This is a genomic window from Micromonospora sp. NPDC049891 (genome assembly GCF_040660295.1).
GTDB lineage: Bacteria > Actinomycetota > Actinomycetes > Mycobacteriales > Micromonosporaceae > Micromonospora.
Window position 1 is genome coordinate 54,740 of sequence record NZ_JBFAML010000011.1, and the last position, 112,740, is coordinate 167,479.

Genomic DNA, 112,740 nt, shown 5'->3' on the forward strand with positions numbered 1-112,740 from the left:
CTGGTGGTACTGCGAGCAGAGCTACGCGCCGGTCAGCACTCAGTGGTTCCTCTGGACGTTCGACTACTGACGGGGTACGTCGATCGCGCCGGGCCGGGGTGTCCCGGCCCGGCGCGTCCGTCATCAGCCCAGCTCGACGTCCGGGTAGAGCGGGAAACCGCCGAGCAGCTCGCTGGCCTGGCGGCTGACCTTGTCCGCGAGGGCCGGGTCGAGCACGTACTTCGCCTTGGAGGCGGTACCGTCCGGGTTCGCCCCGGCACTGGTCTGGCTGAGCACGGTGTGGATCAGCTCGGCGGTGGTGTCCATCTCCGCCGTGCCGAGCCCACGGGTGGTCAGCGCGGGGGTGCCGATCCGGATGCCGGAGGTGTACCAGGCGCCGTTCGGGTCCTGCGGCACCGCGTTGCGGTTGGTGACGATGCCCGAGTCCAGCAACGCCTGCTCGGCCTGCCGGCCGGTCAGCCCGTAGCCGGTCACGTCGATCAGCACCAGGTGGTTGTCGGTACCGCCGGTGACCAGCCTGGCCCCCCGGCGCAGCAGGCCCTCGGCCAGCGCCTGCGCGTTGTCGACGATCCGCCGGGCGTAGTCGGCGAAGTCGGGTCGGCGGGCCTCGGCGAGGGCCACGGCCTTGGCGGCCATCACGTGCGGCAGCGGGCCGCCGAGCACCATCGGGCAGCCCCGGTCGACCTGGTCGGCCAGCTCCGGCCCGCACAGCACCATGCCGCCGCGCGGGCCACGCAGCGACTTGTGGGTGGTGGTCGTGACGATGTGCGCGTGCGGCACCGGGTCGAAGTCGCCGGTGAAGACCTTGCCGGCCACCAGACCCGCGAAGTGCGCCATGTCCACCATGAAGGTGGCACCGACCGAGTCGGCGATCTCCCGCATGATCCGGAAGTTGACCTTGCGGGGATACGCCGAGTAGCCGGCGACCAGCACCAGCGGGCGGAACTCGCGAGCCGCCTCGGCGACCCTGTCGTAGTCGACCAGGCCGGTGGCCGGGTCGGTGCCGTAGCTGCGCTGGTCGAACATCTTGCCGGAGATGTTCGGCCGGAAACCGTGGGTGAGGTGCCCGCCGGCGTCCAGCGACATGCCGAGCATCCGCTGGTCGCCCAGCTCGCGCCGGAGTGCGAACCAGTCCGCCTCGGTCAGGTCGTTGACGTGACGCGCCTGCGCCCGCTGCAACGCGGGTGCCTCGACGCGGTCGGCCAGGATCGCCCAGAACGCCACCAGGTTGGCGTCGATGCCCGAGTGCGGCTGTACGTACGCGTGCGTCGCGCCGAACAGCTCCCGGGCGTGCTCGGCGGCGAGCGCCTCGACGGTGTCCACGTTCTGGCAGCCGGCGTAGAACCGGCGCCCGATGGTGCCCTCGGCGTACTTGTCGCTGAACCAGTTGCCCATGGCCAGCAACGTCGCCGGGGAGGCGTAGTTCTCGCTGGCGATGAGCTTGAGCGACTCACGCTGGTCGGCCAGCTCCGCCCCGATCGCGTCGGCGACCCGTGGCTCGACACCACGGATCACCTCAAGAGCGCTGCGGAAGGCGGTGGATTCGGCGTTGCGCGGCATGCGACCTCCAGGTGACGTGCGGAAGGCCCAGGCGCTCGGCATGCGTCCTCGTGACGGGGCCGCTCCCCGATGGTTCTCCATCTCCAATGCGCCAGTCACGGCCCGAGGGGATCCTACCGGGTACGCCGTCACGGCGGGCCGCAGCGCCGACCGTGCGGCACGTGGTGGACCCGCAGCCGGCTAGCGGGACCGCCGCCTGCGGTCGGGCCGGAGGCCCGGCGGGCAACTAGGATCGCCGCATGGCGGGGACGGACGGTGCTGGCAGTCTCCTGGCCATCAGCGACCTGCACGTGCGGCATCCGGAGAACCGGGCGATCGTCGAGGGGCTGCGGCCGCGGACCCCGCAGGACTGGCTGCTCGTCGCCGGTGACGTGGGCGACACCGTCGCCGACGTGGAGTGGGCGCTGCGGCTGCTGGCCGGCCGGTTCGCCCGGGTCGTCTGGTCGCCGGGCAACCACGAACTGTGGACGCCCCCGGGGGATCCGGTGACGTTGCGTGGCGTGCCGCGCTACGCGCACCTGGTCGAACTGTGCCGTGAACTCGGCGTGGTCACCCCCGAGGACCCGTACCCGGTGTGGGCGGGGCCGGGTGGCCCGGTGACCGTGGCGCCGCTGCTGCTGCTCTACGACCACAGCTGGCGGCCCGACGGCTTCGACACGCCCGAGGCGGCGCTGGCCGAGGCGTACCGGACCGGAATCGTCTGCACCGACGAGTTCCTGCTGCACCCCGACCCGTACGAGAGCCGGTCGGCATGGTGTGCGGCCCGGGTGGCCGAGACCGCCCGCCGGCTCACCGAGCGCGACCCGGCGCTGCCGACCGTGTTGATGAACCACTGGCCGCTGGTCCGGGACGTGACGCGCGTCCTGCGGTACCCGATCTTCGCCCAGTGGTGCGGTACCGACGCCACCGCCGACTGGCACGTACGCTTCGACGCCGCCGCGGTGGTCTACGGCCATCTGCACATTCCCCGCACCACCTGGCACGACGGGGTGCGGTTCGAGGAGGTGTCGGTGGGCTACCCACGGGAGTGGCGGCCTCGTGGCGTACCCCCGGGCCGGTTGCGGCAGATCCTGCCGGCGCCGGAGGGGGTGCCATCGACGGCCTGGTGACGGCCACGCCACCACTCCCGCGACGAGGCGTCAGGCGCCCATCGCCTCCAGTGACTTCTTGAGCGCCTTGGGCGCGGTCGGGGTCCGGGGTGCCTGGGGGCGCGTGTCGATCATCCGCTGGCCCATCTCCTGCAACTCCTTACGCCCCATCGACTCGCGCACCTTCGGGAACCACTCCTGCTCCTCCTCCTCGACGTGGTGCAGGACGTTCTCGATCAGCACCGTCGTCTTGGCGTTGAAGTGCTCGTCGTCGGGCTTCATCGAGGCCAGCTCGAAGCAGAGCACGTCGGCGACGTGGTGCTCCTCGTACGACTCCAGGATGTGGTCCTCCAGCTCCGGCAGGCGCTTGCGGACCTCCGGGTACATGATCTCGTTCTCCAGGTACGTGTGCACGGTGAGCGCCTCGAGGATCTCCTTCACCAGCTTCCCGCGCTTGCTGGCCGGTGCGTCCTCGCTGGCCTGGAACTCCTTGAACAGGCGGCGCATCTCCTTGTGGTCCTCTTTCAGCAGGACGATGGCATCGGTGGACACCTGGCTGACCTCCTCGGTTCGCTTCGAGGCCTGCTCTCCTACCCTGGCGCGAACCCCGGAAACGGCACCTCGGGCGGATGCGTGTGCCGCCGCCGACCGGGGGTATGCGGCCGGGACCTGACGAGTGGGAGGTGAGTCGTGGCCACGATGGTGCAGCGGCCGGCCAGTCCGGTGAAGGACAAGAACTACGACCTGATCCACGCGTTGCAGATGTCGCTGGAGAACATCTGGCACCTGGAGACCTACATCGCCGACGCGGAGGCTCGCGGTGACGAGGAACTCGCCACCTGGTTCCGCAAGATCCAGGAGAACAACCGCAAGGCGGGTGAGCAGGGCAAGCAGATGCTTGCCGCCCGTCTGCAACGCGAGAACGGCTGATCCGGCGACGGTGGCGGGGCACGCTCCGCCCCGTCCACCGATCCGGCCGGACCCGGGCGCGGATTGAGCGCGCCGGCCGGAGTTCGGCGCGACGCAGCTCCCGGCGGTGGCCCGCCGTGCCCGGTGCCGCGTCGTACCCTCTCAGATGTGGCGACGGCGGCGGAGGAGATCCAGGTGGGGCGGCGGACGGTCCGCGTCACCAGCCCGGACAAGCCGTACTTCCCGGAGCGAGGGCTGACCAAGCTGGACGTGGTGCGCTACTTCCTCGCCGTCGGCGACGGCATCCTGCGCGCGTTGCGGGACCGGCCGACCATGCTGGAACGGTGGCCCCGCGGCGTCTTCGAGGGCGCGACCATCGCCACCCGACAGGACAACCGGGGTGACGCGTTCTACCAGAAGAGGGTGCCGGCCGGTGCGCCCGACTGGGTGGGCACCGCCCACATCACCTTTCCCAGCGGACGCACCGCCGACGAGGTCGCCCCGGGGGAGCTGGCCGTGGTGATCTGGGCGGTCAACCTGGGCACGCTGCGTTTCCATCCGTGGCCGGTGACCAGGGCGGACGTGGAGCGGCCGGATCAGCTGCGGATCGACCTGGACCCACTGCCCGGGGTCGGGTTCGACAAGGTCGTGCCGGTGGCCCACGAGGTGCGTGCCTTCCTCGACGAGCTGGGCCTGGCCGGCCATCCCAAGACCACCGGTGGGCGCGGTCTGCACGTCTACGTCTCCATCGAGCCTCGGTGGAGCTTCGGCGACTGCCGGCGCGCGGTGCTGGCCCTCGGGCGGGAGATGCAGCGGCGTCGGCCGGACCTGGTCACCACCACCTGGTGGCGGGAGCAGCGGGATCGGCCGGTCTTCGTCGACTACAACCAGATGGCCCGGGACCACACCATGACCTCGGCGTACTCGATCCGGCCGACGCCGGCCGCGCTGGTCTCCGCGCCGCTGGACTGGGCGGAGCTGGACGACGCCCGGCCGGAGGACTTCGACGTGACCACCATGCCGGGTCGGTTCGCCGAGCTGGGCGACCCGCACGCGGGCCTGGACGAGCGGCGTTTCTCCCTGACCCCCCTGTTGGAACTGGCCGACCGGGAGGGCCTGGACCCGCCACCCGAGCGTTGAGCTGTCACGCCCACGGGCTGCGCACCCCGTCGTACTCCTCGAAGACCAGCCAGCTGCGGGTGGCGAGCACCCCGGCGATGCGCTGCACCCGGTCCAGCACCACGTCCCGCAGGGTGGCGTTGTCCGGTGCCCGGACCAGCGCGAGCACGTCGTGTTCGCCGCTGAGCAGCGCCACGTGCTCGACGTAGCGCACCCGGGCCAGCTCCGCCGACACCTCGCGCCAGGTGTTCTGCCTGATCGTCAGGGCGATGTACGCCGAGGTGCCCAGGCCGGCCGGCTCCGGGGCGACCCGCGCGGCGAACCCGGTGATCACCCCGTCGCGCAGCAGTCGCTCCACCCGGGCGTACGCGTTGGTGCGTGAGACGTGCACCCGTTCGGCGAGGGTCCGGATGGAGAGCCGGCCGTCCCGGGTCAGCTCGTCGAGGATGCGCCGGTCCACCTCGTCGAGGGCGACGGCCGAACGTCCCGTTCCGCCCCGCCGGTCCGCCTCGTCGGCGGCCTCCTGGCTCATCGCGACCTCCTCCGGGTGCCATTCATCCCGCGTTCACCGGGCATCTTGAGTCAATCATCCAACAGCAGGAGCATAGGGCCACCACACGTCCAGGAGGTTCCGCCGTGACCACCACCCCCCAGGCGGCCCGCAGGGCATCCCCGCGCACGCGCCGACCGGCCACCCCGACCGCGCCCGATCCCGCCGCCGGCCTGCTGCCCCGGACCGAGCCGGTCCGGCTGCTCAACCCGGACGGCACCCTGCTGCCGGCCCGCGCGGACTATCCCGAACCGCCGGTCGAGGCGCTGCGCGAGATGTACCGGCGGATGGTCGTCGGCCGGCGCTTCGACGCGCAGGCCACCGCGCTGACCAAGCAGGGCCGACTGGCCGTCTACCCGTCCTCCCGGGGTCAGGAGGCCTGCCAGGTCGGCGGCGTCCTGGCGCTGCGCGACGACGACTGGGTCTTCCCGACCTACCGGGAGTCGATGGCGCTCACCGCCCGCGGCATCGACCCGGTCGAGGTGCTGACGCTGCTGCGCGGCGACTGGCACTGCGGGTACGACCCGGCGCAGCGGCGCACCGCGCCCCAGTGCACCCCGCTCGCGACCCAGTGCGTGCACGCCGCGGGTCTGGCCTACGGGGAGTCGTACCAGGGACGCGACACCGTGGCGCTTGTCTACATCGGCGACGGCGCCACGAGCGAGGGCGACTTCCACGAGGGGGTCAACTTCGCCGCCGTGTTCAAGGCACCCGTCGTGTACTTCGTGCAGAACAACAGGTACGCCATCAGCGTCCCGCTGTCCCGGCAGACCGCCGCCCCGTCGCTCGCCTACAAGGGCGTCGGCTACGGCGTGCCCAGCGAGCAGGTCGACGGTAACGACCCGATGGCCGTCCTCGCCGTGCTCACCCGTGCGGTGGAGCACGCCCGCGCCGGCAAGGGACCGTTCCTGGTCGAGGCGCACACCTACCGGATGGAGCCGCACACGAACGCCGACGACGCCTCGCGCTACCGCGACGCCGACGAGGTCGAGGCGTGGCGCGACCGGGACCCGCTCACCCGGCTGGAGACCTACCTGCGCGGCCGGGACGTGCTCGACGACGCGGCCGTCGCCGAGATCACCGAGCAGGCCGAGACGTACGCGGCGCAGCTGCGGGAGCGGATGAACACCCAGCCCACCGTCGACCCGCTCAGCCTCTTCGACCATGTCTACGCCGAACCCACGGCGCAGTTGGTGGAGCAGCGGGAGCAGGTGCGCGCGGAACTGGCCGCGGCAGCGGAGGAGGACGCCTGATGGCCACCATGACCATGGCGAAGGCGCTCAACGCCGCGCTCGCCGACGCGATGCTCGACGACGAGCGGGTGCTCGTCTTCGGTGAGGACGTCGGACAGCTCGGCGGGGTCTTCCGGATCACCGACGGTCTGCAGGCCCGCTTCGGCGACAAGCGCTGCTTCGACACCCCCCTCGCCGAGGCCGGCATCGTCGGGTTCGCCGTCGGGCTGGCCATGTCCGGGCTGCGTCCGGTGGTCGAGATGCAGTTCGACGCGTTCGCGTACCCGGCGTTCGAACAGATCGCCTCCCACGTGGCGAAGCTGCGCAACCGCACCCGGGGCGCGCTGAGCGTGCCGATGGTGATCCGGGTGCCCTACGCCGGAGGCATCGGCGGCGTGGAACACCACTGCGACTCCTCGGAGGCGTACTACGCACACACCCCGGGCCTGAAGGTGGTCACCCCGGCGACCGTCGACGACGCGTACTCGCTGCTGCGGGAGGCGATCGACGACCCCGACCCGGTGGTGTTCATGGAGCCGAAGAAGCTCTACTTCGCCGGCGCCGAGACCGCGCTGCCGACCCGTACCGAGCCGTTCGGCCGGGCGGTCGTGCGCCGGGCCGGACGCGACGCCACCCTCGTCGCGTACGGGCCGGCGGTCCCGGTCGCGCTGGAGGCCGCCGAGGCCGCCCGCGAGGAGGGGTGGGACCTGGAGGTGGTCGACGTACGCACCATCGTGCCGTTCGACGACGCCACCATCGCCGCCTCGGTTCGGCGTACCGGGCGGTGCGTGGTGGTGCAGGAGGCGCAGGGCTTCGCCGGGGTCGGCGCGGAGATCGCCGCCCGGGTGCAGGAGCGGTGCTTCCACGCGCTGCACGCCCCGGTGCTGCGGGTCTCCGGGCTGGACATCCCGTACCCGGCACCGATGCTGGAGCACACCCACCTGCCGTCGGTCGACCGGGTACTCGACGCGGTGGCCCGGTTGCAGTGGGACGACCAGCCCGACCGGCGCTGGCTGACCGAGAGCAGTGCGGCATGACCGAGAAGGTTTTCCTCCTGCCCGACCTCGGTGAAGGTCTCGCCGAGGCGGAGATCGTGCAGTGGCGGGTCGCGGTCGGCGACACGGTCACCGTGGACCAGACCGTGGTCGAGGTGGAAACCGCCAAGGCGGTCGTCGACGTGCCCTGCCCGTACGCCGGCCGGGTCGTCGCCCTGCACGGTGCCGAGGGCGAGGTGCGCCCGGTGGGCCAGCCCTTGATCACCGTCGCCGAGTCGGTGACCGGTCGTGCCGGCGGCGGTGAGCCGCCCGGGCACGCGGTCTACCGCGAGGAGGAGCGGGCCGGCTCCGGCAACGTCCTGATCGGGTACGGCACCGGACACGGCGGCACCCGACGGCGACGTCGGCCCCGGCTGGCGGTCGTCGACCCGACGACCGCCCCGGCGGCGACCGAACCGCTACCGGCGCTGGTCATCTCGCCGATCGTGCGGCGGCTGGCCCGCGACCACGGGGTGGACCTGCGCACGCTGCGCGGCACCGGCCCCGGCGGGGTGATCAGGAGGGCCGACGTGCAGGCGGCGGCCGACACCGCCGCCGAGCCCGGCCGCACCACTGCGGCGCAGCGGCCCACGACCGACGCGCTCGCGGGCGGGCCGGCCCCGGCCGGCGCGCAGGACGTCGTCATCCCGTTGACAGGAATCCGCCGCACCATCGCGGACAAACTCTCCCGGAGCCGCCGGGAGATCCCCGAGGTGACGATCTGGGTCGACGCCGACGCCACCGCCCTGCTACAGACCCGGGCCGCGATCAACGCCGCCCGCCCGGACGGCCCGGTGAGCATCCTGGCCCTGCTCGCGCGGATCTGTCTGTCCGGGCTGCGCCGGTACCCGCAGCTCAACGCGCGGGTCGACACCGAGGGGCAGCGGATCATCCAGTCCGCCGGGGTGCACCTGGGTATCGCCGCCCAGACCGACCGGGGCCTGGTGGTGCCGGTGCTGCGGGACGCCGAGCGGCTGACCACCACCGAACTCGCGGCCGAACTCGCCGCCACCACCGCCGCGGCCCGGGCCGGCGAACTGCCGCCGTCCCGGCTCACCGGCGGAACCTTCACGCTCAACAACTACGGGGTGTTCGGCGTCGACGGCTCGACCCCGATCATCAATCATCCGGAGGCGGCGCTGCTCGGTATCGGCCGCATCGTGGACAAGCCGTGGGTCGTCGACGGTCAGCTCGCGGTCCGGAAGGTGACGCAGCTGAGCCTCACCTTCGACCACCGGGTCTGCGACGGCGGCGTGGCCGGCGGATTCCTGCGGCACGTGGCCGACTGCGTCGAGCAGCCGGCGCTGCTGATCGCCACCGTCTGACGCCCCCGTCGATCGAGGGGTCCGGCGGCCCGGTCCACGGCCGGGACGCTGAACCCCTCGATCGACGTCGCGCGCCCCGACCTGCCGCCGGATGCGGACGCGCGGGGCCGGATTCACAGGTACGGCGCCGGACATAGCGTCACAGTCGGCCGAGTACCGCCCGTTGCGTCGTCGCTGGCATTTTCCGTTCGCCCTGGTGCGATTACGGAAAGGGTTCTCCATGCAATGTCCCAGCTCTTGGTCGAAACCGCGAAAACGTCGGCGTCGAGCTAGGGAGAATGTGGCGGAGGAAGCGGCGATAAACGGGGGGACGCATCATGATGTTGAGGCGGCGACTGACGCTGTTGGCGGTGAGCGTCGCAGCGGCACCGCTGGCGCTGGGCGCGTGCACCAGCGACCGCAGGCCCGGGCAGCCCGCCGAGGCGCGAGCCAACCCGGAACTGGCGGTGACGCCGGCCGAGGGCACCCGCGACGTGCCGGTCACCGGGGAGATCGGCACCGTCGTCAAGCACGGGCGGGTCACCGCCGTGCGAATCACCGACGACAAGGGCGCGACGGTCGCGGCGGAGCCGCGTGAGGACGGCACCGGCTGGGTGCCGAGCCGGACACTGGAGTCGAAGCGGACGTACACCGCGGAGGTCACCGCGACCGGCGACTCCGGGAAGACGGTCACCCGTAGGACGACGTTCACGACGCAGCCCAAATCTTCCAAACCGGCGATCGTCAGCACTTTGTATTTCGCCGGTGATCGGACGTACGGCACGGCGATGCCGGTAACCGTCGCCTTCGACCCGCCAATTCCCAAAGAGGCGCGGGCGGATGTGCAGCGCCGTTTGTTCGTGAAAACGGATCCGCCGCAGCCGGGAACCTGGTCCTGGGTGTCCGACGGCAGCCAGGTCTATTACCGAGCGCCCGATTTCTGGCGGCCAGGTACGACGATCAAGGTCCGCTCAGCGCTGGAGGGTCTGCCGATCGGCAAGGAGAGCGTCGGTGACGCCGACCGCCGGGCCACCTCGAAGATCGGTCGGCAGGTCGAGTTGGAGATCGACAACGCGAGCAAGCAGATGTCGGTGATCCGGGACGGCAAGCTGCTGCGCAAGCTGCCGGTCAGCCTGGGCAAGCCGAGCACACCGACGTCCAGCGGCAAGATGGTGATCATGGAGAAGCACGACTTCACCACCTTCGACACGCGGGGCTCGGCCGATCCGTACGTGGTCGACGTCGAGGACGCGCAGCGGCTCACCTGGGGTGGTGAGTTCATCCACGGCGCACCCTGGTCCGAGGGGGATCAGGGATACACGAACGTGTCGCACGGCTGCACCAACCTGTCGGCGGCCAACGCGGACTGGCTGATGGGCATCACCCAGGTCGGCGACCTGGTGACCGTCAAGGGCACCGAGGTCGAGCTCAACGAGGGCAACGGCTGGACGGCGTGGAACGTCAGCTGGGAGCAGTTCGCCAAGGGCAGCGCGTTGCCGGTGCCCGCCGGCCTGCGGCCCACGCCGACCCAGGCGCCGGACCCGGGGGCGGTGGCCGGGGGCTCGCCCGACCCGCAGCCGTCGGCGAGCGGCGGCTGACCACGCGCACGCGCCGGGCCACCCGCCGCGGGTCGGCCCGGCGCCTCGTCGCGGGCTGAGGAATGTGGTCACCCGGGGGCGGGGGATCGTCCCTAGGGTGGACCCGGCCGGCCTGCGGGTCATGCCCTGGGCTTACCCGGAACCGCCTTCCAGCAGGGTGGAAGTGTCGGTGGCGGGGGATAGGTTCGTCGTATGCGAGAGCGCGAGGAACGGTTCCACGTCGAGACCAGCGTGTCGGACGACGCGGTGTGCGTTCGCGTGGTCGGTGTGATCGACATCGCCACGGTCGCGGCGTTCCGCGCCGCGCTCTGGGCGGCCCCCACCCGCACCGAGCTGCGGGTGGATCTCTCCGAGGTCCGGTTGCTCACCGCGGCCGGGGTGCGCACGCTCGTCGCGGCCCGGCTCTGGGTGCGCTCGCAGGGCGGCCACCTGGTGCTCGTCGACCCGCCGCCGGTGGTGGAGCGGGTGCTACGGGCCACCGGCCTGCGGCGGGTCATCCCGGTCGTCGGTGCCTGCCCGGAGCGGGTGCTCGCCGCGGTGTGACCGGTCGGCTCCGCACGGCCGCCGGTGGGCGGCGTAACTCGTGCGGGGCGGCGGTGACGCGTCCGGCGCCGGGCACGGGGCCGGCGCCGGACGCGCGATGTCAGCGGACGCCGAGCAGGTCGACCACGAAGACCAGGGTCTCGTTGGGCTTGATGACCCCACCGGCGCCCCGGCTGCCGTAGCCGAGGTGCGGCGGGATGGTCAGTCGGCGCCGGCCGCCGACCCGCATCCCCACCACACCCTGGTCCCAGCCGGCGATGACCCGGCCGCCGCCGAGCGGGAAGTCGAACGGCTCGCCCCGGTTCCAGGAGGCGTCGAACTCGGCGCCGGTGGAGTGGGACACCCCGACGTAGTGCACGCGGGCCAACTGTCCGGGCTGGGCCTCCGGGCCGTCGCCCACGGTGATGTCCTCGATCACGAGGTCGGCCGGCGGGGTGCCCTCGATCGGACCGATCTCGGGCTTGCTCGCTGCCTGGTTCATGCGGATTCTCCTGGTGCGTCGGTTCCGGTCAGCACAATCCTGCCGGATGCTACGCGGTGCGGCGGGCGCCACCGGTAGGTGACGCCCGCCGCGGGGGAGGTGATCAGAGTCAGCGGAGCCAGCCGAACCGCTTGACGATCGGCAGCCGCGCCCAGATGCGGCCCAGGCCCCAGGTGTCGCCGGCGTTGGTCACCGCGAGCAGCGCCAGCACCCCGGCGTAGACGAGGTGGTCGTCCATGAAGGGGTTGTTCTCCGGAGGCAGGACGGCCGTCCACATCAGCACCAGCAGCAGACCGCCGGCCGCGGCGGCGACGCGAACCCCGATGCCGAGCAGCAGCGCGGTACCGATGGCGGCCAGGCCGATCATGAAGAGCCAGTCGGCCCAGGCGGCCCCGGCGATGCCGTTGTAGAAGCCCTGGAAGGGACCGGCGGCACCGAAGCTGAGGAAGCCCTTGGTCGGGCTGCCCCCGTTGATCCAGGCGTTCTTCGCCTCGGTGGCGAAGCCCAGCCCGAACACCTTGTCCAGGAAGGCCCAGAGGAAGACCCAACCGAGGGCCAGGCGGAGCCCGGCGAGCAGGTAGCGGGTGGCCCGCGTCCGGAGGTTCTGCTCCTGGTTGGTCTCGGCCACCGGGGTCTTGGCGGCGGTGTTCCGCTCGATCATCGCGGTCATCATGTCCACGTCCCTTCTCTGCTTCGCACCGCGTGTCCCGGTGGCACTTCTATTGGACGCTCGCGGACCATGCCGCGGTCAGGGCCGGCAGGCCGTTGCCTGCCGGGACCTTCGACCCCTGTTGACCGGGACCCGCGACCGGTGCCGGGCCTCGCCAGCCGGCCCGCAGGCAGCGGTCAGTGGGCGACGTACAGGTCCGCGAGCTGGCCGGCCAGCAGCGCGGGAGCCTCGGCCAACGATGGGCCGTACCAGGTCAGATGCCGACCCGACACCAGGGCGCAGGGGACGCCGGGGAACGCCTCGGGACCGTCGTCGCGGGTGAAGCGGTACGGCTCGTCCGGCAGCACGACAAGCTCCGGCGCCTGGTCCCGCAGCTGTCGCAGGCTCGGTCGCGGATACCGCTCCGGCTGTTCGGCGTAGAGGTTGGCGACGCCGAGCCGCAGCAGCAGATCCCCGGCGAAGGTGTCGGCGCCGAGCACCACCCAGGGGCGCCGCCAGACCGGCACCACCGCGCGTCGGAGGACCGGCGTGTCCGGTAGCGCGGCCCAGGCGCGACGGGCCTCCGTGAGCCACTGCGGCTCCGCTGCTGATCCCAGGTCGCGAAGCAGGTCGGCCAGCTCGGTCAGCGCACCGTCCACGGTGCGCGGATAGGTCACCCGGATCGGTACACCCGCCGCGGCCAGGGCCGTGGCGTCCGCAAGCCGGTTCTCCTCGACGTTGAGCAGGACCAGGTCGGGCCGGAGCGCGCGGATCCGGTCCAGGTCCGGGTACTTGGTGCCGCCGACGCGCGGCACGTCCAGGTCGGCCGGGTGGGTGCACCAGTCGGTGGCACCGACCAGCAGCCCGGGCAGGGTCGTCGCCACCGCCTCGGTCAGCGACGGCACCAGGGAGACCACCCGCACCCGTCCACCTCCTCGGCCCGGCGCGGTGGGTGGCCCGCCGTCGACCACCGTCCGGTCACCGACAGCCCGCTGGGGGAGCCGCCGGCATGATCGTCATCCTAGACTCGGTCGGCCGGCGCGAGGAAACCCTTGTCGACCTGCTCGCGCACCGTTGTCCGGCCCGGGCGTCGTCGGTCGGCAGGGAGAGGTTGAAGAGGATTCATGGGTGCCACGATGACCGGTGACCACGACCGCGGGCTGGCGCCGGTGCCGGAGGGTGCCGGGCGCGGCCCCGTCCTGGTCCGGGCGGAGCAGCGGGTGCACGTCGGGCTTCGCCTGGGCGAGATCGTCAGGCGTCGTCCACCAGGTCTCACGGCGAGCCAGTGGAACACTGCCAGCCGGACCCTGCTCGACCATGTGGTCTGCGCGGCGAGAACCGGACGGCCCGAGTTCGCAGTCGAGTTCCGGTCACCGTCGACCGACGCCACCACCAGGCGGGCCGAGCGGACCACGGAGGCCGTCGCCGCGGCGATCGGCCTGCCGCTGCTGCGGGTCGTCTCCGCCACCCTGCGCACCGTCGGACTCGGGCCACGGATCGTCACGTACGTCGTCGACGCCCGCCGGTACGCCGCCGGTGCCGCCGGTTCGGACGTGGCGGCCGTCGGGTTCCGGGACATCGTCGGCCGGCTGCCCGACGGGCGTGAGGGTGCCGTCAACGACCTCGGCGCGCTCGCCCGGGCCGAGGCGGTGGAGGCCTACGTGGCGCGGCGGTTGACCGACCCCATCCTGCGCGGACTGCACGTGCGCTGGACGCGCGGGCCGGCCGAGGGTTGGAGCTGGGCCGAGGTCCGTCCCGGTGAGGTGCTGGTGGAGCGGGTGAGCGTGCACGCGTACGGACTGTCCTGCGGCGTCGAACCCGCCCGGTTCGCCGAGGACCTGGCCGTCCTCGCGATCGGCGAGCGACTGCGCACGATCGAGTCCGACGTGCCGGCACTGCTGCCACGTGGGAATCTGCTCGCCGATATCCGGCGGCTACGGGATCGGCGCGACGAACTCATCGGCGACTTCGCCTACGACCATCTCTGCCAGGAGTGACCGCCTCCTGAGCGCCAGCCGGTCGAGGGCGGACGGTGACCGGCCGGGCGCAGAAAGAAACATCGAAAAAAAGTTGGCGGCCTTTGAACCGCCGTCGGAGCGGGCCCGTACCTCACCGGGAATGGACAGGATCTCCCCAACCCGCACCGGCAGGCGCGGGAGACGGTGCGGAAAGGGCATCGTCGTTCGTCGACGTGCCACCGGCGCGTTCAGGCGGTCCCCGTCGAGCGTGCCACCAAGATTCCGTTCGGTCCGTCGAGTCACGAATCAGGAACCGGATCGAGAAGGAGAGCAATTCGATGCGCAGGTCAACCCGGTCGCGCAGACCATCCGGTAACGCGCGGACCAAGCGACTTCTGGCCGTTGGCGCCACGCTCGCTGTCTTCGGCGGCGTCGTCGCCGTGACCCAGATCTCGTCGGCCGGTGACCGACGGTCAAACCAGCAGCAGCGACCGGTGGCGGCCGAGTGTGTCGCACCGAGCCCCGGCGCCACCGCGCCGACCGCTCGCGGCGCCACCACGACCCGCACCTGGCAGAACGGACGCTGGGTGGTCAACCACTGGGGCGACGGGCAGCAGACCGTCGAGGAGTGCCAGGAGACGCGCAACGGCACTGACGGCGCGACCGCCGGAGCCTTCGCAGTGGCCTGTCCGGACGTGGTCAGTCGGCTCCCGCAGGTGCCCGACCGGGCCCGCGCCGAGGTGGACCGTAACCTGAACGCGCTGCAGACCCAGATCACCGAGGCGGACACGCGGCTCGCCGCAGAGGGCAACCGCGGTCAGGCGTTCATCCGTAACGCCATCCTCAACCCGCTGGCCAGCAAGCGTCGGGCCACCCTCGACCGGATCACGATCGCCATCGACCGGTTCGGCCCCCGGCCGCGCGGTCTCGCCAACCTCGCCACCTGCCAGGTGCAGCCGGTCGACAACAACAACGGCGGCAACGACGGCGGCAGCGACAACGGTGGCAACGACAACGGCGGTGACAACGGCGGCAACGACGGCGGTAACAACAACGGCGGTAACAACGGCGGTAACAACAACAACGGCCTCGACGTGCTGGCGAACAACTGCGACAACAGCCAGTTGCAGCGGCACGACGGTTTCCAGAACGGCAACCGCTGCATCACCACCGCCTTCGGTGAGGTCGGTGCCGCCGCCAACAACCCGTCGCTGCTGATCACCGACTTCCCGCAGCAGATCAACCGCAACGAGGGCTTCTCGATCCGGGTCAGCACCCGCAACCTCGTCCGGGACCGGTTCCTGCCGGCCGGTCAGGGCGGCTACTACCTGGAAAGCTCGCTGCTCAACGGGCAGGGCCTGACCCGTGGACACTTCCACACCGCCTGCCGGATGCTGAACAACACGAACGAGGCCCCCGCGCCGGAGCCGGTGCCGGCCTTCTTCGTGGCCACCGAGGACGGTGGCGGCGGTTCCCAGCCGGACGAGGTGACCATCCAGATTCCGGGCCTGCCGGACTCCGGAACCGCACAGTGCGCGGTCTGGGCCGGCGACGGTTCGCACCGTATCCCGATGTCGGAGCGGGCCAACCAGACCCCCGCCTTCGACGCGGTGCGTATCGAGGTCAACTGACGCCAGCGGCCGAGGCCGTGGGCTGACGCCAAACAGCGGGGCCGTCCGGAATTCTCCGGGCGGCCCCGCTGCATGTCGGAAAGTCGGTGTAACCCTGCCGTGACCCAGGCCCTAACCGTGCCAGAGCGACATTCCCGCTGCTCAGCGGTTCTTGTACGCCTCGACCACCTCGACCGGGATCCGGCCCCGCTCGGAAATCTTGTAGCCGTTCCGGACGGCCCATTCGCGGACGGCGCGGTTCTGCTCACGGTTCATTCCCGGAGTGCCCGAACCGGTGCCGCGACGTGGGTTACGGCCAGTGTCGGCGGCACCACGCCCGAGGCGGCGGCCAGCATTGATAAACGGATCCAACGCCTTGCGCAGGACACCCGCGTTCTCGTCGGAAACGTCGATGGTGTACGCCACGCCATCCAGGCTGAACTCGACCGTACGGTCGGCCTTTCCGCCGTCGAGGTCGTCAGTCAGCACCGTGATTACTTGTTTGGCCATCGTCGATTACTCCCTGTGTCTGACGGGGTGTGCTCAAAGTTTGACTGATCGTCCGGCAATTGCGCAACAAAAGCGCGCCCTGCGGCGGTTCGCGTTTTGCGTGGCATCGAAATCCCGATTCTGGATCTGCCCGGCGTGGGCGTGGTCGACCCGGTGGACGGTGAAAACGTCCCCATGTGTCGGACGTCGTGTGCTGGGTCACACCGAGGAACAACCGGGGGGTCGCCGCGACTTGAGCCAGACACGCTCAACTCAATGCGATAGCAGGTGTTCGATGGCAACTCTTCCGGTACTTCCACTGACCGACGCCGTACTGCTGCCCGGCATGGTCATCCCGGTGACCCTCGACCCGACCACCCAGGCCGCGGTCGACGCGGCCCGTGCCACCGGCGACCGCACGCTGCTCGCCGTGCCGCGCCTGGACGGCGAATACGGCTCCGTCGGCGCGATCGCCACGATCGAGAAGGTGGGTCGGCTGCCCAGCGGGGAGCCCGCCGCAGTCATCCGCGGTCTCGCCCGCGCCCGCATCGGTTCCGGTGTGCCCGGCCCCGGTGCCGCGCTCTGGGTCGAGGCGACCGAGATCGACGAACCCGCCCCGGCCGGCAGGGCCCGGGAACTCGCCCGCGAGTACCGCGCGCTGGTGACCTCGGTGCTCCAGCAGCGGGGCGCCTGGCAGGTCATCGACGCGGTGGAGCGGATGACCGACCTCTCCGAGCTGGCCGACTCGGCCGGCTACGCGCCCTGGCTCAGCCTGGCGCAGAAGACCGAACTGCTGGCCGCGCCGGACGTCACGGCCCGGCTGGAACTGCTCGTCGGCTGGGTCAAGGACCACCTGGCCGAGCAGGAGGTCACCGAGCAGATCAACTCCGACGTTCGCGAAGGGCTGGAGAAGTCGCAGCGGGAGTTCCTGCTGCGTCAGCAGCTCGCCGCGATCCGCAAGGAACTCGGCGAGGACGCCCCGGACGGCTCGGCCGACTACCGGGCCCGCGTCGAGGCCGCCGACCTGCCCGAGAAGGTACGCGAGGCGGCGCTGCGCGAGGTCGGCAAACTGGAGCGGGCCAGCGACGCCTCGCCGGAGGCGGGTTGGATCCGTACCTGGCTCGACACGGTGCTGGAGATGCCGTGGAGCACGCGTACCGAGGACAACACCGACCTGGCGGCGGCGCGGGCCGTGCTCGACGCCGACCACGCCGGGCTGGCCGACGTCAAGGACCGCATCCTGGAGTACCTGGCGGTGCGCAACCGGCGCGCCGAACGTGACCTCGGTGTGGTCGGCGGTCGCGGCTCCGGTGCCGTACTGGCCCTCGCCGGCCCGCCCGGCGTCGGCAAGACCAGCCTCGGTGAGTCGGTCGCCCGGGCACTCGGCCGGACGTTCGTCCGGGTCTCCCTCGGCGGCATCCGCGACGAGGCCGAGATCCGGGGACACCGCCGCACCTATGTGGGCGCGCTGCCCGGCCGTATCGTCCGGGCGCTGCGCGAGGCGGGTTCGATGAACCCCGTGGTGCTGCTCGACGAGGTGGACAAGGTCTCCGTGGGGTACGCCGGCGACCCGGCCGCAGCCCTGCTGGAGGTGCTCGACCCGGCCCAGAACCACACCTTCCGGGACCACTACCTGGAGGTCGACCTGGACCTGTCCGATGTGCTGTTCCTGGCCACCGCAAACGTGGTGGAAGCCATCCCCGGCCCGCTGCTGGACCGGATGGAACTTGTCACTCTGGACGGGTACACCGAGGACGAGAAGGTGGCCATCGCCCGCGACCACCTGCTGCCGCGCCAGCGGGAGCGCGCCGGGCTGACCGTCGACGAGGTCGACGTGGACGCCGAGGCGCTGGCCCGCGTCGCCGGTGAGTACACCAGGGAAGCCGGCGTACGGCAGCTGGAGCGTGCTCTCGCCAAGATCATGCGGAAGGTGGCCGTGGCGCTGGCCGACGATCCGACGCCGGCCCGCGTCGGCGCCGACGACCTGGTCCGCTACCTCGGCCGGCCGAAGCACACGCCGGAGTCGGCGGAACGCACCGTGACACCGGGCGTGGCCACCGGTCTGGCGGTCACCGGCGCCGGGGGAGACGTGTTGTTCATCGAGGCGACAAGCATGGAGGGTGAACCGGGGCTGACCCTCACCGGCCAGCTCGGCGACGTGATGAAGGAGTCGGCGCACATCGCGCTCTCCTACCTGCGCGCCAACGGCCGCCGTCTCGGCCTGGACCCGAACGCCCTCGCCGGGCGGCGGATCCACCTGCACGTCCCGGCGGGCGCGGTGCCCAAGGACGGCCCCAGCGCCGGCATCACGATGGTGACCGCCCTGGCGTCGCTGGCCAGCGGTCGGCCGGTCCGTCCCGAGTTCGGGATGACCGGCGAGGTGACCCTCTCCGGGCGGGTGCTGCCCATCGGTGGCGTGAAGCAGAAGCTCCTCGCCGCCCACCGGGCCGGCCTGACCGAGGTGATCATCCCGGCTCGCAACGAACCGGACCTGGATGACCTGCCGACCGAGGTCCGCGAGCAACTGACAGTGCACACCCTGGCCGACGTCGCCGACGTGCTCGCCCTGGCGCTGCGCCCGGCCGAGATCGACCCGGCAGCGCTCGGCGGGCAGCGCATCACCGCCGCCTGAGCGGGGTCTGCGCAGGCTGCCCGGGCGAGTCGACACCTCCGGGGCCGGCGCGGTGGGGCAGCGCCTGCCCGGACCGGAGTCCACCCGTGCCCCCGACCATCAGGTCGGGGGCACGGGTCACGGCATACGGCGGGTGGTCGCTCCGCCCTCAGCGTCGGTCGCGACGCTCACGTCGGTCGCCGCCGTCGAAGCGGCCCTCTCCGGGACGCTCCTCACGATCACGACGGACAGTGGCCTTGCGGCCCTTGATGGTGCTGCCGCGCAGCCCGGCGATGACCTCGTCGGCAACGGCGACGGGCACCTCGACCAGGGAGAAACGATCGGCGATCTCGATCGAGCCGATGTCCCGGCCCCGGATTCCGGTCTCCCCGGTGATCGCACCCACCAGGTCCTGCGGACGCACCCCGGCCCGCCGGCCGACGCCGATGAACACCTGGGTGGTGCCGACGGTGCGGGGACGCGACGGCCGGCGATCACCTCGGCTCTCGTACCCGGCCGGCCGACCTTCCCGGGGCGAGCGGACCGCGACCTGCGGGATCTCCTCCTCGGCCTCGTCGGAACCGGGCAGGGTCGCCTCGTGAGCCAGCTTCACCGCGGCGAGCGCCACCTCCATCAGGTCGAACTCGTCGCTGAGCGTCTCGACGATCACCCGGAACGGGTCAAGGTCGTCCTCCAGCAGGCTCTCCCGCAGCGCGGCCTGGGTCAGCTCCAGCCGACGGGTCCGTAGGTCGGCGACCGTGGGAATCTTGTCGATCGTGATCCGCTGCCCGGTGACCCGCTCGATGGTCTTGAGCATCCGGTGCTCCCGGGGCTCGGCCAGGGTGATCGCCACCCCTTCCCGGCCGGCCCGGCCCACCCGACCGATGCGGTGCACGTACGACTCCGGTGCCGACGGCACGTCGAAGTTGACCACGTGGCTGAGCTGCTCGACATCCAGTCCACGGGCCGCCACGTCGGTGGCGACGAGCAGGTCCGCGGTGCCGGCACGCAGCCGCCCCATCACCCGGTCCCGCTGTTCCTGGCTCATCCCGCCGTGCAGCGCCTCGGCCCGGTAGCCGCGACCGTTCATCGTCTCGGTGAGCCGGTCGACCTCCTCCCGACTGCGGCAGAACACGATCGCCGCCGTGGGCGACTCGACGTCCAGCACCCGCCCCAGCGCCGCCGGCTTGTGCGCCCGCGCCACCAGGTACGCGCTCTGCCGGACCCGGGGTGCCTCGCCGGCCACCGGCTGCTCGCGGGCGATCAGGATGCGCACCGGGTCGGTCAGGTGCGCTCGGGCCATCCCGTCGATACGCGCCGGCATGGTGGCGGAGAAGAGCAGCGTCTGTCGCTGCTCGGGGGTGTGCTCCAGGATCGCCTCGATGTCCTCGGCGAAGCCCATGTCGAGCATCTCGTCGGCCTCGTCCAGCACCACGCTGGCGAGGTTGCCCAGCCGCAGCGTGCCCCGGGCGATGTGGTCCAGGGCGCGGCCGGGGGTGGCCACCACGACGTCGACCCCGGCGTCCAGTGCCCGCAACTGCCGACCGATCGGCTGCCCTCCGTAGATCGGCAGCACCCGCGCACCGAGGTCCTTGCCGTAGCGGTGGAACGCCTCGGAGACCTGCACCGCGAGTTCCCGGGTCGGCACCAGCACCAGGGCGAGCGGGTCGTCACCCGCCCGGTCGTCCGGCATCCGCTGCAGCAGCGGTAGGGCGAACGCCGCCGTCTTTCCCGTGCCCGTCGCCGCCTGCCCGAGCAGGTCCCGGCCGGCCAACAGGGGCGGAATCGCCTCCCGCTGGATCGGCGTGGGCTCCTCGTACCCGAGCGCGGCGAGCGCGGCGAGCAGTTCGGGCCGTAGGCCGAGATCCGTGAAGGCGGGCGGCTCGGTGGACGGGTCGGGCGATACGGGCGTGGAACTCATGGGTCAAGCCTTTCATCACGGCCACCCGTCCGCTGCGGCGACCACCCGAACATGCGCGCGGGGCCGCCGACGGCAGCCCCCCGCACACCCGCCCGGTCCGGTCACCCGGTGAGCAGCGCCAGCATGATGGTGATGCCCAGCACGGCGTCGATGACGGCGCAGCACTCGGCGTAGGCTCGCGGCACCACCTGCCGGCTGCGGTGATGGAGCAGGTCCCATCCGGCGTGGGCCAGCCAGCCGAGCGCCACGAGCCAGTATCCCGTGGTGCCGCCCGCCAGCGCCGCGACCAGGGCCAGAGCCGACCAGCCCGCCAGACCGGCGAGCTGGCGCCGAAGGTTGCCGGGTACGCCCCACTGCCGGCGCACCGTCCCGATCACCAGGTAGCCCACCGGCAGCACCAGCAGCGTGTACGCGCCCAGCAGGGTTGGCGAGGTCCAGTTGTCGGCGGTCACCAGCAACGCCAGCCCCGCCGGCCAGCGGTGCGCCAGCGCCCGCGCCAGCGGGTGCCGAAGGGCGGGCCGGGCGCCTCGGTGCCGGAGGTACTCGGTGGGTCGTCGTAGCATCGCCGCCACCATCGCCGGCACCATCAACAGATGGGCGCCGACCAGCAGGAGGTCCGCGTCGAGCAGTCCGGCCCGGTAACCGACAAGCAGGAGCAGGACCGGCGCGTACATGGCCAGCACCATCTCGCCGATCGCGGCGCGGGAGTGCCCTCGGTACCCCATCCAGGCGGCCATGCCGATGCTCATGTCGGTGGCCATGAGCAGCGCACCGACACCAGGCGACGCCGGGGCCATCCCGAGCGCCGTACCGACGGCGGCGCGCGCCGGACCGAGCACCAGCATGCCGGCCACCATGGCCAGCACCATCTCCAGCAGGTGCCGGGCCAGCGGCCGGAACCGCGCGGCACGACCCGGCCCGGTCGGTCGCCCGGACGTCGTGGTCTCGAAGGATCTGGATTCAGGGACGGTAGATGTCGCTGCGGTTCTGAGCTCTGCCATGTCGTCGAGCCTGGTGGCGGCGGTGCGGGGGAGACCATCCCTGCGCTGTCACCTGTCGGCCGGGCGGAACGCCCGGCCGGACCGGGCAGACCGGCGGGTCCGTCGCTGTGGCGGCGCGCTCTACCCTGGCGACCGTGGTGACCGAGGTGTTGGTGGCGGGCAGCGGGCGGACGCTGTCCCGCGCCCGGATCGCGACCCTGGTGTCGCTCACCTCGGGCATGGCCGCCACGCTGCTCCTACCGGCGGTCGGGTTGACCCGGGAATCGGACGCCTGGCGGGTGGCGGCGGGCACGGCCGGGCTGTCCGCGTTCGCGCTGGTGCTGGCGGTGGCGCTGTACGCGGCGGTCACCCCGGCACCGCCGGCCAGGCTGCGTCGGTGGTTGCTGGCCGGGTACGCCGCGGTGGCGGTGCTCAGCGTGCCGCTCGTCGCACCGGTCGCCGGTGGCGCATGGCCCACCTGGGCGTGGCTCGGCGCGGCGGTCGTCGGCGGGCTCGCGTTGCTCGCACCGTTACGGCTGGTGCTGCCGGCGGCGCTGGCCACCGTGGCGATGTCCGGGGCGGTGGCCGTGTTCACCGGCACGTCCGTCGGCCGCTCGGTGCTGCTCACCGGCTCCGTCGGCGTCGGCATCGCGCTGGTGAACGGCTTCCAGGTGTGGTTCTGGCGGCTGCTGGTGCAGGCCGAACAGGGACGGGCGGCGCAGGCCCGGCTGGTCGCCGCGCAGGAGCGGTTGCGCTTCGCCGCCGACGTGCACGACCTGCTCGGACATCACCTGACCGTGATCGCCCTCAAGTCCGAGCTGGCCGCCCGGCTCGCGTCGGACGACCCGGTGCGCGCGGGCCGGGCGGCGGGCGAAGCGCAGCGGCTGGCCGCCACCGCCCTCACCGAGCTGCGTCGTACGGTGCACGGTTACCGTCGGATCGACCTGACCGAGCAGCTCACCGCCGTGGGGGAGGTGCTGCGCTCGTCCGGGTTGCGGTGCACCGTCGTACCGCCCGCCGGTGAGCTGCCGGCGGAGGTCGCGACCCAGCTCGCGGCGGTGCTTCGGGAGGCCGGCACCAATGTGCTCAGACACAGCCGGGCAACCTGGTGCCGGATCGAGTTCATTCAGGAGGACCAGGTGACGCGGATGATCGTGACAAACGACGGTGCGCCCGACACGGCGGAGACCGACCCGCACAGCCACGGACTACGCGGTCTGGCCGAGCGCCTGGCCGGGGCCGGTGGTCAGCTGAGAACCCGCAGCGCGGACGGCGTGTTCACCATCGAGGCGACGGTACCGGCCGCCGTATGATCCGCGTCCTGCTGGCCGACGACGAGGAGCTGATCCGTACCGCTCTCGCCGCGCTGCTCGATCTCGAGGAGGATCTGTCGGTCGTCGCCCAGGCGGCCGACGGAGAGGCGGCGGTCACCGCCGCGCTCGCCCATCGACCCGACGTGGCGGTGATCGACCTGACCATGCCCCGGCGGGACGGGTTCCAGGTCGCCACGGAGCTGGCCCGGGTGCTACCTGCGTGTGCGGTGGTGATCCTCACCGGCCAGGGCCGGCCGGCGCACCTGACCCGCGCGCTCGGCGCTGGCGCCCGCGGCTACCTACCCAAGGGCGCACCGGGCGGCGCGCTCGCCGACGTGATCCGCCGGGTGCACGCCGGTGGCCGGTACGTGGACCCGGCCCTGGCGGCGGACGCGCTCACCATTCCGCCCTGCCCGCTGACCCCGCGTGAACTGGAGACGCTACGGCTCTCCGGTGACGACGCCCCGGTCGCCGCGATCGCTCGCCGGGCACACCTGTCGCCGGGGACGGTGCGTAACTACCTGGCTCTGGCGGTGCAGAAGCTCGACGCGGGAAGCCGGGCGGAGGCGCTGCGGATCGCGCGGGACAACGGCTGGTTGTGATCCGCCCGTCGGCGCTGGTCCTCAGAAGGCGGGTCGGCCCTGACCTAGCATCGGGTCGTGACAGTCACCGTGCCGGCCGGCGGTCCGCAGGAGGCGCTCCTGCGGCGGGTGATCGCGTACTTCGCCGCGAACGGCGTCGGCGACACCAGCCTGCGTACGCTCGCTGCGGAGATCGGCACCAGCCACCGGATGCTGATCTACCATTTCGGCTCCCGCGAGGGGTTGCTCACCGCGATGGTCGAGGCCGTCTGGCGGGCCCAGCAGGAGTTGCTCGAATCGCTGCTGCGGGAGGCGATGGAGGACCCGTACCAGGGCGCCTGGCGCTTCTGGGCCCGGCTCGCCGACGACCGGGCGTTCGCGCCGTTGTTCTTCGAGATGTCGGCGGCGGCGATGCAGGGGCACGGGTGGGCGAGCGCGCTGCGCACCTGGATCACCGTCTGGACCGACCGGCTCGGTCGGTTCTTCGAGGAGGTGGGCCACCCGCCCGGCCAGGCGCGGACGCAGGCGCGGATGGCGATGGCGATGACCCGGGGGGTCCTGTTCGAGCTGGCGTTGACCGGTGACCGGGCGACCGCCGACGCCACCATGGCGGCCTTCCTGGACTCCACCCGGCCGACGAGCCGGGCCGGCTGACGCCCCTCAGCGGCGGGTGACGTGTCTGTCGTCGGGCGACGCCCGGCGGGTGCGGTGCTCGGCGCGGACCGCCGGTCAGGGCCGCCGGTCGCGGACCTCGGTCGTGACGAAACGGGCGAGTTCCGCCGCGAGCCGGTGGGGTTGGTCCTCGGGCACCAGGGTGTAGCTGTCGTCGATCTCGACCAGCCGGCCCCTGGGAAACAGCGCCGCCAGCCGGGGCCCGTGCGACCGGGGCATGAGCTTGTCCTCGCGGGCCCAGACCACCAGCACCGGACGGTCGAAGGAGGACAGCCGGTTGGTCAGGGCCCGCAGTTCTCCCTTCGACGGGGTGGACAGCGCGAAGGTGCGCAGATCCCGCCGGATCGCCCGGTTCTGCTGGGCCGGTCGGAACCAGGCGTCCATCACCTCGGTGGGGATCGGGTGCTTGCTCATCCATCCCCAGGCGCCGGGCGCGCGCCGGAACCAGCCGAACCGCTGAAGCTGCATCGACAGCCACAGCATCCCGGGCAGTCGCGCGCTCATCGCCACCGCCTTGCCCGGCTTGCCGGGTGGGAAGTTGTCGAACGCCTCGCAGGCGACCAGGCCCAGACCGGCGATCCGTTCGGTCGGACCGTCGGCCGCGAGGAACTGGATGCCTCCCCAGTCGTTGGCGACAACTGTCACCTCGCGCAGGTCCAGCGCGTCGAGCAGTTCCCCCACGAGCGCGGCGACGCCCCGGTGGGTGACCAGCTCCGGCCGGTCCATCGGCCGCCGGTGACTGCCGAGCGGCAGGGTGGGGCAGACGCAGCGCACGGTCGGACCGAGTTCGGCGACCACTCGACGCCACAGGCTCGCGTCCATGTTCACCCCGTGCAGCAGCACCAGGACCGGTCCGTCACCGCCGGTGTCGGTGTAGTCGATCGTCCCGGCGGTCAGGGTGATGGTCGGCATCGGCCGTCCCTCCTGTCGATCGGCCGTACCTCCGCAGCACGGGTCGGTGTACCGAATGGTACAACACCTGGGTGGTGAGTGGTCTGGTCTGTCCGCCGCTGGGGCGGCGCATGCCTGCCCGCATGGTCTGCCACGCCTTAGGGGGATACGGGAGTATTGCTCGCACTAATCCGGATCGGGGCCATTACGTTCTGTCACAGGCGATCATCGCGGCGGCAGAGAGGACCGATCATGCGAGTGCCCAGCCGAAGTCCGGGACACCGGCCCGGTCCTCCCGTCACTCCGGCCCGCCGTCGTCCACGGGGGACCGCGCGCCCGCTCGCCGCCGCCCCGCCCGACCTGGCGGCCTACCGCGACGCCGTGGCCGAGCTGCTGGTCGAGGTGAGCGCGCTCGCCGGGACGGGCAGCACGAAGGCCCGGCAGGTGCTGATCGACCAGCGGCTGCGGGAACCGGCCATCATGCAGGTGCTCGACGCCACCTCCCAGGGGCTGATCGGTGCCCGCGAGACCCTGTTGCTGGAGATGGCCCGGTACCAGCCGAACGAACGCAGCTCCGCCGGTGACCTCGCCGCGCTGGTGCGCATCTACCTGCTGTCGCGCATCGACGTGATGTGGTGGCGCGACGCTGCCACGTTCCTCACCGACACCGAGGTCAACCACAGCGTCGAACTTGTCGACCTGGAATGGCTGCGGCGGCGGGGCCTGCTGCGGTTCCAGTACACCGAGCAGCCGCGCACGCTCGTCGGCCGGGGCGTACGGGCGTTGCGCCGCCGGATGCTGCCCGACGCCACCCCGCGTACCGCCGGGTTGCTGTTCCGCCGGGCCCGCCGCGAGGTGGTCGCCCTGCTCAACGACATCGGTCGCGAGTTCGCCGCCGCCACCCCGGCGGGCACCCCACCACTGTGGGTGACCAGCCTGGTCCGCAGCGCCGAACACCAGTACCGGCTGCGGCGCCTCGGCTACGCCGCGATGGTGCCCAGCGGCCACTGCCTGGGCTGGGCGGTGGACGTGGAGATGGCCTGGTTCGACCGCTTCGGGGTACGGGACACCCTGGCCGGGTTGTTGCTGAACCGGCAGCGGGCCGGCGAGATCAACGTGGTCGACGAGGGGCAGGCGTGGCACATCTGCCTCGCGCCGTCCGCGACCCTGCGGCTGCGCCGGGCGTACGAAGCAGAGATGGGGATCTGACCGATGTGCGGGATCATGCTCAGCATCGGCCCGGAGGCGGATCCGGCCATCTTCCGGCGGATGCTCGGCACCCTCGCGCCCCGTGGCGAGGTGACCGAGACCCGGCACGAGAGCGGTCTGCTCGCCGGGACCCGGCGGCTGCGGGTGGTGGACCGCGAGCGCGCGGTGCAGCCCTGGGTCTCCGCCGACGAGCGCTGGCTGCTCTGCTACAACGGCGAGGTCTTCAACCACCACGAGTTGCGGGCCGAGTTGACCGCCCTCGGCCACCGGTTCCGCAGCGCCAGCGACACCGAGGTGGTGCTCGCCGCGTTCGAGCGCTGGGGCGAGCAGGTGGTCACCCGGTTGCGTGGCGAGTACGCCTTCGCCGTGGTGGAACGGGCCACCGGGCGCGTGTACCTGGTCCGGGATCCACTCGGGGTGAAACCGCTGTACTGGGCGCGGACGCCGGGCTGCCTGCACCTCGCCAGCGAGGTCAAGGCGCTGGTCCGACTGGGGGCACCGGTGGCCGAGGTGCCACCGGGACACCACGGCTGGGCCGACGCCGACGGTCACCCCCAGCTGCGCCCGTACGTGGACCTGCTCGCCCTCGGCGCGGGCCGGCCGGTGGTGGCGGACCCGGACGAGGCCGCCCTGCTCGTCCGTGCCGCCCTCACCGACAGCCTGCGGGTGCGGCTGGACACCGACCTCACGGTGGGCGTGGTGCTCTCCGGCGGACTGGACAGCTCGCTGGCGCTGCTGCACGCGGCGCAGTTGCACCCGGACTGCGTCGCGATCACCGTCGGCGTGCCGGAGAGTCCGGACCTGGCGTACGCCCGGCGGCTGGCGAAGGACCTCGGCGTGGCACACGAGGTGGTGGAACTGCGCCCACGCGACATCCGGCTCGCCGACGTGCGGGAGGCGATCCGGATCTCCGAGCTGACCGAGTACGGGGACATCATCAACGCGATCGTCTCGGTGCCGATCTTCCGACGGCTGCGGGAACTTGGCGTCAAGGTGGTGCTCACCGGCGACGGCTCGGACGAGCTGTTCGGCGGCTACCCCATGTACCACGAGGTCGGTCCGGAGGCGTCCCGGCGACTCTTCCTGCACAAGATCCGCAACCTGTGCCGGACCGAGTTGCAGCGGGTCGACCGGACCAGCATGGCCTTCGGCGTCGAGGCCCGGGTCCCCTTCCTCGACCTCGCGCTCGTCGAGTTGGCGATGCGCTTGCCGATCGAGTTGAAGCTACGGGACGGCCAGGAGAAGTGGATCGTCAGGCGTGCCTTCGCCGACATGCTGCCCGACTACATCCGGCGCCGGCCGAAGAACCCCATGTCGTACTCCTCCGGGCTGCACGAGCGTGCCCGGCTGTACAAGCCGCTCTTCGCCCGGGTGCACCGCTCGTTCGGCTACCACCTGTTGGAGCCGGTCCGCCGCGACTTCGACAGCGTGCTGACGCGCTGTGGCAACGATCTGGACGCCGCGCTCGCCGCCGGCCGGGCGAGGCCCGACTACACCGTGCTCGAACACGCCCTCGACCTGGTCGGTGCGGCGAAGTGGAACGCCACCCCGATCGTGCGGCGGCTGGTCTCCCCACGCCGTAACCGTGGCGACGAGGCCCCGCTGCCCAACTGAGCCCTCGCGGTGTTGACTCTGACACGGTGTCAGCGTCGACCGTGGAGGAACCATGTTAACCATCGGAGACTTCGCCAGCCTGGGCCGGGTGTCGGTACGGATGCTGCGGCACTACGACAGCATCGGGCTGCTGCCGCCGGCCGCCGTCGACCCGCACAGCGGCTACCGCTACTACACCGCCGCCCAGTTGGGTCGGCTCAACCGGGTGATCGCTCTGAAGGACCTGGGCCTGACCCTGGTCCAGGTGCGGGCGATCCTCGACGACGCTGTCGACCTGGTCGAGCTGCGGGGCATGCTGCGGCTGCGCCGGGCCCAGTTGGCGACGCAGTTGGCGGCGGACACCGCCCGACTGTCAAGCGTCGAGGCGAGGCTCCGCATGATCGAAACGGAGGGTCGGATGACCAGCCAGGATGTCGTGCTCAAGCAGGTTCCGTCGATCCGGGTCGCGGAGCTCAGCGCCGTTGCCCGAAGCTACGACGCCGCGGACATCGGTCCGGTACTGACGCCGCTCTACCCGGAGCTGTTCCGCCGGCTGGAGGCCGCCGGGATCACCCCGGGCGGGCCGGCGCTGGCCTGGTACGACCAGGCCGCCGACGGCGAAGGTGTCGTCGTGCACGCCGGGGTGGGGATCGAGGGCGACCCGGAGACGGTCCGCGACATCGCCATGGTGGAGCTGCCGGCGATCACGGCGGCGACGACGATCCACCACGGCCCGATGGACACGGCCGACCGCAGCCTGCAGGTGCTGGCCCGCTGGATCGAGGAGCACGACTGGCGGACCGACGGCTACGCCCGCGAGCTGTACGTGGAGTACTGGCCCGAGGAGGCCGACAAGGGGGTCACCGAGTTGCAACTGCCGGTGCGTCGGGCCTGAGGGTCGTCCGGTCGCCCGCCGACCGGCGTGGATCGGATGATTCTGCGTCCCGGCCAGGGTCAGCCGGTGAGCAGCAGGGCACCGACCGCGGCGAGGGTGCCGAGCACCGCCAGCGCGGCGCTCGTCACCAGGAACCGGGCGACCGGCACCCGCACCCGGGCGGCCCGGCAGCGCTCCAGCCACAGCAGCGTCGCCAGGGAGGCCCACGGCAGCGCCAGCGGCCCCACGTTGGTGCCAATCAGCAGCGCCAGCAACCGCTGCCGTTCCCCGGCGGCCAGCACCGCCTCACCGGCCAGATAGGCGGGCAGGTTGTTGACCAGATTGGCCAGCAGCGCTCCGGTACCGCCCGCGCGCAGCGCGCCCAGCACCCCACCGTCCTGCCCGACCAATCCAGCCACCAGGTCGTTCAGCCCGTGCCGACCGATGGTCTGTACCACAAGGAACAGCCCGGTGACGAAGAGCAGCAACCGCCAGGGGACCAGCGCGGGGCGCAGCGTGGCGGGCGAGCGGAACGCGAAGCCGAGCACCAGCAGACCGGCGGCGACCGCCGAGCCGAGGCCGACAGGTGCGCCGGCCAGGATCGCGCCGACGAACAGCAGGCAGCCGGCGAGCGCGGTGCGGTACAGCACCGGGTCGGCGGGGCGGTGCGGCGCCGGCGCCGGGAACCGGTTGCCCGGCGGTTGATCCGGACGCCACCAGCAGCACCAGAGCAGCATCGTGGTGACCGCCAGCACGGCCAGTTGCGGCAGCCACATCAGGCTGGCGTACCCGAGCGGATCGAGCCCGATCCGGTCCGCGGCGAGCAGGTTTGTCAGGTTGGACACCGGCAGCAGCAGGCTGGCCGTGTTCGCCAGCCAGACGGTGGTGACCGCCAGCGGTGCCACCGCGATGCGCAGGGTGACCGCCAGGGTGAGCATCACCGGGGTCAGCAGCACGGCTGTGGTGTCCAGGTTGAGCACGATCGTGGTCACCGCGGCGAAGCCGACGCTGAGGGCGAACAGCGCAGGCCAGCTTCCTCCGGCGGCGACGGCCAGCCGGGTGGCGAGCACGTCGAAGACGCCGGCCGCCGCGGTCAGTTCGGCGAGGATCACCACGGTGCCGAGGAAGAGCAGCAGCGGCAGGATCCGGCCGAGGGTGCTGGCGGCGTCGGGGCCGGGCAGCAGCCCGCTCGCGACGCAGCCGGCCCCGATGACGGCGAGCGCCACGGCGATCGCGTCGAGCGGGTGGGGTCCGCGTCGGGCGGACGGGATCGGGGCGGGCGGGGCAGCCCCGGCAGAGGTCACGGTCGGCCATCCTGGCACGGCCGGCGTACGCCGTCGGTTTCGGTGTCGTTGCAGGTGACGGCGGGCACGGCCGGCGGCGGCAGCGGACCCGCGACGGCGGCCTGCCGACAGCACCCGGGGTGGATGGTGTCGGCAGGCCGCCGCTGGTGTGCCCCGCTCAGCCGGCGGGCGGGTACGGGTCGCCCTGGTAGGTGTACTCGGTCTCGATCTTCCCGTCGGACGTGTGCACCACGAGTTGGCTGGGCTCGTTGCCGTGTGCCGCCTCTCGTCCGGCCTCGACCGCCCGCTGCTTCGTGTCGTACGTGCCGACGACGTTGCTGCCCTGCTCGACCTTCCAGCCGCCGCCGTCGGGTACCACGTGGTACTCGTTGCGCGTCATCTCGCACCCCTTTCCTGCGTGACGGACGAGGTACCCGGGACAGGCGGGGAGAAACGTGGCCACTGCTGCGGCTGTGAGACCGGGCCCGGCCGCCCCCCGTACGGGAGCGACCGGGCCCGGTCGATGCGTGCTGGTTCTACCAGCTCAGGTAGCTGGGCTGGGTCTGGACGTTCAACTCGCGGAAGTGGGCCAGCTTGGCCGTCCACGTCCGCCAGTCGTTGAGCTCGAGCACGTCGAGCCCCTTCTGGATGTCGGAGGAGTAGATGTGCCCGTTGTAGTAGTAGGCCGACCAGGAGCCGCCCACGATCAGTTGGCTGTCCGACAGCGGGCCCCGCTCCCAGAAACCGATCTCCTTCGGCTTGCGGGAATCGGTGAAGTCCCACACCGAGATGCCGCCCTGATACCACGCCTGGACCATGATGTCCTTGCCGAGGACCGGAATGAGCGAGCCGTTGTGCGCCACGCAGTTCTCGGTGTCGCCGTTGGTCCGGGGGATCTTGTAGTAGCTGCGGAACTCCAGCTTGCGCTTGTCCCCACGACCGGTGATGTCGTAGATGGCGTTGGCACCGCGCTCCGGGCCCACGGTCTCGTTGCAGGTGGCGCCGCCGCCACCGCCCAGTTCGTCGGTGAAGACGACCTTGGTGCCACGGTTGTTGAAGGTGGCCGAGTGCCAGAACGCGAAGTTGGTCGTGTCCCGCACCGTGTGCAGCACCCGCGGCGCCTCCCGCTTGCTGATGTCCAGCAGCACCCCGTCACCCATGCAGGCGCCGGCGGCCAGGTCCTTCGTCGGGTAGGCGGTGATGTCGTGGCAACCCGAGGTCGCCGAGCCGCCCGTACGACCCTCGTAGCCACCGTCGGGGAAGAGGTTCGGCGTGGCGACGACCGCCGCGTCGGTCGGCTTCTTCAGCGGCACCTTGACGATGCTTATCGAGTCGTGCGGCGGCTGGCAGTCCGGGAAGGTGGCGTTCGGGCTGTACGAGGAGACGTACAGGTAGACCGACTTCTTGTCCTTAGCCGGAACCAGCGTGTGGGTGTGTGAGCCGCAGGCCGTCTCGACCGCCTTGACGTACCTGGGGCTGGTCTTGTTCTTGATGTCGAAGACCTTGATGCCCTCCCACGATTCCTTGATCGTGGCGGACTGGGAGGTGCTGCTGCACGAGTCGTCGCTGCGCGACGCGTCCGTCGACAGGAAGAGCAGGTCACCGTAGACGGAGATGTCGTTCTGCGCGCCCGGGCAGAGCACCTGAGAGACGATCTTCGGCTTGCTCGGCTTGGAGACGTCGTAGATCACGAAGCCGTCGTAGTTGCCGACGAAGGCGTACTTGCCCTGGAAGGCGATGTCGGTGCCGAGCGCCGCGGTGGTGTTGAACGGCGCCTGCTTCGGCAGGTTGGCGATCAGCTTGAGGTTGGGGCTGCTGGCGATCTCGTCGACACCCAGCGGTGCCTCGACGGCCGCGGCGGGCTCGACGGCCGCTTGCGAGACCGTCTGCGCGTTGCCGGGTGGGGCAACGGCGATGCTGGCGAGGAGGAGCCCGGTGGCGGCCACACTGACGATGCGCAGTTGCCGCCCCCGTGGCAGGGTCAATTTGACCATCGGCGACGCCCTTCGTAAGGGGGAGTGACGTTGGCCGTACCCTACTCGCAGATGAGAATCGTCGATGTGACCTGGGTCACATCTTGCGTCCAATGTGAATGGATACGATCGCAGCGACCTCGACCCGGAGGGGGTGTCGCATGACCGCTCGACGCGGACGACTACTCGCCGCCGTCACAACGGTCGCCGTGGCGCTGGCCCTCGGCGGCTTCGCCTTGCGGGGTGGCGCCTCCACGCCGGACGATCCGGCCCCGGCCGCCGCCACCGTGCCGTCCACCGCCAGCCCCGCACCGGCCGCTGTGGACGCCTCCGCGCCGCCGGTAATCGTGCCCGGTCGCCCCGGGGAGGAAGCCGTCGAGCGCCCCGCCGACGAGGTCCGGAATGATTCGCCGCCGCGCTACAACAACCTGGACACCTGGTTCGTCCGGATGATGATCCCGCACCACGAGCAGGCGCTGGAGATGGCCGGGCTGGCCGCCGACCGGGCCGCCGAGCCGCGGGTGCGTGCCCTCGCCGACCGGATCCGGGCCAGCCAGGGGCCCGAGATCGGGGTGCTGCGGGCCTGGCTGACCGCGCGGGGCCTCGCCGCCGCTGTCGACGGGCACGACCACGCCACGATGCGTGGCATGCAGTCGGCGGAGGCGATGCGCCGGCTCGCCGCGGCCCGGGGTGCCGAGTTCGACAGCCTCTTCCTGCGGATGATGACCGAGCACCACGAGGGTGCCGTGGTGATGGCGACAGACGTGCTCAAGGTGGGGCTCGACCTGACCGTGGAGCAGTTCGCCACCTCCGTCGCCAGCGAACAGTCCGTCGAGATCGCCCGGATGCGCGACATCCTGCCGTCCTGACCGGTTCCGTCCCGGCGGCGGTAGCACTCACCCGTCCGTCGCCGGAGTGCCTCGTACGCTGGGTGCACGATGAGTGCGATGATCTTCGGCCGACGGCTGCCCGCGGTCGCCTTCGACGTGGCCCTCGCCGGCCTGGTGGCCCTGGCCAGCGTGGCCGGCGGACCCGTGCAGCCCGGCGGGTGGTGGTCCACCGCGATCGGGATCGGGATGGCGCTGGCCCTGCTGTTCCGCCGGGTCCGACCGGTGGCGGTCACCGTCGTGGTGGCGGTGCTGGCCTTCACCCAGGTCGCCCTCGGCTGGGCGCCGATGCTCTACGACGTGGCGGTCCTGATCGCGCTCTACGGCGTGGTCAAGTACGCCGAGCGGCTGCGCGACGGCGCCATCGCCGGTGCGGTGGCCGTGCTCGGCGCGGTCTTCGCCGCCGTGCGCGATCCGCTGCCGGCGGCCTGGTACTACGCCGCCATCTACTACACCCTGCTCACCGGCGCGGTCTGGCTGGTGGCGCTGAACGTACGCACCCGCCGGCAGTACGTGCTCAGCCTGGAGGAGCGGGCGGCGACCCTCGAACGGGAGCGGGAGGCGGAGGCGCGGGCGGCGGTGGCTGAGGAACGCACCCGGATCGCCCGGGAACTGCACGACGTCGTGGCGCACAGCATGGCCGTCATGATCCTCCAGGCGGACGGGGCCCGTTACATGATCGACCAGAATCCCGAGACCTCCCGGGACGCGCTCAAGATCGTGGCGGACACCGGTCGGCAGGCGCTTGAGGACATGCGCCGGCTGGTGGGTGTGCTACGAGAGCCCGACGTGGCGGAACCGGAACCGGCGCCACCTGTACGACCCGTGCCCGAGCTGGCCGAACCCGCCCACCGCCGACCCTCGGTGGCCGAGCTGCCCGCGCTGCTGGACCGGTTCCGCGAGGCCGGGCTGCGGGTGCGCTACACGGTCACCGGCGGGCCCGTGACGCTGCCGCCGGCGCTGGAGCTGACCGTGCACCGGCTGGCGCAGGAGGCGTTGACGAACGTGCTCAAGCACGCCGGGGTGGGCGCGAGCGTGGAGATCACGCTGGACCATGCCGCCGACGGCGTCGCGCTGGTGGTGGTCGACGACGGTCGCGGCCACGGACCGCTCACCCCGACGCCGCCGGGCGGTCACGGACTGGTCGGCATGCGCGAGCGGGTCTCGGTGTACGACGGCAGCCTCACCGCAGGTGCCCGGCTGGCCGGTGGTTGGCAGGTGCGGGCCTGGCTGCCGGTGCCGTCCGCGCCCGGAGCGGAGGTGATCGCGGCATGACGATCCGGGTGGTGATCGTGGACGACCAGGCGCTCGTCCGCGCCGGGTTCCGGATGGTGCTGGACTCCCAGCCCGATCTCGAGGTGGTGGGCGAGGCGATCGACGGCGCGGACGCACTGCGGGTGCTCGACCGCGTCGCGGCGGACGTGGTGGTGATGGACATCCGGATGCCGACCATGGACGGCGTGGAGGCCACCCGTCGGCTCTGCGCCGACCGGCCGGCCGGAGGACCGAGGGTGCTGATGCTGACCACCTTCGACACCGAGGCGGACGCGTTCGCCGCGCTGCGCGCGGGAGCCAGCGGCTTCCTGCTCAAGAACGTCCCGCCGGAGGACCTGCTGGCCGCGATCCGGGTCGTGGCGGGCGGCGAATCGGTGGTCGCCCCGTCGATCACCCGGCGGCTGCTCGACCGGTTCGCCGGTCAGCTCGGCACCGGGCCAACCGAGAATCCCCGGCTGGCCCAGCTCACCGACCGGGAACGGGAGATCCTGCTGCTGGTCGCGCAGGGACTGGCAAACGCGGAGATCGCCGCCCGGCTCCATGTCGCCGAGGCGACGGTGAAGACCCACGTGGGCCGGATCCTGGCCAAGCTCCAGCTCCGCGACCGGGTGCAGGCGGTGGTGCTGGCGTACGAGAGCGGCCTGGTCACCCCAGGCGCGGAGGGCTCGCGTACGACCTGAGGCGTACGGGTGTGCCCGGTGCGGGACGACCTGAGGCGTACCGAGGTCGAGCGTCCGGGTTGATCTCGACTGGCCGGTGCTCTCCATAGCGTCAGGGACGTCCGAGACCCACCGTCCCACGGAGCAGCACGTGTCGATCGCACCACCCGTCCACGTCACCGCAGGTGTCGCCGTCACCGCCCGGGGCCTGCGCAAGCAGTACGGCACCGGCCAGGCCGGCGTCGTCGCCCTCGACGACCTCGACGTCGACTTCGCCGCCGGCCGGTTCACCGCCATCATGGGCCCCTCCGGCTCCGGCAAGTCGACACTCATGCACTGCCTGGCCGGCCTGGACCGGCCCACCGCCGGGACGGTTCGGGTCGGCGACACCGAGCTGGGCCGCCTCGACGATCGCCGGCTCACCCTGCTGCGTCGTGACCGGATCGGTTTCGTGTTCCAGAAGTTCAACCTGCTGCCGGCGCTGCGCGCGGAGGAGAACATCACCCTGCCGCTGGACATCGCCGGACGGCGACCCGATCCGGCCTGGCTGCGGCAGGTGGTCGCGGCGGTCGGACTGACCGACCGGCTGCGACACCGTCCAGCCGAACTCTCCGGTGGCGAGCAGCAGCGGGTCGCGGTGGCCCGGGCGCTGATCACCAAACCGTGGGTGATCTTCGCCGACGAGCCGACCGGCAACCTGGACTCCCGCGCCGGGGCGGAGGTACTGCGGCTGTTGCGCGAGGCGGTCGACACCCTCGGGCAGACGGTGGTGATGGTGACCCACGACCCGGTCGCCGCCGCCCACGCCGACCGGGTGGTCTTCCTCGCCGACGGTCGACTCGTCCGGGCACTGGCCGAGCCGACCGCCGAGCGAATCCTCGACGTGCTCGCCCACCTGGACACCGACGGCGCGGCCCCGGCGGGAGGGCGCTGACATGATCCGGCTGACCCTGCGCTCGCTGCGTGCCGAGGCGGCGCGCATGCTGATGTCCACCCTCGCCGTCGTCCTGGGCGTGGCGTTCATCGCCGGCACGTTGATCTTCGTGGACGGGATGCGGTCCGGCGCCTACGACCGGGCGGGCACCTTCGACCGGCACACCGACGTCGGCGTCTACCGGGACGAGGCGATCGACGCGTCCCTGGTCGAGCAGGTGCGCGCCGTCGACGGGGTACGCGCCGCCGAGGGCGAGCTGACCGGCACCGCCGGGGTGGTCGGCTCCGACGGCCGTCCGGTGCTCGGCTACGGGGTCCTCGCCGCGATCCCCATCGACCCCGCCCTCCAGTCGTACGACGTGACGGCCGGCCGACTGCCCGCCCGCGCCGGCGAACTGGTGCTCGACCAGCGGACCGTCGCGGAGCAGGGCTTCGACCTGGGCGCACCGGTGCGGGTCGGCGGCACCAGCGGTGCGGCCCGCCCGTACACCCTGGTGGGCACGGTCGACGTGGCCGGCACCCCGCGCGACATCGGTGGTCCGTTCATCGGCCTGGTGGGCGCCGACGCCCTCGCTGTCACCGGACGCCGCGGCTACGACCGGATCATGGTGGCGGCCGAGGCGGAGACCGCCGACCATGTCCTCGTCGAGCGGATCGCCGAGGCGGCCGGCGCGGACACGACCGTACGCACCCGGCAGGAGGTCCTCGACGCCGCCGTGGCCGAGGAGGTCCGCGACCTGAGCCAGTTCAATCTGGTGCTGCTCACGTTCGCCGGGGTGGCCGTGGTGGTGGCCGCCTTCGTCATCGCCAACACGTTCACGATCGTGCTCGCCCAGCGCACCCGACGGACCGCGCTGCTGCGCCTGGTCGGTGCCACCCGGGGCCAGGTGTTCCGGGCCACGCTGCTGGAGTCGGTAGCGGTCGGGATCGCCGCCTCGGCCATCGGTGTGGCACTCGGTACCGGACTGGCGGCCGGCCTCAACCTCCTGATGGCACGGCTGGGCACCCCGTTGCACGGCGAACTCACCCTCACCGTCGGCACCGTGCTGGGCTGCCTCGCCGCCGGCACGGCCCTCACCGTCGGCGCGGCCCTCGTACCGGCCTGGCAGGGCACCCGGGTCGCCCCGGTGGCCGCGTTGACCGACGCCGCCGTCCAGGTCGCCCGCCCCGCCGGCCGGGTACGCCTGGCGCTCGGCGCGATCGTGCTCGCCACCGGGGTGGCGGCCCTGATCGGCGCCGCCTCGGCGGGGCAGGTCGTGCTCGTCGCCCTGGGTGGGGTGCTCAGTTTCCTCGGTCTGGTCCTGTTCGGTCCGGTGCTGGTGCCGGCGCTGGTTCGGGTGTTCGGCGTACCGGCCCGCCTGATCTTCGGGATGACCTGCGCCCTCGCCGTGGCCAACGCGGTCCGCAATCCTCGGCGGGTCGCCGCGACCGCCACCGCGCTGGTGATCGGGATCGGTCTGGTCTCCTCCTTCGTGGTGGGTGCGCAGAGCACCAAGGCGGCCATCGAGCGCAGCGTCGACGCCCAGGTGGGGGTGGACTTCCTGGTGACCGGGATCGGCGTGGACCTGCCCGCAGGAGTGGTCGAGGCGCTGGCCACCCGCCCCGAGTTGGCGACGGTGCACGAGCCGCGTACGCACCTGGTCGAGGACATCGAGCTCCGCGCCGCCCACCCGGCGCTTGTCGGTCACCGGATCCAACGGGTACTGACCGGGCAGCTCGACCGGTTCGGGCCGGGACGGGTGCTGGTGCACCGGGAACTCGCCGACCGGCACGGTTGGTCGGCGGGGGAGACGGTGACCCTGGACGGACTGTCGTTCGAGGTGGCGGCGGTGGTGGTCGGCACCGGATCGGAGGGCGTCGGCGGCTCGGTACCGGCGGGTCACGTCGTCGAACTGGACGACGCCGACTTCACCCGGCTCTTCCCGGGCGAGCGAGGCTACCTAGCGGAGATCGATCCGGTGGTCGGGGTGTCGACCGCTTCGGCCCGGGCCGCGATCGAGGCGGTCCTGGTCGACTACCCGACGGTCAACCTGATGGACCAGGCGGCGTACAAGCGGATGCTCACCGGCACCGTGGACATGCTGCTGGCGTTCGTGGTGGCGTTGCTCGGCCTGGCGGTGGTGATCGCGCTGGTGGGGGTGGCGAACACGCTGAGCCTGTCGGTGGTGGAACGGACCCGGGAGAACGCGGTGCTGCGGGCGGTCGGTCTGACCCGTGCGCGGATGCGGGGGATGCTGGCCGTCGAGGCGGTGCTCACCGCGCTTGTCGGCACGCTGCTCGGTGTCACCCTCGGCACCGGGGTCGCCGCCGCCGGGATGGCCGTGCTGTCCCGGCTCGCCGGCGAGTTCACCCTCGTCGTGCCGTGGGGGCGACTCGGCGGCATCCTCGGGATCGCGGTACTGGCGGCGCTCGTCGCGTCGGTGCTGCCGGCCCGCCGGGCCCTGGCACTGCCCGTCGTCGAGGCGCTCGCGGACCGCTGATCAGAGGCGTTCGACGGTGGCACCGGTGCAGCGGTTGCGGGTGTCGAAGACGTACCGGGCGTGCCGGACCACGAGGTCGTAGTCGAACACGTCGTGGTCGGTGACCACCACGACACCGTCGGCTTCGCGCAGCTCGCGCTCGGTCAGGTCCACCGTCAGCACCCCGTCGGGCAGATGGTGCGCCTCGGCGTACGGCTCGACCGCCCGGACCTCGGCGCCGAGTTCCCGGAGCCGCCGGGCGACCTCGACGGCCGGTGAGTCGCGCATATCCCCGGTGTTGCGCTTGTACGCCAGTCCGAGCAGCAGCAGGCGGGCGTCCTTGACCGTCCGCCCGGAGCGGTTCAATCCGGCCATCACCCGCTGCGCCACGTGCTCGGGCATCTCGTGGTTGACGTCGTTGGCCAGTTCGATGAACCGGAACTGCCGGCCGAGGCGGCGCTTGACCTGCCAGGAGAGGTAACAGGGATCGATCGGCAGGCAGTGCCCACCGACACCGGGACCGGGCCGGAACGGCATGAACCCGAACGGCTTCGTCTCGGCCGCCTCGATCGCCTGCCACACGTCGATGTCCAACTGGTGCGAGAGCATCGTCAGCTCGTTGACCAGAGCGATGTTGACCTGGCGGAAGGTGTTCTCGATGAGTTTGGTCAGCTCCGCCACCCGGGTCGAGTCCACAGGTACCGTCCGCTCCACCAGGCGCCGGTAGAACGAGTCGACCCGGGCCAGCGCCGCCGCGTCCACCCCGGAAACCACCTTCGGGGTGTTCGCCAACCGCCAGGTCGGGTTGCCCGGGTCGATGCGCTCGGGGCTGTACCCGAGGTGGAAGTCGCCGGGGCTGCGCAGCCCGCTGGCCGACTCCAGCAGCGGGCGGAGCAGTTCCTCGGTGGTGCCGGGATAGGTGGTCGACTCCAGGACCACCATGCAACCGGGCCGCAGGTACGGTCCGATCCCGCTGCCGGCCTGCTCCACGAAGCTCAGGTCGGGGGTGCCGTCGCGCAGCGGAGTGGGCACGGTGATGACGCAGATGTCGAAGTCCCTGGCATCGGCGTACTCCGTGCTCGGACGGTACCGGCCGCTGGCCAGGGCGCGGCCGAGCCGGTCGGCGGGGATGTCCGACACGAACGACTCGCCCGAGGCGAGCCGCTTGATCCGGTCCGCGTCGACGTCGAGGCCGACCACGTCCAGGCCGGCTTCGACGGCCTGCATGGCCAACGGCAGACCGACGTAACCCTGGCCGACGACGACCAACTTCTCCACGCTCACCCGAACTCCCGAACAGTAGGAGATAACTGCTGGTGAGGAGCCTAAGACGCAGTGTGGTGCCGTACGTCCGTTTCGGGGAATCCGGGGAGGTTGAGGCTTGTGGGACTCAGCCCTCGCCGTCGCCGGTGCCCGGCGGTTCCACCACGGGCGGGGTGCTGGGCGCCGACGACGTGGGGGTCACCGGCGGAGTGGGGCTGCTGGACGTGCCCGTCGGCTCCGGATCGGGGCTGGGTGTGGTCGGCTCCGGTGACGCGGGCTCGCTCGACTCGCTGGGCTGCGGCGAGGACGGCTCGGGTGACGGGGACTCGGTCGGGCGGGTGGTCGAACCGGCCGGCCGCAGCGGCACCTGCGCCGGTGCGCTCTCCTGCTGGCTCGGTGGAGCTTCTTCCTCATCGGTGGACTCGACCGTCGGCGCGGTGGTGGGCAGCTTGACCGCCGGGGTGTTCGCGTCCTGCGTGGCGCCCAGCGCCGCACCGAGCGCCGTCAACCCGACAAGCACGGCGGTGAGCGCGCCCACCAGCTTGCCGCGGCGTCGTCGGCCCGGTGGCGGCGCGTCGATCACCGGTAGCCCGCTGCGGGTGTCCGGCCCCGCGTCGCGCAGTCCCCTGGCCATCGGGACCACAGTCGTGGGCAGGGTGCCGTCCGACACGGCCGCCCGCGCCGCCTCCGCCATCGCCGCGCCGCTGCTGAACCGGTCGGCCGGATCCTTGGCCAGCGCCCGGTCGACAAGCACCCGAACCGCTTCCGGAATGTCGTGCGGCAGTTCCGGCGGCGGGTCGTCGAGATGCCGGACGGCGACCTGGAGAGGGTTGTCGCCGGTGAACGGTGGACTGCCGGTCAGGCAGCAGTAGGCGACCGCACCGAGGGCGTACAGGTCGGTCGCTCCGGAGACCGGTCGTCCGGCGGCCTGCTCGGGAGCCATGTAGAGCGCGGTGCCCGGGACCGCGTTCGTGCTGGTGATGCTCGTGACGTTCGTCGACCGGGCCACGCCGAAGTCCACCAGGACGACAGTGCCGTCCTCCTGCATCAGCAGGTTGCTCGGCTTGACGTCGCGGTGCACGATCCCGCCGAGGTGGGCGGCGTGCAACGCCTGGGCCGCCTGCGCCACCACCGACATCGCCACGCCCACGTCCAGGCGTCCCTCGGCCTCGATCCGCTTCGACAGCGGCTGACCGGTGACGAACTCCATGACCAGGTAGTCGGCGCGGCCACCGCCGGGCAGGTCGTCCTCGCCGCAGTCGTAGACCTGCACGATGCCCGGGTGCCGCAGCGCCGCCATGATCCGCGCCTCGGCCCGGAACCGGGCGATGAAATCGGGGTCGGAGACGAGGGAGGGCAGCAGCACCTTTACCGCGACCTGCCGCCCGAGGATCAGGTCGGTCGCCCGCCAGACGTCGCCCATGCCGCCGGTGGCGACACGCTCGTCCAAGCGGTACCGACCGCTGAGTACGACCTCCGAAGACAACACGGCACCACCGTACCCACAGCAGGCCCGAACGGCGCGTCGGCGGGTCGGGCCGTGCGGGCTCGCCGTCCCGGTGCCGTACCGGGTCGGGCCCGCCAGCCGTCGCCGCGAATGTCCCGGGGTGATCCCGCCGGCACGGGGCGTCACGTTTTCGTCCGCGCCGGACCCTGGTGAGCCGGCCAGCGGGTGTCCGCAGCGTCCGGAACCCCTGACGCGTTACGGCGAATCGCTCTGGGGCCGGTAGACAATTCTCACTACGGGTGCGGCCATGACGGCCTGTTCGACTGCGCCGGCAGGCCCGACGTCAGCCTCATCCGGTCGGTGTGACGGCGCGCGGGGTCCAGGTTGTGGTCCTCGTCGTTGTCGGCGAGAATCCGCTACCGGGCCACACGGCCCGGTTCGGTTCAGGTCAACGGGGGTGGGGTGCGGATCGAGGTCCGGCGCGCGGAACCGGTCGGGACGACGCGTGCCCGCCAGGTGGTCGTCCGCATCGCGGTCCGGCGGTCGGCGGCGGTGCGACGGTGACCGGTGAACTGGACCAGTTGGTCGAGGCCGCTCGGGGCGGTGACGAGGACGCCTTCCGTCACCTCTACCGCAACCTCCAGCCCGGGCTGCTGCGCTACCTCACCGCCCTGGTCGGAGCGGACGCCGAGGACGTCGCGTCGGAGACCTGGTTGCAGGTCGCCCGCGACCTGCCCACCTTCACCGGTGGTGAGTTCCGTGCCTGGGCCGTCACCATCGCCCGCAACCGGGCCATGGACCACCTGCGCCGGCAACGCCGTCGCCCCGCGCTGTCAGTGCCGGTGCAGGAACTCAGCGAGCTGGCCGGAGACGCCGACACCGCCGAGCGGGCGGGGGAGAGTATCGGTACCGAGGCGGCGCTCGCCATGATCGCCAGCCTGCCGCCCCGGGAGGCCGAGGCGGTCCTGCTGCGCGCCGTGATCGGGCTCGACGCCGAGACCGCCGGGCGGGTGCTCGGTCGGCGGGCCGGTGCGGTGCGTACCGCCGCGCACCGCGGCCTGCGCCGGCTTGCTCTCCTGCTGGACCAGCGGGGGGCGGCCACCGCGCCGGACGATGCCCCGGCCGTTCCACGGACCGACACCCGACCGCACCAGCGGGCCAGCCTCCCGCCCCAGACCGAACCGGTGGACGGCTGACATGCGCGGACTTCGGATCATGCTGCGCCGGTCGTTGCGCGCCGACCACGAACGGCTGCTGGACGCCGCCCCCGAGGCCCGCTCCTCGCGACCGGCACCGGGTCCGGCCGACCCGCTCGCCGACCTGTTGCGAGCCGCCGCCGCACCGGCCCGCGAGCGGGAGCTCGCCGGCGAGGAGGCCGCCGTCGCGGCGTTCCGGACCGCCTACCGGCCGGAGGCTGCGGTCTCGGTGACCCGGCGACGACGGCACCGGTTCACCGCCGGTGCGGTGGCCTGGATCGCCGGCCTGGCGGCCACCGCAACCGCGGGCGCAGCCCTGGCCGCCGTCGGTCTGGACCGCTCCGGTCCGGTGGCACCGCCGCCGGCTGTCACCAGCCCGGCCGCGCCGGAGCCCACCACCGGCGAGGGCACCCCCACCGGTGAGCCCTCCGCAGCGCCGACCGCCGCGACCTCCGCGACCGGTCGTCCCAGCGGGGACGCGACCACAGTTCCTCCGTCGCCACCGGCAAGCGCGTCGTCGACACCGAGTCCCGAGGCCAGCGCGTACGTAGGTCCCGGCAACTCCGACAACACCACGGACCGTCCGGGTCTCTGCAAGGCCTACCTGGCCAAGTCGGAACGGCAACGGGAAAAGGCACTGCGTACCCCCGCCTTCCAGGAACTGGTGGCGGCGGCCGGCGGCGCGGAACACGTGGACGAGTACTGCGAGGGGCTGCGGGCCGAGTCCGACGCGGACCCGCCCACCAGCTAGGCGCGGTCGCAGCAGACTCGCCAGGCGGGCCGGTCTCCTGGAATGCCGCCCGGGACCGCCGGACACCGCCGGTCCGGCGTCCGCGCGGGCGCGGACCACCCTCGGCAAAACATGACCGAATCGTGAAATCCGTTCGACGTGCGGTAGGCCCCTGCTACACAGATGGTGGCGGAGCCGTCCGTGCCGACATCGGGGTGAAGCCCCTCGTCAACCCGCCGCCGCGGACGACCTGCCGGGCCGTTGGAGATGGTGCGCCCGCACCCTGCGATTCAGGTTCACAAGGATTCGATGTCACCGGGTTGGGCTACCGTGGCGGCGGATCCGATCGGGAAGGAGCCACGCATGGTGATGTCACCGGAGGTGGACCAGGTCCCGGTGCTGCGGGACCGCGCTGCCGCCGCCCGGCACCTCGCCCGGATCTGCTTCAAGACCGGCCCACCCACGCTGACCGGGGTCGAGCTGGAATGGACGGTCCACGACGCCGTCGATCCGGTCCGTCCCGTCGACGCCGCGCGGCTGCGCGCGGCACTGGGGCCGTACGGCCCCACCACGCTGGACCCGACCAGCCCCTCCCTGCGCCTGCTACGGGGCAGCGCGATGACCGTCGAGCCCGGTGGGCAACTGGAGATCTCCACCCCACCGCGAGCCGGCGTGGCCGCGCTGATCGAGGCCACCCAGTCTGACGTGGAGCAGGTCACCAGACTGCTGGGCGCCGCCGGGCTGACTCTCGGCCGGGCCGGCATCGATCCGTACCGGCACCCCCAGCCCGTGATCGACACGCCCCGCTACCGCGCGATGCGCCAGGTCTTCGACCGTCGCGGGCCGGACGGGCAGACGATGATGTACAGCACGGCCGGCCTGCAGATCTGCCTCGACGCGGGGCAACCGCAGCAGCTCGCGGCCCGTTGGCACCTGGTACACGCGGTCGGGCCGCCCCTGCTCGCCGCCTTCGCCACCGCCGGCCGGCACGCCGGCCGCGACACCGGCTGGGCGTCCGCCCGGATGGGTGCGTGGTGGCGCATCGATCCCGCCCGCACCGCCCCGGTCTGGACGCCCGCCCGGGCCGACCGGGATCCGGTCACCGCCTGGACGGCGTACGTGCTGGCCGCGCCGTTGCTCTGCGTCCGTGCGGAGGGTCCGGACTGGACGGCACCGCCGGACGTGACGTTCGCCGACTGGATCGACGGGGCGTTGCACCGACCGCCCCGCGTCGACGACCTGGAATACCACGTCAGCACCCTGTTCCCGCCGGTACGACCACGCGGCTATCTGGAGATCCGCTATCTCGACGCGCAACCCGGGCGGGGGTGGATCCTGCCGGTGGCGGTGCTCAGCGCGCTGCTCAGCGGCCCCGACACGACCGCCGCGGCGATGGACGTGACCGCGCCCGCCGCCGACGCCTGGCACCGTGCCGCCCGGCACGGCCTGCGTGACGTGACAGTGGCCCGGGCCGCCGCAGACCTGTTCGACCTGGCCCGGAGCGCGCTGCCGCGGCTGGACCTGCCGCCGGGTCTGCACCGGGAGATCGACAAAGGATTGCGACGGCGGCGTGCCGCCGCGGAGAGGAGCCAGCGGTGACCGACACCAGCATCGACCGCGACGCCGAGGCGTTGCGCGGCCGGATCGCGGCGGAACTGGCGCGTACCCGGGCCCGCACCGCCCTGCTGACCGAGGCGGTGGACGACGCCGACCTGATCCGCCAGCACTCACCGTTGATGTCCCCGCTGGTGTGGGACCTGGCGCACGTGGGCAACCAGGAGGAGCTCTGGCTGGTCCGCGACGTCGGCGGGCGGGAACCGGTCCGGTGCGACATCGACGACCTGTACGACGCGTTCAAGCAGCCGCGTCGGGACCGACCGTCGCTGCCGCTGCTACCGCCGCCGGAGGCCCGCGCGTACCTGGCCACGGTCCGGGAGAAGGTGTACGACCTGCTGGACCGGGTCACCTTCGACAGCGGCCGGCTGGTCGCCGACGGCTTCGCCTTCGGGATGATCGTGCAGCACGAGCAGCAGCACGACGAGACGATGCTCGCCACCCACCAGTTGCGTTCCGGCCCCGCCGCGCTGCACGCGCCGCCGCCACCCGAACCGACCGTGCGGGTGCCGGCTGAGGTGCTGGTGCCCGCCGGCCCGTTCGTGATGGGCACCGACACCGACCCGTGGGCGCTGGACAACGAGCGTCCGGCACATCGGATGGATCTGCCCGCGTACGTCATCGACGCGGCGCCGGTGACGAACGGCGCGTACCGCGCGTTCATCGCCGACGGGGGATACGACGATCCCCGCTGGTGGACCGAGGCCGGCTGGCAGCACCGCCAGCGGGCCGGGCTCAGCGCGCCGATGCACTGGCGGCGGGACGGAGACGGCTGGGCCTACCTGCGGTTCGGCAGCCTGGCCCGGGTCCGCGACGACGAGCCGGTGGTGCACGTCTGCTTCCACGAGGCGCAGGCGTACGCCAGTTGGGCGGGCAAGCGGCTACCCACCGAGGCGGAATGGGAGAAGGCCGCCCGGTGGGACCCGGCGACCGGCCGGTCCCGGCGCTACCCGTGGGGCGACGGCGACCCCACCTCGGCGCACGCCAACCTGGGCCAACGGCACCTGTCGCCGGCACCGGTGGGCGCCTACCCGGCGGGCGTCTCGCCGCTCGGGGTGCATCAACTCATCGGCGACGTGTGGGAGTGGACCGCGACCCCCTTCCGGGGTTATCCGGGCTTCGCCGCTTTCCCCTACCGGGAATACTCCGAGGTCTTCTTCGGCGACGACTACCAGGTGCTGCGGGGTGGTTCGTTCGGCACCGACCAGGCGGCCTGCCGCGGCACGTTCCGCAACTGGGACTATCCGATCCGTCGGCAGATCTTCAGCGGCTTCCGCTGCGCCCGTGACGCCCGTCCCGACGAGGCGCACCGGTGAGGTTCGGGGAGCCGGTCGTCTGATGTGCCGACACCTGGCCTACCTGGGGCCACCGCTGACCCTGCGTGAGCTGCTGTTCGATCCGCCGCACTCACTGCTACGCCAGTCCTGGGCACCGCGCGACATGCGCGGCGGCGGGACCATAAACGCCGACGGCTTCGGCGTCGGGTGGTACCCGGACGGCGAGACGCCGGTGCGGTACCGCCGGGCGCAGCCGATCTGGAGCGACCCGACCATCGCCGAGCTGGCGGCAGTCACCTCGGCCGGCGCGGTGCTGGCCGCCGTCCGCTCGGCCACGGTCGGCATGGCGATCGTCGACACCGCCGCCGCGCCCTTCGCCGACGGGCGGTGGCTGTTCAGCCACAACGGCGTGGTGCGGGGCTGGCCCGACTCGATGGTCCCGCTCGCCGCCGAGCTACCCGTACGGGACCTGCTCACCCTCGACGCGACGACCGACTCGGCACTGCTGTGGGCGCTGGTCCGCGACCGGTTGCGCGCCGGTGTCGGGCCGGCCCGGGCGGTCGCCGAGACGGTGACCTCGGTCGCTACGGCGGCACCCGGGTCTCGGCTCAACCTGCTGCTCACCGACGGGCACACGGTGGTCGCCAGCGCGGCCGGGCACGCCCTGTCGCTGCGTGCCACGTCCGCGTCGGTGCTGCTGGTATCCGAACCGCACGACGACGGACCGGGCTGGCGTGCGGTGCCCGACGGGCAGCTCGTCCAGGCCACGGCTACCGATCTGCGCCAGCAGGCACTGGCGGCGTGGTGAGGCGTGCCGAGTGCTCACCGCCGGGAACGCGTGGGTCCGCACACACCTGTCAGACACGACGGAAGGGGACACAGATGGGCGCTGAACCGCTCGAGATCCACCTCGACGATCAGGACATCAGCCGCAGCCTGCGAAGGGACGTACGCGTCGGGCTGACCGCCCCGGCGAAGTGGCTGCCGCCGAAGTGGTTCTACGACTCCCGGGGCAGCGAGCTGTTCGACGAGATCACCCGTCTGCCGGAGTACTACCCGACCCGGACCGAGCGCGCCGTCCTGGCCGAGCGGGCGGCGGAGATCGCCGAGCTGACCGGCGCGAAGACTCTCATCGAGCTGGGTTCCGGGTCCTCGGCGAAGACCCGCCTGCTACTGGACGCCTTCACCCAGCGCGGGGGACTCGGCACGTTCGTGCCGTTGGACGTGTCGGTGAGCGCCCTGGCCGGGTCCACCGCCGCCCTCGCCGCCGACTACCCGGGGCTGCGGGTACGCGGCATCGTCGGGGACTTCACCCGCCACCTGGATCACCTGCCGGCCGGCGGGCGGCGGCTGGTCATCTTCCTCGGCGGCACGATCGGCAACCTGCTGCCTGTCGAACGGGCGGAGTTCGTCGCCGGGATGCGGGCCGCGCTGGAGGCGGGCGACTGGCTGTTGGTCGGTACCGACCTGGTGAAGGATCCGGCGGTGATCGTGCCCGCGTACGACGACGCGGCAGGAGTCACCGCGGAGTTCAACCGCAACGTGTTGCGGGTGCTCAACCGGGAACTCGACGCCGACTTCGACCCGGCGGCGTTCGCCCATGTCGCGCTCTGGAACCCGGAGCAGGAGTGGATCGAGATGCGGTTGCGGGCGGAGCGGTCCATGCGGGTGAAGGTGCTCGACCTGGACGTCTACTTCGCCGCCGGTGAGGACCTGCGTACCGAGGTGTCGGCGAAGTTCCGCCCGGAGCGGATCGGGGGTGAGCTGGCCGCCGCGGGTTTCCGTACCGAACGGTTCTGGACCGACCCGGACGGCCTGTTCGGGGTGACCCTCGCCCGCGCCGAGTGAGCGAGGCACCCCGTCCGAGCCGACCAGGTCGCAGCGTGCTCCGGTGCTGCCACACCGGACCCCGGGGATCCGTCGGCGGACGATCGGCTAGGCTTGGCGCAGCGAAGGGGAGTAGCCCATAACGTCGTGGTCGACATACTGGTGCGTCACGCATCCGGCCACCCGGCCTCGTTCCGACGAGGCGGGCGAGACCTTCGACCAGGCTGTTACAGCCGGGTCGAGGGCGTCCCCACACCTCCTCCCGGCGTGATCCGGGAAGGACATCATGGACGGGTTCCTCGCCGCGCTGGTGGTCAGCTTCGGCGTCATTTTCGTCGCCGAGCTGGGAGACAAGTCCCAGCTCATGGCCCTGGCCTTCGCCACCAGGTACCGCACGATGCCGGTGCTGATCGGCATCACCGTCGCCACCGCCGTGGTGCACCTCGCCTCGGTGGCGATCGGTCACGGCCTCGGCGCGGCCCTGCCGACCGCCTGGATCTCGCTGCTGGCGGGTCTGGCCTTTCTCGGCTTCGGTGCCTGGACGCTGCGGGGTGATCGGCTCACCGAGGACGATGAGCGACGGGCCGCCCGGGGCGGCAGATCGGCCGTGATCACCGTCGGTGTCGCGTTCTTCCTCGCCGAACTGGGCGACAAGACGATGCTCGCGACCATCACGTTGGCCACCCAGTACGGCTGGTTCGGCACCTGGATCGGCTCGACGGTCGGCATGGTCGCGGCGGACGCGTTGGCCATCGTCGCCGGCCGGCTGCTCGGCCGGAAACTGCCGGAACGAACCATCAGGTACGGCGCCGCCACGCTCTTCGCGATCAGCGGTGTGTGGCTGATCGTCGACGCGGTGACCCAGTTGCGCTGAGCGGCCCGGCACCCGCACCAGCGCCCTGACGCCTGTGCTGTACACCTCGACGTCGTCGCCAGGTCCCCGGCGCCGACTACCCGGATGCAGGCCGGGTAAGGCGCCGGGGTGGACGTCGAGGTGATCCTCCAACGGGGCCACCAGCTGCTGGTGACCGCGGTGGAGCTCGTCGGCGCGTTCGTCATAGTCGTCGGTGCGGCCCTGGCCGCGCTGCGATTCGTGGTCGACGGGCTGCGCCACCGCGACGCCGCGGTGTTCACCCAGATCCGGTTGTCCCTGGGGCGCTTCCTCACCCTGGGCCTGGAGTTCCAGCTGGCGGCGGACATCCTGCGCACCGCGCTGTCGCCGACCTTCGCGCAGATCGGTCAGTTGGCCGCCATCGCCGCCATCCGGACGGTGCTGAACTACGTGCTGGGTCGTGAGATCGAGCACGAGCAGCAGCAGGTGGACGCTCGATGAGGATGCTCGTGTCCGCCGTCATCACGGGCCTCGGTGTGCTCGCCGCGGCGGTGGCGCTGCTCAGCACCGGCTCCCGCACGACGGCCCTGGGGGTGCTGCTCGACATGCTGCTCGCTGCCGGTCTGCTGCGGCTGACCGGGGGGCAGTCCTGGATGGAGATCGCGGTCCTGGTGGCGATCGTGGCGCTGCGCCTGCTGGTACGTGGCACGTTGATCGCGGATTTCAGGCGACGATCGGGAGATGCCGGACGCCCGGCCGAGCGGGTCGGCCGGGCGTCCGGGGGTTGAGCAGGGGGACGGTGGTCAGCCGCCGGGCTTCTGGTAGACGTCCGGCACGCCATCCTGGTTGAGGTCGACCTGCTCCTTGAGGGCGATCGCCCGGTAGACCTTGTTGCGCTGCCGTAGCACCACGGTGGCCAGCAGTGCCGAGATCAGCGAGCCGGCGAGCACCGCCGCCTTGACGTTGTCGCCTTCGATGGCGTCGGAGCCGAAGGCCAGTTCGCCGATGAGCAGCGACACGGTGAAGCCGATACCGGCCAGGAACGACACACCGAGCAGGTCGGACCAGGTGATGTCCTCGTCCAGGCTGGCGCGGGTGAACCGGGCCAGCAACCAGGTCGAGCCGACGATGCCGACACACTTGCCGACGACCAGACCGAGCACGACACCGAGGACGATCGGGTCGGTCACCACCGCGCCCAGGTCGGCGCCGCGCAGCGAGACACCGGCGGCGAAGAACGCGAAGACCGGCACCGCGAAGCCGGCCGAGATCGGCCGCCACACACGCTCCAGGTGCTCGGCGAGGCCGGGCATCGGGCGACGGCCGTCGCCGCCCCCCTTGCCGGCGAGCACCGGTACGGTGAAGCCCAGCAGCACGCCGGCCACGGTGGCGTGCACCCCGGAGGAGTGCACAAGCGTCCAGGCGACCGCCGCGAGCGGGATGAGCGCCCACCACCAGGTGCGACGACGCTGCACCAGCAGCCCGAACAGGGCGATGGGGACCAGAGCGCCGAGCAGCGGCAGCAGGTTGAAGTCGTCGGTGTAGAAGATCGCGATGATGGTGATGGCCAGCAGGTCGTCGACCACGGCCAGAGTGAGCAGGAAGGCCCGCAGCCCCTGGGGCAGGTAGGCCCCGATCACGGCCAGCACGGCCAGCGCGAAGGCGATGTCGGTCGCGGTCGGGATCGCCCAACCGCGCAGTCCGTCGCCTCCACCGGCGACGTTCACGCCCACAAAGATCAGCGCCGGTATGACCATTCCGCCGACGGCCGCCACCACCGGTAGCGCCGCCCGCCGTGGATCGCGCAATTCACCGGCGACGAACTCGCGCTTCAGCTCCAGGCCGACCACGAAGAAGAAGATGGCCAACAGTCCATCGGCGGCCCAGTGGGCGAGGTCGAGGTCGAGGTGCCACGCCGCGCCGCCCGACCAGGGCACCCACCGCCCCAACTCGGCGTAGGAGTCACCCCAGGGCGAGTTCGCCCAGACCAGCGCGATCACGGCGCCGAAGAGCAGCAGGGCACCGCCGACGGTCTCCGTGCGAAGCACGTCGGCCAGGAAACGGGCCTCCGGCCAGGAGGTACGTGCGAAGAGGCGGCGCACGCCGCGGCGCTCAGGGCGCGGGTTCTGGTCGGTCATACGTGAGGTCCATCTCGTCGGTCGGAGGGCAGCACGGCACCATCGCCGACCAGGCTTCCCGGCACACCCGTGCAAGACCCTATCCAGTGCCGAGGGCCGTCGCGAGCGGGGCGAACGCGACTCTTCCCACAGGAGGGCGACGAGTCACCCGGAGCGCTCGACGAAGACATCGCATTTTTTCCGGGCCGGAGCGATTCCGACGGACCGTCGGTCCGGTTGGTCACTGCGGGCACGATCCGCCATTGGGAAAATACCTAACTCCGGACATAAGCCGCATGAGCCGCTTTAATGGTTTCACGAGATTGAGTCGACCTTGGGGGTTTTCGTGAAGTTCTTTGGCGTTACCGGCCCGGTACGGAGGCCCGCCTGATGGACCTGTACCGCCAACTACGCCTGGTGCGCCGGCACTGGTGGATCGTCCTGGTCACCCTCATGGTGGCGCTGGGCGTGACCGCGCTGGTCACCGTGCGGGCCCAGCCTCGTTACGTCGCTTCGGTCACCTTCTTCGTCACCACGCCGAGCCAGGGGGTCACCGACGCCTACCAGGGCGGGCTCTTCCTGCAACAACGGGTGAAGTCCTATGCGGAGCTGCTGACAAGTGACCGGCTGGCCCAGTCCGCGGTGGCCGACAGCCAACTCGGGCTGACCGCCGAGGAGATCCAGCGTCGGGTCAGCACCTCGACCGAGACCGGCACCGTGCTGCTGCGGGCAACGGTCACCGACACCGACCAGACCCGGGCGCTGCGGGTGACCGAGGCGCTCTCGGCGAAGTTCGTCGAGCTGGTGCAGAAGGTCGAGACGCGGCCGGACGGCAGCCCCGGACCCATCAAGATCGAGGTGGTGAGCGGGCCGCGGGTGACCCCGACGCCGGTGTCGCCGCAGCCGGTCCGCAACACCGTGATCGGCGCCCTGCTCGGCCTGCTGGCCGGCGTCGGTCTGGCGATCCTGCGCGGCATGGCCGACGTGCGGTTGCGCGACGCGGCCGGTCTGCAGCGGGTGACCGGCAGCCCGCTGCTCGGTGAGATCCCGGTCGACGCCAGCGCACGCTCGGCCCCACTGATCGTCGGTGACGCCGCCACGTCGGCGCGGGCCGAAGCCGTCCGCAAACTCCGGACCAACCTGCGCTTCGTCGACGTGCACGAGCCGGCCCGGGTGATCGCGGTGACCAGCGCCCTGCAGGGCGAGGGCAAGACCACGCTGTCGTGCAACCTGGCGATCGCCCTGGCCGAGGCGGGTTGGCGGGTACTACTTGTCGACGCCGACCTGCGCCGACCGAAGGTCGGCGACTACCTGGGCATCGACCCCGGGGTCGGGTTGACCGACGTGCTCGTCGGCGACGTGCAGGTGGGCGACGTGGTCCAGCGCTGGGGAGACAAGTCGCTGCTCGTGCTGCCCAGCGGCTCGGCCCCGCCCAACCCGAGCGAACTGCTGGGTTCGAAGGCGATGTCGGACCTGCTGCTGGCCCTTCGCGAGTCCGCGGACATCGTGATCATCGACACCGCGCCGTTGCTCGCGGTCACCGACGGCGTGGTGGTCGCCGTGCAGGCCGACGGCGCCCTGCTGGTCACCCAGCAGGGACGTACCTCGCGGGCCCAGGTGGCCGCGGCGGCCCGGGCACTGCACTCGGTGTCGGTGCGGCTGCTCGGCTGCGTGCTGAACATGGCCCGGGTGCCCAAGGCCGAGGCGTACCAGTACGAGGCCTACCGGGTGGTGGCCGCCGCCACGGGTGCCCAGTCGGTGCCGACGGACCTCAGCAGGGCCGGCCGGCACGCCGAACGGGCCCGCGCCGGCGAGGTGAGCGACCACACCCAGGAACTCACCCGGCTGTCCCGATGAGCGTCGCCAGAGGGCGCAGCGCCCGGTCGATCTCCTCCGCGCAGCGTCGGAAGTCCTCTGGTGTGCCCCCGACCGGGTCACGCAGGTCGTCGGCGTCCCCGGGGGCGGGCTGCAACCGCCCCCGGGCCAGGGCGGCGGCGGCCACCGCGGCCCGTACCGGATCGTCCTGCTCGTCCAGCGGCGGTTCGGCCGCCGCGGCGAGCCGGCCGAACTGGCGCAGCGTGAACGTCCGGTGCAGCGCCGCCGGTGCCAGCGCAGTGCAGATCGAGCGTTGGCGCCGGGTGGCGGTCAGCACCAGCACCGCGTCGGTGAGGTGTTGCGGCAGCAGCAGCCGGCTGCGGAACGACGTGGGGTCGTCGCCGGTCTCGGCGGCGATCGCCGCCGCGTACGGATGCATGGCCAGGCCCTCGACGGCGTCGGTGCCGGCGCTGGCCACCGTCACCGAGCGCCCGGCGAGCAGGCGGCGCGCGGTGTACTCGGCCATCGGTGACCGGCACAGGTTGGCGTGGCAGACGAACAGCAACCCGCTGAGCATGTGGAACCCCCTGGACGACGCGGTCGCGGGCGGCGGCACCGCGACGAGGGGCGGTCGCCGGCGGCGTCCGTCCCGTGAGGGGATGTGGAGATCGTACGCAGTCGTCGTGGCCCCGGTGCCGGGCGGCGCGCCGAACCGGTGGTCGGGGACGGGGGTGTCCCGGTGCGAATCGGGATCCTGACGTACCACTTTCCGCCGGAGCCGGCGTTCATCCCCGGCAGTCTCGCCGAGGAGCTGGCCGCGCGGGGGCACGAGGTGCGGGTGCTCACCGGCTTTCCCGACTATCCGGGCGGGCACGTCTACCCGGGCTGGCGGCAGCGCTGGCACCACGAGACCCGTAGCCGGGGACTCACCGTGCGGCGGGTGCCCCGGTACAGCACCGGCGACGCCACCGTGCGCGGCCGGATGGCCTCCTGGCTCTCCTTCGCCGGCAGCGCGGCGCTTGTCGGTCGCCGGTTCCTGGCCGGGGTGGACGTGCTGTACGTGCATCAGCCGCCGGCTGCCGCGTTCGCCTCGGCGGCCCTGCTGCGCCTGCTCGGTCCGGTGCCGCTGGTGCTGCACGTGCCGGACGTCTGGGCCGAACAGGTCCCCGACTCGGTCGACGACAGCCGGTGGGCGGTGCGGGTCCGGGCGGCCACACTGCGGACCTACCGGGCCGCCAGCAGGGTCGCGGTGACCACGCCCTCCCTGCGGGACACGCTCGCCGTCGACGGGATCGACAAGGCCCGGCTCCGGGTGGTGCTCAACTGGACCGATGAGCGGATCTTCCGCCCGGCCTCGGCCAGCCCGGCCGCGCGGCGGCTGGTCCGCCGAGACCAGCGGTGCGTCCTGATGCACGCCGGCACCATCGGGGCACGCCAGGGGCTGGACACCGCGGTACGGGCGGCGGCGGCTCTGGGCGAGACCGTGGACCTGGTCCTGGTGGGATCGGGCTCCGAGGAGCGGCGGGTGCGGGGGCTCGCCGCCGAGCTGCGGGCCGACAACGTCCGGTTCGTGGACCGGCGCTCCCCGCTGGACATGCCCGAGCTGTACGCCGCCGCCGACTATCAGCTCGTGATGGTGCGCGATCTGCCGGAGTTGCGTAGCAGCGTGCCGGACAAGCTCCAGGCGGCCCTGTCCTGCGGCGCGCCGGTGGTCGCCTCGGCCGGTGGGGACACCGCGACCCTTGTGGAACGGGCCCGGGCGGGGCTGTCCTGCCCGCCGGAGGACTGGGCCAGCCTGGCGGACCGGTTCTGGCTGGCGGCGCAGATTCCGGCCCCGGCGCGGGCCGAGATGGGTCGGCGTGGTCGGGAAGCGTATCTGCGGGACATGTCGCTGCCGTCGGGCGTTGACCGGATCGAGGAACTACTGCGGGAGGCCGCAGCCGAGGGAACCAGGCGTAACGCGAATAGCGAGCGAACCTCTCATAACGTCTGATCCCGTTATTACCACACCATTCTGACCGTTAGGTGTTAAGAACAATGTGGTCTTCTGTCCGTTTTCGGAAGGGGTGTGATGTGACGGAGAGCGAGAGCCCTCGGCGTCGACGCAGTCGGTCCCGCCGCCGTCGGCGCGCCCGACTGCGTCGCATCCTGCTGACCACACTTGTGGTCGGCTCGTTGCTGCTGGGCCTCGCCGGCTGGGTCGGCTTCCGGGGCTGGCAGGCCCGCGCCCACCTGGTCAACGCCGCGGGCCTGGCCGGTGAGCTGAGCGCCCATCTGGTCGGTGGCGACACCGCACGCGCCCAGCGGACCCTCGCCGCGTTGCAGGAGCAGTCCGGCGCGGCGCGGCGGGCCACCGGCGACCCCGGCTGGTGGCTCGGTCGGCAGACCCCGGTCGCCGGCGCGAACCTCACCGCGGTCCGACAGATCGCCATCGCCATCGACGACCTGGCCCGCCAGGCGTTCCCGGCGCTGCTCCGCGTCGACCTGGGCGGCCTGGTGCCCCAGGAGGGCCGGCTGGACCTGACCGGCCTGCGTGCCGTCACCGACGATCTGGTCGCGGTGCACGCCACGGTGCAGCGGACCCGCACGGAGTTGGCCGGAGTCTCGGGTGACCGGCTGGTCGGACAGGTCCGGCGCGCCCTGGTGGACCTGCTTGGCGAGATCGACCGGCTGGCCGCGATGACCTCGGCGGCGGACCGGGCCAGCCGCCTGCTGCCGCCGCTGCTCGGCGTCGACGGGGCGCGAAGGTACCTGCTGGTGTCCCAGAACCCCGCGGAACTGCGGGCTACCGGCGGCATGTTCGGCGCATACGCCGTCATCGAGGCGAACAAGGGCCGGGTGAAGATGGGCGCCCAGGGCAGCAGCGCAAGTCTCGGCCATTTCGTCGAGCCGCTGAAGATCCCGGTGGAGTGGCGGGCCCTCTGGGGAGAGCTGCCCGGCATCTATCCGGCGGACGTCAACCTCAGTCCGCATTTTCCGACAGCCGCCGCTCTGTACCGGGAGATGTACCGCCGACACAGCGGGGTGACCGTCGACGGCGTTCTCGCCGTCGATCCGGTGGTGCTGTCCTACCTGCTGAAGGCCACCGGGCCGGTGCGGGTGCCGGGCGGGGTGGCGTTGAGCGCCGAGAACGCGGTCCGGACCCTGCTCAGCGACACCTACCAGCGGATGGATCCGAGCAAGCAGGACGCCTTCTTCGCGGACGCGGCGGCCACGATCTTCGACACCCTGTTCGCGAGGAACGTCCACCCGAATGGGTTGTTGTCCGCATTCGACCGCTCTATACAAGAACGTCGGATACTGTTCTGGAGTGCCCGACCGGAGGAACAGCGGACATTCGGCGACAGCCGAATGGCCGGGACGCTTCCGGAACAGGACACCGTGCCGACGGTCGGCGTGTTCCTCAACGACGGCAGCGGCGCGAAGCTCGGCTACTACCTCCGGCAGACCGCTGACCTGACGGTCGGCGACTGCCACGCCGACGGCCGCCGCGAGCTGAACCTGCGGGTGACGCTCCGGTCCACCGCACCGGCCTCGGGGCTCAGCGAGTCGGTTCTCGGCCTCGGTCGGGCCGGGGACCCCTACACCGTCCGGACCCTCGTGTCGGTGTACGGCCCGGCCGGCGGGGCGGTGCTCGACACCCGCCTCGACGGTGCCGAGACCTCGGTGGGCAACGGCACCGAACGGCGGCGGCAGGTCGCCACCGTCAACGTCGAGATCGGACCGGGCGGGACCCGAACGTTGGAGATCTCGCTGCTGACCGGGAAGACGGAGAGCGGAGCGGCCGAGCTGTGGCTGACTCCCACCGCCACCCCATGGACCACCCAAGTTGTTACCGCACCAAGCTGTTCTCAGTAGGAGGGAACGAACCATGCGGCTATCCCGCATCATCATGGCGCTCACGGTCGGTCTGGCCGTGGTGGCCGTGCCGGCTGCGGCGGGGGCGGCGCAACCGCAGCCGCAGCCGTCGCCAACAGTCACCGATCCGCCCCAGCCACCGCCGTATCCGCCGGTGCTGGCGTCGCTGACGGTGAACCGACCCACCATCTTCCTCGGTGAGACGGTGATCCTGACCGGCCGCAACTACGGGCCGAACGAGACGGTCGACATTGTCGTCTCGGTGGCGCCGCTGGCCGCACCGGCCGCCGGCACGGCACGGCGCAGCGACGGCAGCACCGTGGCGATGGCGCCGGTTGCCTTCCAGGCCAGCGCGCCGTTGAGCTTCACCGCCCGGACCAACTCCGAAGGGGTCTTCACCCGGCGCTACACGCCGTCCGTGACCGGCCTGCTCACCTTCACCGGCACCGGCCGGGAGTCCGGGCGTACCGCCTCGACCCAGCTGCGGGTGCTGCACAAGAAGAAGCCGCACCTGCCGGTCACCGGCAGCAGCCTGGACACGCCGATGAAGGTCGGCGGCGGGCTCGTCGCCGCCGGTGCCGTCCTGCTGCTCGGCACGCTGGCCTGGCGGCGGCGCAACCGCTTCGGAGCGGGTGGCGCGAACTGATCCATCAGTCCGGGCAGGGCCCGGAGAACGTAAGGTACCGGTGCCCGCCGTTCCCTCCGACGGGCACCGGTACCTGTCTGTCCAGCCGCTACACCAGGCCGTGCGCCAGCATCGCCTCGGCGACCCGGCGGAACCCGTTGATGTTCGCGCCGGCCACGTAGTCGCCCGGTAGGCCGTACTCCTCCGCCGTCGCCCAGCAGCGGGCGTGGATGTCCCGGATCGTCTCCCGCAGCCGCTGCTCCGACTCCGCGAAGGTCCACGACTCCCGACTGGCGTTCTGCTGCATCTCCAGGGCACTCACCGCCACCCCGCCGGCGTTCGCCGCCTTGCCGGGAGCGAACCGCACGCCGGCTCGACCGAGGATGCGCACCGCCTCGGGCGTGGTCGGCATGTTCGCCCCCTCCACCACCACTGCGCAGCCGCCGGCGACCAGCTGGGCGGCCTCCGCGCCGCCGATCTCGTTCTGGGTGGCGCAGGGCAGCGCCAGATCGCAGGGCACCTCCCAGGGCGTACGGCCGGCGACGCTCACCGCGTGCGGCACGTCGAGCAGGTAGTCGGCCAGCCGGCCGCGACGCCGCTCCTTCAACTCCCGCAACACGTCGAGGTCGATGCCCTTCTCATCGAGCAGGTAGCCGGTGGAGTCGGAGCAGGCGACCACCGTGCCGCCGAGCTGGTGGACCTTCTCGATCGAGTGGATGGCCACGTTGCCGGAGCCGGAGACCACCACCCGCTTGCCGTCCAGACCGTCGCCGGTCTGCCTGAGCATCTCCTCGGCGAAGAACACCGCGCCGTAGCCGGTGGCCTCGGTGCGCGCCTGCGCGCCGCCGTACGCCAGACCCTTGCCGGTCAGGACGCCCGACTCGTACCGGTTGGTGATTCGTTTGTACTGGCCGAACAGGTAGCCGATCTCCCGGCCGCCCACCCCGATGTCGCCGGCCGGCACGTCCGTCTGCGCCCCGATGTGCCGGTGCAGCTCCGTCATGAAGCTCTGGCAGAAGCGCATCACCTCGCGGTCCGAGCGTCCCTTGGGATCGAAGTCCGCGCCGCCCTTGCCGGCACCGATCGGCAGCCCGGTCAGCGCGTTCTTGAAGATCTGCTCGAAGCCGAGGAACTTGACGATGCCCAGGTACACCGAGGGATGAAAGCGCAGGCCACCCTTGAACGGGCCGAGGGCGCTGTTGAACTCGACCCGGAAGCCCCGGTTGACCCGGATCCGACCCCTGTCGTCCTCCCAGGGCACCCGGAAGATGACCTGCCGTTCCGGTTCGCAGATCCGCTCGATGATCCGGGCCTCCGCGTACTCCGGGTGCCGGGCCAGCGCCGGCCCGATGCTCTCCAACACCTCTCGTACGGCCTGGTGGAACTCGGGCTCACCCGGGTTGCGGGCGACCACACTGGCGAACACCGACTCGACCGTCTCCGGCATCACCGACACGTCCCTTCCGGTTCGGGCCCGGCGCCGTTGCCGGACCTCGGCGGCGCCGCGCGCCGACCGCCCCCGGATACGGTTCGTCACCGCCGTCCGGTTCACCGCCGGCTGGCCGGCCAGCTCAGGCAGCGGGTTCGACGCCCGGTGACTGATCCGTCCCGCCTCCTGGCGCGTACCCCTCGGTAGGGGACCGTGGAAGGGGAGACCGATGGCCGGATCGGTGCAGGACGGACAGGATCGAACACACCCCGGGCCAGCCCTGGCGTCGCAGGTCGAGGTGTCACCGGCGACGCCCGGCACCGGGGAACCACCACCGGACCGACCGACCTGGTCGCCGGCGGCCCGGCTGCTGGTCGCCGCCGCGGTGCTGGTGCTGGGCCTGGGGGCCGTCGCGGTCGTGGTGATCCTCTCCGACCCGCACCGGCTCGGCCGGGTCTTCTCCGGCGGGCCGGACCCGGTGGCCACCGCGACCGCCGGGCCGGCCGGGGCCAGCGGCCTGGGTGGTGCCGCGCGGGCGGCACAGGAGAGCCCCGAGGAGGTGCGGACCGCGCCGTTGGACGGCCGACGGCGGGCCACCTTCGACCTGGTCGACGGGCTGGACCGGGTCGATCTGCGGGTCACGGAGCTGGGGGAGGAGCTGTACCGCGTGATCAGCCCTGCCGAGTCCGGCTCGCGGGCACGTCCCGAACTCGCCGGGGACCGGCTGTCGTTACGGATGGAGCGGACCGGCGAGCAGCCGGGCAGCGTCGAGGTGCTGCTCAACGCCCGGGTGTCCTGGGAGCTGCGGCTCACCGGCGGGGCCGCCGAGCGGCGGTTGGACCTGAGCACCGCCCGGTTGTCCGGACTGGAGCTGGTGGGCGGAGCGACCCGGACCGACCTCCGGCTGCCCAACCTCGACCGGCCGCTCGTGGTCCGGGTGACCGGTGGAGTCAACCAGTTCGACGTCACGGTCACCGACGGCGTGCCGGTGCGCGTCCGGGCCGTCTCCGGTGCCGGTGCCGTCGATCTGTACGGCCAGCGCCAGGACGGACTGCCCCCGGGGACGGTGCTCGGCTCACCGGGCTGGGACCGGGCCGCCGGACGGATCTTCCTGGACCTGGTGGCCGGTGCGAACGTGGTGACCGTACGCGCCGGCTGAGCCACCCCTCGCGGGCACCCGCCCGCGACGGCCGGGCGGGCGGCCGGGGCGGGCGTAGAGTCGGATCGTGGAGCGTGCCGAAGCGATGCCTGCCGAGACCCGTCCGCCCGGTGTGGCGACTGCCGACCCCGGCAGTGTCCTGCTGCCCGGCCACGACGTGCCGCTGGGTCGCTACACCACGGTGCGCCGGCTCCTGCCACAGCGCACCCGCCGACTGGTCGGCGCGTGGTGCTTCGTCGACCACTTCGGACCCGACGACGTGGCCGAACGACCCGGCATGGAGGTACCGCCGCACCCGCACACCGGCCTGCAGACCGTGACCTGGCTGCTCGACGGCGAGATCCTGCACCGCGACAGCCTCGGCAACGAGCAGCCGATCCGTCCCGGCCAACTCAACGTGATGACCTCAGGTCACGGCATCGCACACTCCGAACGCTCACCGGCGGACCATCCGCCCCTGATGCACGGGGTGCAGCTGTGGGTGGCGCTGCCGGACGAGGCCCGTGCCGGCGCGGCCGACTTCGCCCACCATGCCGAGCTGCCCCGGTGGCGCGACGGAGACCTGGCCGTCACCCTGCTGGTGGGGGAACTCGCCGGGGAACGCTCACCGGCCCGGGTGCACACCCCGCTGCTCGGCGCGCAGCTCGAACTGGCCGGTGCGACGTCGGCCGCGCTGCCGCTACGGCCCGACTTCGAGTACGCGCTGCTGGCCCTCGACGGCGCCGGCGAGGTCGACGGCCTGCCGCTGGCGCCCGGGGCGCTGCTCTGGCTCGGTTCCGGGCGGAGCCTGCTGCGGCTACGTGGCGAGCCGGGCAGCCGGCTGATGCTGCTCGGTGGCACACCCTTCGAGGAGCCGCTGGTGATGTGGTGGAACTTCGTCGGCCGGGACCACGAGGAGATCGTCGCTGCCCGGGAGGACTGGATGGCCGGGCGGCGATTCGGGGTCGTCGCGGACGACCCGGACCCGCCGCTGCCCGCACCGGCCCTGCCCACCGTCCGGCTCAAGGCCCGGGACCGGTCCGGCGGCTTCCACGACTAGGGCCTACTCGTCCGGGGCGTGGGTAACAGCCGCCCATGTCCACCACGACTGTCACGATCGAGGACAGGAAGCGGCTGGCCCGCCGGCTCGCCGGCAGTGGCCGGGGCTTCGCCGAGCAGTACGGCTTCCGGGTCACCAACAACCCGTCGAGCCTGTTTCAGCTGCTCTGCCTCGCGGTCCTGCTGGCCCGTCGGGGCGACTTCCGGCGCGCCCTCGACGGCGCACACGCGCTGCCGGAGGCGGGCTGGGACAGCGCCGCCCGGCTGTCCGGTTCGTCACACCTCGACCGGGTCAGGGCCCTGCGCGGCAGCGGCCAGCGCGGTGACGTCGACGCACTCGCCGACCTGCTGGGTGAGCTGGCCCGCACGGTCGTCGACCGGTACCGGGGTGATCTGCGGCGGCTGCGGTCGGCGGCGCACCGCGACCCGACCCGGGAGCGGGCACTGCTCACCGCCCTGCCCGGGGTGGACAACCAGGTCGCGGACCTGTTCCTGCGGGAGGTGCAGGCGCTGTGGGGCGAGGTCGCGCCGGTGGCCGACCGGCGGGCGCTGGCGGCGGCGCGGCGGCTCGGACTGGGCCGCTCTGCCGAGGATCTCGCCGGTCTGGCCGGGGGCGGCGAATCGGAGCGGCTCGCCTGGCTGGTCGGTGCGCTCGCCCGGGTCGACCTGGAGGGGCGATACGCCGAGCTGGCGGAATGAGACTCTTCGTCGGGACCCACTGTCCGTTCGGCTGATGGCGTGCGATATGCTCTTCGCAGTAACAGCAGCCGCCCGGTTCGGGTGGCTGTCGGCCGCCTGGTGGCCGCGACCCGGTTCGGGCGCACCGTCGCCAGGACAGGCGGTTACGCAGGGGCGCCCCCGGCCGCGGTTCGCGGCCGGGGCGCCCCCCTGTCTCAGCGTGTGTGGCAGGGCCCGCCCGGTCGGCTGCGGGCCTGCCCAGGTCACCGCCTCAGATGCTGCGCAGGTGCTGCGACACCCGCTGGTGACGCTTGTCGCGCCCCTGGGCGCCGCGCTGCGCGTCGGTGATCTCAGGGGCCGCGTCGATGCCGGCCGAACGGGCCACCTGGTTGCCGTTGGCGTAATCCACCGGAGGCAGGGCGCGCAGGGCCTGCAGCACGTCCGGCGGCGCCCCTTCGCGCTCCGCCTCGCGTACCACCTCGTCCTTCCCAGCGGGGTAGTCCAGGCTGGACAGGTACTGCAGGACGTCGGCGTAACTCGCCATGGTGTCGGCTCCTCCCGGGCTTCGATCCGGCCACGACCGGGCGCGGATACCCGACCCGGGGCCGCTCACGCGCCGCGGCCGGCGGAAAAGCGGTGGCCGTTTCCGTGCCCATCGGGTGGGTAAGCGCCGGCCGGAGGGGGTACGCGATGAACTACGACACCTTCGTCGACCAGGTCGCCCAGCGCACCGCGACATCGTCGTCGCGGGCGGCGGAGCTGATCCGGGCGACGCTGGAGACGCTTGCCGAGCGGCTGACCGGTGGCGAGGTGCTGGACCTGGCCGTGCAACTGCCCGCCCCGCTGCGGCTGCCGTTGCGGCCGACCCCGGACACCGAGGCGGCGGAGCGGTTCGGTGCCGCCGAGTTCGTCGCCCGGGTGGCCGTCCGCGCCGGGGTCGAGGAGCCGGCTGCCCGGGACGCGGTCCGGGCGGTCTTCACCACGGTCCGGGAGGCGGTGACCGGCGGAGAGTTCGACGAGCTGGTGGTCCAGTTGCCCCGCGACTTCCGCGACATGGTCGAGCCCGCCCTGGCGCCCGGCGCGACCCTGCGCCGCCGCTGAGAGGCGCGCCGCCCGGATCGCGCCGACGCTGAGAGGCGCGCCGCCCGGATCGCGCCGACGTTCCTGAACGTCGCGCCAGGAGCCGCGCCTTACCAGCCCGCCGCCGGTTGCGTCGAGCCCGTGAAATGCGACCTGGTTGCTAGCCGATCGCTCCGGCGGCGCGGAGTCGGGCGATCCGGTCCCGGTCGAAGCCGGCCTCGGCGAGAATCTCGTCGGTGTGCTCGCCCGGCCAGGGCGGTGGTCGGCGGATCGCGGTCGGGGTGGCGGAGAACCGAGGCGACGGAGCCGGCTGCACCACCCCGTCGCGGAGCACGAACGTCTCCCGGGCGGCCAGGTGCGGGTGTTCCGGCGCCTCCTGCCAGTCCAGCACCGGCGCGGCGCAGGCGTCGGAGGCGGTGAGCAGCGTCGCCCACTCGTCGCGGGTACGGGTGCGGAACAGGCGCGCCCAGGCGGCCCGTAACGTCGGCCAGTTCGCCGGGTCGGTCCGGTCGACCGGCTCGTCCGGGGCGAGCGGGAAGCCGGTGAGCCGGACCAGTTCGTCGTAGAAGCGTGGCTCCAGCGCGCCGACGGCGAGGTACCGCCCGTCGGCACACTCGTAGGTGTCGTAGAACGGGGCACCCCCGTCGAGCAGGTTGACCCCCCGCGGTTCCTGCCACATGCCGAGCTGACGCAGCGCGTGGATCTGGGTACTGAGCACCGCGACACCGTCCACGATGGCCGCGTCGACCACCTGACCGGTCGCGCCCCCGCGTACCGCGTACAGCGCGGAGACGACACCCAGGGCGAGCATCATGCCGCCGCCACCGAAGTCGCCGAGCAGGTTCATCGGTGGCACCGGAGGCTCGCCGGCCCGTCCGATGCCGTGCAACGCGCCGGTCAGCGCCAGGTAGTTGATGTCGTGCCCGGCGTGCGGCGCGTTCGGACCGTCCTGGCCCCACCCGGTCATCCGGCCGTAGACCAGTCCCGGGTTGACCGCGTGGCAGTCGGCCGGGCCGACACCGAGCCGCTCGGTGACTCCGGGCCGAAACCCCTCGATGAGGACGTCCGAGTGGCTGACGAGGGCCAGCACCACCTCGCGCCCGTCGGCGGATTTCAGGTCCACTCCGATCGAGCGGCGCCCCCGGTTGAGCAGATCGGGGTGCGGGGTGCCGAAGGCCGTGGCGTCCACCTCGGTGACCCGGTCGACCCGGATCACGTCGGCCCCCAGGTCGGCCAGCATCATGGCGGCGAACGGCCCGGGGCCGATCCCGGCCAGCTCCACCACGCGTACGCCGGTCAACGGGCCGGTCGGCAGGTCTGCGGTCACCGGGTCACGATAGGCGCTCACGTCGTGGTCGGCCGGCCGCCTGCGGTGAGCCAGGCCACCGGGCTCGGCAGCGCCCCGCCTGGCGGGCGGAATTCGGCTGTCCTAACCTTGTCAGCACGAGGGGAGTACTTCCCACGAACCATGCCGGTCAGTACGGCGCGCCCGGAGCGCGCCTCGGGTGGTTGCCCACGAAACGTGGGTGAAGGAGACCTCGAACATGACACGGTGTTCGAGGAGGCCCCATGTCCGATTTGTCTGTCGCGGCCGGTCTGGATTCGGTAGGCACGCCCTCGCTGTGGGCGATCACCATCCTTGGCGTGCTCGCCCTGCTGGTGCTGGACTTCCTGGTGACCCGGCGCCCGCACGAGGTGTCGCTCAAGGAGGCACTCGGCTGGTCCGCCTTCTACATAGCCCTGCCGTTGGCCTTCGGTGCCTGGGTCTGGCACCGCTACGGCTCCGAACGCGGCTTCGAGTACCTCACCGGTTATCTGGTCGAGAAGTCGCTGTCGGTCGACAACCTCTTCGTCTTCATGCTGCTGCTGGCCGCCTTCGCGGTGCCGACCGAGCTCGCCCAGCGGGTGCTGCTGTTCGGTATCACCGGAGCGTTGGTGCTGCGCGGCATCTTCATCGCCCTCGGCGCGGCAGCCCTGCAGACCCTGGACTTCGCCTTCCTGATCTTCGCGTTGATCCTGCTGTTCACCGCCGCCAAGCTGCTCCGCGACGCGTTCACCGGGCACGAGCAGTCGGTGGACATCGGCACCATGCGTTCGGTGCGACTGTTGCGCCGGTTCATGCCGGTGGTGCACGAGTACCACGGCACGAAGATGACGGTGCGGGTGGACGGGCGCCGGGCGCTGACCCCGCTCGCGCTTGTGGTGGTGGCGGTGCTCGCCACCGACGTGGTCTTCGCCGTCGACTCGGTGCCGGCGGTGTACGGCATCACCGAGGATCCGTACCTCGTCTTCGCCACAAACGCCTTCGCCCTGCTCGGCCTGCGGGCGTTGTACTTCGTGCTGCACGCGGCGCTGAGCCGCCTGGTCCACCTCACCTACGGCCTGGCGATCATCCTGGCTTTCATCGGCATCAAGCTCGGCCTGCACTGGGCGCACGGCATCTGGGAGGGCGTGCCGGAGATCCCCACCGTGGCCTCGCTGCTTGTCATCCTCGGCGTGCTGACCGTGGTCACGATCACCAGCCTGCGGGCGACCCGCAACGTGGTGCCGGGTTCCAAGGAAGTCGTGACCGAGCGGAAATGAGGGTTTCCGGGCCCGGGTGGCTGACGCCCGGGCCGGTCGAACCCACCCGCGACGGTTTCCGCCGTGGTAGGACTGAGCGGTGGGTATCGTCACACCGGGTTTCCAGGGTCGGCCTCGCGCCGAGGCGCCGGATCTGCCCCCCGGCCAGTACCTGACGCCTGACTTTCCCGTGCTCTCCGCCGGCCCGACCCCGCGGGTACCGCGTGACCAGTGGGAGTTCGTGATCAGCACCGAGACCGGTACGGAGTACCGGTGGAGCTGGGACGAGATGATGGGGCTGCCGCAGGAGACCCCGACCGTCGACATCCACTGCGTCACCAGGTGGTCCAAGCTCGGCACCAGCTGGCGCGGCGTCTCGCTGGACACCCTGCTCGACGGCGTGGACACGGCCGCCGACTACGCCCTGGCCCACTCCTACGGTGGCTACACCACGAACCTCCCGCTGGAGGACCTGCGCGACGGGCAGGCCTGGCTGGTGCACACCTACGACGGCGACGACCTGCCGGCCGAGCACGGCGGGCCGGCCCGACTGCTCGTACCCCACCTCTACTTCTGGAAGTCCGCCAAGTGGGTGCGCGGCATCCACCTCACCGTCGAGGACACCCCCGGCTTCTGGGAGACCGCCGGCTACCACGACTACGGCGACCCGTGGCGTGAGCAGCGGTACCAGGGCGATTGAGCGCCCGGATGAGTTGGCGGCAGGCCCGGTTGGTGGCGCACCGGGTCGAGACGCCGACGGCGCGGACCCTGGTGCTGGAGGTGCCGGGCTGGCCGGCCCACCTGCCCGGCCAGCACGTCGACATCCGGCTCACCGCGCCGGACGGGTACCAGGCGGCCCGGTCGTACTCGCTCGCCGCGCCCGCTGAGGGCGACCGGATCGAGGTGTCCGTCCAGCGGGTGACCGACGGTGAGGTGTCGCCGTTCCTGGTCGACGGCTACCGCGAGGGCGACCCGGTCGAGGTGCGCGGTCCGATCGGCGGCTGGTTCGTCTGGCGACCGCAGCAGACCGAACCTGTGCTGCTGGTCGCCGGCGGATCGGGGGTGGTGCCGCTGATGGCCATGATCAGGGCACGGCGGGCGGCCGGGAGCCGGGTTCCGTTCCGGCTGATCTATTCCGTGCGCACCCCCGACGACGCCTTCTACACCGAGGAACTGCGTCGCCGGGTACGCGACGACGCCGGTCTCGACGTGGCTCATGTGTACACCCGGCAGGCGCCCGAGGGGTGGCGCGGCGAGCCGCACCGGCTCGGCCTCGCCGACGTCAACACCCACGGTTGGCCGCCGGAGTTGGAACCGTTGGTGTACGTCTGCGGACCCACCGGCTTCGTGGAGGCCGTCTCCGACCTGCTCGTCGGGCTGGGCCACCCGGCGCGCCGGGTACGCACCGAACGTTTCGGCCCGACCGGCTGAGAGGAGACCGCGGATGACCGCGCTGCCCTACCTGGACGGCAACATGCTCGACGGCCCGTTGGGGGAGGTGTTCGCGGTCGACCTGAGTACCGCCACCGCCCGGTGCGCCCACTGCGGCACCCCCGGTCCGGTGGCCGGGCTGCGGGTCTACTCGCACGCTCCCGGCCTGGTGGGCCGCTGCCCCACCTGCGTCGAGGTGATGTTGCGGCTGGTCCGCGCCCCCGACCGCGCCTGGCTCGACCTACGCGGCACCACCTTCCTCCAATTCCCGATGCCCCCCGACCAACCACGCTGAAGCCTCCGCGATCTTGCACTTCTGGTCGGCGTCCCGTCCCCTTGAGGGGGACTTGTCCCGACGGAAAGTGCCAGATCGGCGAGGTGGGTGGACGTTTGTCGGGGCGTACGACGGGAACCGGGCCGGAATGACGAAGCCTCGTGTGGTGATCGTGGGGGCCGGTTTCGCCGGATACCACGCGGCGAAGACGTTGAGCCGGTTGGCCCGCGGCCGAGCCGAGATCGTCCTGCTGAACTCGACCGACTACTTCCTGTACCTGCCGCTGCTGCCGGAGGTGGCCGCGGGGGTGGTGGAGCCGGGCAGGATCGCGGTCCCGCTGGCCGGCACGCTTGACGGCGTACGGGTGGTCATCGGTGAGGCGGACAACGTCGACCTGCAGAACCGGTGGGTCGGGTTCACCCAGCCGGAGGGCGACCACAACCGGCTGGCGTACGACCGGTTGCTGCTGGCCGTCGGCAGCGTGAACAAGCTGCTGCCGATTCCCGGCGTGACCGAGTACGCCCACGGCTTCCGCGGCCTGCCCGAGGCGCTCTACCTGCACGACCACGTGATCCGCCAGATCGAACTGGCCGAGCAGGCCGAGGATCCGGCCGAGCAGCAGGCCCGGGCCACGTTCGTGGTGGTGGGCGCCGGGTACACCGGTACCGAGGTGGCCGCGCACGGCATCCTGTTCACCGACGAACTGGCCGCTCAGCACCCCCGGCTCAAGATTCGGCCCAGGTGGATGCTGCTGGACGTCGCCCCGCGCGTGCTGCCGGAACTGGACCGACGGATGTCGACAACCGCGGACCGGGTGCTGCGACGACGTGGGGTGGACGTGCGGATGGGCACCTCGGTGGCGGTCGCCACCTCCGACGGGGTCAAGCTCACCGACGGCGAGTACGTGCCCACCTGTTCACTCGTCTGGTGCGTCGGCGTACGGCCTGACCCGTTCGTGGCGGAACTGGGCCTGCGTACCGAGAAGGGGCGGTTGGTCGTCGACGAGTACCTGAACGTCCCCGGCTTCCCCGAGGTCTACGCCTGCGGTGACGCCGCCGCGGTGCCCGACCTGGCCCGGCCCGGCGAGATCTGCACGATGACGGCCCAGCACGCGCAGCGGCAGGGAAAGTTGGCCGCGCACAACATCGCCGCCTCGTACGGACAGGGACGTCGCCGCCCGTACAAGCACCACGACCTCGGTTGGGTGGTGGATCTGGGCGGCAAGCAGGCTGCGGCGAACCCGCTGAAGGTGCCGCTGTCCGGCCTGCCCGCCAAGGCGGTCACCCGCGGCTACCACCTGCTCGCGATGCCCGGCAACCGGGCCAGGGTGAGCGCGGACTGGGTCCTCGACGCCGCGCTGCCCCGGTCGGCGGCACAACTCGGACTGATCTCCGCCACCGCCGTACCGCTGGAGAGTTCGTCGCCCGAGATGCCCGCGCGGGTCCGCTGAACCCGCGCCGTCCCGGACGTACGGGTCGGCTGGACGGGGCGTGCGGTCGTGGGGTGTGTGCACCCCACGACCGCACGGCTGGTGTCGGGCGGCTCAGCCGCCGGCCATTCCGGCGCCCGCCTCCTCGATGGCGTCATCCACCGTGTGCGCCAGGTCGATGTCCATCGCGGTCACCGCACCGGCGTTGCCGGAGGTCACGGTCAGTACGGCGGTGGTCGGGTCGGCCCGGCCTATCCGCGGTCCGCGACCGGTCTGCTGGCGGAGCAGGTCGAGCCGGTCCAGCACCCGGTCGAGGTTGCTCGGCGGCAACTCGAGGGTCCGGGACAGCGCGGTGCCGTCACCGGACCAGTAGGGCAGGTCGGCCAGGGCGGCACGCAGTTCGGCCGCCGACAACGGCGGCGTCGCGCTTGTCACGCCGACCACGCCACCGCCGGCCGCCGGCGGGTTCAGCAACTCCCGCAGCTCATCCGGTACGTGCAGCGATTCGATCAGGTCACCGTCGTGCTCGGCGAGCGCGGCGAGGGTCGCCTCGGCCTGATAGCGCGCCTGCTCCGGGCTGCGACCGCTGATCCGTCCCACCTCGGACAGGAACCCGCCCAGGTCCTGGTGTCGCTCGATGCCGTCCACCGGGACCACGTCGTGCAGTGAGGCGGGAACCGCCTCCAGCAGCCGGCGGCGTTCGCCGGCCTCCAGGGCCCAGGCCAGGACCAGCACCGTCGACTCGACCCCGACCTTTGCGGTGCGGAAGTCGACGCCGGCACGGCGAACGACGTCCTCGACCAGGTCGCGGTAGCCCACAGTGGTGACCCCCGGCGCCTCCACACCCGGCTCCGGGAGGGGCCGGGGAGCCTGTGGAGAACCGGCCGGCGGGGGAGCGGGACCGCCACGAGTGGTGTCCGGTTTGTGGCGGCCTCCGGCCGGCGCGGGGCCGGCCCGCCTGTTCTGGTCGAGGTGGGCGAGTTGCTTGGACGCGCTCAGGCTGGCCCCGGTGTCAGCGGCCCGCATGCCGCGTTCCCGGGCCTGGCGCGCCAGTGCCCGGCGGCGCTGGTTGTCGCCCTCCATCTGCTTACGCATGGTGCACACACCTCGCTTCCGCTGGTGTTGCCGGCTTCGTCGATGGCCTTCCCGGCGGTCACCGGGGCGAAACGATCGCGTCGGCGCGGGCAGTGTGACGGTCACCGACACCGGCGAGGCTTCATCCCGGCCGGGTGAGGGCCGGTCACCCGGGCGGGGCCGACGATCGTGGTGGACCGGAGATCTTCCGAGGCACGGCGGAAGGGAAGGTCGTGATGAAGCGGATAGTCGAGATCGTCCCCGCTCGACCCGGTTGGTACGCCCGGTGGCGGCTGGAGCCTGAACAGACCCGCTGTTACCCGGTGAGCCTGTGGGCGTTGTTGGAGGAGGCCGATGGCGGCGGTCGCGAGGTGATCGGCGTCGACTGCGCCGGCCAGTGGCCCGGAGCGCAGGACGACGGGACAGGTGCGGAGTTCGTCCGCTATCTGTTCAAGACTCCGGATTCAGGCCCGCCCGAGGACGCGGAGCCGACCACCCAGCCCCACCGCACCGGCGCCTATCCGGTCCCGGCCCCCTGAGCCATCCTCCGGCCCCCGACCCCTGGTCCCAGGGTCGGGGGCCACCCCTCGCGGGTGGCCGTGGTGGCTCAGCCGGCCGCCTGCGCGTCGTTGTCCGCGGCGGTCAGGGCAAGTTCCAGCAGGTCGGCGAGGCCGGTGCGGTCCAGCAGTTGACGCAGGGTGGGGTTGACACCTGTCAACCGCAGGGGCGCCGAGCCGCCCCGATGGGCCACCACGAACGCGCTCAACCCGGAGGAGTCGCACAAGCCCACACCGGTCAGGTCGATGGTCAACTGCTGGTAGCCGTCGCGCCGCAGCAAGGCGACGGCCTCGATGAGTTCCGGCGCGCTGTCGAAGTCCAGGTCGCCGCTCAGCCGCAACTCGGCACGCCCCGCGTCGTGCCGGTCGACCTCGATGACCAACAGCTGTGCCGACATGACTCCATGCTCCCAGTACGCCGGCCAGCCGCAAGTCGCGGGGTGGGAAAGTTCCCCAAGCGGCGGAGAAACCTCGCCGTCCTCCGGCTCGCTCGCTCCGACAATGGCTAGGCGATGACCGGCGCCGGACCGTCGGGCTCGACGCCGGCGGGCCCGGCGCCGGCCGGCTCGCGGGCCAGCAGGCCGGTCACCCCGGTCATGTCGAGGATCGTCTCGAGGAACCGGGGTACCGCCCGGAGCCGCAGTCGGACGCCCCGCTGCTGCCCCTCGCGCCAGGCGTGCACGATGACGCTGAGCCCGGTGCTGTCGATGAAGTGCAGGCCGTCGAAGTCGAGCACCAGAACTGTGGGATCGGTGCTCATCGCCCGGTCGATCTCGGCGCGTAGCGGCGCGGCGGTGGTGTAGGCGAGATCACCGACGACCAGAATGACGGGTGTGTCGGGATCGGACCTGTCGACGGACATGCTCAGCGGCGGCGTCTCGGGTCGGCGACCGTGGGACAACAACGATCACGCCTTCCGCGGGTGGCGGGCGGGCAGGGGCGCTCGGATCGTAACAACCGCTGAGCTGGCCCGCCTCTCGGGCAGCCGTCGGTGCCCGGCGGACGGTCGCCCGGGTGGCGGCACCCGCAGACCCGCGTAGGCTGGGTGTCAGGACGTGACCATGCATGCCGTTCGCAGCGGCTGCGGAATCGACAAGGAGCGAGGCTCAAGCTGGTGACAGGTGCCGACGTCAGGGACCTTGACCCCGGCGACGGACGGTCCACCACGCCGAGCGTCGCCCGGGTCCCCGCCTGGCGACCAACCACCTCTCGTCCGGCGGCCGCGTTGCCCGCGCTGGAGCGGGCCCAGATTCAGCTCGCCCCGGACTGGCCCGATGTCGCCGAGCATCTGCGTGAAGGCGTGGTGGTGTGCGGCCCGGACGGTACGGTACGGCACGTCAGCCCGGTCGCGCAGCGGCTGCTGCCCGAAGTGGTCGTCGGCGGGACGCTCGGCGCGGTCGAGCAGTTGGCCTCGATCGATCCACCCCTGCGCCATCACGGCCGACGGTTGCGGGTACGTCGGGTCCCCCTGTCCGGTGGACGTAGCTGCTGGTACGTCGAGGATGTCAGCGACATCGAGAAGCGGGCCGAGGAACTGGCGGCCGAGCGGTCCAGGTCGGCCTTCCTGGCCGTGGTCGGCGACAAGCTGGGCAACCCGCTGCACCCGGACCGGGCCGCCGCCGCGGTGGTCCGCCTAGCCGTACCCACCCTGGCCGAGGTGGCGGTGCTGGTGCTGGCGCCCCGCTCCGGCCGGGCCCGATGGTGGCGCGCCCGCCAGGCCGGAGACGAGACGCCCACCGTCGATCGCGGGGTGCTCGCCGCCACGGAGCTGTCCCCGGCGATCGCCGAGGGCCTGCGCGGGACCCAGCCGCACACCGTCGACTGGCTTGCCGAGCAGGCCGTCGATGCGGGTTGGTTGCCCGGTGTCGCCGCCACCGAAGTGGCTGCCCGCCTGGTGTCGTTGCCGGGCCGGGACGCGCCCGCCGGGGTGCTGCTCGTCGCGCGGGGCGCGGGTGGCTGGTACGGGGAGGACGACGTCGATCTGGTCCGCGCCTTCGCCGCCCGGGCCGGCGCGGCGTTGACCACCGCGCTGCTCTACCGCGAGCAGGCGGAGGTGGCCGATACGTTGCAGGCCAGCCTGCTGCCCGTCGAGCCGACGCCGGCACCGGGTGTGCAGTGGGGTACGGCGTACCGTCCGGCCCAGGCCGGCCTGCGTATCGGCGGTGACTTCTACGGTTCACACCGGTTGCCCGACGGCGGTTCGGTGTTCTTCCTCGGCGACGTCTCCGGCAAGGGCGTCGAGGCGGCGGTCTTCACCGGGCAGCTGCGTCAGTGCCTGCACGCGCTGCACCGGGTCGAGCAGCACCCCGCCAAGCTGCTGCGGCTGCTCAACGACGCCCTGCTGGAGACGACCCTGGCGCACGGTCAGGGCCGGTTCGCCACAATGGTGCTCGGTGTGGTCCGTCCGCACCGCGACGGTGGCCTGGGGTTGACGTTGGCCGGCGGTGGGCACCTGCCGCCGTTGGTGCTGCGTTCCTCCGGCGAGGTGGAGCAGTTGCCGTTGAACGGCATGCTCATCGGCGTGGTGCCGGATCCGCGGATCGGTCAGGTCTCCACCCGGCTGGCCCCCGGTGAGACCTGCCTGCTCTACAGCGACGGAGTCACCGAGGCGCGCGGTGGTCGGCGCGGTGAGGAACTGCTCGGCACCGATCGCCTGGTCCAGGCACTCAGCGGTTGTCACAAGATGCCGGCACCGGCGCTGGCCGAGCGGATCGAGCAGGTCACCTGCGACTGGTTGGCCCAGCGGGACCACGACGACATCGCGGTGCTCGCGTTGCGTGCCACCGGAGTCGGTGGCCGCCCCCAGCGGCATCTGCACGCGGTGCCGACGCTTACCGGATCGGATTCGGAGGGGACGACCGCCCGGTGACCACCGCGACGAGAGACACCTCGCCCGAGGCCGTCTACCAGGACTACCTGCACTGTCTCGCCGAGGCCGACGAGCACGCCGCCGTCGAGGTGGCGTGCGGGCTGCTCGAAGCCGGCGTGGCGGCCGACCGGGTACTGCTGGAACTTGTCGCTCCCGCGCAGGCCGAGGTGGGCGAGCGATGGGCGCGCAACGAGTGGAGCGTGGCCCAGGAGCACGCGGCGACGCACATCAGCGAACGGGTGGTGGCGGCCGTCGCCGCGTACACCGATGTCCGCCCGACCCGCGCTCGGATCGTGGTGGCCTGCATGGACGGTGAGTGGCACGCGCTGCCGGCGCGGCTGGTCGCCGAGGTGCTGCGACTACGCGGCTGGCAGGTCACCTTCCTGGGCGCCAGCGTGCCGGCCGCGCACCTGGTGTCGTACCTGCACCGGTACGACGCGTACGCGGTGGCGCTCGCCTCCGCGTTGCCGATGCGGTTGCCCCACGCGCACCGGATGATCGAGGCGTGCCGGCGTGCGGACGTGCCGGTGCTCGTCGGTGGGCGGGGCTTCGGCATGGACGGCCGGTGGGCGCGGCGGCTCGGCGTCACCTGGGCCGCGAACGCAGTCTCCGCCAGCGACCTGCTCAGCGACGAACGGGCACTGCGCGCGCCGGCGCCGGCGGACCTGGCGCACCTCGCCGACGACGAGTACGCCGGCCTGGTCAACCGGCGTGGTGAGCTGATCGACGCCGCCCTGGCCGAGCTGGCGCAGCGGTTCCCGGCCACCCGCGACCACACGCCGGCCCAGCTGGACTCGACGGTCAGCGACCTCGGGTACATCCTGGACTTTCTGGCCGCTGCCCTGTACGTCGACGACGGCTCGCTGTTCACCGAGTTCATCGAGTGGCTGGTGACCATCCTGGACAGCCGTGGGGTGCCGGCCGTGACGGTGGACGCCGCGCTGGCCCACTACGGTCAGTTGTTGCACGACTTCCCCCGAGCGGTGGACTATCTCCGGCAAGGACGCGCGGCACTGCCGGCGGCGGCTCGGCGAGCAGCCTGACCGAAGCATGGTGTCCGGCCCGTCAGCGCCCCCGTATACTTGCCGCGCAGCAAGCATCCGTCCTGGACGGCGGGAGGAGATCGTCGTGACGTTCACCGTCACGCACGTCGATGACGGCGGTGGCGGGCCGGCCCGCCTCCGTCTGGCAGGTGAACTCGACATGAGCAGCGCGCCTCGGCTCAACGCGGTCATCGACCGCCTGACGTCGGGCGGGCAGCGGCGGTTGCTTGTCGATCTGACCGAGCTGACCTTCTGTGACTCGACCGGCATCGCGGTCTTCGTACGCGGCGACAACCGGGTGGCGGCCGAGGGCGGCTGGCTCCGGGTCACCGGCGCGTCGGGCCGGGTGGAACGGGTGCTCACCGTGACCGGCCTGGCCGGGGTGCTGGGGTACGACTGCGACATCGTGGACCCGGCGGTCACCGACCGTCCGGGGATGGGCTAGATTTCCGCCAGCGCGGGGCCGGCAGGTCCCGTCCTGGCCGACCTGAGGCAGGTAGAGATGGGCGCACGTACCCTCGCTCCGGTTCGCATCCTCGTGGTGGACGACGACCCGGGCGATGTGCTCATGATCGAGGAGGCCCTGGCCACCTCAGACGTCGAGAAGGTGATCGACGTGGTCGGCGACGGTCAGGAGGCGATGGAGTTTCTCCGCCGCGAGGGCCGGCACAGCGACGCGCAGCGGCCGGACGTGATCCTGCTCGACCTCAACATGCCCCGGATGGACGGGCGCCAGGTGCTGGGCGAGGTGAAGAGCGACGAGGATCTGCGGACGATTCCGATCGTCGTGCTGACCACCTCGAACGCGGACACCGACATCATCAGCAGCTACACGCTGCAGGCCAACGCCTACGTCACCAAGCCGATCGACCTGGACGACTTCAACGACGTGGTGCACCGCATCGACGAGTTCTTCGGTCGAGTGGTCGTGCTGCCCAAGCGGGCCTGACCCGCCGTACCCGGCGGGCCCGACCCGACGGCCCGCATCCGCCTCAGGTCAGTGCCGCCACGATCGTGGCGGCCCGCTCCTCGTGCTGGGCGTAGGCGTAGGGGAAGGCGGAGATCTGTACGGCCTGGGCGGCCAGGGTCAGGCTCATCTGCTGCCATCCGGGCACCTCCAGCAGCGCCTCGTAGAACGCGCGGGCCGCGTAGGCCGGCCGCATCAGGTCCCGTACGCTGCCCCAGCCGCTGCTGGGCCGCTGCTGGAACAGTCCGACGGAGTCGTGGTCCCAGCCGATGGCCTGGTGCGGGTAGTTCTGCGACTCTGGCAGCACACCGCTGGCGTAGTTGAGCAGAGTGCTTTCCTGCATCGCGGTGGCGACAGCGATCACCAGCCCCTGACGGGGGATCTTCATGTCGACGCCGACGTCGACGATCGCCTTGGCGTTGTCCATCTGTGCCTGGGTGAGCCCGGCGACGGGTCGGGGACGCGGTGGCTTGGTGGGGGCCTTCTTCTTCGTCGCCTTCGGCTTGGGGGTGGACGACGGTTTCGCGGTCGGCGAGGCGGTCGGGCTGGCGCTGGGCGGGGCGGGCGTGGGACTGCGGTCGAGGGAGCGGGAGGCGGCTTCCTCCTGGGCGGCGAGCGCGCGGTCGATGAGCGCCTCGGTCACCGGGGGCGGAGGTGCCTCGTCGTCGTGCCTGGCGGCCACCACAGCGGTGGCGCCGAGGCAGCAGGTCACGCCGGTGGCCAGGGCCACCCGGACGGGGGTGGAGGCGAGCACCGCGCGGACACCGCGGCGCGGCGACGGCACGGCGCGATGCCGCCCCATCAACCTTTCGGGTGATGTCTCGTCGGCCGAAAGGGTCGCCGGTTGCCCGGGGGTCAGCTTCTGGTCGATGTCGTCGTCGGGATGCACCCGCCGAGGCTAGAAAGTCAATGGCCGCCTGCCATCGGCCTGGTTGGTGGCATGCGTCACAATTCGCGGCTATCCGCCCGGTGATTCTCCGCGTAAGCCAACACCAAGGATTAATTACGCCTGTACGTCATGGAGTAAATGCCGGAAATGACAGCATAAAACCGGGCGAAAAGCGAATCTTGTCGGCGTCGATCGGCAGCGTCGGCCACCTCCCCCGAACGGACGAGGCCCAGGTCGACCGACAGTGCAGGTGGCTGGGGCGGTCGGGCCATCCCGATGCCCCCGGCGGCCTCGCCGCCCGGGGGAGAGCCCGGCACAGCTGCCGGCCGGCTCGCCTCACCAGCGGATCAGTGTCGGCCGTTATCCGCCGGAGTCACGGTGAGCCGGTGTCGACCGCCGTCCTCGCTGGAGAACGGCCACAACCGGTCGGCGTGCTCGACCAGTTCGGCGAGTTGCTGTCGACTGAGCCCGACCGACGAGATCGAGGCGTGCACGTCGGCCCGGTAACGGCCGTCGTCGTCGCGTCCGAGTTTCGCCTCCGCGCGTACCTGCACGGTGTGCGCCTCGTCGGTGATGTCGCCGGCCGCCTCCACCGCCGCGTGGTGCAGGCAGGACGCGAACGCGGCGGCCAGCAGCTGCGACGGGGTCAGCCCGGTGCAGTGCGGCGCCAGCGGCGAGGCGAGGGCGGTGGACAGCACCTCGTCGTCGGTGTGGATGTGACCGCCCTCGGCGGTCGCGGCGGCAACCTCGTTCAGCCAGGAACTCGGCATCGCGTTCCTCCCGTCACTCCCCGCCCGGCTACCCGGGGTCGGTCGGGTGAAACCGGGAATCCTCAGCCGTGCCGACTCCACTGGGCGACGGCGGCGGCCTCGGTGACCTCGGTCGCCGCGCGCTCCGTCCAGGGGCTCACCGCAGGTGGCCGCTGCCGGGGCATCAGTGGCTCATGCATCGGCACGTACACCCGGGCGTCCACCGCCTCGGCCAGCAGCAGCGCGGCCACCAGGCTGCTCGGCCGCCGGGTCGGGTCGTCGGCGAGGCAGCGCCGGCACAGGTCGGCCACCTCGGCGGGCAGTCCGGGCAACTCGGGCAGGGGCCGCGGTGCCCGGCGCCCCTCCCGGCCGAGCAACTGGCTGACGCTGTCCGCCGGGTACGGCAGGCGCCCCGCGAGGCAGTAATGGAGCAGGACCCCGAGGGCGTAGATGTCGGCCGCCGGGGTCGCCGGGGCCCGGTGCAGCTGCTCCGGCGCCAGGTACGCGGGCGTACCGACGACGACGCCGTCCGGCGCGGTGTCGGCGGCGCCGGCCGGTGCGGCGATACCGAAGTCGAGCACCTTCACCCCGGACGGGGTGAGCATCACGTTTGCCGGCTTGATGTCGCGGTGCACGATGCCGTGGGCGTGTGCGGCGGCCAGCGCGGCGCTCACCTCCGCACAGACGCGCACCGCGATCCGCCAGTCCAGCGGGCCGGCCCGCAGGTGCGCGGCGAGGGTCTGCCCCTCGGCCAGCTCCATCACGATGTACGGCAGTTCACCGCCCACCCCGGTGTCGCAGGTGCCGAAGTCGTGCACGCTTGCCACGTTCGGATGGACCAGCCGGGCCGCGGAACGGGCCTCGCCCCGGATCCGCTCCACCGACGCCGTTCCGTCCGGTTGACCCGGCGAGACCAGCTTCACCGCGACCGACCGGTCCAGCACGGTGTCGTGCGCCCGCCACACCTCGGACATCCCGCCGATGCCGATGCGCTGTTCGAGCCGGTAGCGACCGTCCAGCGTACGCATCGACCGCCCCCTACCCTCGTGGTGCTCCGCCGCGGCGCGCGAGGCCGTGGCCTCGGCACGGTACCCCACCCCCGATCAGGGCAAACCCGCCTCCGACGGCGGCTGGTGCGTTACCGTGCGAGCCGGGACGCCCGACGCGCCGGGCGGGCTGGAGGCGGAACGTGATGAGTGAGGTGACCGTGCGTTTCGTCGGCGGTCCGGCCAACGACCTGGTCCGGTCCTTGCCGGCCGGCCCGGACGGCACGCCACCACGGCTGTGGGTGCTGCGCCGGCCGCAGGAGGCCCTCACGCCGGCAGCGGACCATCTCTACGTGCGGCAACGACCCGACGGGTCGGGGACCTGGTCGATGCGCTTCGTCCGGACCGACCCGGTAGGCGTCACCGAGTGACCCGGTGCCGACCCCGCCCGGCCGTCACCGCACAGGTGGCACACAGCAACCGCACAAGCGGAACCCAGTACCCGGCACCACCATGGGAACCATGATGACCGATGGGGAGGTCGCGCCGGCCCGGGTGGAGCTGCGCCGGCCGGACGGTGAGCCGGTCCGGGTGCTGGTCGTCGACGACGAGCCGACGCTTACCGACCTGCTGTCCATGGCGCTGCGCTACGAGGGCTGGCAGGTCCGCACGGCGGGCGACGGGATGGCCGCGGTGCGCACGGCCCGGCAGTTCCGACCCGACGCGGTGGTCCTCGACGTGATGCTGCCCGACCTGGACGGCTTCCAGGTGCTGCGCAGGCTGCGGGCGGACAACGACACCGTGCCGGTGCTCTTCCTGACCGCCCGGGACGCGGTCGAGGAGCGCGTCGCCGGGCTGACCGTCGGCGGCGACGACTACGTGACCAAGCCGTTCAGCCTGGAGGAGGTCATCGCCCGGCTGCGCGCCCTGCTGCGCCGCTCCGGCTTCGCGGTGGCCACCCGACCGGACGCGGTGCTCACCGTCGGCGACCTCACCCTCGACGAGGACAGCCACGAGGTACGCCGGGACGGCCGGCTGATCACCCTCACCGCCACCGAGTTCGAGCTGCTGCGGTACCTGATGCGCAATCCCCGCCGGGTGCTCAGCAAGGCACAGATTCTCGACCGGGTCTGGAACTACGACTTCGGCGGCCAGGCCAACGTCGTCGAGCTGTACATCTCGTACCTGCGGAAGAAGATCGACGCCGGCCGCCAGCCGATGATCCACACGTTGCGCGGGGCCGGGTACCTGCTCAAGCCGGCGGAGTGACAGGGGTGCGCCGGTGGCTGGCCGGCTGGTCACTGCGGACCCGCCTGGTGCTCACCCTGGTTGCGCTGCTCGCCGCGGTCAGCCTGGCCATCGGCGCTCTCACCACCGTGGCGCTCCGCCAGTTCCTGATCTCCCGGGTGGACGAGCAGTTGCGCTTCACCCCCGGGGGACGGCCCAGCGCCCCGTGGGAACCCGGCCCCGGCACCGGCCCCTGGGGCGATGTGCGGGTGCCGCGCGGCTTCCCGCCCGGCACGATCAGCGCGCAGGTCGTCGACGGCCGGGTCACCGAGGCGTGGACACTTGTCGGCCGGCAGGAACAGTCGGTGCCGGTCGACGAGGTCGGCGCGCTGGCCGAGGTGCCCACCGACGGTCGGGCACACAGCCTGAGCCTGGGGAAGCGGGGCGGCTACCGGGCGGTGGCCCGGCAGTCGCCGACCGGGACCGTGCGGGTGCTCAGTGTGCCGCTGGCCGACGTGCAGGAGACCGTCTGGGCGCTGGTGGCCGCGCAGACCGGGGTCACCGTGGCCGGCCTGCTCGTCGCCGGCACCGCCGGGGCGCTCATCGTCCGCGCCACGCTGCGTCCGCTGCGCCGGGTCGCCGGCACCGCCGCCCGGGTCAGCGAGCTACCGCTCGACCGGGGCGAGGTGGCGCTCTCCGAACGGGTTCCGACCGCCGACACCGACCCGCGCACCGAGGTCGGGCAGGTCGGCTCCGCGCTCAACCGGATGCTCGGTCACGTCGCCGCCGCGCTCGCCGCCCGGCAGGCCAGCGAGACCCGGGTACGCCAGTTCGTCGCCGACGCCAGCCACGAACTGCGGACGCCCCTCGCGGCGATCCGCGGCTACGCCGAGGTGGCGCGCCGGGGCCACGACCGGGTACCGCCCGACGTGGCCCACGCGCTGCGCCGGGTCGAATCGGAGAGCACCCGGATGACCAGCCTCGTCGACGACCTGCTGCTGCTGGCCCGGCTGGACTCCGGCCGACCCCTCGCGGTCGAACCGGTCGACCTCACCGCGCTGGTCGTGGACGCCGTCAGCGACGCGCACGTGGCCGGCCCCGAGCACCGCTGGCAGCTCGACCTGCCCGAAGCGGTGATCCGGGTGCCCGGCGACTCCGCGCGGCTGCACCAGGTGCTGGCCAACCTGCTGGCCAACGCCCGGGTGCACACCCCGCCGGGCAGCACCGTCACCACCAGCCTGCGCCGCGCCGGCGACGCCGCCGAACTCAGCGTCACCGACGACGGCCCCGGGGTACCGGCCGAGCTGCGGCCCGAGGTGTTCGAACGGTTCGCCCGCGGGGACAGCTCCCGGTCCCGCGCCCATGGCAGCACCGGCCTCGGCCTGGCCATCGTCGCCGCCGTGGTGGAGGCGCACCACGGCACCGTGGCCCTCGACTCCCGGCCGGGCCGCACCGTGTTCACCGTCCGGCTGCCCAACTCCACAGCCGACGCATAGGCGACGCACGGAGCCGGACCAGCTACCCGGCCGAGGCTGGCCGGCATGGACAGAACAGACACCCGGTCCGCCGCGCCGACGGTGGTCGACCGCACCGACGCACCGCTGGCAGGCGGCCCCGCTCCGGCCTGGGTACGCCCGGCCCTGGCCCTGCTGTTGCTGGCCACCGGGCTGCTCTACCTGTGGGGACTTGGCGCGTCCGGCTGGGCCAACTCCTACTACGCGGCCGCCGCGCAGGCCGGTTCGCAGGACTGGACGGCCTTCTTCTACGGCTCGTCGGACGCGGCCAACTCGATCACCGTCGACAAGACGCCCGCCTCGCTGTGGCTGATGGCGTTCTCCGTACGCCTGTTCGGCCTCAACAGTTGGGCGCTGCTCGCGCCGCAGGCTCTCTGCGGGGTGGCCACCGTCGGCCTGCTGTACGCCACCGTGCGCCGCTGGTACGGGCCGGTCGCCGGCCTGATCGCCGGCGTGGTGCTCGCCGTGACCCCGGTCGCCACCCTGATGTTCCGGTTCAACAACCCGGACGCGTTGCTGGTGCTGCTGCTGGTCGCCGCCGCGTACGCCACGGTCCGTGCCGTGGAGACGGCGAGCAGTCGATGGTTGTTGCTGGCCGGCGCCCTGGTCGGCCTCGGCTTCCTGACCAAGATGCTTCAGGCGTTCCTGGTGCTGCCGGTCCTCGCGGCGGTGTACCTGGTCGCCGCGCCGACCACACCGGGCCGCCGGATCCGCCAGGTGCTGATCGCCGGGCTGGGCGTGGTGGTGGTCGCCGGTTGGTGGGTGGCGGTGGTCGAGCTGGTGCCCGCCGAGCACCGCCCCTACATCGGCGGATCGCAGTCCAACAGCGTGCTGGAGCTGACCCTCGGCTACAACGGCCTGGGTCGGATCACCGGCGGCGAGGTGGGCAGCGTCGGCGGTGGCGGTGGACCGGGCGGTGGTGGGCCGTTCGCCGGGCAGGCCGGCCCGCTGCGGATGTTCGGCACCCAGGTCGGCGGGCAGATCTCCTGGCTGCTGCCGGCCGCGCTGATCCTGCTCGTCGCCGCACTGGTGCTGGCCGGCCGGGCGGCGCGTACCGACCGGGCGCGGGCGGGGCTGCTGCTCTGGGGCGGCTGGCTGCTGGTCACCGGCGTGATCTTCAGTTACATGTCCGGCATCTTCCATGAGTACTACACGGTGGCGCTGGCGCCGGCGGTCGGCGCGCTTGTCGGCATCGGCACCACGCTGCTCTGGCAGGCCCGCACCACCGCCTCCCGGGGACGCCGGCTCGCGGCCACCCTGGTCCTCGCCGGCACCGTCGCCGGCACCGCGGCGTGGTCGGCGACGCTGCTGGGCCGTACGCCCGACTGGTATCCGTGGCTGCGTACCACAGTGCTTGTCGGCGGGGTGGTCGCGGTGTCGGCGCTGCTGCTGTCCCATCGGCTGGCCCGGCGCGCGGTCGTCCCGGCGCTGCTGGTCAGCGCGGCGGTGGCGCTGGCCGGTCCGGCCGCGTACGCGATGCAGACCGTGGCGACCCCGCACACCGGCGCCATTCCGACCGCGGGCCCCGGGGTGCGCGGCGGTTTCGGGCCGGGCGGGGGCGGGCGTTTCGCCGACGGCCCTGGCACCGACCGTGCCGGCGGACGGTTCGACGGCGGCGGACGGTTCGGCGCGGATCGGGACGGTGCCTCCGGAGTGTCCGGCCCGCCCGGTACCGACCAGGCCGACAACCGGTCACCCGGCACCGGCGACGGCAGCGACCGGCCGTCCGGTGTCGGCGACGGCAGCGACCGGACCGGTGGTGGCCCGGGGGCCGGCCGGACCGGCGGCTTCCCCGGCGGCCCGGGGTCCGGTGGTCCGGTGTCCGGCGGCCCGGGAACGGCCGGCGCGAACCGTGGTGCCGGCATGGGCGGGCTGCTCGACTCCCGGGAGCCGAGCGCAGAGCTGCGGGAGCTGCTGGAACGCGACAGCGAGGAGCACACCTGGATCGCGGCCACCGTCGGCTCCAACAACGCCTCCGGCTACCAGCTGGCCACCCGACGACCGGTGATGGCGGTGGGCGGCTTCAACGGCAGCGACCCGTCGCCCACCCTCGAACAGTTTCAGCGGTACGTGGCGGAGGGCAGGATCGGCTGGTTCATCGGCGGGGGCGGCTTCCGGGGCACCAACGGCGGCAGTTCCGCCTCTTCGGAGATCGCCGCCTGGGTCGCGGAGAACTTCCCGACCCGGACCGTCGACGGGGTCACCCTCTACGACCTGAGCAGCGGAAAGCGCGGGTGACCGGAATGATCACCTCGGTCGGGTCCCGGGCCGCCGTACGCGCCCGGCCCAACTCGTCGGACCCCGTGCTGGACGTCGTCGTTCCGGTGCACAACGAAGAGGCCGACCTCGGACCCTCTGTCCGGCGGCTGCACGCGCACCTCGGCGCCCACTTTCCGTACCCGTTCCGGATCACCATCGCCGACAACGCCAGCGTCGACGGCACCCTGGCGGTCGCCGAGGCGCTCACCGCCGAACTCCCCGAGGTGCAGGTGCGGCACCTGGCGGCGAAGGGTCGGGGCCGGGCGTTGCGGGCCGCCTGGTCGGCGTCGGACGCGCCGGTGCTGGCGTACATGGACGTGGACCTGTCCACCGATCTCGCGGCGCTGCTGCCGCTGGTGGCACCACTGATCTCGGGTCACTCCGACGTGGCTATCGGCACCCGGCTGGCGCGTACCGCCCGGGTGGTGCGCGGTACCCGGCGGGAGGTCATCTCCAGGGCGTACAACCTGCTGCTGCGGGGCACGCTGGCCGTCCGGTTCTCCGACGCCCAGTGCGGGTTCAAGGCGATCCGCGCGGACGTGGCCCGCGAGCTGCTGCCTCTGGTGCGGGACACCGGTTGGTTCTTCGACACCGAGCTGCTGGTGTTGGCGCAGCGGGCCGGGCTCCGTATCCACGAGGTGCCGGTCGACTGGATCGACGATCCGGACAGCCGGGTGGACGTGGTGGCCACCGCCGTGGCGGACCTGCGCGGCATCGGTCGTCTCGGCCGAGCCCTGCTGACCGGTGCGCTGCCCCTGGCCGAGCTGCGCAGGCAGCTCGGTCGGGCTCCGCTGGCGGCACCGCCGGAGCTGGTGCCCGCCGGGCTGCCCCGGCAACTGTTCCGGTTCGCCGCCGTGGGAGTGGCCAGCACCTGCGCGTACCTGCTGCTGTTCACGCTGGCCCGGGGTGCACTCGGCGCCCAGCCGGCGAACCTGCTGGCGTTGCTGCTCACCGCAGTCGTCAACACCGCCGCCAACCGCCGGTTCACCTTCGGCATCGCCGATCGCCGGAACGTGACCCGGCACCACGTCCAGGGGCTGCTGGCGTTCGTACTCGGGCTGGCACTCACCAGCGGGTCACTGGCCGCGCTGCACGCGGTCGCCGACCCGGCCCGGACGGTCGAGCTGACCGTGCTGGTGGTGGCCAACCTCGCCGCCACCGTGCTGCGTTTCGTCCTGCTCCGCCTCACCATGCACCACCACCGCTGACAGCGGACCGTGCCTCCCCGCCCACCCCCGTCGCGTTGATCATGAGGTTAGCGGCACTTTTGGAGATCGAACTTGCCGCTAACCTCATGATCAACTCGTCGGGGGTGGGCGGGAGGGGGTGCGGGCGGGCGGGGTGGGGGCTTGAGGGAAACGGACGGGGGAAGTGTGGCGATGTGGCCGACAGGTGGCAGGGAGCAGCGTACGGTGGCATAAGTCCGGCCAAGCCGCTCAAATCCGAAATGTGAGCAACAGCGCTTGATGTCGGTGTCGTGACGGCAGAGGGAAGGAGCGGTCGGTGAACCACCTGGCCTACCTGGACGCGGGATCCGGCAGCCTGATCGTGCAGGCGGTGGTCGGCGGTATCGCCGGGGTCGCGGTGGCGGCCAAGCTCTACTGGCGCAGACTCGTCAGCCGGTTCCGTCGCCAGCCCACCGACCAGAGCTGATCCGACGCGATGGTGATTCCAGACCTGGGCCGGTCGACCCGACCGGCCCCGCTCGACGTCGACCCCCGACCGGAGCCCGGCTCCTTCCGGGACCCGGCCAACCGGGTGTTCCGCGCCGGCGACGACGTGCTGCGCGCGCTCGACCGGACCGCCGCCGCCGAGTGGCGTGCCCTCGCCGCCAGCACCTTCTTCCCACCGCTGCTCGCCGCCGGCAAGGTCTGTGGCACCGAGGAACTGCCGGCGGAGTCGCCGTTGCGGGACCTGCCGACGGGCTCGGCCCCGTCGGGCTGGGCGACGGTGCTGCGGCACGAGCGCGTCCCGTTCGTCTCGCACCCGTACGAGTGGTCCTTCGCCATGCTGCGCGACGCCGCGCTGCTGCACCTGGAGATCCTCCGGGCCGCCCTGCCGGCGGGCTTCACCACGAAGGACGGCTCGGCGTACAACCTCCAGTGGCGTGGTACCGAGCCGGTCTTCATCGACGTCGGGTCCTTCACCCCGCTGCGTGACGGCGAACCCTGGGCCGGGTACCGGCAGTTCTGCCAGACGCTGCTCTATCCGCTGATGCTCGGCGCCCACCTGGGGTTGGCGTTCCAGCCCTGGCTGCGGGCCCAGGTCGACGGCATCGAGCCGGAGCAGATGGGCCCGTTGTTCCGGGGCACCCGCCGACTGCTGCCCGGGGTGCTCACCCACGTCCACCTGCACGGCTCCGTGCAGCGCCGCAGCGCCGCCACCAGCACCGCCGACGTGCGCGCCCAGTTGCGCGACGCCGGCTACACCCGTGAGCTGGCCCTGGCCACCGCGCGTGGGCTGGAGAAGCTCGTCCGCCGCCTGGACCATCAGCCGCCGTCCACGCACTGGGTCGACTATCAGCACACCTGCGGCTACTCCGGCGACGACCGGGCGGGCAAGGAGCGCTTCGTGGCCGCCGCACTGACCGTCGCCGGCCGCCGCCGGCTGGTGCTCGACCTGGGCGCCAACGACGGACGGTACGCCCGCCTCGCCGCCCGGCACGCCGACTACGTGGTCGCCGTCGAGCAGGACCCGGCGGTGGTCGACCGGCTGTACCGCACCCTGCGGGGAGAGGGCGAGCGGCATGTGCTGCCGCTGGTGATGGACCTGGCGGACCCGTCTCCCGGTGGTGGCTGGCGCGGGATCGAGCGGGCCTCGTTCGCCGCCCGGGCCGAGGCGGACACGGTGCTCGCCCTGGCTCTGGTGCACCACCTGGCGATCGGCCGCAACGTGCCGTTGCCGGAGGTGGTGGCGTGCCTCGCCGGGTTCGCCGCGCCCGGCGGCCGGCTGGTGGTCGAGTTCGTCCACCCGGACGACCCGATGGCCGCCCGACTGCTGGCCAACAAGCCCGACGGCATCTTCCCCGACTACCGGCGGGACGCCTTCGAGGCGCTGCTCGCCGGCCACGGCACCGTCGAGGACCGGCTGGAGTTGCCCTCGGGCACCCGCACCCTGTACCGGGTGGCCGTTCCGTGACCGACCGTCCCACCACCGAGGCCGACGTGAGCGGTCCCGGTGCCGCGACCGGCGACGATCCGGCGCCGGAGGGTTCCGCACCCACCGGTACGACCGGGGAGACGGGCCGCCGCAGCCGATGGTGGTGGGGTTGGGGCGGCTGGCGGGCCGAAGGCCGTCGGCTGCTGGAAATCACCGCACTGGTCGGGCTGGTGATCACCCAGCCGCTGCTGGACATTCTCGGCCGCAGCCCGGACTTCTTCCTGTTCCACCGGGCCGACCGGGGCGAGATCCTGCTGCTGGTGGCCCTGGTCGCGGTGGTGCCGACGGTGGCTCTCGGGCTGCTGGGCCTGTTTGCCGGCCTGGCCGGAGCCGCGGTGCGCACGGTGACCCACAGCCTGCTGCTCGGGCTGCTGGTCGCCGCGCTGGCGGTGCAGGTGGGCCGGCACACCACGCCGCTGCGGGGCGTACCGCTGCTGCTGGTGGCGCTGGCGGCCGGCGCCGCCGCAGCCGTCGCCCACCGGCGCTGGACGGTGCTCGGCCGGGTGCTGCGACTGGCGGCCGTCGGTCCGCCGCTCTTCGTCGGGCTGTTCCTGTTCGCCTCGCCGACCGGGCCGGTGGTGCTGCCGCTCGGCGAGGGCGGCGTGGCAGGCACGGCGACCGGCAACCGGCACCCGCCGGTGGTCATGCTGATCCTCGACGAGCTTCCGCTTGTCTCCCTGCTCGACACCGCCGGTGAGGTCGACGCGAACCGGTTCCCGCACTTCGCCGAGCTGGCCGCCGCCTCGACCTGGTACCGCAACGCGACAGGAGTCAGCGGATGGACGCCGTACGCGCTGCCGGCGATGTTGACCGGCCGCTACCCGGCGGAGTCGTTCGCGCCGCACTACTCGCACTACCCGGACAACCTCTTCACCGCCTTCGGCGGGTTGTACGACATCCGCGCCGAGGAGAGCATCACCCGGCTCTGCCCACCGAGCCGCTGTGAGCAGCCGGTCACCCCGGAACAGGGGATCGGCGTGCTGGTGCGGGAGACGGGCGGGCTGCTGCGTCAGGTCACCGCGCCGCACGACAGTCGGATCGACCCGGAGGACTCCTATCGCGAGCGCACCGCCGAGGAGGCCGGCATCGACGCCGCCGAGCCGGTGCCGACCGACCCGAAGTTCCGATGGGACAGCCTCAACGTCAACCAGCCGGCCCGGTTCACCAGCTTCCTCAACGGTCTGACCCCGTCGTCGCGACCGACCCTGCACTTCCTGCACCTGCTGATGCCCCACTCACCGTGGGCGTTCCTGCCCTCCGGGGCGCGGTACGAGGCCCCGGAGGATTTCCCCAACGAGGGTGACGGCTGGGTGGACCTGGCCCGCGCCCGGCATCTCGCCCAGCTCGGCTACACCGACCGGCTGATCGGCGAGACGATGCGTACCCTGCGCGCCAGCGGACTCTGGGACGAGGCGCTCGTGGTGGTCACCGCCGATCACGGCGTCAGTTTCACGAAGGGTGTTCAGGGGCGCGGCGAGGACGCGATCCGAGCCGCCGCCGACGAGGTGGCCTGGGTGCCGCTGTTCGTCAAGACACCCGGCCAGCGCAGTGGGCAGATCGACGACCGCAACTGGGAGCACGTCGACCTGTTGCCGACCGTCGCCGACGAGGCCGCCATCCGGCTGCCCTGGCGGGTCGACGGTCGTTCCGCCCGCCAGGCACCCCGCACCGACGCGGGCAAGGTCTTCTACGACCGGCCGTCGCAACCGATGCCGATCAGCGGCGGAGTACCGTCCGCGCCGCCACCGGCGGCCCCGCATCGGCTGCTCGGCACCGCCGTGGGCGCGATGCCGACCGGGGGCACCGCCCGGGTCGGTGGACTGGACGCCTTCCGCGCCGTCGATCCCGACGAGGGTGTGCTGCCCGGCATGATCTGGGGCACCGTCGATGACGACGTCGCCGATGGCACCGAACTGGCGGTGGCCGTCAACGGCACCGTCGCGGCGGTGGTCCCGGTGGTCGCTCCGGATCCGGGCGGCCGGCGCTTCGCGGCGCTGCTCGCCGACGACCGGCTCTTCCAGGCCGGCGCCAACCGCCTCGACCTCTACCTGGTCGGCCACGACGGCGGGCTGCGCCAGCTGTCGATCTCCTGACCGGTCGGGCCCGTCCGTCCGGCCAGGGCGTTCCGGTCCCCGATCACGGTCCCGTTCGCCCGCCTGGTTGCACGCTACGTATGCCTTTCGTGCCCGTCCGTCCCGGTCGTCGGGGTTTCCCCGCGCTCCGGTCGGGAATCGGGTGACGCATGCCTCACCGCCGAACCACGAGCGGCGGTGTCGCCGCAACCGCAATTACGGTAGAAGCGAAGGCAATTCAACGTAGATCTGCCGGCGAAGCGAGGAACCACATGACGGAAGTCAAGCTCGATCACCCCGGCGGGCAGCTGTCGATGCCGGTACATTCCGCGGTCGAGGGCCCCGCCGGAATCGGTGTGGGCAAGCTGCTGAAGGAAACCGGGCTGACGACGTACGACCCGGGGTTCGTCAACACCGCCGCCTGTTCGTCCGCGATCACCTACATCGACGGCGACGCGGGCATCCTGCGTTACCGTGGCTACCCCATCGAGCAGCTGGCCGAGAAGAGCTCCTTCCTGGAGGTCTCCTACCTGCTGATCTACGGTGAGCTGCCGACCACCCAGCAGCTGACCGAGTTCACCGAGCGGATCCGCCGGCACTCGTTGCTGCACGAGGAGATGCGGCGCTTCTTCGACGGCTTCCCCCGGGAGGCCCACCCGATGGCGGTGCTCTCCTCGGCCGTCAGCGCCATCTCCACCTTCTACCAGGACAGCCTCGACCCGTTCGACGCCGAGCACGTGGAGATGTCCACGGTCCGGCTGATGGCGAAGGTGCCCACCATCGCCTCGTACGCGTACAAGAAGGCCATCGGGCAGCCGTTGCTGTACCCGGAGAACTCCCTCGGCTACGTGGAGAACTTCCTGCGGATGACGTTCGGCGTGCCGGCGGAGCCGTACGAGGTCGACCCGGTCATCGCCCGGGTGCTGGACATGCTCTTCGTGCTGCACGCCGACCACGAGCAGAACTGCTCCACCTCGACGGTGCGGCTGGTGGGCTCCAGCAACGCCAACCTGTTCGCCTCGGTCTCGGCCGGCGTCAACGCGCTGTTCGGCCCGCTGCACGGCGGCGCCAACCAGGCGGTGCTGGAGATGCTGGAGCGGATCCAGGCCGACGGCGGCGACGTGCAGTCGTTCGTCCGCAAGGTCAAGGACCGCGAGGACGGCGTCAAGCTGATGGGCTTCGGCCACCGGGTCTACAAGAACTACGACCCACGGGCCGCGATCGTGAAGAAGGCGGCGCAGGACGTGCTCGGCCGGATGGCCAAGCCCGATCCGCTGCTGGACATCGCGATGCAGCTGGAGGAGATCGCCCTCGCCGACGACTTCTTCGTCTCCCGGCGGCTCTACCCGAACGTGGACTTCTACACCGGCCTGATCTACAAGGCCATGGGCTTCCCGACGAAGATGTTCACGGTGCTGTTCGCCCTGGGCCGGCTGCCGGGCTGGATCGCCCAGTGGCGCGAGATGATCAATGATCCGGAGACCAAGATCGGCCGCCCGCGGCAGGTCTACACAGGTGCCGCCGAGCGGGACTACCTCCCCGTCGAGCAGCGCTGACCGCGAGCAGCCTGACCGCAGCCCTCACGACGACGGCCGCCGCACCCGGATCACGGGTACGGCGGCCGTCGTCGTGACCGGGGCGGGTACGCGTTCAGTGGGCCGGGTGGCCGTCGTCGTCCTGACCCGCCGTGGTCGGCAGGTCGCCGAGCACCTCGTTGATGACGTGGATCCGGGCACCGCCGGCCCGGTAGTCGGCGCACACCGTCTCGGCCTGGTCGTCGAGGCGGGCGCCCTGCCCCACGCCGGTGACGGTCAGGCTGGTGCCGGCGACGGTGGTCACGGTGCCGGCGGCGACCAGGTCGGCCACCGGCAGCGCCCCGGCGACCAGATGGTCGCGCAGCAACTCGCGTAGCTCGTCGGTGTCACGCAGCAGCAGTTCGTCGAGATTGGTCCGGGAGAACTTGCCGGCGAACGCGTCGTCGGTGGGCGCCAGGATGGTCACCTCCCGGGTCAGCTCCCCGGTCAGGCCGGTGGCGCGGACCGCCGCCTCGAAGGTGGTGAGGACGGGAATCCACTGGAGAGCCTGGTCGGCGGGTTGGTCGGCGAGGAAGGCGGGATTGCCCGGTTCGCTGCCGGCGGGCAGCCTGTCGCACAGCGGCCCGGTCACGGTGAGCCCGGCCGGCCCGGCGTCGGCCGCGCCGCTGTCCTTCCCGTACGTGCTGCCGAGCACGACGAGCAGCACCGCGGCCAGGGCGGCGCCGGCGATCGGCAGGATCCGGCGCAGCGCCGGCCCGCTGGCCGCAGCGTTGGTGTCGGTCACGGTTTCTCCACTCCTGCGTCGGGGCGTACCGGCAGGCCGGGCGCGGGTCCGGCCTGCCGGTACGAGGGGGTGGGGCTCAGCGGATCACAGGCGCGCGCACTGGTCGAACCGCGGGCCACTTACCGCGTTGGCGACCTCCAGGTTCACCGGCGCGGCGGCGTTGCCGGTGCAGCCCAGCGGACCGTTCACGGTGTTGCCGGCCACCAGCGGGGCCGCGCCCGCGCTGTTGACCACGTTGACCGGGCCGCTGATCCGGTTGCCGACCAGCAGGACCGGGCCGGTCGTGCCGGTGACGTTCACCGGGCCGTTGACCGTGCCGGCGGTCAGCACGAACCCGGCCGCCCCGCTGGCGTCCACCGGGCCGTTTACCGAGCCACCGTTGACGATCAGGGTGGCACCGGGCCGGACCTGGACCGGGCCCCGGACGGTGGCGCCGGCGAGGCACGCCACTCCGGTGACCGTCAGTGGACCGTTGTGGGTGCCGGTGAGCGTCGGCGCGATCCGTTCCCCGGCGACCAGGCCCTCGGCGGCCTGCCCGTCGAGCAGCAGCGGCACCAGACCCCGCTCCGGCTGAGACAGCGGTACGAGGTACCCGCCGGCCACCTTGACCACCTTCCAGCCGTGCGCGGCGAGCCGCTGAGCCACAGTGGTCTGCCGGCCGGTCGGGCCGTCGGTACGCGCCCCGTGGTACTGCTCCTCGGTGAGCTTGTACGCGCACGGCGGCTGCTCCAGGATCTGGTTCTCCCCGGGGGCGTCCAGCGGCGGCGGCGTGTCGCCCGGGTGCGGCGCCGGGTACGCCTCGATCGGGCGCGAGCCCCGGAAGACGATCCGGCCGGTGTTCGCGGACTGGAACCTGATCGCCTCGGCACGGGCAGCGGTGATGTCACCGACACTCGCCCCGTGGTACGCGAGGAACTGGTGGAACGTCCACAGCGCCGAGTACGTCTTGCGGCGGCGGTTGTTCGCGGTGTTGCCCTCGTCCGGCCGGGTCGGCCCACCCGAGCTGCGCAGCTCCAGCAGCGAGTTGACCACGTTCTTCAGCCCGAGGGTGTTGCGCAGGATCGTCTCCTCGCTCAGGCCGACGTTGGCGCCGGTGCACCCGTACGGGCAGGCCCACCAGCCGTCCTTGGCGCCCTGGGTGTACATGTGGCCCTCGATCATGTCCTGCGACTGGTCGAAGATCCCCTGCGCCACGTTCTGGTGCCGGGGCGGCAGCATCGGCAGGTCACCGGTGTTGGCGTTGCCGTACTCGTGACCGTCGTAGCTGGCGATCGGGCGGTAGTCGCGGACCATCTCCACGAACGCCTGGGTCTCCGGCTGGCGGATCAGCGAGTAGTCCCGGTTGAGGTCCTGGCCGGTGGAGTTGCCCCGGCTGTTGGCCGCCCGACCGTCGCCGTTGATCGTCGGCACGATCAGCATGGTGGTCTTCGACAGCAGGCCGAGCGTGGTCGGGTCGTCGGTGAACGCCAACTGCCGCGCCATGATCAGGCATGCCTCGCGGTCACCGGGCTCGTTGCCGTGCACGTTGCAGTTGACCACCAGCGGGTTCGTCGCGGCGACCGCCTCCGGGGTGGCCGGCGGGGTGGGGTGACCGATGACGAACATGTTGATCGGCCGGTCCTGCACGGTGCGGCCGATCTCGACCACGCGTACCCGGTCGCTCGCCTCGTCGATCGCGGCGGTGTAGGCGTACTCGTTGACGTCGTTCGTGTACTGCGCGCCGAGCGTGTTCTCCCACTGGGTACGCAGGCTCTGGCCGGGCGTGTCCGGGTCGCCCCAGTGGCTTCGGGTGGCGTCGCTCACCGGCGCGGAGTAGGGCTGCGCGGTGCTGCCGAGACGGGCGCGGACCCGCCACTGGAACCGGCTGCCGGGAGCGAAGCCGGCGTCGGCGAAGGTCGGCTCCGAGTTGTTGATCTGACGGTTCGGCCGCCACACGCCGACGATCACGGATGCGCCGGTGACGCTGCCGTCCTCGGCGACGGGGGTGCGCTCGATCTGGTAGTCGGTGGCCCCGCCGACCGGGGTCCAGGCCAGGGTCGCGTACCCGTCGCCCTGGACGACGGTGAGGCCCTGCACCTGGTTCGGCTCCACCTGCTGAGCCGTCGTGGTCGCCTGGGCGGGTTGCGCGGTCGCCGCGAGGGTGACGGCGAGCAGAGCGGAGAAGACACCGGCCGTTGTCCGTCTGTATCTCAAGGGGATCTCCAAACAGGAGGGATGGCTGGGTACGCACAGCACACCCGCCCCGGCCCGGCGACGGGGCCACGAGCTGGGATTCTTGAGGATGCTCTGAGGTTGCCGGCGACTGAGCGGACAGTCAGCCGACGCGCAGGCGGTAGCCGACCCCGCGTACCGTCTCCACCAGACCCGGGTCGTCGAGCTTGCCGCGCAGTGCCGCGACGTGAACGTCGAGGTTGTGCCGGGTGGCCCAGGTGGTCTGCCAGACCTCGAGCTGCAACCGGTCCCGGGGCACCACCGTGCCCGCCTGCCGGGCCAGCGCCACCAGCAGGTCGAACTCCTTGCGGGACAGGCCGATCTCGCGGTCACCCACCCGTACCCGCCGGGCGTCCACGTCGATGCGCAGCGCGCCGACCCGCAACGTGGTCGCCGGCCTGGCGGTGCGGGCGGTACGACGCATCACCGCCTCGATGCGGGCCTGCAACTCCACCATCGAGAACGGCTTCACCACATAGTCGTCGGCGCCGGCCCGCAGCCCGGCCACCCGGTCGTGCTCCTCGGCCCGGGCGGTCACCGCGATGATCGCGACTCCCTCGTCGTGCTGGCGGATCCGGCGACACACCTCCAGGCCGTCGCGATCGGGCAGATTCATGTCGAGCAACACGAGATCGACCGGATCGGCCTCGACCGCCTCGGCGGCCGTCACCGCCTGGACCACGTCGTGCCCCCGCCGCCGCAGCGCCGAGGCGAGCCCCGCCGAGACGCGCAGGTCATCTTCCACCAGGAGCACCCGCACCCGCGTCCTCCTCGACCTCGCCGCCGCCGGATGCCTGCGAGTGTGTCGGATGTGAAGCGACGCTGACCAGTGCGGATACAAGATCGTAACGGCAGAATGAACTGTCCGAACGGGTCTGGCGGCGCTACGGCGGGCGCGGCGGCCACTTGTCACCGGTCCGGGCTCGGGCACGCCGAGCCGTGCCCGACCGCCGGTCAGCCGAGGGCGGCTTTCAGGACCCAGGACGTCAGCCGGGGATGGCCGGGCAGCTCGGTCCGGCCGGTGCACCAGAGCAGCACGTCGACCGGATCCCCCGCCGGGGCGTGCGGAAAGAGCCGGGCGAGCACCGCCGTGCACAGCGACGCCGGTGGCCGCCAGCCGATCCCGAGCCCCTGGGCGATGTCCCAGGTGTGCACAAGCGTCTCGTTGACCCCCAGCGCGGCGAAGCCACCCGGGTCGGTCGGCCCCCAGTGCCAGCCACGGGCGGTCGGATCCGCGGCGCTCACCGCGGCGTTCAGCAGCCGCCCGCAGGCCGTGACCACGGCGAGCACGTCGCGCGGCGTGGCGTCGTCCCGGACGACCAGGTCGAACGGCAGGTACGCGTCGGTCGGGCGGGCCGCGACCTGACCGGCGTACGCCAGCAGGTCGTGGGCGATGTGCACCGCCGTCGTCCAGCAACTCCACTCCAGCGTCCCCGCCCGGTGTTCCCGCCAGTCCCGGGACACGTGTGGGCTGAGCACCCGCATCATCTCGGCCACCGCCAGGTCGACGTCCCCACCGTCCATCACATCCATGTCCACCATGCTGCCAGTCAGCTGCGGACCGGCGGCGGCGTCAGGTCCGGGGCTGCCGAGCCCACCGGGCGAGCGGTACGGTGCGCCCATGAGTCAGCAGGTTCAGGCCCGGCCGTTCTCGCTCGGCGGGCGCGTGGTGCTGGCGGCCCAACTGCTGATGCTGACCGCCGTGCTGGTCGGCAGTTTCGGTGTGCTGCTCGCGGCCGCACTACGTGCCGGTGATCTCCCGGCGCTGCTGGACCCGCGGCTGGAACTGTTGGGCGATCCGAAGGACTCGCTTCCACCTGTCGGCCCCGACTCGGCGTGGAACCCGCTGCTCTGGGTCTTCGAACTCAGCCGCGTGGTGGCCATGTTCGTCCAGCCGCTCGCCGCGGTGGCCGTGCTCCTCGGGCTGGTGTCCCTGGTCCGCACCGGGCGGGTCGGCGATCGGCCGGCGTTCCGCTGGCTCACCGTCGGCACGGCCCTGTGGTGCGCGGCGGCGGTCCTGGCCCTGACCCCCTACGGCACCCAACTGCACCGCTGGTTGCTGGACTAGGCCCTGTGTCGATGGACGGGTGACGGATGCAGTGGCCGGCGGGCGGGTCCCGGAGGTCGTGAGCGGACGATGTCGGTCGTGCTTGTTACCGTCCGGCATCCGCCGGAGCCGATCCGGCTGGCTCGTCCCGACGTGCACGAGCCGACGGGGAAAGGGGTGCCCGGAATGGGTGACGGGGAGAAGACCGCACTGTCGATGTTCCTGCAGGCGCAGCGGGCCAGCGTCCTCGCGATCATCGAAGGGCTCGACGTGACAGCCCTGACCACCGCCGTGCTGCCCTCCGGATGGACGCCGCTGGGCCTGGTGGAGCACCTCGGCTACGCCGAGCGGCACTGGTTCCAGGAGATCGTGATCGGCTCGGCCGACCCGGTGGCCTGGCCCGACGACGACCACGCTCCGCTGACCACACCCCGACCGCCGTCGGTGGTGCTGAATTTCTACCAGGCCCAGTGCGAGCGGTCCGACGCCGTCCTCGCCGCCACCCCGCTGTCCGCGCCGGTACGCGGGCGACACCCGGGTCAGCTCGGACACGAGGTCACCGACCTGCGGCGCGTCGTTCTCCACATGATCGAGGAAACCGCACGCCACGCGGGTCATCTCGACGTGGTTCGCGAGCTGCTCGATGGGAAGACCGGCCTGGGGCCAAGATAGCCGCCCACCCCGACCGGGTTGGGTCGGCGCCCCGACCCGGTCGTGGGTCGGGGCGGGGCGACCGCGAGCGCGTTGACGGGGAGGACGCTCAGCGCAGGCCGGCGGCGGCGAGCAGGTTGCCCGCCGGGATCGCCGGCAGCGCCCGCCCGTGGGCCATCTGCCGCGCCGCGCGGTCGGCGGTGAACGTCGGTGCCTGGGCGATCGCCGAGGCGTACGTCGAGGCGGTCCGGCTGGCGATGGCCGCCCAGCCGTACTGATCGTGCACCATGGCACGGGCCCGGCGGGCCAGCGTCCGGGCGCGTTCGGCGTCGGAGAGCAGGGTGTGCACCGCGTCGGTGAGCGCGTCCGGATCGTGCGGCCGGAAGGTCACGCCGGTGACGCCCGGTTCGACGATCTCGGCGAGCCCGCCGGTCTCGGCGACCGCGAGCGGCGCACCGGCGGCGGCCCCTTCCAGGGCGACCATGCCGAACGGCTCGTAGATGCTGGGCACGGCGAAGCAGTCCGAGGCGGCCATCACCGCGGGCAGGTCGGTGCCGCCGAGGAAACCGGGCAGGCTGACCGCGCCGGCCAGGCCGAGCCGGTGCACGTGGGCCTCCAGTTCACCCCGGTACGGGCCGTCGCCGACGATCACCGCACGCAGTCCCGGGTGCCGCTCCCGCAGCCGGGGCAGCCCGGCGATCAGGTGCTGCACGCCCTTCTCGTAGACCAGCCGGCCGGCGAAGGTGACAAGCGGGCCGTCCCCGGCGAACCGGGCACGAGCCTTCGCCACAGCGGCGGCGGAGACCCGCCAGCGGTGCGGCTCGACGCCGTTGGGCACCACGTCGACCCGGCCGGTCGGCACGCCGAACAGGCCGGTCACCTCGTCGCGCATGTAACCGGAGCAGACGATCACCCGGTTCGACTCGCCGCCCAGCCAGTGCTCCACACCGTGGATGGTGCGGTTCATCTCCTCGGGCAGCCAGCCCTGGTGCCGGCCCGCCTCGGTGGCGTGGATGGTGGTGACCAGCGGCAGGTCGAGGTGGTCGCGCAGGGTCATCGCGGTGTGCGCGACGAGCCAGTCGTGGGCGTGGATCACGTCGTAGCCGCCGGTGGCGGCGGCGCGTAGCGCGGCCCGGGTCAGGGTGTGGTTGAACGCCATCGTCCAGGCCAGCAGCGAGCCGGTGGCCAGCGGAAAGGTCACCGGGTCCTCGGCGGCGCGCACGACGCGCACCCCGTCGACGTACTCCTCCAGCGGGGCTCCGTCGGCGTGGCGGGTGACGACCGTGACCTCGTGCCCGGCGGCGGCCAGGGCCACCGACAGCGCGTGCACATGCCGGCCGAGACCGCCCACGAGCACCGGTGGGTACTCCCAGGACAGCATCAGGATGCGGCGGGCCTGCGACCCGGCGGCAGGACCGGACTGCGTCGGGACCTGGGGTCGCGAGGTGAGCGTGGGGCGGTGGACGCGGTCAGGAGCGGTGGCGGTACGTCCGCCCACCCGCAGGGTCGTCACAGTCAGTCTCCGTCCGTGCAGGAAGGAACGCGCCGACATCGGTGGCGGCGAGAGGGCAGGGTTGGGTTTCGGACACGCGTGAACGCGTCGGCGGTGCGAGGATCTGGTAGGCGCGCGGACAACGCGCCCGCGAACAAGGAAACGTCATGACGGCCGATCCCGCACCTCGAAGAGGGCCTCAGTGACCGACGACACCGCAGGGTTCATCTCGGATCAGTCGGGCGGATACCGGGCATTCACCCGATCGGATGGATTGGCGGTGGACCGTGCGGGGCATTACCGCCGCGCGCATCACCGGGCGGCCCCGGCGGGTGCGCTCATGGTGCGGGCGCGCTCATGACATGTGGGCCGAAGGAGCGACATGCAGGTCTGGCCGGGCGAGCGGTATCCCCTCGGCGCCACCTACGACGGGATGGGCACCAACTTCGCGATCTTCTCCGAGGTGGCGGAGAAGATCGAACTCTGCCTCTTCGACGAGTGGGACACCGGCGCCGAACGCCGGGTCGAACTGCGGGAGGTCGACGCGTACGTCTGGCACGCGTACATTCCGGGGATCGGGCCGGGCCAGCGGTACGGCTACCGGGTGCACGGCCCCTACGACCCGGCCAACGGGCTGCGCTGCAACCCGGCCAAGCTGCTCATCGACCCGTACGCCAAGGCCATCGACGGTGACGTGCAGTGGGACCCGGCGGTCTACGACTACACCCACGGTGAGCCCGAGCGGATCAACACCGACGACTCGGCGCCGTTCATGCCGAAGTCGGTGGTGGTGAACCCGTACTTCGACTGGGGCAATGACGCGCCGCCGCGCATCCCGTACCACCACTCGGTCATCTACGAGGCCCACGTGCGCGGGCTCACCATGCGGCTGCCCGGCATCCCTGAGGAACTGCGCGGCACGTACGCCGGCATCGCCTCACCCCCGATGATCGAGCACCTGACCCGACTCGGGATCACCGCCATCGAGCTGATGCCGGTGCACCAGTTCGTCAACGACCACCGCCTGACCGACCTGGGTCTGCGCAACTACTGGGGCTACAACACCATCGGCTTCTTCGCCCCGCACCACGCCTACTCCGCGCTGGGCCACCTGGGCCAGCAGGTGCAGGAGTTTCGGGGCATGGTCAAGGCGCTGCACGCCGCGGGCATCGAGGTGATCCTCGACGTGGTCTACAACCACACCGCCGAGGGCAACCACCTCGGGCCGACGCTGAGCTTCAAGGGCGTCGACAACCCGAGCTACTACCGGCTGTCCGAGGAAGACCGGCGCTACTACGTCGACTACACCGGCACCGGCAACAGCCTCAACGTCCGCAGCCCGCACTCGCTGCAACTGATCATGGATTCGTTGCGGTACTGGGTGACCGAGATGCACGTCGACGGCTTCCGCTTCGACCTGGCCGCCACCCTGGCCCGGGAGTTCTACGAGGTGGACCGGCTCTCCACCTTCTTCGAAGTGGTGCAGCAGGATCCGGTGGTCAGCCGGGTGAAGCTGATCGCCGAGCCGTGGGACGTCGGCCCCGGCGGCTACCAGGTCGGCAACTTCCCGCCGCAGTGGACCGAGTGGAACGGCAAGTACCGCGACACCGTCCGCGACTTCTGGCGCGGCGAGCCGGCCACCCTCGCCGAATTCGCCTCCCGCATCTCCGGCTCCGCCGACCTCTACCAGGACGACGGCCGCCGCCCCTTCCACAGCATCAACTTCGTCACCTGCCACGACGGGTTCACCCTCAACGACCTGGTCTCGTACAACGACAAGCACAACGAGGCCAACGGCGAGGAGAACCGCGACGGCGAGAGCCACAACCGCTCCTGGAACTGCGGCGTCGAGGGCGACACCGACGATCCGGGCGTACTCGGCCTGCGCACCCGGCAGCGCCGCAACTTCATCGCCACCCTGCTGCTGTCGCAGGGCGTACCGATGATCGGCCACGGCGACGAGCTGGGCCGCACCCAGCGGGGCAACAACAACGCCTACTGCCAGGACAGCGAACTGGCCTGGATCGACTGGGACAACGCCGACACCGAACTGCTCTTCTTCACCCGCCGACTCGTCGAGTTCCGCCGCCAGCACCAGGTGTTCCAGCGACGCCGCTTCTTCACCGGCCTGCCGGTGCACGGCCGCGAGGTCGACGAGCCACTGCCCGACCTGGCCTGGTACACCCCCGACGGGCGGGAGATGACCGGCGAGGACTGGGGCAACGACTTCGGTCGCTCGGTGGCGCTCTTCGTCAACGGTGAGGGCATCCGCGAACGCGGCCAGTACGGCCAACGCCACCACGACGCCTCCTTCTGGCTCTGCTTCAACGCCCACGACGCACCGCTGGACTTCACCCTCCCTCCGGCCGAGTTCGGCCAACGCTGGGAACTGGTGATCAGCACCGCCGAACCGGACCAGGACAAGAGGACCACCGTGGAGGCCGGCGGCACGCTCTGCGTGCCGGACCGCTCCCTGGTGGTGCTGGAGAGGGTGGCCTGACATGCCCACCACGTCCGTCGCCGCCACCTACCGGGTGCAGGTGCGCCCCGGCTTCGACCTGGACACCACCGCCGGCCTCGCCGGCTACCTCGCCGACCTCGGCGTCACCCACCTCTACAGCGCTCCGCTGCTGGCCGCCGCCCCGGGCAGCGCACACGGCTACGACGTCGTCGACCACCGGCAGGTCAACCCGGAGATCGGTGGCGAGGCCGGCCGGCAGCGGCTGCTGCGGGCGCTGCGCGACGCCGGCCTCGGCCTGGTCGTGGACATCGTCCCCAACCACGCCGGTGTGGCCGTGCCGGCGGCCAACCCGGCCTGGTGGGACGTGCTGCGCCGGGGTCGGTCCTCGGCGTACGCCGGCTGGTTCGACATCGACTGGCAGCGGGGCCGGCTGCTGCTGCCGGTGCTCGCCGACACCCCCGACGCCCTCGACGATCTCAAGCTCGCCGACGGGGAGCTGCGCTATCACGAGCACCGCTTCCCGATCGCCGACGGCACCGGCGACGGCAGCGCCCGCGAGGTGCACGACCGGCAGCACTACGAGCTGGTGTCCTGGCGACGCGGCGACGCCGAACTGACCTACCGCCGGTTCTTCGCCGTCTCCAGCCTGGCCGGGCTGCGGGTGGAGGACCCGGCGGTGTTCGCCGCCACCCACGAGCTGATCCTGGCCTGGGTGGCGGCCGGCGAGGTCGACGGCATCCGGGTCGACCACCCCGACGGGCTGCGCGACCCCGCCGGCTACCTGGCCCGGTTGCGCGAGGCCGCCCCCGACACCTGGCTGATCGTGGAGAAGATCCTGGAGTACGGCGAGGAACTGCCGGCCTGGCCGGTCGACGGCACCACCGGTTACGACGCGCTCAACGCCGTCGGCGGGCTCTTCGTCGACGGCGACGCCGAGGCCGACTTCACCGCCCTCGACACCCGTCTCGCCGGCCGGGCCACCTCCTGGGCCGACCTGACCCACGACACCAAGCTCGGTGCCGCCACCCGACTGCTGGCCGCCGAGCTGACCCGCCTCGCCGCGCTCGCCCCCGACGTCGACCCCGACGCCGCCCGCGCCGCCCTGGCCGAACTCGCCGCCGCCTTCGCCGTCTACCGCGGCTACCCGCCCGACGGCGTCCGGCACCTGGCCAACGCCCGCGCCGAGGCCGGTCGCCGCCGCACCGACCTGACCGGCGCGCTGGACGCGGTCACCCGCCGGCTGCGCGACCTCGACGACGAGCTGGCCCGCCGCTTCCCGCAGTTCACCGGCGCGGTGATGGCCAAGGGTGTCGAGGACACCGCCTACTACCGCTGGAGCCGGTTCATCGCGCTCAACGAGGTAGGCGGCAGCCCCACCCACTTCGGCACCCTGCCGGGGCGGTTCCACCGCTTCGCCGCCGCCCGTCACGAACGCTGGCCGGCGAGCATGACCACCCTGTCGACCCACGACACGAAACGGGGCGAGGACGTTCGTGCCCGCCTCGCCGTCCTCGCCGAGCTGCCGCAGCGCTGGGCCGAGGCGGTCACCGGCTGGATGGCGGCGGTGCCGCTGCCCGACGCCGCCCTGGCGCACCTGCTGTGGCAGACCGCCGTCGGTGCCTGGCCGATCGAGCGTGAGCGCCTGCACGCGTACGCGGAGAAGGCCGCCCGGGAGGCGGCGGCCTCGACCAGTTGGACGGAGCCCGACCCGGACTTCGAGCGAGCCATGCACGCCCTGGTCGACGCGATGTACGACGACCCGGCCGTCACCGCGCAGCTGGCCGCCTTCGCCGCCGAGATCACCCCGCCCGGCTGGTCGAACTCGCTGGGGCAGAAGCTCGTGCAACTGGCCATGCCCGGGGTGCCGGACACCTACCAGGGCACCGAGCTGTGGGACAACTCCCTCGTCGACCCCGACAACCGTCGCCCCGTCGACTTCGGCGTACGCCGGGAACTGCTGGCCCGGCTCGACGCCGGCTGGCAGCCGGCGGTGGACGAGAGCGGCGCGGCGAAGCTGCTCGTGGTGTCGCGGACCCTGCGGGCGCGGCGCGACCACCCGGAGCTGTTCGGCGACTACCAGCCGCTCATCGTGCACGGGCCGGCGGCCCGGCACGCGGTGGCCTTCGACCGGGGCGGCGCGGTCGCCGTGGCCACCCGGCTGCCGCTGCGCCTGGCCACGGCCGGCGGCTGGCGGGACACCGCCCTGTCACTACCCGTTAAAGAGATGGCGTGCCTGTTCACCGGTCGGGTCTACAGTGGCTCTCAGGTCCGCTTGGCCGAGCTGTTGACCACCTATCCCGTCGCGCTGCTGGTGCCCACCACCTGACCCGGGAGGCTGCGTCATGACCGAGTTCACCGTCTGGGCACCCGAGGCGAGACGGGTACGGCTGCACCTGCCCGGTGCCGCCGACCACGAGATGCGGGCCGGTCGGGACGGCTGGTGGCGGGTCGAGGTGCCCGACCCCGGCCCCGACTACGCGTTCCTGCTCGACGACGACGACCAGCCGCTGCCCGACCCCCGGTCGGCGTGGCAACCTGCCGGAGTGCACGGGCCCAGCCGGATCTACGACCACGCGGCGTTCGAATGGACCGACGGCTCCTGGACCGGCCGACAACTGCCCGGCAGCATCCTCTACGAGCTGCACGTCGGCACCTTCACCCCGGAAGGCACCTTCGACGCGGCCATCGGCAAACTCGACCACCTCGTCGACCTGGGCGTCGACATGATCGAGCTGTTGCCGGTGAACGCCTTCAACGGCGAACACAACTGGGGCTACGACGGCGTCTGCTGGTACGCCCCGCACGAACCCTACGGCGGACCGGACGGCCTGAAACGGTTCGTGGACGCCGCCCACGCCAAGGGGTTGGGGGTGATCCTCGACGTCGTCTACAACCATTTCGGGCCCTCCGGGGCCTACGCGCCGAAGTTCGCGCCCTACGTGGGGGAGCGGCACACCCCCTGGGGTCAGGCCGTCAACCTGGACGGCCCGCACTCCGACGGGGTACGCCGGTTCATCATCGACAGCATCCTCATGTGGCTGCGCGACTACCACGTCGACGGGCTGCGCCTGGACGCCGTGCACGCCATGCCCGACACCCGCGCCGTGCACCTGCTGGAGGAGATCACCGTCGAGGTCGAATCGCTCTCGACACACCTGGGCCGCCCGCTGTCGCTGATCGCCGAATCAGACCTCAACGACCCCCGGCTGATCACCCCCCGGGAGGCCGGCGGCCACGGGCTGCACGCGCAGTGGAACGACGACGCCCACCACGCCCTGCACACCCTGCTCACCGGCGAACGGCAGGGCTACTACGGCGACTTCGGCACCATGGAATGCCTGGTGGAGGTGCTCACCGGCGGCTTCTTCCACACCGGCACCTGGTCCACCTTCCGCAACCGCCAACACGGCCGCCCGGTCGACCCGCGCACCCCCGGCCACCGCTTCGTCGCGTACCTCCAGAACCACGACCAGATCGGCAACCGCGCGGTCGGCGATCGCCTCTCGGCTTCGCTGTCGCCAGCTCTGCTGCGGGTGGGGGCTGCGCTGCTGATGACCGCGCCCTTCACCCCGATGCTGTTCATGGGGGAGGAGTGGGCCGCCTCGACTCCCTGGCAGTACTTCACCTCGCACCCGGAACCGGAACTGGCCGCCGCCGTGGTCACCGGCCGTCGCAGCGAGTTCGCCGCCCACGGCTGGCCACCCGGCGACGTGCCGGACCCGCAGGACCCGCAGACCTTCCTGCGGTCCCGGCTCGACTGGGCTGAACTGGACAAACCCGAACACCGCGAGATGTACGACTTCTACCGCCGCCTGATCGCGCTGCGGAAGTCCCGCCCGGACCTGTCCGACCCCCGCCTGCACACCCTCGACGTACGCCACGGCGACCAGTTCCTGGTGATGCGGCGGGGGAAGTGCCTGGTCGCGGCGAACCTGGCCGGCAAGCCCCAGCGGGTGACCCTGCCCGGCGTGGCGAGACGGGTCTTGCTGGCCACCGGCAGCGGCGTCACAGTGCAACGCGACCGCATCGAGCTACCGGCGGAAACGGCTGCCATTGTGGCGCTCTGAGTCGAGATCCGGTGGCCGCCGGCTACCAGAAGCGCCACCGGGCGGGATCCTCGTGGCCCTTCACCAGCCGGATCGAGGCTGCCAGCTTCAGCGCGTCGTCCCGGTCCCCCACAGCGGCAGTAGCGTCCGGGGCGATCAGCAGCTCCGCGACGCACTCGCCGCACCCACAGGGCAGCTGCGCCACCCGGTAGATCCCTGACGTGCCCCTGCCCCGGGATTCGGATGCGGTGGCGGACCGGCCCGACACGGTGACGTCGTCGTTGTACCTGGCGCGGACCAGGCTCTTCGTGCTGACACCGACCGTGATGACAGGGCCCGGATACTCGTGGATGTTCTTGACCGGCGCCACGAGGTAGTCGGCGGAGGCGTTCATGGGTCGTTCCGCGTCCCAGTACAGGTACGTGCTCTGAAGCACGGCACCGTCGGGCAGGCCCGCCACCTTGAACGGCAGGGGCCGTGGCGTGGTTTCCCAGCGAAGGCCCTCGGCCACCTGACGTGCCATGTCATCGCGACGCTCGGCGTTGCTGATCGTGCCCAGCCTCATTCGCATCCACGCGTCCGGCGCGTACTCCCAGGCCAGCACCCGGTTCTGGTCCGACATGGCCTGGAAGGCGGGACGACCGTGTATTGGCGTGACCCGTTCACGGGGAATGCCCTCCTTGCCCGAGTCTTCGTCCACTGGAACGAAGCTGTGGACGTCGGCGCCTCGCGCTGCCATCCAAATCTCGACGTGCCAGGCGTACTCGTCTGAGAAGGTGTCCTCCTCCTCAGTGGTCGAAGCGCCATCGAGTGATCCGTTGACCTCAAGTCGGTGCACGCCGGGCTCGATGGTGTAGGTGGCCCTGCGGACGGGGCCAGGTAGAAAGCCGAGGCGGAGCAACCGGTGGCCGAGGTCGAATGTGACGGGCACTGAAGTGGTTAGACCGCTGGGGATGTCATCCGTCTTCGCTGCCCGTCGGGTGGTCCAGACGGTCAGACCCGCCACCACCACTACCACGACCGTCACGACCCCCAGAATCAAGATCCGACGGTTGTTGCTGCGCCAATTGGCAGGGGAGAATTCGTCCGCTTCGTGCTCGTCGCTCGCCACGGACGTCCTTCCCGAATCGGTGTTGCCCTGCCGCGCGCAGCCCGGGGGAGTCTACGACCGGTCTGGCGCCCGTCGCTGCCCTTGGCGCGACCGCGACACCCTGGTGGTGCTCTCCGCGACGGATCTCCTCCTCAAGGTGGCTGTCGCGGCTCCTCCTCAAGGTGGCTGTCGCGGTCATCGAATGCGGTCGTGACCAGGCGATGTCGACTGTCGTGGCCTGAGCGACAGGGTGAGCCGGGGCAGGACGGATGCTGGTCGGCGCGGACAAGCGGTGCGATTCGCATCGTCTCGGATCTCGTTGGCAGGTAGATGGTCTATCCGAATTCGATTGTTATGGGGGTTCGACAGATGGCTGACTCCGAAATCGTGTGGATCAAGAGCAGCCGGAGCACGTTGACGCAGGAGTGCGTCGAGGTGGCTGGTACCTGCGCGCAGATACTGGTGCGGGATTCGAAGGACCCGGCGGGCCCGATGCTCGCCTTCGACCGTCCGGCTTGGCGGACCTTCGTCCTCGACTTTTGCGACGGCGCTGCCGGCGGCCCGGACAGGTGATCCGGTAAGGGCGACTCACGGTCAGGTGCTCATCGGACCGCTGTGGATCCGGATGCCAAATCCATCGATGAACTTGCGCGGCTACTCCATGCTCAGACGTGGGGGAGCCGGATCTGGTGATCATCGGGGAGTGGCATGTCCAGTTGGTCGGCGTCGAAGCGGTGGGCTCGCAGGATGTTGGTTCCCCTGCTGGTGGCTCTGGCCGTCGGGTTGATCGGGCTGTCGCCGCTGGCCATGACGTGGCTGGCGGACCTACCCGTGCAGTGGAGCCATCTGTCCGACATGGGCCAGGCGTACGGCGGCACGTCGGCGGTCCTCTCCGGGCTCGCCCTGGTCGGTGTGTCGGCCTCTCTACTGATGCAGAGCAGCCTGAATCGGATCAGTCAGCTTCACTCGATCCGGCAGCGGCAGTTCGACATCGTCAAGCTGGCACTCGACAATCCCGAGTACCTCTATGTGGACGGATCCGCAGCGCTTGCCGACCCGGACAACCACCTAAAGGTGTACGCCAACCTGTTCGTCAGCCACTGGGCGATGGTGTGGGATCTCGCGGAGATGCGGGAGGACACACTGCACGTTGTGGCGAGGCGGTTGTTCGAGTCGGCGGTGGCGCGCGAGTGGTGGGAGGTCAACGGCCAGTCGTACTACAGTTCCCGCCGACGGAGGAAGTTCGTCGCCATCCTCTCCGATGAATGCGATCGCGCGGCCCGGTCGTCTGTCCTGTCGACGGTGCCCGCTACGGTTCCGAGCCCGCCGGAGCTCGCGTCTTCAACCGACGGTCGGAGCCGCACTCTCGCGGTCGGTGTGGTAGCCGCTATCGGCGTCGGGATCCTGCTGCGTTCCGTGACGCGCAGGCGCAGGGCGGTGTGTCTCCTTGGCTCTCGCTCATGAGTCCAGTGCTTCCCGCCGGTCAGACGCTTTGCTGGTGGTTGCTCGATCGGCCGCTGCGAGGCTGACGGCGGCGGGAAGATAGATCGGCGTTTGCCTGGATCGGGCGTGGACGGCGGCGCTCACCCGGTGGGCCACGCCGACGGGGAGGCGCTGCTCGGCTTCAGCCGGTGGGCAGAAGGCAGCCTCGGTCAGTTCGTCGTCGGGCAGTTCGAAACGCTCGGAGCCGCTGAGCGTGCCGCAGTCGAAGGTGAAGTGGACCAGGGCACGCAGGCGCGGCCCCTCGGGTGGTGCCCAGTCCACCACGAGCAGGTCACCGATGGGCAGGGTGAGGCCCAGCTCCTCGCGGACCTCCCGGGCGCATGCGTGGTGCGGGTACTCGTCCGCCTCCACGCCGCCGCCCGGGAACGCCCAGTGGTCGCGGTAGCGGGGCTTGACCAGCAGGACGTCGCCGGCCGGGTTGGTGATCAGGGCTCCGGCGGAGGCGTGGAAGGCAGGCAGGTTGGCGTACCAGACGGAAGGTTCGGTCCAGGTCACGGACCGACGGTAGCCGTACCGGTGCTGACGGTGGGAAGCCCCACGCCGACGCGGGTACGGCACAGTCTGCGGCCCGGTGATCCGTCTGTGCCGTCAGCTCGACAGGGCCCGCACACCCAGCAGTCCGGGGCAGGCGGGACAGGTCCGGGCGGCGAGGGAGCCAACGACGAAGGTACGCGTCGGTCGTCGGCGCGTACCTTCCTCGATGAGATCGTCCGGGAGTCGGCCCGCACCGGCCGGCCTCAGCGCCGCGTCGCGAACACCACGCCGGTCAGGCAGAGCGCGCCGCCCAACAGAGCCAGCGGTGCCGGTACCTCACCCAGCAGCGTCCAGGACAGCAGGACGGTCACCGGCGGAACCAGGTAGGTGGCGGCGGTGGTGCGCCCCGCCGTCCAGCGAGACAGCACGTAACCCCAGGTCAGGAAGCCGATCGCGGTCGGGAACACGCCCAGGAACAACACGCCCAGGGTGGCCGGTGGCGGGGCCGCGGCGAGTTCCTCCAACAGGGTGGGGGCGAACGGCAGCAGGGCGGCCGTCCCGGCCAGCGCACCGAGCCAGGTCATCGTCGGTGCGTCCATCCGCGCCAGGAGGCGCTTCTGGAGCAGTACGCCGAAGGCGTACAGCAGGGCGGAGAGCACCGCCAACGCTACGCCGAGCTTGTCGGCGTGCCCGGTGAAGCCACTGGCCGCGATCAGGGCGACACCCACGAAGGCGACCGCCACCCCGACACCGAGCCGGCCGGTGAGCCGTTCGCCCAGGACGAGGACCGCGGCCACCGCGACGAGGATGGGCGCGACGGCCACCAGCAGGGCCGCCGTCCCGGCGTCGACGAGCCGCTCGGCGGCGTTGAGCGCCACGTTGTACCCGCCGAACCAGGCCACCCCCCAGAGCGCGACGAGCCCCAGCGTGCCACCACGAGGCAGGCCACCCGGGCGTGGCGCGGATCTCGGCGCTCGCCGGAGTCTGGCGATGACCGCGACGAACACGCTCAGCGCGGCGGACGCCGCCACCATGCGGCCCAGTGCCATGGCGCCGGGGGAGTAGTCGTGCCCGGCGAAGCGGATGCCCACGAACGCCGAGGCCCACAGCAGAACCGTGGTCCCGGCGGCAGCGACGGTCGGCCAGGACCGGGGCCGCTCCCCGCGCCGGGTGTACGCGGTGCCGGTCTGCTCGGGGACGGTCCGGATCGGTGCGGCGGGCTCGGTCATCGAAGGGCTGCTCATGAGGCGATTCTCGGCCGCCCGAAGATTCAGCACCAGCGACTGTTTCTTCACAACACTTTAGTCGCGCTTTATTGTTGTGCCGTGCTCGACGTTCACCGCCTCCGGGTCTTCCGTTCCGTCGTGGCCTCCGGGTCGGTCCAGGCCGCCGCCGCCAACCTCGGCTACACCTCCTCCGCCGTCAGCCAGCACCTCACCGCGCTGCAACGCGAGACGGGCCTCACCCTCCTCGCCCGAGCTGGGCGCGGCCTGCGGCCCACGGCCGCCGGGCACGCCCTGGCCGCCGAGGCAGATCGGGTGCTCGCCCGGGTCGGTGCTGCCGAATCGCTCATCGCGGATCTGCGCACCGGCCGCACCGGCGCGCTGTCCATCGCGTACTTCGCGTCGGTTGGTGCGGCGTGGATGCCGCACGTGGTGCGGGGCATTCTCACCGAACTCCCCGGGGTGCGACTCGACCTGCAACTGCGCGAACACATCCCGGACAGCCGGGAGGAGCGCGCCGACGTCCAGGTGGTCGTGGCGGGCAGCGGCTTCGACCCCGGGTCGGGCTTCACCGCCCACCACCTTCTCGACGACCCGTACGTCGCCGTGGTGCCGGCCGGGCACCGCCTCGCCGGCCAGGAGGAGGCGGACCTGGCCGACCTCGCCGACGAGCGGTGGGTCGACAACGACTTCGCCCGGGGCTGGTGCCGCGCGAACCTCCTCGAAGCCTGCACCGCCGCCGGCTTCAGCCCGGCCTTCCGGGTCGAGGCGCACGACTACCGGACGGCGCTGGCCTTCGTCGCCGCCGGCATCGGTCTCACGGTGCTGCCCGCGCTCGGCGCGGCACACCTGCCGGAGGGCGTGAGCTGCGTCCGACTGCTCCGCCCGACGCCGACCCGGTCCATCCACGTGGTGGTGCACGACGCGGTCGAGCACACACCGGCGGCGCGGATGGCGGTCGCCGCGTTACGGGACGCCGCCCGCGCCGCACACACCCCGGTCAGCCTCGGCACCGCATGATCGCCGCGGACCAGGGCGCTAGCGGTGCAGGTGCCGTTTCCAGTCGGCGGGCACCCGGTCGGCCGGGGCGGGTGCGCCCTGCTCGGGTGGACGGCTGACGGGTGGCACGAGCGTCGGCCCCTGGTCGTAGAGCACCTGCTCGTGGTAGTCCCAGAACCACTCCTCGCCCGGTTCGAAGCTGCGGACGAACCGGTGCCCGGTCGCGGCATGGTGCGCGCTGGCGTGCTGGTTCGGCGAGGAGTCACAGCATCCGATGTGACCGCACTGGCCGCACCGCCGTAGGTGGAACCACCAGCTCGGTGGCTCGGCCGAGGTGCAGTCGGCACAGCCCGGCCCGCTCGGCGGTACCTCGGGGTCGATGCCCTCCATCGCGCGTCCTCCGGACTGAGCTGAGTGCCACGGCTCGACTGGGATGCCAGCGGCAACCCCACCCTAACCCGGTCCGCACGGCAGCGGCGTGCGCCCGCCGCGCCATGATCAACGCGGTGAGGTCGGGGAGTCGGATCCGTTCGGGATGCGGCAGAGCGGGTAATCGCCCGCGCTCGCCAGCCCAGGAGCGGAGGGGACCGCAATGACCAGGATCGGCATCATCATCGGAAGCACTCGCCCGGGGAGGCACGGGGAGACCGTGGCGCGCTGGGTGTACGACATCGCCGCGCAGCGGGTCGACGCCGAGTACGAACTCGTGGATCTCCTGGATTTCAACCTGCCGCACCTCGACGAGATGACGCCCCCGTCACTCGGTCAGTACACGCAGCCACACACGCTGCGGTGGGCCGAGAAGATCGCATCGTTCGACGGGTACGTCTTCGTGACGCCGGAGTACAACCACTCCACGTCCGGGGCGTTGAAGAACGCGATCGACTTCCTCTACGCCGAGTGGAACAACAAGGCGGCCGGGTTCGTCAGTTACGGCAGCGTCGGCGGCGCCCGCGCCGTGGAGCACCTGCGGCTGGTGGTGGCCGAGTTGCAGATGGCCGACGTACGGGCGCAGGTGGCGCTCTCGCTGTTCACCGACTTCGAGAACTTCACCGCGTTCCGGCCCGGTCCGCACCAGGAGGGCTCGGTGAACATGATGCTCGACCAACTGGTGGCCTGGAGTGGCGCGCTGGCGGGCCTGCGGGCCGGTACGACGATGTCGACGCCCCAGTCCTCGGCATAGTGCCGCTGCGGGCCGTCCGCCTCACCGGCGTCGGGCGGCCCGCCACTCTTCGCGCGTGATCGCGTACTCGACCTCACCCTGTTCCGTTCCGGGCAGCGGATCGTCCCAGGACGGGAAGTAGGTGCGGACGTAGCGCAGGCCGACGGATTCCATCACCCGGCGGGACCCGGTGTTCACGGCCATCGTCTGGGCGATGACCCGGCGCTGACCGACCGTGTCGAAGGCGTGCCGCAGCAGTTCCCGGGAGGCCTCGCTGGCCAGACCCTGGCGCCAGTGTCGGCGCAGGATGCGGTAGCCCAGCTCGGCGACGGCCGGATCGTCCGGCTGGTCGGGGCCGTGCGCCGGCGGGAGCATCATCAGCCCGACGAACTCGCCGTCGTCCTCGACCTCCGGCGGCGTCGAACCGCGCACCCCGCCGTCGGTGCCGAACGCCATCCAGTAGCCGAGGCCGTCCACCTTGTCGGCCAGGACCATCCGGTCGGCGTGCGAGGTGACCACCTCGTCCCGGGTGCGGGCCCGACCGTAGAGGTAGCGCAGGACCTCCGGGTCGGAGTCCAACTCGACCTCCAGGTCGAGGTGCCGGTCGGCGAGCGGGACCAGCAGCAGACGATCGGTACGCAGAACCGGTTGCGGCATCGGGCCACGATCGCACGAGCCCGCCTGCGCGGCGCGTGATTTTCGCCGCCGATCCGAACGGGTGCCCGCCACGGTCCCGCCGGACGCCGCGTTCGCCTATGGCGCCGTGGTGTTCGATCCTGGACCGAGTCGCGTCTGGTCGCTGCCGCCGACGCGCACACTGAGCTGGGCGCCAAGCTCGCGGAAACCGAGCGCGCGTGCCACCCGACGGGAGGCTGCTGGTCGGGCCCGCCACTGGGGCACCAACCCGTCGGCCAGGCTGTCCGCCGTGGCCGCTCCGGCGACGGCACGGGCGAGGCCGCGTCCCCGCCGGCTCGGCGCGGTCAGCACGCTCAGGTGGGCCACCCGGCGCGGCCAGTGCCGGTAGCCGGCCGCCGCGACAATGGCCGTTCCGGCGCGCAGGACGTACGCGGCAGAGGTGATGTCGGTCAGTCCGCACTCCGCCGCGTCCTCGGCCGGGACCGACGCCAGGAAGTCGACGAGATCCGGGTGATGGACGGGTAGCTGTTCAATCGGCTGTCGCCGCTGCGGTCGGTAGCTGTGGTCGTCGCAGTAGGCGAGCGTGGCGGGACCCAGCACCTGCGTGACCGGTAGCACGGCGGCCAGTCGCTCGGGGTCGGTCAGCGCCGCGACCGGGAGCATGTGACAGGCCCGCGTCACGACGCCAACCAGGTCATCCGTCGGCACGGTGCAGATCGCGGCGTCACCCAGGGCGACGATGCCGACCCAGCCCGGCGGACACGTCGACGACTCAGCCGAGGCCACCACCGCGACACCCCGGGTGGGAAAGGCGACCGGCGCGCCGGCCAGCTCGATCCACAACTGCCGGGCCTGGGTCAGCAGCGGGTCGACATCCATGTCAGCAGCCTGCTGCTCGATCGTTGGCGTCGGCCACCGAATATTCACCCGGTCGCCGATCCCGCCCGTCCGCCCGCGCCCGCCTCGGCATCCGGTAGCCGGACGGTGAACAGGCTGCCTTCCCCGCCATCCGGCTTGCATGGGTATGCGCGCTGGTGCATACTCTTCCTTGTGTCCAAGGTTCTGACCTCCCTGCCCACTGGTGAACGTGTCGGCATCGCCTTCTCCGGTGGCCTCGATACCTCCGTCGCGGTCGCGTGGATGCGCGACAAGGGCGCCATCCCGTGCGCCTACACCGCCGACATCGGCCAGTACGACGAGCCCGACATCGCCTCGGTGCCCGATCGCGCGCTCAGCTACGGCGCCGAGGTCGCCCGTCTGGTCGACTGCCGTGCGGCCCTGGTCGAGGAGGGGCTGGCCGCGCTGACCTGCGGCGCCTTCCACATCCGCTCGGGCGGTCGGGCGTACTTCAACACCACGCCGCTGGGTCGGGCCGTCACCGGAACGCTGCTGGTACGGGCGATGATCTCCGACGACGTGCAGATCTGGGGCGACGGCTCGACCTTCAAGGGCAACGACATCGAGCGGTTCTACCGCTACGGCCTGCTGGCCAACCCGCAACTGCGGATCTACAAGCCGTGGCTGGACACCGACTTCGTCAGCGATCTCGGTGGTCGCAAGGAGATGTCGGAGTGGCTGCTGGCGCGGGGCCTGCCGTACCGGGACAGCACCGAGAAGGCGTACTCCACCGACGCCAACATCTGGGGCGCCACCCACGAGGCGAAGACCCTCGAACACCTCGACACCGGCATCGAGACGGTCAACCCGATCATGGGCGTCCGGTTCTGGGATCCGACCGTGGAGATCCCCACCGAGGACGTGACGATCGGCTTCGACCAGGGTCGGCCGGTGACCATCAACGGCAAGGAGTTCGGCAGCGCTGTCGACCTGGTGCTGGAGGCCAACGCCATCGGCGGCCGGCACGGGCTGGGCATGTCCGACCAGATCGAGAACCGGATCATCGAGGCCAAGAGCCGGGGCATCTACGAGGCACCCGGCATGGCGCTGCTGCACGCCGCGTACGAGCGGTTGGTCAACGCCATCCACAACGAGGACACCCTGGCCAACTACCACAACGAGGGTCGCCGGCTGGGTCGGCTGATGTACGAGGGGCGGTGGCTCGACCCGCAGGCGCTGATGCTGCGCGAATCGCTGCAACGCTGGGTCGGCACGGCCGTCACCGGCGAGGTGACGCTGCGGCTGCGCCGAGGTGAGGACTACTCGATCCTGGACACCACCGGGCCGGCCTTCAGCTACCACCCGGACAAGCTGTCGATGGAGCGTACGACGGACTCGGCCTTCGGTCCGGCCGACCGCATCGGTCAGCTCACCATGCGCAACCTCGACATCGCCGACTCGCGGGCCAAGCTGGAGCAGTACGCGCAGCTGGGCATGGTCGGCGGTGCTCCGCAGCGGGTGGTCGGCGCCGCGCAGGCCGCCTCGACCGGGCTGATCGGCGCGATGCCGGAGGGTGGTGCGGAGGCGATCGCCTCCCGGGGCGTCCCGTCGGCGGAGGACGAGGCGCTCGACCGCGCCGCGATGGAATTCGGCGTCGACTGACCGGGCCAGGCTCGCCCGCCCGCCGCCGACGATCACCAACCGTCGGCGGCGGGCGGTGCCGTCTGCGGCCTGCCGATCCCTGACCGGTACGCTTGCCGCCTTCGGAGCGTGGAGGAGGTCGCGGTGCTCGCAGGTGTCCGACCCTGGCAGGCGGTCGCCGTGGCGAGCGTCGTCGCACTCCTGGCCTGGGCCGGCTTCTGGTACCTGGCCGTGCCGCGCGTCGACGTGTGCCCCGCGGTGCACCCGGCTCCGGCCGGTTGTCGGGTCGACGCACGGATCTCGGCCGCATGGGTCTGGACGACGATCGTGGCGGTGCTCTACGTGGCTGTCGTCGTCGCCGTCCGGGTCCGTCCGGGCGAGCAGTACCGCCGGTCGGTGGCGCTGGGCACCGTGGCGCTGGGCGTCGCGGCCCTGTACGGCCTGTGGACGGTGTGGCAGGCGGGCGGCTGACTAATCGTCGGGGTGGGTGACGGCGACCACCACCTTGCCGGCCGGGTGCCGGTCGGTGAAATGGCGTAGCGCGTCTCCCGTTTCCGCGAGCGGGAAGCTGCGGTCGACCGACGGGGTGAGCGCGCCGGATTCGATGAGGGCACGCAGTTCGTCAAGATCCTCGATGCGCTCCTGGGCGCTGACGGCGCGCAGC

108 protein-coding genes and 1 riboswitch (2 of these 109 only partly in view) are annotated in these 112,740 nt (G+C 71.9%); of the genes, 70 read left to right on the top strand and 38 right to left on the bottom strand.

The window, feature by feature from the left end:
* Window positions 1-70: the final stretch of a hypothetical protein gene (locus AB0I71_RS16465; protein ID WP_357585354.1), read on the top strand. It extends 179 nt beyond the left edge of the window; only the last 70 of its 249 coding nucleotides appear in the window; its start codon lies off the left edge, out of view; the stop codon is at window positions 68-70.
* 53 nt (window positions 71-123) lie between these two features.
* Here AB0I71_RS16465 and AB0I71_RS16470 read toward each other — a convergent pair whose 3' ends face one another.
* Complete coding sequence (locus tag AB0I71_RS16470) at window positions 124-1,560, bottom strand: glycine hydroxymethyltransferase (RefSeq protein ID WP_357585356.1); 1,437 nt, start codon at window positions 1,558-1,560, stop codon at window positions 124-126.
* 18 nt (window positions 1,561-1,578) lie between these two features.
* Window positions 1,579-1,669: riboswitch (ZMP/ZTP riboswitch) on the bottom strand.
* 130 nt (window positions 1,670-1,799) lie between these two features.
* On the opposite strand from AB0I71_RS16470, the gene AB0I71_RS16475 reads away from it, so the two are divergent.
* Window positions 1,800-2,669, top strand: coding sequence for a metallophosphoesterase (locus tag AB0I71_RS16475; protein WP_357585358.1), 870 nt, complete (start codon window positions 1,800-1,802; stop codon window positions 2,667-2,669).
* Between the two features lie 30 nt (window positions 2,670-2,699).
* On the opposite strand, the gene AB0I71_RS16480 is transcribed toward AB0I71_RS16475, so the two are convergent.
* Window positions 2,700-3,200: a hemerythrin domain-containing protein gene (locus AB0I71_RS16480; RefSeq protein WP_357585360.1), complete on the bottom strand. Its 501-nt coding sequence runs from the start codon at window positions 3,198-3,200 to the stop codon at window positions 2,700-2,702.
* 147 nt (window positions 3,201-3,347) lie between these two features.
* Between AB0I71_RS16480 and AB0I71_RS16485 the strand changes: the two genes are divergently transcribed.
* Together AB0I71_RS16485 and AB0I71_RS16490 are read left to right on the top strand one after the other, a co-directional pair.
* Window positions 3,348-3,578, top strand: coding sequence for a hypothetical protein (locus AB0I71_RS16485; RefSeq protein WP_357585609.1), 231 nt, complete (start codon window positions 3,348-3,350; stop codon window positions 3,576-3,578).
* Between the two features lie 147 nt (window positions 3,579-3,725).
* Window positions 3,726-4,697 carry a DNA primase small subunit domain-containing protein gene (locus AB0I71_RS16490; protein WP_357585362.1) on the top strand — a complete coding sequence of 324 codons (972 nt, stop codon included), beginning with the start codon at window positions 3,726-3,728 and terminating at the stop codon, window positions 4,695-4,697.
* Window positions 4,698-4,701: 4 nt separating this feature from the next.
* Here AB0I71_RS16490 and AB0I71_RS16495 read toward each other — a convergent pair whose 3' ends face one another.
* Entirely contained in the window at window positions 4,702-5,208 is a 507-nt protein-coding gene (locus tag AB0I71_RS16495; RefSeq protein ID WP_357585364.1) for an Lrp/AsnC family transcriptional regulator, read from the bottom strand.
* A 104-nt stretch (window positions 5,209-5,312) separates the two neighbouring features.
* On the opposite strand from AB0I71_RS16495, the gene pdhA reads away from it, so the two are divergent.
* The 5 genes from pdhA to AB0I71_RS16520 all read left to right on the top strand — a co-directional run bounded on the left by pdhA (window position 5,313) and on the right by AB0I71_RS16520 (window position 10,937).
* Window positions 5,313-6,479 (top strand): pyruvate dehydrogenase (acetyl-transferring) E1 component subunit alpha, encoded by a 1,167-nt coding sequence (gene pdhA, locus AB0I71_RS16500; RefSeq protein WP_357585366.1) that lies wholly within the window; start codon window positions 5,313-5,315, stop codon window positions 6,477-6,479.
* Complete coding sequence (locus tag AB0I71_RS16505; RefSeq protein ID WP_357585368.1) at window positions 6,479-7,495, top strand: alpha-ketoacid dehydrogenase subunit beta; 1,017 nt, start codon at window positions 6,479-6,481, stop codon at window positions 7,493-7,495. The genes pdhA and AB0I71_RS16505 overlap by 1 nt, the downstream gene beginning before the upstream one ends.
* Window positions 7,492-8,817 (top strand): dihydrolipoamide acetyltransferase family protein, encoded by a 1,326-nt coding sequence (locus AB0I71_RS16510; RefSeq protein ID WP_357585370.1) that lies wholly within the window; start codon window positions 7,492-7,494, stop codon window positions 8,815-8,817. Before AB0I71_RS16505 ends, AB0I71_RS16510 begins: the two co-directional genes overlap by 4 nt.
* A gap of 317 nt (window positions 8,818-9,134) precedes the next feature.
* On the top strand, window positions 9,135-10,394 hold the full coding sequence (locus tag AB0I71_RS16515) for an Ig-like domain-containing protein (RefSeq protein WP_357585372.1): 1,260 nt from the start codon (window positions 9,135-9,137) through the stop codon (window positions 10,392-10,394).
* Window positions 10,395-10,586: 192 nt separating this feature from the next.
* On the top strand, window positions 10,587-10,937 hold the full coding sequence (locus AB0I71_RS16520) for an STAS domain-containing protein (RefSeq protein ID WP_357585374.1): 351 nt from the start codon (window positions 10,587-10,589) through the stop codon (window positions 10,935-10,937).
* A gap of 100 nt (window positions 10,938-11,037) precedes the next feature.
* Here AB0I71_RS16520 and AB0I71_RS16525 read toward each other — a convergent pair whose 3' ends face one another.
* The 3 genes from AB0I71_RS16525 to AB0I71_RS16535 form a co-directional block, all read right to left on the bottom strand.
* Window positions 11,038-11,418, bottom strand: a complete 381-nt coding sequence (locus AB0I71_RS16525; RefSeq protein WP_357585376.1) for an FKBP-type peptidyl-prolyl cis-trans isomerase — start codon at window positions 11,416-11,418, stop codon at window positions 11,038-11,040.
* A 109-nt stretch (window positions 11,419-11,527) separates the two neighbouring features.
* Complete coding sequence (locus AB0I71_RS16530; protein ID WP_357585378.1) at window positions 11,528-12,097, bottom strand: hypothetical protein; 570 nt, start codon at window positions 12,095-12,097, stop codon at window positions 11,528-11,530.
* A gap of 167 nt (window positions 12,098-12,264) precedes the next feature.
* On the bottom strand, window positions 12,265-12,990 hold the full coding sequence (locus tag AB0I71_RS16535) for a helical backbone metal receptor (RefSeq protein WP_357585380.1): 726 nt from the start codon (window positions 12,988-12,990) through the stop codon (window positions 12,265-12,267).
* 201 nt (window positions 12,991-13,191) lie between these two features.
* On the opposite strand from AB0I71_RS16535, the gene AB0I71_RS16540 reads away from it, so the two are divergent.
* Together AB0I71_RS16540 and AB0I71_RS16545 are read left to right on the top strand one after the other, a co-directional pair.
* The gene (locus AB0I71_RS16540) at window positions 13,192-14,064 is read left to right on the top strand and encodes a hypothetical protein (protein ID WP_357585382.1); all 873 of its coding nucleotides are present in this window, start codon (window positions 13,192-13,194) and stop codon (window positions 14,062-14,064) included.
* Between the two features lie 299 nt (window positions 14,065-14,363).
* The gene (locus AB0I71_RS16545; protein ID WP_357585384.1) at window positions 14,364-15,656 is read left to right on the top strand and encodes a hypothetical protein; all 1,293 of its coding nucleotides are present in this window, start codon (window positions 14,364-14,366) and stop codon (window positions 15,654-15,656) included.
* 141 nt (window positions 15,657-15,797) lie between these two features.
* Here the strand turns inward: AB0I71_RS16545 and AB0I71_RS16550 are convergent, their stop codons facing one another.
* Window positions 15,798-16,145, bottom strand: a complete 348-nt coding sequence (locus AB0I71_RS16550; RefSeq protein WP_357585386.1) for an Lsr2 family protein — start codon at window positions 16,143-16,145, stop codon at window positions 15,798-15,800.
* Between the two features lie 274 nt (window positions 16,146-16,419).
* Here AB0I71_RS16550 and lon point away from each other — a divergent pair, with 274 nt between their 5' ends.
* Window positions 16,420-18,756: an endopeptidase La gene (gene lon / locus AB0I71_RS16555; RefSeq protein WP_357585388.1), complete on the top strand. Its 2,337-nt coding sequence runs from the start codon at window positions 16,420-16,422 to the stop codon at window positions 18,754-18,756.
* A gap of 148 nt (window positions 18,757-18,904) precedes the next feature.
* Here lon and AB0I71_RS16560 read toward each other — a convergent pair whose 3' ends face one another.
* Entirely contained in the window at window positions 18,905-20,656 is a 1,752-nt protein-coding gene (locus AB0I71_RS16560) for a DEAD/DEAH box helicase (protein WP_357585390.1), read from the bottom strand.
* A 101-nt stretch (window positions 20,657-20,757) separates the two neighbouring features.
* Window positions 20,758-21,657, bottom strand: a complete 900-nt coding sequence (locus AB0I71_RS16565; protein ID WP_357585392.1) for a hypothetical protein — start codon at window positions 21,655-21,657, stop codon at window positions 20,758-20,760.
* Between the two features lie 134 nt (window positions 21,658-21,791).
* Between AB0I71_RS16565 and AB0I71_RS16570 the strand changes: the two genes are divergently transcribed.
* The 3 genes from AB0I71_RS16570 to AB0I71_RS16580 are packed head-to-tail and all read left to right on the top strand — an operon-like array spanning window position 21,792 to window position 24,184.
* On the top strand, window positions 21,792-22,949 hold the full coding sequence (locus AB0I71_RS16570) for a histidine kinase (protein ID WP_357585394.1): 1,158 nt from the start codon (window positions 21,792-21,794) through the stop codon (window positions 22,947-22,949).
* Window positions 22,946-23,551, top strand: a complete 606-nt coding sequence (locus AB0I71_RS16575; protein ID WP_357585396.1) for a response regulator transcription factor — start codon at window positions 22,946-22,948, stop codon at window positions 23,549-23,551. Before AB0I71_RS16570 ends, AB0I71_RS16575 begins: the two co-directional genes overlap by 4 nt.
* Window positions 23,552-23,608: 57 nt before the next feature.
* A complete protein-coding gene (locus AB0I71_RS16580; protein WP_357585398.1) occupies window positions 23,609-24,184 on the top strand; it encodes a TetR family transcriptional regulator in 576 nt (191 codons plus the stop codon).
* A gap of 75 nt (window positions 24,185-24,259) precedes the next feature.
* Here AB0I71_RS16580 and AB0I71_RS16585 read toward each other — a convergent pair whose 3' ends face one another.
* On the bottom strand, window positions 24,260-25,114 hold the full coding sequence (locus tag AB0I71_RS16585) for an alpha/beta hydrolase (RefSeq protein WP_357585400.1): 855 nt from the start codon (window positions 25,112-25,114) through the stop codon (window positions 24,260-24,262).
* 231 nt (window positions 25,115-25,345) lie between these two features.
* Between AB0I71_RS16585 and AB0I71_RS16590 the strand changes: the two genes are divergently transcribed.
* From AB0I71_RS16590 to AB0I71_RS16600, 3 genes are read left to right on the top strand one after another with little or no spacing between them, the layout of a single operon-like run.
* Window positions 25,346-26,302 carry a DUF5715 family protein gene (locus AB0I71_RS16590; protein ID WP_357585402.1) on the top strand — a complete coding sequence of 319 codons (957 nt, stop codon included), beginning with the start codon at window positions 25,346-25,348 and terminating at the stop codon, window positions 26,300-26,302.
* Between the two features lie 3 nt (window positions 26,303-26,305).
* A complete protein-coding gene (locus AB0I71_RS16595) occupies window positions 26,306-27,916 on the top strand; it encodes an asparagine synthase-related protein (RefSeq protein ID WP_357585404.1) in 1,611 nt (536 codons plus the stop codon).
* A 52-nt stretch (window positions 27,917-27,968) separates the two neighbouring features.
* The gene (locus AB0I71_RS16600) at window positions 27,969-28,790 is read left to right on the top strand and encodes a MerR family transcriptional regulator (RefSeq protein ID WP_357585406.1); all 822 of its coding nucleotides are present in this window, start codon (window positions 27,969-27,971) and stop codon (window positions 28,788-28,790) included.
* A gap of 59 nt (window positions 28,791-28,849) precedes the next feature.
* Here AB0I71_RS16600 and AB0I71_RS16605 read toward each other — a convergent pair whose 3' ends face one another.
* From AB0I71_RS16605 to AB0I71_RS16615, 3 genes are all read right to left on the bottom strand, one after another.
* Window positions 28,850-30,073, bottom strand: a complete 1,224-nt coding sequence (locus tag AB0I71_RS16605) for an SLC13 family permease (RefSeq protein ID WP_357585408.1) — start codon at window positions 30,071-30,073, stop codon at window positions 28,850-28,852.
* A gap of 157 nt (window positions 30,074-30,230) precedes the next feature.
* Window positions 30,231-30,452, bottom strand: a complete 222-nt coding sequence (locus AB0I71_RS16610; RefSeq protein ID WP_357585410.1) for a DUF2188 domain-containing protein — start codon at window positions 30,450-30,452, stop codon at window positions 30,231-30,233.
* Between the two features lie 136 nt (window positions 30,453-30,588).
* Window positions 30,589-32,046, bottom strand: coding sequence for a hypothetical protein (locus tag AB0I71_RS16615; RefSeq protein ID WP_357585411.1), 1,458 nt, complete (start codon window positions 32,044-32,046; stop codon window positions 30,589-30,591).
* Between the two features lie 140 nt (window positions 32,047-32,186).
* Between AB0I71_RS16615 and AB0I71_RS16620 the strand changes: the two genes are divergently transcribed.
* From AB0I71_RS16620 to AB0I71_RS16640, 5 genes are all read left to right on the top strand, one after another.
* Window positions 32,187-32,894: a DUF305 domain-containing protein gene (locus AB0I71_RS16620; protein ID WP_357585413.1), complete on the top strand. Its 708-nt coding sequence runs from the start codon at window positions 32,187-32,189 to the stop codon at window positions 32,892-32,894.
* Between the two features lie 69 nt (window positions 32,895-32,963).
* Complete coding sequence (locus AB0I71_RS16625; RefSeq protein WP_357585415.1) at window positions 32,964-34,187, top strand: histidine kinase; 1,224 nt, start codon at window positions 32,964-32,966, stop codon at window positions 34,185-34,187.
* Complete coding sequence (locus AB0I71_RS16630; protein ID WP_357585417.1) at window positions 34,184-34,867, top strand: response regulator transcription factor; 684 nt, start codon at window positions 34,184-34,186, stop codon at window positions 34,865-34,867. Before AB0I71_RS16625 ends, AB0I71_RS16630 begins: the two co-directional genes overlap by 4 nt.
* Window positions 34,868-34,997: 130 nt before the next feature.
* The gene (locus tag AB0I71_RS16635; RefSeq protein ID WP_357585419.1) at window positions 34,998-35,780 is read left to right on the top strand and encodes an ABC transporter ATP-binding protein; all 783 of its coding nucleotides are present in this window, start codon (window positions 34,998-35,000) and stop codon (window positions 35,778-35,780) included.
* Window position 35,781: 1 nt separating this feature from the next.
* Window positions 35,782-38,259, top strand: a complete 2,478-nt coding sequence (locus tag AB0I71_RS16640; RefSeq protein WP_357585421.1) for an FtsX-like permease family protein — start codon at window positions 35,782-35,784, stop codon at window positions 38,257-38,259.
* Here AB0I71_RS16640 and AB0I71_RS16645 read toward each other — a convergent pair whose 3' ends face one another.
* The gene (locus AB0I71_RS16645; protein WP_357585423.1) at window positions 38,260-39,522 is read right to left on the bottom strand and encodes a nucleotide sugar dehydrogenase; all 1,263 of its coding nucleotides are present in this window, start codon (window positions 39,520-39,522) and stop codon (window positions 38,260-38,262) included. It abuts the gene before it with no gap.
* A gap of 106 nt (window positions 39,523-39,628) precedes the next feature.
* A complete protein-coding gene (locus AB0I71_RS16650; RefSeq protein ID WP_357585425.1) occupies window positions 39,629-40,990 on the bottom strand; it encodes a protein kinase in 1,362 nt (453 codons plus the stop codon).
* Window positions 40,991-41,508: 518 nt separating this feature from the next.
* Here AB0I71_RS16650 and AB0I71_RS16655 point away from each other — a divergent pair.
* From AB0I71_RS16655 to AB0I71_RS16695, 9 genes are all read left to right on the top strand, one after another.
* Window positions 41,509-42,144 (top strand): RNA polymerase sigma factor, encoded by a 636-nt coding sequence (locus AB0I71_RS16655; protein WP_357585427.1) that lies wholly within the window; start codon window positions 41,509-41,511, stop codon window positions 42,142-42,144.
* Window position 42,145: 1 nt separating this feature from the next.
* Window positions 42,146-42,895, top strand: a complete 750-nt coding sequence (locus tag AB0I71_RS16660; protein WP_357585429.1) for a hypothetical protein — start codon at window positions 42,146-42,148, stop codon at window positions 42,893-42,895.
* Between the two features lie 342 nt (window positions 42,896-43,237).
* Entirely contained in the window at window positions 43,238-44,473 is a 1,236-nt protein-coding gene (gene egtA, locus AB0I71_RS16665; protein WP_357585430.1) for an ergothioneine biosynthesis glutamate--cysteine ligase EgtA, read from the top strand.
* Entirely contained in the window at window positions 44,470-45,804 is a 1,335-nt protein-coding gene (egtB, locus tag AB0I71_RS16670; protein ID WP_357585431.1) for an ergothioneine biosynthesis protein EgtB, read from the top strand. Before egtA ends, egtB begins: the two co-directional genes overlap by 4 nt.
* A 22-nt stretch (window positions 45,805-45,826) precedes the next feature.
* Window positions 45,827-46,573: an ergothioneine biosynthesis protein EgtC gene (gene egtC / locus AB0I71_RS16675; RefSeq protein WP_357585432.1), complete on the top strand. Its 747-nt coding sequence runs from the start codon at window positions 45,827-45,829 to the stop codon at window positions 46,571-46,573.
* 74 nt (window positions 46,574-46,647) lie between these two features.
* A complete protein-coding gene (gene egtD / locus AB0I71_RS16680) occupies window positions 46,648-47,613 on the top strand; it encodes an L-histidine N(alpha)-methyltransferase (RefSeq protein ID WP_357585433.1) in 966 nt (321 codons plus the stop codon).
* Between the two features lie 265 nt (window positions 47,614-47,878).
* The gene (locus AB0I71_RS16685) at window positions 47,879-48,466 is read left to right on the top strand and encodes a TMEM165/GDT1 family protein (protein ID WP_357585435.1); all 588 of its coding nucleotides are present in this window, start codon (window positions 47,879-47,881) and stop codon (window positions 48,464-48,466) included.
* 108 nt (window positions 48,467-48,574) lie between these two features.
* Complete coding sequence (locus AB0I71_RS16690; protein WP_357585437.1) at window positions 48,575-48,925, top strand: DUF1622 domain-containing protein; 351 nt, start codon at window positions 48,575-48,577, stop codon at window positions 48,923-48,925.
* Window positions 48,922-49,212, top strand: coding sequence for a hypothetical protein (locus AB0I71_RS16695; RefSeq protein ID WP_357585439.1), 291 nt, complete (start codon window positions 48,922-48,924; stop codon window positions 49,210-49,212). Before AB0I71_RS16690 ends, AB0I71_RS16695 begins: the two co-directional genes overlap by 4 nt.
* Before the next feature lie 15 nt (window positions 49,213-49,227).
* Here AB0I71_RS16695 and nhaA read toward each other — a convergent pair whose 3' ends face one another.
* Complete coding sequence (gene nhaA, locus AB0I71_RS16700; protein ID WP_357585441.1) at window positions 49,228-50,562, bottom strand: Na+/H+ antiporter NhaA; 1,335 nt, start codon at window positions 50,560-50,562, stop codon at window positions 49,228-49,230.
* A 369-nt stretch (window positions 50,563-50,931) separates the two neighbouring features.
* On the opposite strand from nhaA, the gene AB0I71_RS16705 reads away from it, so the two are divergent.
* Window positions 50,932-52,398: a polysaccharide biosynthesis tyrosine autokinase gene (locus AB0I71_RS16705; protein WP_357585443.1), complete on the top strand. Its 1,467-nt coding sequence runs from the start codon at window positions 50,932-50,934 to the stop codon at window positions 52,396-52,398.
* Here the strand turns inward: AB0I71_RS16705 and AB0I71_RS16710 are convergent.
* Complete coding sequence (locus AB0I71_RS16710) at window positions 52,379-52,933, bottom strand: low molecular weight phosphatase family protein (RefSeq protein ID WP_357585445.1); 555 nt, start codon at window positions 52,931-52,933, stop codon at window positions 52,379-52,381. The two genes, AB0I71_RS16705 and AB0I71_RS16710, sit on opposite strands and share 20 nt — an antisense overlap.
* A gap of 162 nt (window positions 52,934-53,095) precedes the next feature.
* Between AB0I71_RS16710 and AB0I71_RS16715 the strand changes: the two genes are divergently transcribed.
* The 3 genes from AB0I71_RS16715 (at window position 53,096) to AB0I71_RS16725 (ending at window position 56,860) form a co-directional block, all read left to right on the top strand.
* Complete coding sequence (locus tag AB0I71_RS16715) at window positions 53,096-54,349, top strand: glycosyltransferase family 4 protein (RefSeq protein WP_357585447.1); 1,254 nt, start codon at window positions 53,096-53,098, stop codon at window positions 54,347-54,349.
* Between the two features lie 80 nt (window positions 54,350-54,429).
* On the top strand, window positions 54,430-56,214 hold the full coding sequence (locus tag AB0I71_RS16720) for a DUF4012 domain-containing protein (RefSeq protein WP_357585449.1): 1,785 nt from the start codon (window positions 54,430-54,432) through the stop codon (window positions 56,212-56,214).
* Between the two features lie 13 nt (window positions 56,215-56,227).
* Window positions 56,228-56,860, top strand: coding sequence for a hypothetical protein (locus AB0I71_RS16725; protein WP_357585451.1), 633 nt, complete (start codon window positions 56,228-56,230; stop codon window positions 56,858-56,860).
* Between the two features lie 88 nt (window positions 56,861-56,948).
* Here the strand turns inward: AB0I71_RS16725 and gdhA are convergent, their stop codons facing one another.
* A complete protein-coding gene (gdhA, locus tag AB0I71_RS16730) occupies window positions 56,949-58,286 on the bottom strand; it encodes an NADP-specific glutamate dehydrogenase (RefSeq protein WP_357585453.1) in 1,338 nt (445 codons plus the stop codon).
* Between the two features lie 211 nt (window positions 58,287-58,497).
* On the opposite strand from gdhA, the gene AB0I71_RS16735 reads away from it, so the two are divergent.
* The 3 genes from AB0I71_RS16735 (at window position 58,498) to AB0I71_RS16745 (ending at window position 61,164) form a co-directional block, all read left to right on the top strand.
* Window positions 58,498-59,427, top strand: coding sequence for a hypothetical protein (locus AB0I71_RS16735; protein ID WP_357585455.1), 930 nt, complete (start codon window positions 58,498-58,500; stop codon window positions 59,425-59,427).
* 67 nt (window positions 59,428-59,494) lie between these two features.
* Window positions 59,495-60,466 (top strand): pirin family protein, encoded by a 972-nt coding sequence (locus tag AB0I71_RS16740; protein WP_357585457.1) that lies wholly within the window; start codon window positions 59,495-59,497, stop codon window positions 60,464-60,466.
* 35 nt (window positions 60,467-60,501) lie between these two features.
* Window positions 60,502-61,164, top strand: coding sequence for a hypothetical protein (locus tag AB0I71_RS16745; RefSeq protein WP_357585459.1), 663 nt, complete (start codon window positions 60,502-60,504; stop codon window positions 61,162-61,164).
* Window positions 61,165-61,414: 250 nt separating this feature from the next.
* On the opposite strand, the gene AB0I71_RS16750 is transcribed toward AB0I71_RS16745, so the two are convergent.
* Entirely contained in the window at window positions 61,415-61,687 is a 273-nt protein-coding gene (locus tag AB0I71_RS16750; RefSeq protein ID WP_210825339.1) for a DUF2795 domain-containing protein, read from the bottom strand.
* A 146-nt stretch (window positions 61,688-61,833) separates the two neighbouring features.
* On the opposite strand from AB0I71_RS16750, the gene AB0I71_RS16755 reads away from it, so the two are divergent.
* A complete protein-coding gene (locus tag AB0I71_RS16755; RefSeq protein WP_357585461.1) occupies window positions 61,834-62,244 on the top strand; it encodes a DUF2267 domain-containing protein in 411 nt (136 codons plus the stop codon).
* Between the two features lie 139 nt (window positions 62,245-62,383).
* Here the strand turns inward: AB0I71_RS16755 and AB0I71_RS16760 are convergent, their stop codons facing one another.
* Window positions 62,384-63,550 carry a CaiB/BaiF CoA-transferase family protein gene (locus AB0I71_RS16760; protein WP_357585463.1) on the bottom strand — a complete coding sequence of 389 codons (1,167 nt, stop codon included), beginning with the start codon at window positions 63,548-63,550 and terminating at the stop codon, window positions 62,384-62,386.
* Window positions 63,551-63,792: 242 nt separating this feature from the next.
* Between AB0I71_RS16760 and AB0I71_RS16765 the strand changes: the two genes are divergently transcribed.
* The 5 genes from AB0I71_RS16765 to AB0I71_RS16785 all read left to right on the top strand — a co-directional run bounded on the left by AB0I71_RS16765 (window position 63,793) and on the right by AB0I71_RS16785 (window position 67,940).
* Window positions 63,793-64,806 (top strand): TerC/Alx family metal homeostasis membrane protein, encoded by a 1,014-nt coding sequence (locus tag AB0I71_RS16765; RefSeq protein ID WP_357585465.1) that lies wholly within the window; start codon window positions 63,793-63,795, stop codon window positions 64,804-64,806.
* Window positions 64,807-64,885: 79 nt separating this feature from the next.
* Window positions 64,886-65,485 (top strand): sulfite oxidase-like oxidoreductase, encoded by a 600-nt coding sequence (locus AB0I71_RS16770; RefSeq protein WP_357585467.1) that lies wholly within the window; start codon window positions 64,886-64,888, stop codon window positions 65,483-65,485.
* Between the two features lie 8 nt (window positions 65,486-65,493).
* Entirely contained in the window at window positions 65,494-66,216 is a 723-nt protein-coding gene (locus AB0I71_RS16775; RefSeq protein ID WP_357585469.1) for a ferredoxin reductase, read from the top strand.
* Between the two features lie 13 nt (window positions 66,217-66,229).
* Window positions 66,230-66,511, top strand: a complete 282-nt coding sequence (locus AB0I71_RS16780; RefSeq protein WP_357585471.1) for a DUF6510 family protein — start codon at window positions 66,230-66,232, stop codon at window positions 66,509-66,511.
* A 127-nt stretch (window positions 66,512-66,638) separates the two neighbouring features.
* Window positions 66,639-67,940 carry an NAD(P)/FAD-dependent oxidoreductase gene (locus AB0I71_RS16785; RefSeq protein ID WP_357585473.1) on the top strand — a complete coding sequence of 434 codons (1,302 nt, stop codon included), beginning with the start codon at window positions 66,639-66,641 and terminating at the stop codon, window positions 67,938-67,940.
* A gap of 93 nt (window positions 67,941-68,033) precedes the next feature.
* Here AB0I71_RS16785 and AB0I71_RS16790 read toward each other — a convergent pair whose 3' ends face one another.
* On the bottom strand, window positions 68,034-69,014 hold the full coding sequence (locus AB0I71_RS16790; protein ID WP_357585475.1) for a DUF2267 domain-containing protein: 981 nt from the start codon (window positions 69,012-69,014) through the stop codon (window positions 68,034-68,036).
* A gap of 215 nt (window positions 69,015-69,229) precedes the next feature.
* Here AB0I71_RS16790 and AB0I71_RS16795 point away from each other — a divergent pair, with 215 nt between their 5' ends.
* A complete protein-coding gene (locus tag AB0I71_RS16795; protein ID WP_357585477.1) occupies window positions 69,230-69,532 on the top strand; it encodes a hypothetical protein in 303 nt (100 codons plus the stop codon).
* A gap of 68 nt (window positions 69,533-69,600) precedes the next feature.
* Here AB0I71_RS16795 and AB0I71_RS16800 read toward each other — a convergent pair whose 3' ends face one another.
* Window positions 69,601-69,948: an STAS domain-containing protein gene (locus AB0I71_RS16800; RefSeq protein WP_357585479.1), complete on the bottom strand. Its 348-nt coding sequence runs from the start codon at window positions 69,946-69,948 to the stop codon at window positions 69,601-69,603.
* Window positions 69,949-70,055: 107 nt separating this feature from the next.
* A complete protein-coding gene (locus AB0I71_RS16805) occupies window positions 70,056-70,454 on the bottom strand; it encodes an STAS domain-containing protein (protein ID WP_357585481.1) in 399 nt (132 codons plus the stop codon).
* Window positions 70,455-70,664: 210 nt separating this feature from the next.
* On the opposite strand from AB0I71_RS16805, the gene AB0I71_RS16810 reads away from it, so the two are divergent.
* The 4 genes from AB0I71_RS16810 (at window position 70,665) to AB0I71_RS16825 (ending at window position 74,411) form a co-directional block, all read left to right on the top strand.
* Complete coding sequence (locus tag AB0I71_RS16810) at window positions 70,665-72,419, top strand: PP2C family protein-serine/threonine phosphatase (protein ID WP_357585483.1); 1,755 nt, start codon at window positions 70,665-70,667, stop codon at window positions 72,417-72,419.
* A complete protein-coding gene (locus tag AB0I71_RS16815; protein WP_357585485.1) occupies window positions 72,416-73,462 on the top strand; it encodes a cobalamin-dependent protein in 1,047 nt (348 codons plus the stop codon). Before AB0I71_RS16810 ends, AB0I71_RS16815 begins: the two co-directional genes overlap by 4 nt.
* A gap of 85 nt (window positions 73,463-73,547) precedes the next feature.
* Complete coding sequence (locus AB0I71_RS16820) at window positions 73,548-73,907, top strand: STAS domain-containing protein (RefSeq protein WP_357585487.1); 360 nt, start codon at window positions 73,548-73,550, stop codon at window positions 73,905-73,907.
* Between the two features lie 57 nt (window positions 73,908-73,964).
* Window positions 73,965-74,411 (top strand): response regulator, encoded by a 447-nt coding sequence (locus AB0I71_RS16825; RefSeq protein WP_357585489.1) that lies wholly within the window; start codon window positions 73,965-73,967, stop codon window positions 74,409-74,411.
* Window positions 74,412-74,454: 43 nt separating this feature from the next.
* On the opposite strand, the gene AB0I71_RS16830 is transcribed toward AB0I71_RS16825, so the two are convergent.
* The 3 genes from AB0I71_RS16830 to AB0I71_RS16840 form a co-directional block, all read right to left on the bottom strand.
* Window positions 74,455-75,318, bottom strand: a complete 864-nt coding sequence (locus tag AB0I71_RS16830; RefSeq protein ID WP_357585491.1) for a hypothetical protein — start codon at window positions 75,316-75,318, stop codon at window positions 74,455-74,457.
* Between the two features lie 347 nt (window positions 75,319-75,665).
* A complete protein-coding gene (locus AB0I71_RS16835) occupies window positions 75,666-76,088 on the bottom strand; it encodes an OsmC family protein (RefSeq protein WP_357585493.1) in 423 nt (140 codons plus the stop codon).
* A 62-nt stretch (window positions 76,089-76,150) separates the two neighbouring features.
* On the bottom strand, window positions 76,151-77,095 hold the full coding sequence (locus AB0I71_RS16840; RefSeq protein WP_357585495.1) for a serine/threonine-protein kinase: 945 nt from the start codon (window positions 77,093-77,095) through the stop codon (window positions 76,151-76,153).
* Between the two features lie 164 nt (window positions 77,096-77,259).
* Between AB0I71_RS16840 and AB0I71_RS16845 the strand changes: the two genes are divergently transcribed.
* The 9 genes from AB0I71_RS16845 to AB0I71_RS16885 all read left to right on the top strand — a co-directional run bounded on the left by AB0I71_RS16845 (window position 77,260) and on the right by AB0I71_RS16885 (window position 88,840).
* The gene (locus tag AB0I71_RS16845; protein ID WP_357585497.1) at window positions 77,260-77,484 is read left to right on the top strand and encodes a hypothetical protein; all 225 of its coding nucleotides are present in this window, start codon (window positions 77,260-77,262) and stop codon (window positions 77,482-77,484) included.
* A 91-nt stretch (window positions 77,485-77,575) separates the two neighbouring features.
* The gene (locus AB0I71_RS16850; protein ID WP_357585499.1) at window positions 77,576-78,322 is read left to right on the top strand and encodes a response regulator transcription factor; all 747 of its coding nucleotides are present in this window, start codon (window positions 77,576-77,578) and stop codon (window positions 78,320-78,322) included.
* Window positions 78,323-78,339: 17 nt separating this feature from the next.
* Window positions 78,340-79,776, top strand: coding sequence for a HAMP domain-containing sensor histidine kinase (locus AB0I71_RS16855; RefSeq protein WP_357585611.1), 1,437 nt, complete (start codon window positions 78,340-78,342; stop codon window positions 79,774-79,776).
* A 45-nt stretch (window positions 79,777-79,821) separates the two neighbouring features.
* Window positions 79,822-82,032, top strand: a complete 2,211-nt coding sequence (locus AB0I71_RS16860; protein WP_357585501.1) for a glycosyltransferase family 39 protein — start codon at window positions 79,822-79,824, stop codon at window positions 82,030-82,032.
* A gap of 5 nt (window positions 82,033-82,037) precedes the next feature.
* Window positions 82,038-83,261, top strand: coding sequence for a bifunctional glycosyltransferase family 2/GtrA family protein (locus AB0I71_RS16865; protein ID WP_357585613.1), 1,224 nt, complete (start codon window positions 82,038-82,040; stop codon window positions 83,259-83,261).
* A 295-nt stretch (window positions 83,262-83,556) separates the two neighbouring features.
* Entirely contained in the window at window positions 83,557-83,706 is a 150-nt protein-coding gene (locus tag AB0I71_RS16870) for a hypothetical protein (RefSeq protein ID WP_155220336.1), read from the top strand.
* A gap of 9 nt (window positions 83,707-83,715) precedes the next feature.
* A complete protein-coding gene (locus tag AB0I71_RS16875; RefSeq protein ID WP_357585503.1) occupies window positions 83,716-85,191 on the top strand; it encodes a class I SAM-dependent methyltransferase in 1,476 nt (491 codons plus the stop codon).
* Window positions 85,188-87,305, top strand: a complete 2,118-nt coding sequence (locus tag AB0I71_RS16880) for a sulfatase-like hydrolase/transferase (protein ID WP_357585505.1) — start codon at window positions 85,188-85,190, stop codon at window positions 87,303-87,305. Before AB0I71_RS16875 ends, AB0I71_RS16880 begins: the two co-directional genes overlap by 4 nt.
* A 251-nt stretch (window positions 87,306-87,556) precedes the next feature.
* The gene (locus tag AB0I71_RS16885) at window positions 87,557-88,840 is read left to right on the top strand and encodes a citrate synthase (protein ID WP_357585507.1); all 1,284 of its coding nucleotides are present in this window, start codon (window positions 87,557-87,559) and stop codon (window positions 88,838-88,840) included.
* 94 nt (window positions 88,841-88,934) lie between these two features.
* Here AB0I71_RS16885 and AB0I71_RS16890 read toward each other — a convergent pair whose 3' ends face one another.
* The 4 genes from AB0I71_RS16890 to AB0I71_RS16905 all read right to left on the bottom strand — a co-directional run bounded on the left by AB0I71_RS16890 (window position 88,935) and on the right by AB0I71_RS16905 (window position 93,338).
* Window positions 88,935-89,603 carry a fasciclin domain-containing protein gene (locus AB0I71_RS16890; RefSeq protein ID WP_357585509.1) on the bottom strand — a complete coding sequence of 223 codons (669 nt, stop codon included), beginning with the start codon at window positions 89,601-89,603 and terminating at the stop codon, window positions 88,935-88,937.
* Between the two features lie 84 nt (window positions 89,604-89,687).
* Complete coding sequence (locus AB0I71_RS16895; RefSeq protein WP_357585511.1) at window positions 89,688-91,796, bottom strand: M14 family zinc carboxypeptidase; 2,109 nt, start codon at window positions 91,794-91,796, stop codon at window positions 89,688-89,690.
* Between the two features lie 121 nt (window positions 91,797-91,917).
* Window positions 91,918-92,574, bottom strand: coding sequence for a response regulator transcription factor (locus tag AB0I71_RS16900; protein ID WP_357585513.1), 657 nt, complete (start codon window positions 92,572-92,574; stop codon window positions 91,918-91,920).
* A 194-nt stretch (window positions 92,575-92,768) separates the two neighbouring features.
* Entirely contained in the window at window positions 92,769-93,338 is a 570-nt protein-coding gene (locus AB0I71_RS16905; RefSeq protein WP_357585615.1) for a maleylpyruvate isomerase N-terminal domain-containing protein, read from the bottom strand.
* Between the two features lie 97 nt (window positions 93,339-93,435).
* On the opposite strand from AB0I71_RS16905, the gene AB0I71_RS16910 reads away from it, so the two are divergent.
* Window positions 93,436-93,882 (top strand): hypothetical protein, encoded by a 447-nt coding sequence (locus AB0I71_RS16910; RefSeq protein ID WP_357585515.1) that lies wholly within the window; start codon window positions 93,436-93,438, stop codon window positions 93,880-93,882.
* A 78-nt stretch (window positions 93,883-93,960) separates the two neighbouring features.
* A complete protein-coding gene (locus tag AB0I71_RS16915) occupies window positions 93,961-94,533 on the top strand; it encodes a DinB family protein (protein ID WP_357585517.1) in 573 nt (190 codons plus the stop codon).
* Window positions 94,534-94,621: 88 nt separating this feature from the next.
* Here AB0I71_RS16915 and AB0I71_RS16920 read toward each other — a convergent pair whose 3' ends face one another.
* Window positions 94,622-96,025, bottom strand: coding sequence for a glycosyltransferase family 4 protein (locus tag AB0I71_RS16920; protein WP_357585519.1), 1,404 nt, complete (start codon window positions 96,023-96,025; stop codon window positions 94,622-94,624).
* Between the two features lie 361 nt (window positions 96,026-96,386).
* On the opposite strand from AB0I71_RS16920, the gene glgX reads away from it, so the two are divergent.
* From glgX to treZ, 3 genes are read left to right on the top strand one after another with little or no spacing between them, the layout of a single operon-like run.
* The gene (gene glgX / locus AB0I71_RS16925; protein WP_357585521.1) at window positions 96,387-98,504 is read left to right on the top strand and encodes a glycogen debranching protein GlgX; all 2,118 of its coding nucleotides are present in this window, start codon (window positions 96,387-96,389) and stop codon (window positions 98,502-98,504) included.
* A gap of 1 nt (window position 98,505) precedes the next feature.
* On the top strand, window positions 98,506-100,791 hold the full coding sequence (gene treY, locus AB0I71_RS16930; RefSeq protein WP_357585523.1) for a malto-oligosyltrehalose synthase: 2,286 nt from the start codon (window positions 98,506-98,508) through the stop codon (window positions 100,789-100,791).
* Window positions 100,792-100,807: 16 nt separating this feature from the next.
* A complete protein-coding gene (treZ, locus tag AB0I71_RS16935) occupies window positions 100,808-102,532 on the top strand; it encodes a malto-oligosyltrehalose trehalohydrolase (protein WP_357585525.1) in 1,725 nt (574 codons plus the stop codon).
* Window positions 102,533-102,554: 22 nt separating this feature from the next.
* On the opposite strand, the gene AB0I71_RS16940 is transcribed toward treZ, so the two are convergent.
* On the bottom strand, window positions 102,555-103,622 hold the full coding sequence (locus tag AB0I71_RS16940) for a hypothetical protein (protein ID WP_357585527.1): 1,068 nt from the start codon (window positions 103,620-103,622) through the stop codon (window positions 102,555-102,557).
* Window positions 103,623-103,970: 348 nt separating this feature from the next.
* Here AB0I71_RS16940 and AB0I71_RS16945 point away from each other — a divergent pair, with 348 nt between their 5' ends.
* Complete coding sequence (locus tag AB0I71_RS16945; RefSeq protein ID WP_357585529.1) at window positions 103,971-104,174, top strand: DUF397 domain-containing protein; 204 nt, start codon at window positions 103,971-103,973, stop codon at window positions 104,172-104,174.
* Between the two features lie 192 nt (window positions 104,175-104,366).
* Complete coding sequence (locus AB0I71_RS16950) at window positions 104,367-105,065, top strand: DUF6082 family protein (RefSeq protein ID WP_357585531.1); 699 nt, start codon at window positions 104,367-104,369, stop codon at window positions 105,063-105,065.
* On the opposite strand, the gene AB0I71_RS16955 is transcribed toward AB0I71_RS16950, so the two are convergent.
* Together AB0I71_RS16955 and AB0I71_RS16960 are read right to left on the bottom strand one after the other, a co-directional pair.
* The gene (locus tag AB0I71_RS16955; protein WP_357585533.1) at window positions 105,060-105,599 is read right to left on the bottom strand and encodes an NUDIX hydrolase; all 540 of its coding nucleotides are present in this window, start codon (window positions 105,597-105,599) and stop codon (window positions 105,060-105,062) included. The two genes, AB0I71_RS16950 and AB0I71_RS16955, sit on opposite strands and share 6 nt — an antisense overlap.
* 242 nt (window positions 105,600-105,841) lie before the next feature.
* Window positions 105,842-106,822, bottom strand: a complete 981-nt coding sequence (locus AB0I71_RS16960; protein ID WP_357585535.1) for a DMT family transporter — start codon at window positions 106,820-106,822, stop codon at window positions 105,842-105,844.
* 81 nt (window positions 106,823-106,903) lie between these two features.
* Here AB0I71_RS16960 and AB0I71_RS16965 point away from each other — a divergent pair, with 81 nt between their 5' ends.
* A complete protein-coding gene (locus AB0I71_RS16965) occupies window positions 106,904-107,821 on the top strand; it encodes a LysR family transcriptional regulator (RefSeq protein ID WP_357585538.1) in 918 nt (305 codons plus the stop codon).
* An 18-nt stretch (window positions 107,822-107,839) separates the two neighbouring features.
* Here the strand turns inward: AB0I71_RS16965 and AB0I71_RS16970 are convergent, their stop codons facing one another.
* Complete coding sequence (locus AB0I71_RS16970) at window positions 107,840-108,190, bottom strand: UBP-type zinc finger domain-containing protein (protein ID WP_357585540.1); 351 nt, start codon at window positions 108,188-108,190, stop codon at window positions 107,840-107,842.
* Window positions 108,191-108,392: 202 nt separating this feature from the next.
* Here AB0I71_RS16970 and AB0I71_RS16975 point away from each other — a divergent pair, with 202 nt between their 5' ends.
* On the top strand, window positions 108,393-108,983 hold the full coding sequence (locus AB0I71_RS16975) for an NAD(P)H-dependent oxidoreductase (protein WP_357585542.1): 591 nt from the start codon (window positions 108,393-108,395) through the stop codon (window positions 108,981-108,983).
* Window positions 108,984-109,004: 21 nt separating this feature from the next.
* Here AB0I71_RS16975 and AB0I71_RS16980 read toward each other — a convergent pair whose 3' ends face one another.
* Together AB0I71_RS16980 and AB0I71_RS16985 are read right to left on the bottom strand one after the other, a co-directional pair.
* Entirely contained in the window at window positions 109,005-109,619 is a 615-nt protein-coding gene (locus AB0I71_RS16980; protein ID WP_357585544.1) for a GNAT family N-acetyltransferase, read from the bottom strand.
* Window positions 109,620-109,715: 96 nt separating this feature from the next.
* The gene (locus AB0I71_RS16985; RefSeq protein ID WP_357585546.1) at window positions 109,716-110,477 is read right to left on the bottom strand and encodes a GNAT family N-acetyltransferase; all 762 of its coding nucleotides are present in this window, start codon (window positions 110,475-110,477) and stop codon (window positions 109,716-109,718) included.
* Window positions 110,478-110,648: 171 nt separating this feature from the next.
* Between AB0I71_RS16985 and argG the strand changes: the two genes are divergently transcribed.
* Entirely contained in the window at window positions 110,649-112,097 is a 1,449-nt protein-coding gene (argG, locus tag AB0I71_RS16990) for an argininosuccinate synthase (RefSeq protein WP_357585548.1), read from the top strand.
* A gap of 123 nt (window positions 112,098-112,220) precedes the next feature.
* Window positions 112,221-112,547 (top strand): hypothetical protein, encoded by a 327-nt coding sequence (locus tag AB0I71_RS16995; RefSeq protein ID WP_357585550.1) that lies wholly within the window; start codon window positions 112,221-112,223, stop codon window positions 112,545-112,547.
* Here AB0I71_RS16995 and AB0I71_RS17000 read toward each other — a convergent pair whose 3' ends face one another.
* A protein-coding gene (locus AB0I71_RS17000; RefSeq protein WP_357585552.1) for an NAD(P)-dependent alcohol dehydrogenase crosses the window boundary here: on the bottom strand, window positions 112,548-112,740 show its end. The gene runs 800 nt beyond the window's last position; only the last 193 of its 993 coding nucleotides appear in the window; its start codon lies beyond the right edge, outside the window — the gene reads right to left on this strand; it ends in the stop codon at window positions 112,548-112,550.

Excerpts from the sequence above, each read along its gene's own strand:
- AB0I71_RS16470 (WP_357585356.1), bottom strand. The coding sequence starts at position 1,560 with ATGCCGCGCAACGCCGAATCCACCGCCTTCCGCAGCGCTCTTGAGGTG.
- AB0I71_RS16475 (WP_357585358.1), top strand. The coding sequence starts at position 1,800 with ATGGCGGGGACGGACGGTGCTGGCAGTCTCCTGGCCATCAGCGACCTG.
- AB0I71_RS16485 (WP_357585609.1), top strand. The coding sequence starts at position 3,348 with ATGGTGCAGCGGCCGGCCAGTCCGGTGAAGGACAAGAACTACGACCTG.
- AB0I71_RS16495 (WP_357585364.1), bottom strand. The coding sequence starts at position 5,208 with ATGAGCCAGGAGGCCGCCGACGAGGCGGACCGGCGGGGCGGAACGGGA.
- AB0I71_RS16505 (WP_357585368.1), top strand. The coding sequence starts at position 6,479 with ATGGCCACCATGACCATGGCGAAGGCGCTCAACGCCGCGCTCGCCGAC.
- AB0I71_RS16510 (WP_357585370.1), top strand. The coding sequence starts at position 7,492 with ATGACCGAGAAGGTTTTCCTCCTGCCCGACCTCGGTGAAGGTCTCGCC.
- AB0I71_RS16515 (WP_357585372.1), top strand. The coding sequence starts at position 9,135 with ATGATGTTGAGGCGGCGACTGACGCTGTTGGCGGTGAGCGTCGCAGCG.
- AB0I71_RS16520 (WP_357585374.1), top strand. The coding sequence starts at position 10,587 with ATGCGAGAGCGCGAGGAACGGTTCCACGTCGAGACCAGCGTGTCGGAC.
- AB0I71_RS16525 (WP_357585376.1), bottom strand. The coding sequence starts at position 11,418 with ATGAACCAGGCAGCGAGCAAGCCCGAGATCGGTCCGATCGAGGGCACC.
- AB0I71_RS16540 (WP_357585382.1), top strand. The coding sequence starts at position 13,192 with ATGGGTGCCACGATGACCGGTGACCACGACCGCGGGCTGGCGCCGGTG.
- AB0I71_RS16545 (WP_357585384.1), top strand. The coding sequence starts at position 14,364 with ATGCGCAGGTCAACCCGGTCGCGCAGACCATCCGGTAACGCGCGGACC.
- AB0I71_RS16550 (WP_357585386.1), bottom strand. The coding sequence starts at position 16,145 with ATGGCCAAACAAGTAATCACGGTGCTGACTGACGACCTCGACGGCGGA.
- lon (WP_357585388.1), top strand. The coding sequence starts at position 16,420 with ATGGCAACTCTTCCGGTACTTCCACTGACCGACGCCGTACTGCTGCCC.
- AB0I71_RS16560 (WP_357585390.1), bottom strand. The coding sequence starts at position 20,656 with ATGAGTTCCACGCCCGTATCGCCCGACCCGTCCACCGAGCCGCCCGCC.
- AB0I71_RS16565 (WP_357585392.1), bottom strand. The coding sequence starts at position 21,657 with ATGGCAGAGCTCAGAACCGCAGCGACATCTACCGTCCCTGAATCCAGA.
- AB0I71_RS16575 (WP_357585396.1), top strand. The coding sequence starts at position 22,946 with ATGATCCGCGTCCTGCTGGCCGACGACGAGGAGCTGATCCGTACCGCT.
- AB0I71_RS16585 (WP_357585400.1), bottom strand. The coding sequence starts at position 25,114 with ATGCCGACCATCACCCTGACCGCCGGGACGATCGACTACACCGACACC.
- AB0I71_RS16590 (WP_357585402.1), top strand. The coding sequence starts at position 25,346 with ATGCGAGTGCCCAGCCGAAGTCCGGGACACCGGCCCGGTCCTCCCGTC.
- AB0I71_RS16595 (WP_357585404.1), top strand. The coding sequence starts at position 26,306 with ATGTGCGGGATCATGCTCAGCATCGGCCCGGAGGCGGATCCGGCCATC.
- AB0I71_RS16600 (WP_357585406.1), top strand. The coding sequence starts at position 27,969 with ATGTTAACCATCGGAGACTTCGCCAGCCTGGGCCGGGTGTCGGTACGG.
- AB0I71_RS16610 (WP_357585410.1), bottom strand. The coding sequence starts at position 30,452 with ATGACGCGCAACGAGTACCACGTGGTACCCGACGGCGGCGGCTGGAAG.
- AB0I71_RS16615 (WP_357585411.1), bottom strand. The coding sequence starts at position 32,046 with ATGGTCAAATTGACCCTGCCACGGGGGCGGCAACTGCGCATCGTCAGT.
- AB0I71_RS16620 (WP_357585413.1), top strand. The coding sequence starts at position 32,187 with ATGACCGCTCGACGCGGACGACTACTCGCCGCCGTCACAACGGTCGCC.
- AB0I71_RS16625 (WP_357585415.1), top strand. The coding sequence starts at position 32,964 with ATGAGTGCGATGATCTTCGGCCGACGGCTGCCCGCGGTCGCCTTCGAC.
- AB0I71_RS16630 (WP_357585417.1), top strand. The coding sequence starts at position 34,184 with ATGACGATCCGGGTGGTGATCGTGGACGACCAGGCGCTCGTCCGCGCC.
- AB0I71_RS16640 (WP_357585421.1), top strand. The coding sequence starts at position 35,782 with ATGATCCGGCTGACCCTGCGCTCGCTGCGTGCCGAGGCGGCGCGCATG.
- AB0I71_RS16660 (WP_357585429.1), top strand. The coding sequence starts at position 42,146 with ATGCGCGGACTTCGGATCATGCTGCGCCGGTCGTTGCGCGCCGACCAC.
- egtA (WP_357585430.1), top strand. The coding sequence starts at position 43,238 with ATGGTGATGTCACCGGAGGTGGACCAGGTCCCGGTGCTGCGGGACCGC.
- egtC (WP_357585432.1), top strand. The coding sequence starts at position 45,827 with ATGTGCCGACACCTGGCCTACCTGGGGCCACCGCTGACCCTGCGTGAG.
- egtD (WP_357585433.1), top strand. The coding sequence starts at position 46,648 with ATGGGCGCTGAACCGCTCGAGATCCACCTCGACGATCAGGACATCAGC.
- AB0I71_RS16685 (WP_357585435.1), top strand. The coding sequence starts at position 47,879 with ATGGACGGGTTCCTCGCCGCGCTGGTGGTCAGCTTCGGCGTCATTTTC.
- AB0I71_RS16695 (WP_357585439.1), top strand. The coding sequence starts at position 48,922 with ATGAGGATGCTCGTGTCCGCCGTCATCACGGGCCTCGGTGTGCTCGCC.
- nhaA (WP_357585441.1), bottom strand. The coding sequence starts at position 50,562 with ATGACCGACCAGAACCCGCGCCCTGAGCGCCGCGGCGTGCGCCGCCTC.
- AB0I71_RS16705 (WP_357585443.1), top strand. The coding sequence starts at position 50,932 with ATGGACCTGTACCGCCAACTACGCCTGGTGCGCCGGCACTGGTGGATC.
- AB0I71_RS16710 (WP_357585445.1), bottom strand. The coding sequence starts at position 52,933 with ATGCTCAGCGGGTTGCTGTTCGTCTGCCACGCCAACCTGTGCCGGTCA.
- AB0I71_RS16725 (WP_357585451.1), top strand. The coding sequence starts at position 56,228 with ATGCGGCTATCCCGCATCATCATGGCGCTCACGGTCGGTCTGGCCGTG.
- gdhA (WP_357585453.1), bottom strand. The coding sequence starts at position 58,286 with ATGCCGGAGACGGTCGAGTCGGTGTTCGCCAGTGTGGTCGCCCGCAAC.
- AB0I71_RS16735 (WP_357585455.1), top strand. The coding sequence starts at position 58,498 with ATGGCCGGATCGGTGCAGGACGGACAGGATCGAACACACCCCGGGCCA.
- AB0I71_RS16745 (WP_357585459.1), top strand. The coding sequence starts at position 60,502 with ATGTCCACCACGACTGTCACGATCGAGGACAGGAAGCGGCTGGCCCGC.
- AB0I71_RS16750 (WP_210825339.1), bottom strand. The coding sequence starts at position 61,687 with ATGGCGAGTTACGCCGACGTCCTGCAGTACCTGTCCAGCCTGGACTAC.
- AB0I71_RS16755 (WP_357585461.1), top strand. The coding sequence starts at position 61,834 with ATGAACTACGACACCTTCGTCGACCAGGTCGCCCAGCGCACCGCGACA.
- AB0I71_RS16765 (WP_357585465.1), top strand. The coding sequence starts at position 63,793 with ATGTCCGATTTGTCTGTCGCGGCCGGTCTGGATTCGGTAGGCACGCCC.
- AB0I71_RS16775 (WP_357585469.1), top strand. The coding sequence starts at position 65,494 with ATGAGTTGGCGGCAGGCCCGGTTGGTGGCGCACCGGGTCGAGACGCCG.
- AB0I71_RS16780 (WP_357585471.1), top strand. The coding sequence starts at position 66,230 with ATGACCGCGCTGCCCTACCTGGACGGCAACATGCTCGACGGCCCGTTG.
- AB0I71_RS16785 (WP_357585473.1), top strand. The coding sequence starts at position 66,639 with ATGACGAAGCCTCGTGTGGTGATCGTGGGGGCCGGTTTCGCCGGATAC.
- AB0I71_RS16790 (WP_357585475.1), bottom strand. The coding sequence starts at position 69,014 with ATGCGTAAGCAGATGGAGGGCGACAACCAGCGCCGCCGGGCACTGGCG.
- AB0I71_RS16795 (WP_357585477.1), top strand. The coding sequence starts at position 69,230 with ATGAAGCGGATAGTCGAGATCGTCCCCGCTCGACCCGGTTGGTACGCC.
- AB0I71_RS16800 (WP_357585479.1), bottom strand. The coding sequence starts at position 69,948 with ATGTCGGCACAGCTGTTGGTCATCGAGGTCGACCGGCACGACGCGGGG.
- AB0I71_RS16825 (WP_357585489.1), top strand. The coding sequence starts at position 73,965 with ATGGGCGCACGTACCCTCGCTCCGGTTCGCATCCTCGTGGTGGACGAC.
- AB0I71_RS16835 (WP_357585493.1), bottom strand. The coding sequence starts at position 76,088 with ATGCCGAGTTCCTGGCTGAACGAGGTTGCCGCCGCGACCGCCGAGGGC.
- AB0I71_RS16840 (WP_357585495.1), bottom strand. The coding sequence starts at position 77,095 with ATGCGTACGCTGGACGGTCGCTACCGGCTCGAACAGCGCATCGGCATC.
- AB0I71_RS16845 (WP_357585497.1), top strand. The coding sequence starts at position 77,260 with ATGAGTGAGGTGACCGTGCGTTTCGTCGGCGGTCCGGCCAACGACCTG.
- AB0I71_RS16850 (WP_357585499.1), top strand. The coding sequence starts at position 77,576 with ATGATGACCGATGGGGAGGTCGCGCCGGCCCGGGTGGAGCTGCGCCGG.
- AB0I71_RS16860 (WP_357585501.1), top strand. The coding sequence starts at position 79,822 with ATGGACAGAACAGACACCCGGTCCGCCGCGCCGACGGTGGTCGACCGC.
- AB0I71_RS16865 (WP_357585613.1), top strand. The coding sequence starts at position 82,038 with ATGATCACCTCGGTCGGGTCCCGGGCCGCCGTACGCGCCCGGCCCAAC.
- AB0I71_RS16875 (WP_357585503.1), top strand. The coding sequence starts at position 83,716 with ATGGTGATTCCAGACCTGGGCCGGTCGACCCGACCGGCCCCGCTCGAC.
- AB0I71_RS16885 (WP_357585507.1), top strand. The coding sequence starts at position 87,557 with ATGACGGAAGTCAAGCTCGATCACCCCGGCGGGCAGCTGTCGATGCCG.
- AB0I71_RS16905 (WP_357585615.1), bottom strand. The coding sequence starts at position 93,338 with ATGGACGGTGGGGACGTCGACCTGGCGGTGGCCGAGATGATGCGGGTG.
- AB0I71_RS16910 (WP_357585515.1), top strand. The coding sequence starts at position 93,436 with ATGAGTCAGCAGGTTCAGGCCCGGCCGTTCTCGCTCGGCGGGCGCGTG.
- glgX (WP_357585521.1), top strand. The coding sequence starts at position 96,387 with ATGCAGGTCTGGCCGGGCGAGCGGTATCCCCTCGGCGCCACCTACGAC.
- treY (WP_357585523.1), top strand. The coding sequence starts at position 98,506 with ATGCCCACCACGTCCGTCGCCGCCACCTACCGGGTGCAGGTGCGCCCC.
- treZ (WP_357585525.1), top strand. The coding sequence starts at position 100,808 with ATGACCGAGTTCACCGTCTGGGCACCCGAGGCGAGACGGGTACGGCTG.
- AB0I71_RS16945 (WP_357585529.1), top strand. The coding sequence starts at position 103,971 with ATGGCTGACTCCGAAATCGTGTGGATCAAGAGCAGCCGGAGCACGTTG.
- AB0I71_RS16960 (WP_357585535.1), bottom strand. The coding sequence starts at position 106,822 with ATGAGCAGCCCTTCGATGACCGAGCCCGCCGCACCGATCCGGACCGTC.
- AB0I71_RS16970 (WP_357585540.1), bottom strand. The coding sequence starts at position 108,190 with ATGGAGGGCATCGACCCCGAGGTACCGCCGAGCGGGCCGGGCTGTGCC.
- AB0I71_RS16975 (WP_357585542.1), top strand. The coding sequence starts at position 108,393 with ATGACCAGGATCGGCATCATCATCGGAAGCACTCGCCCGGGGAGGCAC.
- AB0I71_RS16980 (WP_357585544.1), bottom strand. The coding sequence starts at position 109,619 with ATGCCGCAACCGGTTCTGCGTACCGATCGTCTGCTGCTGGTCCCGCTC.
- AB0I71_RS16985 (WP_357585546.1), bottom strand. The coding sequence starts at position 110,477 with ATGGATGTCGACCCGCTGCTGACCCAGGCCCGGCAGTTGTGGATCGAG.